Genomic DNA, 115343 nt, shown 5'->3' with positions numbered 1-115343 from the left:
AACTAACGATTCTGGCACTCTTTATCGGGCATCGAAAGAAAGTTTATAGATAACTAATCATATAAAAAGAAGCTATTAAATTGCCGGAAATCGTCCTGCATGCTTCCAGAGGCTACGCACCGGCAATGGGCATCATTGATGCCAAACCGCGGGCATGCATCGGTTATAAGAATGAAATCGTCGGTTCCCGCCGCTCAACAGACCCTCTTAAGAATCATAATAATAATCCATTGAAACAAAAGAGGCTGATGAATTGCCGGTCCTTACTATCGCGTTCTTCCATATATCGCGCGCCGGCAGTTGATCTTATATCATCAGTTATTTTTTGAAATGAAAAGGCTGAACGGTGCCGGTCCTCACTATCGCGTTCTTCCATATATCGCGCGCCGGCAAGTATGGCATCATTGATGCCGAATGGCGGGCATGCAGGGGTTATAAGAACGAAATAGTAAGCTCCCGCCTCTCAACAAACTCTCTTAAGAACCAGAAGAATAATCCATTGAAACAAAAGAGGCTGTTGAGTTGCCGGAGATCACCATCGCGTTCTTACATTAATAGCGTGCCGGCAGTTGATCTTATATCATCAGTTATTTTTTGAAATAAAAAAGGCTGAACGATGCCGGTCCTCACTATCACGTTTTTCCATATATCGTGCGCCGGCAAGTATGGCATCATTGATGCCGAATGGCGGGCATGCACCGGTTATAAGAACGAAATGGTCGGTTCCCGCCTCTCAACAGATCCTCTTAAGAATCAGAAGAATAATCCATTGAAGCAAAAGAAGCCGATGAGTTGCCGGAGATTACCATCGCGTTCTTACATTAATAGCGTGCCGGCAGTTGATGATCTTCTATCATCAGTTATTTTTTGGAATAAAAAAGGCTGAACGGTGCCGGTCCTTACTATCGCGTTTTTCCATATATCGCGCGCCGGCAATGGGCATCATTGATGCCAAACCGCGGGCATGCATCGGTTATAAGAATAAAATGGTCGGTTCCCGCCGCTCCATACCCTCTCTTAAGAATGATTCATTCAAAACAAAAAAGGTTTTAAACACTTTCGTTTAAAACCTTTTTCTATGATACGAAATCAAAATTGAAGATTGATATTGAAGATTGAGATCGATATTGCGATATCGACCTACTTTAACTCTACATTCTCACTAAAGCTGAACCCCAGGTGAAGCCGCCACCGAACGCTTCCATGAGAACAAGATCCCCCTTCTTCACGCGACCATCTTTACGCGCAACATCGAGCGCTAAAGGAATACTTGCCGCAGAGGTGTTCGCATGTTGATCAACGGTGATAATCATCTTCTCTAGAGGCATGCCGGCACGTTTTGCTGTTGCCGTCATAATTCTTAAATTCGCCTGATGCGGAATTAACCAGTCGATATCAGACCCGGTTAAGTTTGCCGCCGTTAAGGTCTCATCAACAATCTCATGCAACTTTGTCACAGCATGACGAAATACTTCATTCCCCTTCATCTGTACATAAGGATAGACATCTTCACGCGAGATTACGCTCTTCTTCACTGAGAGAAGATCTTTATACGCACCATCTGCATGAATATGGGTGGAGATAATTCCCTCTTCCTCTGTTGCCTCAAGGATCACAGCTGCAGCACCATCTCCAAAGAGAACACAGGTGGTCCGATCACTCCAATCGAGCACGCGAGAATAGATCTCAGAACCGATCACCATCGCTTTTTTCGCAGAGCCTGCTTTAATAAAGTTATCGGCAATTGCTAAAGCGTAGATAAATCCTGAACAAGCTGCACTAATATCGAAGGAAGCTGCATGGTGATTTCCCAACATATCCTGCACTAATGTTGCTGTTGATGGATATGTCTGATCAGGCGTTGTTGTTGCAAGAACAATCAAATCTAGTTCATCTGCATCAATATTGGCATCTTGCAAAGCTTGTTTCGCAGCTTCATATGCTAAACCCGCTGTTGTATCGCTCTCATCGGCAATATGGCGCTGGCAGATTCCAGTCCGCTCTACAATCCACTCATGCGTTGTATCAACAGTTTTGGACAATTGCTCATTTGTCACAATATTTTTTGGCAAATATTGCCCAGTTCCGATTATTCTTGAATTCATCCTTATCCAACCTATTCGTTTGACTGCTGATTCTCCGCAGTTTCAAATTGTTTTCTCATCTTATCAATTATTTGTTGCTCTACAAGCTTAACAGATATCTCTATCGCATTTTGAAAAGAGATACGATCTGCATTCCCATGTGATTTTACAACAATTCCGCGTAAACCTAAGAGACTTGCACCATTATGTTTACGAGGATCCATTCTATTTTTAAGATCTTTTAAAACCGGCATTGAGACAACTGCCGCACATTTTGTAAGAAGATTCTTCTTAAAGGAGTTTCCTAGCTGCTGGACAATCATCTTCACTGTCCCTTCCAATGTTTTTAGTGCAATATTGCCGGTAAAACCATCGGAGACTATCACATCAACATCATCAAAGAAGATCCCATCGGGCTCTGTAAAGCCGATATAGTTAAGATCTGATCCCTCCATTAGCGGAACCGTTCCTCGCACTAACTCATTCCCCTTCATCGCTTCTGTCCCAATATTCATTAAAGAGACTTTAGGCGCCGGATCGCCACTGACCACTGAAGAGAGGAGTGAACCCATCACCGCAAATTGGTAGAGATGCTCAGGGGTTACATCCACATTCGCACCGAGATCTAAAAGATGTACATAACCACGCTCACGAAGTGAAGGGATCGAAGTACAAATTGCCGGACGCATAATGCCAGGAAGTGTCTTTAAGACAAATTTTGCCGTTGCTAAGAGCGCCCCAGTATTTCCGGCAGACATTGCAGCATCGGCCTCGCCTGCTTTAACGCAATTGATGGCAACACGCATCGATGAATCCTTCTTATTACGAAGCGCACTTTGGGGTGCATCATCCATCTCCACCACTTCTGTTGCCGGCACAATAGTGATTCGACCTGATTTAAAGTGGGGCTGATCTGCTAAAAGGGGCTGTAAAACATCCTCTTTTCCGACAGCAAGGACAGAAAGATTATCATGTGCATTTAACGCACTCACAACTGCGGGGATATACTCTGGTGCGCCATTGTCACCACTCATCATGTCTACTGCGAGCTTTACAGGCACTTGATTGCTCTTAATCACGTTGCTGATTCCTAATTTTTAACATCAACTGATAACAGATTCTCATCCCGCTCTGCCATCACTACTCAATTGCGGGGAAATAGGAGAGAAACTCATAATAAAAAACCTACGCTATCTTCGAACAAGACAAGGCGTAGGTTTTCCGATATATGTCTATCAACCTCTAACAGTCGTTAAAGATTATTCTTGATCGACAACTTGTTCGTTTTTAGTGATAACTTTACGGCCACGATAGAAACCATCAGCAGTTACGTGGTGACGTAAATGCATCTCTCCTGAAGTCTTATCGATGCTTACTGGGCGTGAAGTTAAGAAATCATGCGCACGACGCATTCCTCTTTTTGAACGAGTTACCTTCGATTTTTGTACAGCCATTTTAACTACTCCTAATTAAACTATATTCTTTCAAGTGATAGAAAGATCTACCTAATCCAATAGATCTGACAGAACAGCAAAAGGATTCTTCTTCTCCTCTTCTTCTGGCAGCTCTTGATTCTTTAAAAACTCACGTCCTTCGCAAGGCTCATCATCCGCATGGTAAGGTATGATCGGCAATGCCATCAATAACTCATCTTCAAGATGATATAAGAAGCTAATGATATCGACATCTTCAATAATAATGACATCAGCATCATCCCCTACTAGCTCTGCTTCATATTCACTTTTGACAGGAAGCCATCGAAAATCGACATCCAGATCAAACGGGAACGGCTCAAGGCAACGTTGACATTCAACATCGACATTGACGAACGCATGTCCAACAATGCATTTATGTTGACTCTCATCGAGGCCTGCCTCAAAAGACACAACAATATCACCATTGACCTTTTCAACCGCTTCCTCTAATCGGGGAAAGAGTTTTTTCGGTAATCGTACATTTTCAACAACGAGACGTTGATCAATGGCCTGCCATATGGTTAATGTAGAGTAATTCAAAGAACACCATCAATTCTAATAAAAGAGGGATATAGTAATCTATTGCGCAAATTTTTGCAATAAATCAGTTCGCACTAACGAATAAAGTCCCCGCTCTTGCCACCTGTTTTTCGATCAAGGGCGATATCGGAGATCACCATTCGTTTATCAATGGCCTTTAACATATCATAAATGGTCAGTAACGCAACAGATGTTGCCGTTAAAGCCTCCATCTCCACGCCGGTAACACCATTGGTAACCACCTCTACCGTAGCGATGACGCTCTTTCTCTCCGGTTTAAGGGTAAATTCCACATTCACCTTTGTCAGTGGAAGGGGATGGCAGAGCGGGATAAGATCCGCCGTTCGTTTTGCCGCTTGAATCGCCGCGATTCGGGCAACACCCAAGACATTCCCCTTCGTAACGCGCTCCTCTACTAAGGCAGAGAATGCCTCTTCGCTCATTGTAATTTCGCCACTTGTAATCGCCCGGCGTTTTGTAATGGCTTTATCACTCACATCCACCATATGCGCCTCACCATCGGCATTAAGGTGGGTCAGCTTCTCTACTAACGAGCCTTCCACTACACGATCCTCATCTCTCTTCATCACTTAATCTCCTTGATTAATAGCATATTAAGAACTTATCTTCCGATAGACTCTACGCTTGTCGGTCTCATTACTTCAACAATAACAATATTGTAACCAAAAAGCGGATCAATTGCGGATGAGTTTGATTGATTGAGTGAAACAATGAAAAACAGTGTTTGTTGAGTTGCCGGAGATCACCACTGCGTGCTTCCATAAATTACATGCCGGCAAGTGGCAATCATTCGATTTCCGAAATATTTCTTATCTTTATAAGGGCTGTTGAGTTGTCGGAGATTACCACTGCGTGCTTCCAAAAATCGCATGCCGGCAATAGACAATCCTCAATGACCGGTGTGGTACTCTCTCATCACCGAATAACGATTCATCTCTACTTATTGGGCGTAATTTCCTCGATAATAAAATCTTCTAGACATTCGTTATCCTTTAAAGCCGATTCATGGAGTAGCGCTAATTGAGGGAAGGGATAGATCTCCCGTACTTTAGAACGATCTCCTGAGATCAAGTGATGCCATGCCGGCAGAGATTGCCCTTCCGCCCGTAGACGATAAGCACAGGTTTGAGGCAACCAACGAAATTGGGCAATATCTTGTAACTGCAGAGAGATACATTCAGGAACATATTGATGACGATCACAATAGTGCTGACATGCGCCCGATTGAAGATCTAAGAGATTACAGGCTACTCGCGTGTAGTAGATCTCCCCATCATCCTCATCTTCTAATTTGTTAAGACAACAGAGCCCACAACCATCACAGAGCGCTTCCCACTCCTGCGAACTCAATGCTTCTAATCGCTTTTCCCAAAAAGGGGGTTGATGACTCACTTCTGCTCCCTATTACCTGACTCATCTGCTGATTCATCTGCTGATTCATTCTCAGATCTATTCACTGATCCCTCTTTTGCCGATTGATCACCACTTCCGCCCTTACCATTTGATCCCGAAGAGGTTGTTGAGATCTCAAGATGATCAGTTACCTGAACCCCGACATCTTTCTCCATTGGGGAGAGCGTAATCACCGACTCAACCTGCCGACCATTCTCACCACAACTCACCTTACCCACCGCCGGTGGCGAAATATCCACCGACTCACTTGAAAGATGCTTAACAAACCACTCATTACGATCGGTATCTTTCGCCTCAAGACAGAGACGAATCTCCACCTGACTCGGTTTTACCTTCACCTCATCATCATGCGCTATCAGTGATTTAAATTGTAGATAGAAAGCGATCTGACTCCCCACCAGAACGATGAGCCAAGAGAGATACATCCACATAATAAAGAGGACAACACTGGCAAAACCGGAATAGATCTGCGACTGCTTCCCCGACATCACCACAAATTGGGTAAAGAGCTTACCGATAAAGTACCAAGCATTTGCCGCAATCAGCGCACCAATCAATGCCGGGATAAGATCCACCTTACGGAAGGTGATAAAGAGATATGCAAGCCAAATCACCACGGTTACCACGGCAATGGTGAAAAATTGCCCTAATAAAAAGGTGATCACAGGATCGGTCACAAAACCTGTAACACGCAGAACGATGGAGCTTGAGAGAAAAGAGAAAGCGATAAAAGCAAAGATCGGACCGATCAGAATTACCACCACATAGGAGAGCAATCGCTCCTTAAATGAGCGCCCTTTCGCCACGCGCCAGATTCGATTAAAGGCGGATTCAATCGTCGTCATCAAGTTAATCGCCGTATAGAGAAGAACTAATAATCCCACACCACCAAGAATAATCCCGCGGGTATTTTCTACAAAGCCGATCAAAATATTGACAAAATCTGTAGCATTCTCCTCCCCTAAAAAGGAGAGCGCACTCTTTAAGAGTGGTTCTAGCTCATTATGAACACCAAAGCCCGCTAAAATAGAGAAGGTTATTGCCATCAATGGCACTAGAGAGAGCATTGTTGTATAGGTTAATGCTTGCGCCCGCTCTTTAAAATTGGCCTCGCTATATTGCACTGCAATGCGATAGAGAAGCTGTAATCCCCGGCGTAACAATAAAAAAGAACCTGTCTCAGACCAGAGCCAGGCTTCTATCTTTTGAATGAATGCTTTCATAAATGCCTTTTATGAGAAAAAAACAGATATAACTATGCCAAAATTATGCAAGTTTATCAAAGGCATCCTTCAATAATTTAATTCGACGCTCTAATGCATCTGCCGCATATTGTGTGCTCAGTTCAAAATATCCCCACACAGGATTAGGCCATGCAAGATCGGTCTCGTAGCGTGCAATCACATGAATATGGAGCTGACGGACGATATTACCGAGCGCCCCAATGTTGAGCTTATCAGCATCAAATTGTGTCTGCATCACTTGAGAGGCCATGCGTAACTCTTTGAGTAGTTGCTCCTGATCTTCAATGGAAAGATCGATAATCTCCTCAATATTATCGCGCTTAGGCACTAAAATAATCCATGGAAAACGCGCTTCATTCTGAATACGCACCTCACAGAGAGGGAGATTCGTTACAAGGCGGCTATTTTTGGCTAATTCTTCATCTAAAGTCATACGCGCTCCTCATGCATATCATATGTTACTCATTATTATCATTTGAGAGTGATCATCGATCCTATCATTGATCCTACTCTTTAGAGAAACTGATCCACCTTTTTCGATAAGGCGACAAGCTCTTCTCTTAACTTAAATTCTGTCAACTCCACCCCTTTCTCGGCACGGACAAGCTCACTTGCGAGAATGATCCCCGCCATGATCGCCGCCTTCTCAAGAGAGAGACGCCCTTTTGAGCGCAATTTTGCAATCTCTGCATCTAAACGCAGTGCAGATTCACGCAATACCTCCTCTTCCGATTTCGGGGTGCTGATAGGATACTCTTCATTGGCAATTTTTACCGATACAACTACAGTTTCTGACATCTTGATTCTCCTACATTCCTACATATTTTGGCTCATCGATTCCACACGGGAAACGAGCTTATTTAACTTCTCGGAAAGAAGGGCATTATCCGCCACTAATCGAGCATTCTCCTGCTCCATATTTTGACGATAGGTACCAAACTCGAGTTGCAAGTTCTCATATTTCTCTTCAGCCTCTTGCAATTGGGTCACGAGCTGTTGCTTCTGCTCGCCTAATGTAACCATCTTCTTCTCTAACGTCTCAAAAGCTGCTTTCAATGTATCTGACACAGTTTTTACCTCTATTTCGGTTTAACAAAAGCGGGAATATCGCCATAATACCCCATCGCAATTTTAGCAAGTTTTCGCTTCACAAAGGGAAGTTTATCTGCTGCGGATAGCCCAATATTGCGAATTCCCTTTATAATACCAGATTGGCTCGTAGAGCTTCGCTTAAAGAGATCCATCGATCCCATGATCAACATATTATGCGCTTTTCGCCGTTTTTCATAGCGTTTTAACATCTCTAAGTTACCCAGCGGAATTCCTGCCTTACGTGCATTGATTAACTCTTCCACCAATGTTGCTGAATCGAGATAGCCAATATTGACCCCTAAACCGGCAAGAGGATGGATCGAATGTGCCGCATCCCCTGCTAAGGCAAAATTCTCCCGAACGTAGGTCTGTGCATGATTGAGTCTTAAGGGATAAGCGCCCAATTCACCGGCGATTTCGATCCGCCCAAACTTCCACTCAAAACCTTCTGAGAGACGATCGGAGAAGCTTTCTGGATCAAGCGCAAGGAGTTCATCCGCCTCTTCATAGGTGGTATGCCATGCCAATGAGCAGCGTCCATCATTGAGCGGAAGGAGCGCTAAAGGTCCATTATTTAAGAAGCGTTGCCAACAGGTATTGTCATGGCTCTTCTCAGGGCGAACTTGACCCACAATCGTCTTCTGCCCATAGCTCCAGCCGGTGGTCGGGATATTAGCCCAATCACGAACGAGCGAACGGCCGCCATCTGCACCAATGATCAGCTCAGCCTCATACTTCTCGCCATTACTGAGCGTCACCTCCACCCGTCCATCTTCAAGACGAAGAAAGGATTCGAGCTTACAGTTATCTAAAATGGTGATCAGTTCCAACTCTTGAGCGCGATCGAGCAATACACCTTGCGTCGCCTCATTATCCATAATCCAACCCAAAGCATCGGAGCCTGTTCCGGCCGCATCAAAGGTGAGCTCGCCGCGCCCGCCCTCATCCCAAACATGCATATGCAAAAATGGGGTGATTCGCCCGGTATGTTGCAGACCATCCCAAGCATCCACATATTCGAGCCATTTACGACTAGAAGGGGTGAATGCCGAGACACGAAGACCATAATCTTCTGTCGGATAGAGCTTCGCTAGAGGATGAAACTCAATGACTAAAACCTTTAATCCCGCCTTCGCAAGGCCGATTGCAATACTTGAACCGACTAAGCCGGCGCCATTAATAATGACATCATAACGGTGACTCATATCTCTTCCTCTCTGTGCTCTTCCCTATCGCTCGATAGAAGAAGGACGCTATTTTTTAAACTGATATTAAGAACTGATACTAAGAACAGACACTAAAGACTGACTCTAAGGACTGACACTAAAGCGATATCTGATTGACGCTAAAAGGAGCATTAAGGTCATTTAGAACGTTTAGGTCATATAGACCATATAAACCATATCGACCATATAAACCCTTTAGAGCCACTCTCAACCGATTTTAATAGCCCATCCCAAAACGGGCGATACGCTTTTTAAGGGGTTTTAAAAGGTTGATTCCTCGAAGAGCGATATTGCGCAGTTGTGGTGCGCAGGGCCAATCGATTCCAAAGCTTCGAACTAAGAAGTCAGTCGCACCTACTACTTTTACCACATCCCGGCGACGCTCTCGTTGATACCGCTCAAGATCATGGAGTGTGGGGATATTTCCCGCCTCAAAGAAGGGGAGCAGGAGTTCACAATCACGAAAGCCGAGATTGAGCCCCTGTCCGGCAATAGGATGGAGCGAGTGCGCACTATTACCAATGAGCGTTAAGCAGGGCTTACAAACCGATTTAGGAATCATTAAGGTGAGATCCCAGACATGGCGCTCTGTTACCATCTCAATATCACCTAACTCATAGCCGATACGGAAGATCACCTCATTGGCAAATTGTAGATTGCTCGCCTGCTGCCAACGCTCCTTATCGCGACTATCGGCGATTAATACCACCGCCATCTCATGACTTCCCACCGGCAGAAGCGCAAGGGGACCATCACTGGTAAAGCGCTCATACGCCATATTGTGATGAGGCTTCTCAAATTTCGCTCGGGCAATCACTGCCACCTGCCCATAATCACTATGGAATGATTCAATCCCGGAGAGCTGACGCAGATGGGAATGCATCCCTTCAGCGGCAATCACCCAATCAAAAATCGCCTCTTCCGATACTTTTTCCGCCTCTTTGGTGGTGATTAGATGACAGAGCGCTTGCTCGCGATTGCTCTGCTTCGGAGCGATCTCTTCCACCAATTGATAGTTACGCAATGTGGTCTGATCCCGATACTCAATATTAGGGCAACGATCGATCGCGGCGAGCATCTCCAAGCGGAGGCGCCCTAAGGGAACTAATGCCCCAAAGGATTGAAGATGATGCTCTGAAGCGAAGAGCTCCACCTTCGTGGCATACCCTTTTTCTGAAACATGCACAGACTCAATCGGTGTGGCATAAGCTTTAAGCGCCTGCCAAATATCGATCTTTTCCAGATATTTAACGGAACGATAGGAGAGCGCAATCATGCGCGTATCCTCATTGAGCAGCTCTATCGTCGGCCTTGGATGTTGATCGACAATCACAATTGAGAGAGGGGAATCTTTTAGCCCCAATGCAAATGAGAGCCCGATCGGCCCGGCACCGGAGATTAAGAGCCGTTTAGTGGGCTTCTGACCCCGCTTCTGACTCTGCGTCTTCTCTTGCTTCTGATCTTGTTTTTGATCATGCTTCTGAGCGTGTCTATTTTGATCTAATGTCTGTTCCATAGGAGCGATCCTCTGTTATAGATGCCATTCATTGTAGCGATCTTTTTCTCTGCCTTATTGATATATCACAAGGATTGATCATAAGTTAAGCACTCTTGAGTTGAAAAGGAGACTTAAGATTCACTCAAGCATCCTCCAACAATTCTCATATGACCCTAAGACAATCCTAATAGCATCCCACTACTCGATAGTGGGGAGACTTAAGATCTCATAACCATCATCTGTTACCAATACTGCATGCTCCCACTGTGCTGTGAGTGAGCGGTCACGCGTTACGGCCGTCCAACCATCACCTAAGACCTTCACCGCCGCCTTACCGACATTGATCATCGGCTCAATAGTGAAGATCATCCCCGGCTCCATAATCTCCGTCACTAATGGCGAATCATAGTGGAGAACTTGTGGCGCTTCGTGCAGACTTAAACCCACGCCGTGACCACAGAAATCTTGGACTACAGAGTAGTGATGCGCATGTGCATGCTTTTGAATCGCCCGGCCAATATTTCTAAAAGGCGCACCCGGCTTAACCTCTTCGATCCCTAACATCATGCACTCATAGGTGACATCTACCAAGCGTTTTGCCAAGATAGAGACTTCCCCCACACAGAACATTTGGCTTGAATCACCAAAGAAACCATCTTTTGCCAAGCAGATATCGATATTAACAATATCGCCCTCTTTCAACGCGCGATCGCCGGGAATTCCATGACAGACCACATGATTGACAGAGATACAGCTCGCGCCCGGGAAAGGGGGCTGGCCATAGTTAAGGCTACCGGAGATCAATCCCTCTTCATTCATCCAGCCGTGGATCATATCATCGAGCTCTTTAGTAGTGACGCCTGCTTTCACAAAAGGCTTCACCCGCTTTAAGAGATTGGCCACCGCCTGATTCGCTTTCCGAATACCTGCTATTTGGGTCTCATTCTTTACAATAATTTTTGACATAAACTCAATTCCTAATTCTTTATCTAATTCTTTATCTAATGCAATATCTAATGCTTTATCTGAATTCTAATCTTGATTCTTTATCTAAACCTAAACCTAATCCTGACCCCAGTCTTGATTCTGATGCTCGTTCTGATTCTGACGCTGATTCACTCTCTTCATAGTGCAATCAGCAGAGGGGGCAATCAGCGGAGGGGTAAAAAACGAGAAGCTCCTAGAGAGGAGCTTCTGCACAGATGAACGATTGTTAAGTTCTTGGAAGCGTCACACCGGTCTGCCCTTGGTACTTCCCGCCGCGATCCTTATAGGAGATATCACACTCCTGATCCGATTCGAAGAAGAGCATCTGCGCAACACCTTCACCGGCATAGATCTTTGCAGGAAGATTGGTGGTATTGGAAAACTCCAATGTCACATGTCCTTCCCACTCCGGCTCTAATGGCGTGACATTGACAATAATGCCACAACGCGCATAGGTGGATTTGCCAAGACAGATGGTCAATACCGAGCGAGGAATCCGGAAATACTCCACTGTACGTGCTAACGCAAAGGAGTTGGGGGGAATAATACAGACATCAGAGACAAGATCTACAAAACTATTCTCATCGAAGTTTTTAGGGTCGACGATACTAGAATTGATATTGGTAAAGATCTTAAACTCATTACTACAACGCACATCATAACCATAGCTTGATGTTCCATAGCTAATAATGCGACCTGTCTCATTCTCTCTGACTTGCCCTGGCTCAAAAGGCTCAATCATGCGATGCTTCTCTGCCTGCTCTCGAATCCAATGGTCTGCTTTAATTGACATACGTTTTCCTTCCTACAAATAGAATGTAAATTACTTCAACTCTTTTCCTTGTGATTGCTGTACGACCACTTTTGGAAAGCCGGCCATTCTATCACGTTCTCTTAAAGAGAGTTTTGCCGCCATCTTCAGCGCAATATCGCGATAGAGTTCTGCTAAATGATCATCTGTTGTCGCTGTGGGCTGACCACGATCTGCCTCTTCACGAATCTTAATATCAAGTGGCATACGGCCTAAAAGGGTGATTCCCTCTTTCTCTGCTAAAGCGCGACCACCGTCGGTACCAAAGATCGCCTCTTCATGACCACAATTTGAGCAGATATGGTAGCTCATATTCTCCACAACCCCTAAGATCGGAATCCCCACCTTTTCAAACATGGTGATCCCTTTACGGGCATCGAGTAGCGCAATATCTTGTGGTGTTGTTACGATAACACTGCCCGATACCGGCACTTGCTGAGCAAGCGTTAATTGGATATCACCCGTTCCTGGTGGCATATCCACAATGAGGTAATCGAGATCTTTCCAGTTAGTCTCTTTTAACATCTGTGCAAGCGCAGAAACTGCCATCGGTGCGCGCCAAATGGCGGCATCACGATCGGCAATGAGATAACCGATAGAGTTGGTCTGTAACCCTTGAGTCTCAACAGGCTCCATCGATTTACCATCGAGAGAGACCGGCTTTTCATGGCTGTTGAGCATTGTGGGGAGACTCGGTCCATAGATATCGGCATCTAAGATCCCTACCTTCGCCCCTTCATTGAGAAGCGAGAGTGCAAGGTTTACCGATGTTGTCGATTTCCCAACGCCCCCTTTCCCCGATGCAACAGCAATAATATTGCGAACATTAGGAAGGGCATGGAGCTGACCTTGAACTTTATGGGCGACCACTTTTGTGGAGACTGAAACAGCGGCATCAACGCCACACTTTGCTTTGATCTCTGCTTCAAAATGTTCTTTTAACGCTTCGCTATGCGCTTTAGCATAGAAACCTAGAACGATATCGACCTTCACTGCCGGCGATGCGCCCTCATTGATCTCTATCGACTTCACACACCCCGCAGAGAGAAGATCAACCTCTAAATAGGGGTCTTGATACTGCTGAATAATCTCTTCAATCGTCGCTTTTGTTACGTTCATAGGTTCATCCTCGCTAAAATAAAATGGGTGGATCTATTCTAACACCGCTTGACAAATAAATTAACCGAGATTCTTCTCTCGCCTCAATCTTAAGAGTTGAATGATTCTTGAGAGTCTTAAAAACCTTGAGATCCTTGAGAACCTTCAGAACTTTAAGAGCCTTGAGAACCTTAAGAACCTTAAGAGTCTTGAGAGTCTTGAGAATCTTGAAGGTCCTGAGCATCTTGATGCTGAGAATCTTGATGTTGCGAATGAAGATGCGTGATCAACGCTTCCCCTTTCTCACTCTGAGGGAGAAGGCGAAGGGTTAATGCTTCCCCCTCTCGCGCTAAGAAGAGCTCAATATCTGCCGTCGGTAAAACGCCCTCCCCTTTCTCGGGCCATTCAATCAGCCAGATCCCCTGCTCTTCCAATAACCCCAAATCATAGAGCTCTAAAGGAGAGGCTAAGCGGTAGAGATCCGCATGATAGATCATCATCAACTCTGAGAAAGGCTCTGCCCCTCCCTTTCCGACGCGCTTTCCATTATCGCGCTTCTCACGCTTTTCGGGCTTCCCATTCTTACCGCGCCCCTTCTCGATCACCTCTTCTGGAAGTGTGATCTCATAAGGCTCAATTAAGGTATAAGTGGGGCTCTTTACCGCACCCTTAATGCCGAAAGCTTGGATAAAGTAGCGCGCAAAGGTGGTCTTGCCGGCTCCTAAATTACCGTGAAGATAGAGCTTAAGATCACACCACTTGAGACTTCTCATCTCTCTTTGCAATAGCGTGGCAAATTGTTGTGCGAAAGCTTTCGTTGCCGCCTCTACAGGAAGCTGTAGCTCAAGCTCCCCTCGGCTGTTGAGAGTAGAATTGAGGATCACCGCCGCAGCGACCGCCTCTTCATCTTCTACCATTAAAAGTTCTTCATCCTTTTGATCCATTTTTTTGATCTCCTCTTCTACACACTTACTCATCATGATCATCTATCTTGCCCCACTCGGCGCAATTGTTACAGAAGGTAAGCGACGCGTTAAAATCGCTAATCGTACATTGAGGAAGAGTGCCGCTACCGTTAAGCCGGCAATCAGCCCCATCCAAACTCCCGGCGCTTCAAGATGTTTGACCACACCGAGATAGTAACTTAAGGGGAAGGCGATCAGCCAGTAGGAGGCGATCCCTAAATACATCGGCACCTTAGTATCCTTCATTCCGCGTAAAATACCATTGGCGGAGATCTGCAAGCCATCGGGCAGTTGGAAGAAGAGGGAGTAGACAATGAGCGCCGCTGACATCTGCACAATCTCCGGATTGGTATTGAAGAGTTGTGGAATGTGGAAACGGGCGAAGAAGAGCATCAAGCTCGTCACTAACATTAATCCCAAGACAACCACTCGCCCCATATCGCTAAGACGGCGGACACTCTCATAATCCATCCGTCCCATTCGCTGCCCCACCATCGAGGTGAGCGCCATCGCCACACTAAGCGGAATCATAAAGGTCATAGAGGTGATCGCAAGAGAGATCTGATGACTTGCCACCACAATGGTTCCAAACTGCCCCAGAATTAAGCCGGCAGCAGAGAAGATCGCCACTTCCGCAAAGAGCGTTGCACCACTAGGAATCCCCACACGGATCATCTCTCCAAGACGCGCATCAGGGCGCTTAAATCCACGCAATAACTGCAAGTTACGCAATCTGCGATCAATAAAGGTGATCCCCACCAAAAGAAACAGCATTACCCAAAAGGTGAGCCCTGTGCCTAAGCCGGAACCGACAACTCCAAGGCTTGGAAGGTAAATCAATTCCCAGCCATTGACTAAGATATAGTTTAAGAAGGCATTCACCAGAAAGCCGATCCCACAGACAATAGTGATGGGAAGCGGTCTTGCCACCCCTTCACAGACAGCGCGAAGACTATTGAAGACCAAGATCGCCGGCGCACCGATACTCAGCGCGCGCAGATAGGAGATCGATCCAGGAATTAGATGCTCCTCTACCGATAGAAATCGCAAAAGATGGCCGGAGAAGAAGTTCATAATCAGCACCACGGCAACGATGAGAACAGAGGAGATTAAAAGGCCGTTATGCCAGATCAAGGCGACATCCTCACTCTTGCCCTTCCCAAATTCATGAGCACTAAAGATCGCGACACTCATTAAGACGCCGGTACTACAGAGCAGAAGGGGATTCCAGATCATCACCCCTAAGCCGACTGAAGCTTGCACATTATCATCAAAGTGCCCGGTAATGGCGATATCGACAACCCCCATCCCCACTAAAAACCATTGGGTAATGAGGATCGGTAACGATAGTGTGATAAGCATGCTCAGCTCATCTCGCTGAAATCTAAATCGTCTATAGACTCTACTCTCTGCCATTCTTATCGCTCCTTCTATGCCTACGCTGCCTATACAATTGATACCTCTCTTCCCTCGATCCCGATCGATCCGATCGATCCGGCAATTAGGTGATCGGTCGACTTCAAGTCAAAAAGAGAGCATGCATTCTACCGCAACTTTTAGCGAAAAGTATCAGAATTCGTTCAATCTCTTAACAACTTCCCCAAAGGGGCGCTGCCAACAAGGATCTTCCACCCTACGCAGGATCTCGCAACGCCTGAAAGACTACCTCCGCTAACTTATCACTAATTCCCGGCACTTTAGCGATATCTTCTACCGCCGCACTCTTGAGAGATTCGATACCGCCAAAGTGTGTCAATAGCGCCGTTCTGCGACTCTCACCAATGCCGGGGATATCTTCCAATATCGAGCGGCGACGCATCTTATCTCGCCTTGCCCGATGCCCTTCGATAGCAAAGCGATGTGCTTCATCCCGAATCTGAGTTAAGAGATGGAATGCCGGCGTCGTGGGATCGATAAAGAGGGGCGATTTATCACGGAGCCAGATAATATCCTTCCCGCGCACTTTTCCCTCCCCTTCAGAGATACTGATCACCCATTGATCAGTAATATTGAGCGCATCGAGCACCTCAAGCGCAACCTGTAGCTGCCCTTTTCCGCCATCGATCAGTAAAAGATCGGGGCGATCGCGTAACTTTCCTTCCCCCTTACCACTCTTCTCTCGGCTCTGAAAACGGCGCGTTAATGCTTGACGCATCGCTTCATAATCATCGCCGGCGGTAACCCCTTCGATATTGTAGCGCCGATAATATTTCTTGGTAAATCCTTCCGGCGTATAGACCACATTTGAAGCCACCGTTCGCTCCCCAAAGCTATGGGAGATATCGAAACATTCAATCCGCTGAATCATCCGCTCTTCAAGCATCGCGGCATCCGCTTTCTGCCCTGTTAATGCCGGTAGAAGAATCTGATTGAGCGCATAGAGGCGATCTTCAATCTGCGTCCGGCTCGCAAGCTTAATCTCCACTGAGTGCCTTGCATTTTGTTCTGCCATCTCTAACCAACGTCTCTTCCGACCGCGAATATTATGCGGATATTGCAGTAAAATCGGATACTCAATCCACTCTGAAAGCCCCAGCTTAAGCCACTCTTCCTCCTCATTTGAGAGGGGGAGATTGAGGATAATATTACGCGGGGGGAGACGATGCTCACCATAATATTGCCCCACAAATGCACTCATAATCTCTTCACTTCGGGTATCTTTCGGCACTTGGGGGAAATAGGCTCTCGTTCCTAAAACACGGCCATCGCGAATCGTCATCACCTCGATATTGGCCACCTCTGCCTTTTGATAGAGCACCATAATATCGAGGGAATCGCGACTCTCCTCCATGCGATTAGAGCCTTGAATCTCCCGAATATCTTGGATCTGATCCCGAATCTTCGCCGCCGCCTCAAATTGTAGCTCTGCGCTAAAGTGTTGCATCTTCTCAATTAAGAGATCCACCAGTTGATTTGATTCACCACTCAAAAAGAGCACCGCCTCCTTCACCGCTTCAAGATACTCCTCTCGGCTAATCTTATTGACGCAAGGGGCGCTACAGCGATCGATCTGATATTGCAGACAGGGGCGCGTACGATGGGAGAAGAAGGAATCCTCACACTCACGGATACGGAAGACCTTCTTCATCAGATTTAAGGTCTCTTTGACGGCACCAGAAGAGGGATAAGGGCCAAAGAGGCGACCGCGCCGTTTACGTGTTCCGCGATAGAAGCTAAAACGGGGAAAAGGGTGATCTGAGAGATAGATATAGGGGTAGCTCTTATCATCGATCAAGCGAACGTTATAGCGTGGTCGATGTGCTTTGATCAGGTTACCCTCAAGAATCAGAGCATCGCGCTCTGTTGCCGTGAGTGTCATCTCCACCGAGGCGATATTGGCCACCAATGCGACCGTTTTCGGAGCATGTTGCTTTCCCTTAAAGTAGCTAGAGAGCCGATTTTTAAGATTTTTCGCCTTACCCACATAGATAATTTGCCCATCGATATCCTTCATCATATAGATGCCGGGCGTTGTTGGGGCGTGTCTTAAGAGCTCATCGGCATCAAACTGAGGTCCTCTCTTCTTCTCTAGTTCGATCTTTTGAGTCATCTCACTCTCCTTGCCGATCTTAGTCTCATCGATCTCAGTATCGATCTTCTTACCCATCTATAGAACCTCGCACGATCATATCATCATCAAACTTCATACTTTCACAATAAGAAACTTCTTATCCCACCCTTAAGATTGTAAAGCCTCATCGAGTATGTAAAAATAGATAAAATTTATTATACAAATGCCTATTTTTCGATCAAAATCTCACCAAGCACTATTTACAAGATTACTCCTAAGCAATTGAAATTGATCTGAAATTGAGCTGAAACTAGCAAATGATTTTGCTTAGAAAGCGGAACCCCCATCTAAGCATTCCCCTACCGATTCCATTCCAAAAATAGCGCCTGACGGCTACTATTTATAACCTTAACCCCCTAAAATTCTCGTTGATTAAAGGACGATATTATCATGCCCACAAGAGAAGTATCCTTACAAGATATCTTACAAAACTTAGATCCTGTTATGGCTCCTGAAACTTATGTTTATGTAGGAGTCTCTAATCAATCGCTTCTTAAAGTTTTAGGGTTTGATCCTGTCGCCTTCTTCAAAGAGCCTGAGGGTATCACGCTGATTCTTAAGAAAGAGGATGCAGATAATAATTTCCTCAACTATCAAACGGAGTATTGCCACATCATTCTCAATGCCCCTTTCACTATGCGTTGTGTCGGGCTGACGGCGATTGTGAGCAGTGCGCTCGCTAAGGCTGGCATCTCCATCATTCCGATTTTAAGTGCTTACAAACGCTCTCTCCTTGTGGAGAAAGAAGATGCCCACACCGCCCTTGAGATCCTCAATGCCATGCAGAAAAAAGTACAAGGATTAGGAGCACATTAATTCCCCCTAATCACGCGCCGGCAAGAGGCAATCCTCAATTACCGGCACATATGTTTAACGGCTGTTTAAAAGCTGTTTAAAAGCTGTTTAAATCACGTTTGATTATTCCCTCGGCATTGAAAGTGCCAAACCGCGGGCATGCACAGGTGAAAAGAACGAAATAGTCGGTTCCCGCCCCTCCAATAACTTTCTTAAGAATGATTCAACAAAAAATAGGCTGAACAATGCCGGATCTCACCATCGCGTTCTTCCACAAACCATGCGCCGGCAAGAGGCATTGAAAATGCCGACCTGCGGGCATGCACCGGCGAAAAGAACGAAATGGTCGGCTCCCGCCCCTCCAATAACTTTCTTAAGAATGATTCAACAAAAAATAGGCTGAAAGCTGCCGGATCTCACTATCACGCACTTCCCAAAATCACGCGCCGGCAGGAGGCATTGAAAATGCCAAAGCGCGGGCATGCACCGGCGAAAAGAATGAAATGGTAGGTTCCCGCCCCTCCAAAAACTTTCTTAAGAATGATTCAACAAAAAAAAGGCTGAACGATGCCGGATCTCACCATCGCGCACTTCCCAAAATCACGCGCCGGCAGTTGGCAGTCCTCAATTACCGGCTGTTGGCGATGAGTTAAACTTTTTCCACTCATTAAAAATTAACGCGCTCAAATGGCACTGTAAATGGCGTCGGATGTGAAGTACATATCTGAATAATTCTATGTTCAATAGCCTTATTAACCTCATCCACAATTAATCTAACGTGAATAATGCCATCAGATACTTGCCCTGGATATTTCGAGTCGGGATCCCCGTCTTTATAAAATTTATAGCCAAAATGATAGTGATATAACTTCTTCTCTCTTGCTGATGCTATAAACGCCTCCCGTAGGGGACTATCAATAAAAGCAACTTCGTAGCTTGGTTTGTATCTCCCTATCATCTCCTTAAAAGGGCACATTTTATTAGCGATAGGGTCAATAAAATTTATTTTTAAACAAGTTGCTATACTTTTATCATCCCTAACAAGCCTTTTAAGTTCTTCTTTAAAAACAGCATTATCAGAGAATGATACAGTATGCGAATATCCGGTGTAACAGGTCATTATAATGCATTAATAAAATCAATAAACTCATCTTCTGTCTGGTTTAATGGAATAGCTATTGATTTTTCAGAATCATTTAAAGCCTCTAACAACTTCCCAAAATAATCATCTTGAGTTTTAGATTGTTCTATTGCTAGATCTCTATCCTGATTAATAATCACTGATGAAATAAATTGTGACTCAATTCCTCTATAGCTAAAATTATCCCAACTATTTTTTTGAGTTGTCTGCATAGAAGTTTCTGAAAAAGCGGGATATAGTCCAAATGTTGAACTTAAAGATATCGCTATCCCTGCGATTAGCGTAGGATTGATTGAAGACCCCGAAAATGCTGTTGCCTTCAAACCATTCGCATCAAAAAATAGAGTATTAGTCATATTGAGCCCCTAATATCTTTAGTAACTCATCGGATAGTGACTTAAAAAAAAGTTTCTTATTGGTAAGATGCATCTCATCTTTATGCTCTTCTAAGTCTTTCAAAAAATCGGATATTCCCACTGTTGGATTTAAATTCCTCAAGGCATCCGTGATAATAAGCGCACCTCGACCAACATCTTGATTATCCACAACTGCTTGAATAGGTTTATTGAAATCGAAAAGACAAAATCCAAAGTTTGTAACTGACTCAAACTGTAATCTTAATTTATGATGACTATCAACTTCCTGATCCCCTAACTTTGCACTGACTAAAAATGGTAACTGACAATGTGAATATTGTTCTTCAGGAATAAAATCAACATATTTGAGCGAATATCTTTCAACGGTATTGATCATGCTTTTCAATAAGTCATCTTGATCAAGCCAATCTGTTAGTTTCTGAATATGAGTTTTAAAAACTTCCCATCCAGGATAATTAGTCCCATACCCTATCCCTAAACTATAATCTCCAATCATTAACACCACAGAATCCCATTCAATTCTTACGATTGGCTGGTATCTTAACTCAGGATTACTTTCTCTAATGTGAGCTGGTAAATTATGAACAGGGTAATTATCAATCTTTGAATTTTCACCAAAAAGTTTATGAGCTATACCTGGGACTAAATTAGAAAACCCTTTTTTTGCATCAAAACGAATTTCAAAAACAACATCAACTATAACGTTTTTTTGAAGCCTTGTTGGATATTCTGACTTATACATTTAAGAAACACCGTTCCAATTTGAAAGATTGAGGAAATTGTAACAAAGTAGAGAACTAATCTCTACACACGTCATTATAAGGTGAATGATACATAAGCTTTTTAAATCATGATTCTAGAGATTAAAATCATTCATATCAGCAAAAAGTGATTCCCAATATTCACGCGCCGGCAGTTGGCAACCCTCAATTACCAGCACCTATCGTTTAACGGCTGTTTAAACGTTGTTTAAATCACGTTTAGTTATTTTCCCAGCATTGAAAATGCCGAACCGCGGGCATGCACCGGCGAAAAGAATGAAATGGTAGGTTCCCGCCCCTCCAATAACTCTCTTAAGAATGATTCAACAAAAAATAGGCTGAACGCTGCCGGATCTCACTATCACGCACTTCCCAAACCCACGCGCCGGCAGTTGGCATCAAAGATGCCGAACCGCGGGCATGCACCGGTGAAAAGAATGAAATGGTAGGCTCCCGCTCCTCCAATAACCTTCTTATAGAATTAAAGACAAAAAAAAGAAACTAACAGAAGCTGTTGAGTTGCCGGAGATTACCTCTGCATGCTTCCATAAGTTATATGCCGGCAAGAGGCAACTCTTCATCACCGGCTATTTTTTTAAAATGAAAAAGGCTGAACGGTGCCGGATCTCACTATCGCGCGCTTCCAAAAACCACGCGCCGGCAGTTGGTAATTCTCAATTACCGGCAATAAAATAGGCAACCTTTTGAGTTGCCTATCTTTAGATACTTCATCAATTATCTGATCTGACCAGAAAACTTCTTCCCTACAACCCTACCGAATTTAACCAGAGCTCTAGGAGGGCGGCGTGCCACAATTTTGAGCCTTGGATATTGGTGAAGCTTGTGGGGGCTTCTGGGTTTTTGAGGAGCTCGTCGATATAGGCGGGATTGAAGATACCGCGCTCTTTCGCTTTTTTACTGGCTAAGGTATCGCGCATCATCTCTAAGAACTCACCACGTACATATTTGAGTGCCGGCATTGGGAAGTACGCTTTTGGGCGATCGATAATTGAATCGGGAACGCGTCCTCTGGCGATCTCTTTTAAGATCCCTTTCCCATGATGACTCAATTTATACTCCGGCGGTAGTGCCATTGCGAGTTCAACAAGGCGCTGATCCATAAAGGGCATCCGCGCTTCTAAGCCGTGCGCCATCGTCATATTATCGACCCGTTTAACAGGATCATCGACGACTAAACGCGTTACATCGAGACGCAATACCTGATCTAAGAAGGTGTCTGCCCCGGGGCGCGTTAAGTGTTCCCGAATATATTCACCGGCGATATTCTCCGTATGATATTTCGGTGTGAATGCCTCTAACCACTCCTCATGCGGACGATCAAAATAGTGTTTTGCAAAGCGTTTAAGAGGATCTTGCTCCGTCTCTGCCACCATTTTCGGATACCAGAAGTAACCGGCAAAGACCTCATCTGCCCCCTGCCCGCTCTGAACCACTGAGGTGACCGTCTTCACCCTTTCTGAGAGAAGATAGAAGCCGATCGCATCTTGCCCAAAGAGCGGTTCACTCATATTGGCAATCGCCTCCGGCAAACGCGAGAGCGCCTCACTATTGGGGACTTCAAATTTATAATGATCGGTCTGATACTTATCGACAAATTGATCGGAATAGAAGAACTCCGAGCCCTTCTCTTCTGGCTGATCTTCAAAGCCGACGGAGAAGGTCTGAATTCCTTCGATCCCCTCTTCAATCGCTAATGCCGTGATCAATGTGGAATCGAGCCCACCTGAGAGCAGAACACCCACCTTCTCATTGGCGAAATTCATCTCTTTCTTGATCGCTGATTTGAGCGTGCTTTCGATCACCTCGCGCCACTCTACCTCATCATATTGAGGATAATCGCGCTCTGCCGTTAGCTCCCAATAGCTCACTGAACGGCTAGAACCATCGGCATCGATCCGTAGATAATGCCCCGGCTCTACTTTGCGAATCCCTTTCAGAATCGTCCAAGGTGCCGGCACAACGGCATGGAGCGAATACATAAAGTGGAGTGCATGCGGATCGATCTCTGTGTCGATATCACGCGTCTGTAGAAGACTCTGCGTATTTGAAGCAAAATAGAGCGCGCGCTCCGATTGACCAAAACTATAATAGAGCGGCTTTTTACCAAAGCGATCGCGAACGAGTAGTAGCGCCTGATCCACCTCACTCCAGAGGGCAATGGCATATGCACCATCGAGCTCCTCCACAAAAGATTCACCCCAACAGTGATACGCCTTTGTTAAGACTTCCGCCTGACTCTCTGTTAGAAAACGGTAACCTGCTTCGATTAAGCGCTCACGCAACTCATCTTGGTTATAGATTGTGCCATTGGTAGCAACAATGATGCCGAAATCCTCATCAAAGAAGGGTTCCGTACCATTACTCACTGCCGCTAACTTTGTCTGCACAAAGCCCATATTTTGATATTGGATAATCGTCGTGCCATCGGGACCCCGTTTCTGGATCGGCTCTGACATCTTCTGAAGTAATCCTTCATCAACAGCTGTCTGATCTAATTTCAATACACCGGCTATTCCACTCATTCGATATCTCCTTGCTTCAATCCTATGAAACTTCTTTCCAACTTTTTACGACTCTTCCAACTCTTACGACTCTGCCGACCGCATCAAACAGTTAGAGCATAAAGCTCTCGCCACAACCACACTCAGCTTTCGCTTCGGGGTTTTGAAATTTAAACATGCGGTTAATGCCATCTTGAATATAATCGAGCGTAACCGACTCAAGATAGGGGAGAATATCGGGCTCGGCGACAATCTTCACCGGCGCTTCTTCAATCACCACCACCTTCTCATCCACTTTGTCACAAAAATCGATATAGTATTTATATCCCGAACAGCCCGACTTCTGAAGTGCGATCTTAATCGCCTCGGCACTGCTCTCACCTAAATTCTTTGCAAGCTGTTTTCTTGCGGCTTCTGTCACGATTAACATTGTGTATACTCCCTCTTATTTCAAAGATTCAATACAAAGATTCTATATAGAACTAATTTAGTCCTATATTACCTTATCTCCCGCTTGCTGACGAATATTACTTCTCTTGCATCTCATTATGGCTGCTCGTCTGCTTCTTCTCTACTTTCCCTCTTTTTTAGTAGAGAGTTGGGAAATATCCACATAGACGGCATTATCCTCTCCCTGTAGATTTTTAATATCAGAGAGCGTTCCTTCGGCGTAGATCACATCAAAACCGATATGGAAGAGTTGATCTTCGGCGCGAAATTTCTCTTCCGCATAAGCTTGCCACTTCTCTAGCCAGCGATAGGTGCGCAAGCCCTTAAAGGAGGAGAATGGTCTGCCGGCAACAACACGCGCATCTTTCAAGAGGGTATCGAGCTTCTCATAGGTGAGATTGATCTTCTCAATAAAGAGCACCGCATTTTTAAAGCCGAGCGCATGGAGAAAATCGCCAATATCTTCAATATCGGGAAATTCATTGACTAACGGACCACCGGGATAGGAGATCTCCGGGAAACTGCCGGTGCCGATCGTGGTGAAGAAGAGCTTACCCTTCGCATTGAGACGCACCTGATAATCGCGCACACGTTCTTCAAACTCCCACACATCTTGTAGGTAGAGATTACTCATCACCAGATCAAAACGGAGGGTGGGATCGAGAATCGATTCGAGATTCTCCCAAACTTCCGCCTCGGGGAAACGAGCTTTAAGAAGCTCACTGAGATAGCTATCAAATGCGCCATCGACAAGAATCTTCTCCGGCTGTAACGATTCATCGAGATACTCCACCATTCTGCGGGCGATCTCATGGTGAAGAAAAGCATGATTGCCATAAAGCTCAGGATGATACTGTAGCTGCTTACGATTTGAAGCTGTTGTTCTTCTCATATCCGTCATATCTACTCTCTATATCGACTTTCTATATCGACTCGCTCTCGCGTTGATTACTTGATCGAAAAAGTTTTCTAAAAGAACACCATTCTATCACGCTTTTGGGGATCACTTGGGAGAAGATGCTTTATCCACCTACCCAAAAGGGCTACAATCTGCGGCACATTAATAATCACTTTATAAAGCTTTAGATCAAGGGGCTTCTACGCACGATTGTTAAGATCGATCCTACAATTGATTCTCCCTTTATCTTCTCATCAACAACAATATTGAGCATCATGGCAGCTGAAAATTTACAAGATCATCCCGACAATCATCGTCACAATGAAAAAACCGCGGCCTCTATTGCCGCTAAAATCAGCCCTAAAAAGCAGATCATTGCCGCGCTGATCGCCCTTATGGTGGGCTATCTGATGGGTTACTTTATGTTGAAAGGGGCGGGTTTGCGTTATGCCTTTTTCTACACTATGCCCCTTGTTCTTCTCTATGCGCTCTGTAGTGGCTCTCGTAAGATCTTCTGGTTCTTTCTCTTCCCCTTTACCTTGATCTATGCGCTCTATGCGCCGATCGGCTTTACCTTTGGTAAGCTCTCTTACGATTTCCTTATCGCCGGCATCTCTACCGATATGATCGAAGCGAAGGAATTTATGCAGTTGATCCCCTATCGTAACTTTCTCATTCCGCCACTGATCTTAGGCTGTCTCTTTCTCTTCTGGTGGCTTGTTCGCAACTATCAGCTTCATTTCTACCGTAATAAGACCTTTCTCTTTATTGCGCTACTCATTATGCTAATTGGGCAATCGCCGATGATCTTTATTCAGCAGATTCGCGATGGTTCGACCGCTTACTACAGAGAGCAGCAAGCACTCAATAATTTAGTCGAGGCAAATGAGTGGGGTGAAAGCCTTCTCTCACACCATTCGCTCTATGATAATTACATCTTAGTGATCGGTGAGAGTGCTCGAAAGGATTATCACCACGCTTATGGTTACCCTATCAATAATACGCCCTTTATGAGCCGGGAGAATGGCATCCTGATCGATGGTTTAACCGCCGGCGGTACTTATACTGTCCCCTCACTGAAGGCGATGTTAACCCTCTCTGACAAAATGAGCTGGGAAGCAGATTACACCAAGACCTTGATCGGTTTAGCGCAATCTGCCGGGATTAAGAGTTACTGGCTCTCTAATCAAGGTTATTTTGGCACCTTCGATACCCCGATCTCAGCACTCGCAACGAGTAGCGATGAGAAGAAATTTATGAAATTTGGGGATTCTGGCACTGCTAATACCAGTGATTTTGAGCTTCTAAAATATCTCGAAGAGATTATTGCGAGCAATCCTCACGAGAAGAAGTTGATCGTTTTGCATCTCTACGGCTCCCACCACGATGCTTGTCAGCGGATTGAGGATTACTCACTACTCCAGAAAGTAGAAGATCCTGCTTATGACTATATCAATTGCTATATCAGCTCACTCCATAAGACCGATCATCTCTTAGAGCAGATCAATCAGATGATGCAAGTGGCACTGCAGGAAGAAGGTGCTACCTACTCTCTCCTCTACTTTGCCGACCATGGGCAGACACTCTTTGAGCAGGATGGGCAATATATGCTCGGTAATCGTGATGGTTACTACCAATTTGAGATCCCGCTCTTTATGACAAGTTCCGATGCTAAAGCGCGTAAAGAGTGCCAGAGCTTTAAATCTGGCGTTAACTTTCTCAACGGCCTTGCTAGTTGGATGGGAATCCAGAATCCCCACCTTGATCCCAACTACTCGCTCTTCGATTGCCAAGATGATCCAAATGATTATGGTCTCTCCCATAAGTTACAACAGCGAGAGGAGAGCCGTATCAATGATCGCCCGATCGATCTTCGCGGGCAGTAGAGCTGCTAAAATAGCGCGCAATATTTTCCCTCGAGTCAATTAATGGTGAAATAAAGGATAAAAAATCGATAAAAATAGGCAGAAAAGTGGACAAAAATAGATAGATCGTAATAATAGAGCAGCATAAATCTCATTTTGCTCTAATCTTTATCTAATCTTTATCTAATCTTGCCTTGATAATATTAGGGAAATAATGAACAGATGATGCAAAATAATGAAAACTATAATCGATATAAATAACCCTCGATAGGGCCTATCCTATAACCATAAAAGTGCGATTATCCAATCGCGACTCTTGGCAATTACCTATCCTCCAACCTTAAAGAAGTATAGCGATATGAAGACAGAGAATATCCCCACACCTCAACACGATGATGAAATCGATCTTTTAGAATTGATGATGACCCTCTGGAATCAGAAGTGGATCATCGCCGGCTTTACCGCGCTTTGCACCCTCATTGCGATTATTGTCGCCTTTATCATTACACCTGTTTATAAGACCGATAGTGTCATTAAGCCGGTCAATCCTCATGCGCTCTATACGCTCAATAACTTAGGGATCTACTCTGTCTCCTCAGAAGGGCTCTTTAGCTCTGTGGAGAAAGAGCTCCACTCCTACAATAATCGGGAACAGTTCTTCCTCGATAATGAGCAATTCTTTGAATCGATCCTTGCGGATGTGCCAGAAGAGCGTCGTGAGCAGGTGATCAACCGTTTTATCTCCCAAAACTTCAAGGTAAAATATCCTGATAAGGATGAGACGCAGAAGATGATTATTGTGGAGATGAGCTATCCCAAAGGGATCAACGGCCCGCGCGTTGTGAATCAATTTGTCAATGCCATGATCGATAAGGTAAAGGCGGAAATCCCGGAGATCGTCAATACCCGTATCGAATTTCAGCGCAAGGATCTTCAAAATCAGTTAGCGGTTCTCCTTGCTGGTTACGAAGCGAAGGTTGAAGCTAATATTGCGACCTTAACGGAGAAGGATGAATTGAAGCGCCTTCAACTCCAAGATGAGTTAACCGCCTTAAAAGCAGCACTGAAGAAACAGCGACAAAATCGAATCGAGACACTCAATGAGGCGATTAAGATTGCCGAGCAGTTAGGCTTTGTTAAACCCACATCACCAAGTTCAGAATCGAGCCGCTCAAAGAGTGGGAATGTGATCCATGCAGAGATCAATCAGCAGCAGATGCCCCTCTACTTCTTAGGGACAGAAGCTCTTACAGCAGAGCGTGATACCCTCTTAAAGCGTGAATCGGACGATTTTACCAGCGGACGCATCACAGAGATCGAAAAGGAACTTCGTCTTTTAGAGAATAACCGTAAAATTCAGCTCTTAGAAGCGAGAACACAGCCCGATCTCTTCCTCGATGAGATCACTGCCATCAAACAAAAGATTGCCGAGCTCAATATCGCCGAGAAGAAGACCATCGATCTTATCAATAGTCACCTAAATTCTATCGAGATCGTCAATATCGATGAGCGTGCAATTACGCCCCTCTCACCACTTAAACCCAATAAGAAGTTAATTGCGATTATCGGCTTCCTCTTAGGGGGCATGTTAGGTGTGATCTTCGTTCTCTTTAGAGAAGCGATGCGCAACTATCAGCGCCGAGCAGCAGATAAAGCGGTATAGAGCAGCGAAAGAGATCCAACTTAAAACGCAACAATAGAGCGCATCATCAGATGCGCTTTTTTTATAAGCTGAACTTTATTGTCACTCTCTCACCTCTATTGCTCCGATAAATATCCCTCCGATAAAGATTGTTAATAAAGCTTGATGCAGATCAATGGTAGAATGGTAAGGCAGAATTTAATCCAAGCTCCGGAAAGAGAGCCCAATAGGAATTTAGCTAAAATAGATATTATGACAAGAGAGCAGATAACACCCCCATCTTCGCAAAGTGATGAGATCGATCTCTTTGCCCTGATGATGACGCTGTGGCGTAGAAAAGGGATGATCTTCAGCATCACCCTCCTCTTCACCCTTATCGCCGCGGGCATCTCCCTACTGATCACCCCTACCTATCGGACCGAAAGTATCCTCAAGCCGGTTAATCCCAATGAGCTCTATGCGCTCAATGATTTAGGGGTCTACTCCGTCACCTCAGAAGGACTCTTCAAGCGTGTTGAAGGGGAGCTTCGCTCCTACAATAATCAGGAGCAATTTTTCCGCCAGCATCAATCCTACTTCGCCCCGATCATCAATAATGTTGATGAGGAGCGTCTTGAGCAGGTAATTAGTCGCTTTGCCAATCAGAATCTGAAGATTAAACAACCAGGAAAAGATGAGACACAAGAGATGCTCATCTTAGAGTTTACCTACCCCAAAGGGGTGATCGGTCCTGAAGCGCTCAATCAATATGTGAGTGACTCGATCAAAAATGTAAAAGCGGAGATCCCCCAAATATTAACAACGCGCATCGATCAAGAGCAGCGTAATCTACAGAATCAACTTGCGGTTCTACTTGCCGGCTATAATGCGAAGATCGATTCTGAGATTGCAAACCTTACAGAGAAAGATCAGCTCAAGCGTCTACAACTTCAAGATGAGTTAAAAGCATTAAAAGAGGCTTTAAAGAAGGAGCGGGAGAATCGTATCGCTACATTGACAGAGGCGATCGAGATTGCCGAGCGACTCGGATATAGAAAGCCCACCTCGCCAAGCTCTGAATCGAGCCGTGAGCAATCGAGCAATGTGATCTATGCAGAGATCAATCAGGAGAAGATGCCGCTCTACTTCCTCGGCACGGAAGCGCTAAAAGCAGAGCGCAATACCCTTCTCGCTCGAGAGTCCGATGATTTCACTAGCACTCGCATCACAGAGATTGAGCAGGAGCTTCGCCTCTTAGAGAATAACCGTAAAATTGAGCTACTCAAGTTACGTGAAAAGCCCGATCTCTTCCTCGATGAGATCACCACAATTAAGCAGAAGATTGCAGAGCTCAACATTGCGCAACTCAAGATCGAGAATCAGGTTCTTCCCCATCTTGCAACGCTCGATATTGTTGAAGTTGATGAGAAGGCGATCGCACCGCTAAGCCCACTCAAGCCCAACAAAAAGCTTATCACCATCATCGGCTTCCTCCTTGGGGGTATGCTCGGCATTATCATTGTTCTCTTACAAGAAGCGATAGGCAACTACCGAGCAAGAAAGACAAACAAGGCTTAAAGTAAGATCGATCAAAGAGATCAGAAAAGAGTTCAAAAAGCGCAGCAATGCGCTTTTTTCTTGCCTCAATCATTATAAATAAGGCTGAACGTTGCCGGACCTCACTATCACGTTCTTCCACAAATCATGCGCCGGCAGTTGGCGATCTTATCCCCGGCAAATAACGTCACTTTAATGATATTCTCCCCAGCATCATCGATGCCGAACCGCGGGCATGCACCGGCAAAAAGAACGAAATAGTAAATTCCCGCGCCTCCAAAAACCTTCTTATAGAATCAAACACAAAATAGATAAAAACAGAAGCTGAACACTGCCGGACCTCACTATCGCGTTCTTCCACAAACCACTCGCCGGCAGTTGGCGATCTTATCACCGGCAAATAACGTCACTTTAACGATATTCTCCCCAGCGCTGAAAGCGCCAATCCGCGGGCATGCAGTGGCAAAAAGAGCGAAATGGTCGGTTCCCGCCCCTCCACGAATACTCTTAAGAACAAATATTGTGATTAATCAAAACAAAAAGAGCTGTTGAGTTGCCGGAGATTACCTCTGCATGCTTCCATAAGTTGCATGCCGGCAAGAGGCAATTCTCAATTACCGGCACATATTGTTTAACCGCTGTTTAAAAGCTGTTTAAATCATGTTTAATTATTTTCCCGGCACAACATCTTCTAGTAGATCCTTCCTCCCCGGCATCATCGATGCCGGTCTGCGGGCATCATCGATGCCGGCCTGCGGGCATGCACCGGCAAAAAGAATGAAATAGTCGGTTCCCGCTCCTCCAAAAACCTTCTTACCACCAATAAAGCCACTAAAAACTTCCCCTCTAGCGAAGAGATTACGCAATCGGGTAATGCGAAAGCGGAAAGGATCACGTAAAATAGAGCCACTGATTATTTCTACGCCTGCTTATTTGCTGATAAGCGAGTTTAAAAATAATCGTATCCCTATCAATGGGATTCTCTAATCGGGGCTTAATTCAATCTCCCGATTGTTACGATTAAAATTGAAAAGTATAGAAGGTCACTGCTACGAGCAGCCCCACAAGAGGATTATTATGAGCGAGACAACTGCCGTCTATCCCGGCACATTTGACCCCATTACCAATGGGCATTCCGATATCATTATTCGTGCGGCACGAATCTTCCCGAAACTGATTGTCGCCGTTGCGAAGATTAGCGGCCCGAAGAAGAAACCCCTCTTCACCTATGAAGAGCGCCTCGATATGGCCAAAGAGATCTTTAAAGGGCATAAAAATATTGAGGTGATCGGCTTTAATGATCTCCTTGCCCGCTATATGGATACCATCGATAGCCATATCTTAGTGCGTGGCCTACGCGCCGTATCGGACTTTGAGTATGAATTCCAGATGGCAAGCCTTAACCGCCACCTCAACCCCAAAGTGGAGACCATCTTCCTCACCCCGAGTGAGAAATACTCCTTTGTCTCCTCCACCATGGTGAGAGAAGCCTCCATGCTCGGCGGAGATGTGAGCGCGATTGTCCACCCCTATGTGAAAGCCGCCCTTGAGCGTAAATACCAAGAGCGACTGCGCCAAGAGAGCGAAGCATAACCGATGCGCCATGAAACTGCCCACGATACCGATTACAACTCGCCCCAATTTATCGCAAAACTGAAAGCGAAAGCTATGGAACTCGGCATCAATGAGCTCTCTAGCGCCGATATCGATCCCGGCAAAAACCGGGATTACTTTATCGAATGGTTAGGAGAGGGATTTCATGGCGATTTAGATTATATGTATAAGCATGGGGAGAAGCGCTACCACCCAGATCTTCTCGTCCCCGGTACTGTATCGATGCTGACGGCGCAACTCCACTACTTTAACCCAGAGATCGATGCCAAAGCACGCTTAGAAGATCCCAACCACGCCTATGTTGCGGAATATGCCCTCGGGCGGGATTACCATAAGGTACTCCGCAATATGCTCACCAAATTGGGAAAGTGGTTACAAGAAGAGATCCCGGACCTCGAGTTCCGAGCCTTTGTGGATAGCGCACCGGTATTAGAACGTGCCTTTAGCCAGAAATCGGGCCTCGGCTTCTTCGGGAAAAACACCATGATTATCCACCCGAAGAGAGGCTCCTTCTTCTTTCTCGGCGAATTATTACTCTCAAAACGGATCGATATCCCCAGCGAACCGATCACCAACCATTGCGGCCAATGTACCCGCTGTATCAAAGCCTGCCCCACCGATGCCATCGTCGCCCCCTTTAAGATCGATGCGCGTAAATGTATCTCTTATCTCACTATCGAACATTTTGGCCCCATTCCAGAAGAATATCGCACCGCAATGGGCAACCGCATCTTCGGCTGTGATGATTGCCAAATCGTCTGCCCGTGGAACCGCTTTGCGATCGATCTTACAACTCAAGATTTCTTCCCCCGTCATAAGCTCGACTCCTCCACACTTCTAGAGTTATTTGCTTGGACAGAAGCAGAATTCCTCCGCAAAACAGAAGGCTCCCCCATCCGCCGGCTCGGCTACGCAAGATGGCTCCGCAATATCGCCATCGGCATCGGCAATAGTCCCTATTCAGAAGAGAATATCTCGGCACTGAAAGCGAAAGAGAGCTTTGAGGATGAAGCGGTGAGAGAACATGTCAAATGGGCGCTTGAAGAGCAGGAGAGAAAATTCAGAGAAGCGGAAGACAGGAGTTGAGCCGGAATAAGAGAAGAGATAAGATCAATAAAGTAGATCAGTAAAGCGCGTCCTAAAAAACAGAACACGCCCCTAAAACAAACCCCATAAATTCACAAAAAAGTGCAACAGAAAAAGCGATACTTGATTTAATTTGATCCATAATCAATCCCATTAATATTAGTTTAGATTATTGATAAAAAGTGAAGTATCATATGGCTTTTGTAAATTACAATGGTTTTAAGATTCAACACTATTTGAGGTAACCCCGTGACGCAGAGCTATCATCGCCGCCATTCTCGCTGGTATGAAGTGATTATCTTTAACTTCTGGTTTCAGATCGTTATCGGCTATCTCTTAATTGTGATTCTACCGCAGTGGCTCCGCTATGGGGGCTTAGTGGATAGCTTATCATTCAAGGTAAGCTCCAATACCAATACACTCTATGCCAATAGCATTGCCTTTTTGGCCGCCTTCTTTATTCTTAGAAAGATGCACCAATTCCCCGGCGCGCGCAATATGGCTTATATCTTCCCCATGATTGCCGGCAGTTGGCTCATTGTGATTGCGATTCTCTTCTTCCTCCGTGCTGAATATGCACGTAGTATTTTGGCGTCCTCTTACTTTTTAGCGAATCTTTGGGCGATTGGGGGCTACTACCTAGCACGCCGTTACTATACGCCTAAACTGGCTATTATCCCCTTTGGACATGCGCCCGATTTAACTAAACAAAATAATATCCTCACGACACTATTGGATAAGCCCAATTTAGAAGGTCGCCGTTATGATGCCGTCATCGCAGATTTACACTCCCCCATGCCGGCAGAGTGGCAACGCTTTTTAGCAGAATGTACATTATCACGTGTACCTGTTTATAACTCGCGCCAATTTATCGAACAGGTTACCGGCAGAGTTAGGCTCGATTATATTTCAGAAAATATCTACGGCACACTCTACCCTTCTCCGATTTATGAACTCGTCAAAAGAGTGATTGAGATTCTCTTAGTTCTAATTACTGCACCCTTTTGGCTCCCGATTATTGCGATTACCGCCATTATCATCAAGCTCGAAAGCCCGGGAGGCATCTTCTTTACTCAAAAGCGTGTGGGATTAGGGAATAGAGACTTTACCGTCTATAAACTTCGCTCGATGTGCCAAGATTCAGAAAAGTCAGGCGCACAATTTGCACAGGCAAACGATATGCGTGTCACCCGTGTCGGAAAGTTTATTCGTAAAACACGCATCGATGAACTCCCACAGTTTTTTAATATCCTCAAAGGGGATATGAGCCTGATCGGTCCACGCCCTGAACAACGCACCTTTGTTGAACAATTTGAGAAAGAGATCCCCTTCTATGCCTACCGCCACGTGGTTCGCCCCGGTATTACCGGCTGGGCACAAGTGACACAGGGATATGCAGCAGATGCGGATGAAACGCGTATCAAGCTCGAGCATGATTTTTACTACATTAAAAACTTCTCACTCTGGCTCGATATTCTCATTGTATTGAAGACAATTAGAACGATGTTGACAGGATTTGGGGCTAGATGATTAATTCTAAAAAAATTAAAAGTGCAACTATTTGGTCAATTATAGAAACTACTGTCTCTGTTGTTTTAGGGTTACTGACCATACTATTTCTTGCTAGACTTTTATCCCCAGAGGATTATGGAAAAATTGCAACCGCTCAAATTATATCCTCTTTAGTACAAATATTTTTAAGTCTTGGTCTAAATGAAACCTTAATTCAAAGAAAAGAGTTAACTGAAAAAGATATCCGAACTTTTTGGTCACTTAGTATTATTCTTGCCTCAATAGCATTCATTACTTGCTTAATAATTAGTTACATTTTTTATGCTCTCGACAAAGAAATCATCTCTTATATATTAATTTTTGAAGGAATAACCACCTTTTTTATCATCTTAGTAATCGTTCCTTCCGCCCTACTCTATAAAACATTACAAATTAAAAAGATTACTATTAGAAACCTAGTTTCTCGTGTTATTTTTTTCATTGTAGCTATTCCTTTAGCAATAACTGATTATGGGTTATGGAGCATTGTTTTTGCTACAGTTATGCAAAGCAGTCTATTTTTCTATCTTATATTTAAAACAGCACATATAAAGCAACCTCTAAGGTTATTTATTAATAAAAAAATCCTAAAAGAATCTTTTAACTTTAGTTTTTTCGTGATGCTAGAGAATTTACTGTGGAGCGTATTGTCTCGCGTATTAGGAGTTTTAATAGCCATTTTTCATGGCAACTATGCATTAGGCCTTTATAACATGGCTTCTAGACTTACCGATACGATACTCTCTATTCTAAATATGTCTATAACAAGACTAACACTACCTATTTTTTCTTCAGTTCAAGATAATCCTAAAAAGCTATTAAAGGCTTTTCAAAAGGCTACTTTTTATTTTAACCTATTATCAATGCCAGCCTTTTTCACAATGGCTTTTACAGCAAAGTACTGGGTTACTTTATTATTAGGTAATAGTTGGATCGAAATTATTCCAATTATACAAATTATTTCTGTTATGTATGGAGTTATGTATAGTCGCATATTTGTAGGTAATGTGATTAAAGCATTAGGTAAATCTAAAGAGTTTTTATACTTATCTTTAACCGCTGCAATTATTACAGTTAGTGCCATTCTATTAACACGGAACCATACTTTAATAGTATCTCTATTAGCTCTTTCTATTCCTAGAATTCTTATAACTATCCCTCTCGGAATAACGCTGATGAAAAAGCTATCTGGATTTTCAACAATTGAACAACTCAGCCCCCTTATTTATCCTATAGGCATTACCCTTATAATAAGCACCAGCTTAATACTTTTGCAGTTTTTCAGCATGGATATCTCATGGGGTATATTTCTATTACAAATAACCATAGCACTACTGTTATTCTTTTCTTTTACTTATATTTATTACAAAAAAAGTAACAACTATTTTAAAGTATAATATTTCATGCAAAATTTAATGATTGAATTAAAACAGAAACTATCATTTATAAATGACTTTATAAGCGATAAAAATGATGTGATATTTTTAGATTATCCTCTTTATTTAAATGTTGGGGATTTATTGATATTTCTAGGATCGATAGATTTTTTCAAAGAAAATAATATTTTCATAAAAAAGTTTTATACAGCTGGAAATATCGACTATAAACGATTGCAAGAAGAAATATCACCAAATACCACTTTAATATGTCAAGGGGGAGGAAACTTTGGGGATCTATACTCTACACATCAAGATTTAAGAGAGTCTCTTATCAAACGATTCCCTAATAATAGAATTATAATTCTACCGCAAACTGCATATTTTAGTAATGAGAAGAATAAACTAAAATCTCAAAAAATATTCAATAATCATAAAGATGTAATCATGTTTGCTAGAGATCAGGACACATTAAATATTTTTAATGACTTTTCTGATCATGCTTTTCTTATGCCCGACATGGCTCACGCACTGTATCAAAAGATACCTATTACAAAAAACAAGCAAAAAAAGGCTCTATATTTTTTAAGAAAAGATATAGAAAAAGATGAGTCTCAAATTTCTTTTGAAAAAAGTTTGAGAGAAATTCAAAGTTATGATTGGAATGATTTATTAACCTCAAAAGACAAACTATATGCAAACCTTATATACAAACTAGCAAGATTAAATAAGAAAATATTTAAAAGTAGTTATATAGACAAAATAATATTTATCCTCTGGAAAAAACACTCTAAATTTCTAGTAAAAAAGTTTTCCCTCTATTTTTCAGACTTTGAACTAGTTATAACCTCTCGTTTACATGGACATATATTGTCTTGTTTAGTTGACACTCCATCAGAATTAATCGATAACTCATATGGGAAAAACTCAGGATATTATGATCTTTGGACGAAACAGCTATCGATAACTTCTCTAATAAAGGAAAAATAATTATGAAATTTGATATTAATATAATTTCAATGCCAGATTCCCATAGAAGAGATCGTTTTAATAGCTTTGTCTACCCCTTTAACTTTTTTGATGCTTATAGCTCTCCTGTAAACTTTAATGTGAAAAAAGCTACAGAATACTATGATAGACAAATACGAGATGGGGAAATCGGGTGTACCACAAGTCATTACGAGTTATATAAAAAACTCAAAAAAAATTCCTCACATAATTGGCATTTAATATTAGAGGATGATGCAAAAATAGAAAAAGGCTTTCAATCCTTCTATAAAAACTTTGCCCCCTCATTATTCCGAAGCATACCTACGATATTAGTTCTAGGGCATAGTAAAACTATTAAAAAATTTCAGTGGGTACAAAAACTCAAACAACCAATGAAAATTGAATTTACATGCGGAGATCATCAGTTTGGGAAGAAGTATGTCAACTTGGTTGGCACTGTAGGATATATGATAAATAATGCTGCGATAGATATTATTTTACAACATTCTCCTTACTGGCTTGCCGATGACTGGGCAATTATCGAGAAGATGGGAATAAATGTATTACATATCAAAGATAATTTGATATATGAAGAGTTCGATGGGATTAGCCTGACAGACAATCAGCTTTTTATACAACATAATATAAAAAATCAACCTATCAAAACAATTTTAAAAATAATTCTAAATCAGCTTTATTTCTTTACTGGCATTAAAAAAAGATATTACTAATATGCGTATTTCTGAAGTGATCCCATAAAGTTAGATGGTTTTAAAATTATAATGATAAGAACTAAGTTCGATATTCAATTAGGCTTAGTCCTTTTAGTTTAAGTTTAATGCATTTGTGACGTAAACCGTAAACTTACCCTAAAAAGACACAAGCCAAAACTAGAGATTTCTGTCATCATTGTTTTAGATGGAGGAAATCATGAAATGATCAAAATTCACAGAAACACAAATTGTAAACATTTTAAAATTAGCAGAAAAAGGCGTTAAAGTTACCGATATCTGCCGAGAGCACGGCATTAGTAGTGCTACGTATTATCAAAGGTAAAGTAAATATGGAGGCTTAGAAGCCTCTGATTTGAAGCGATTACGGGAAATTGAAGCCGAAAATACCAAGCTCAAAAAAATGTATGCTGAGTTAGCTTTAGAAAATGCGGCAATTAAGGATTTATTGGAAAAGCTGTAACGCCGGAACGATGCAGAGAAGCGACTCAACACTTGATATATCAAGGATTACTTTCGATAGCTAAGGCTTGTCGATTGACAGGACTTTCTCATCGCAGTTGGTACCGGCCTGATCCGAAACAAAACCGTCTAAAGCGTGATCAGCTTATAGTGGATGCGCTTAATGCAATTATTCAGGATCCCACACGGTCTCGTTGGGGAGTTTGAAAGTGTTTTCACCGATTAAAACTCGATGGCAATTTATGGAATTTTAAATGCGTGTGGCGTATTTACCGCGCAATGAATTTAAATCAAAAAAACGTACTAAAAAACAGTTACTAGAGCGTAATCCTGAACCTTTAGCTGTACCTACCTGCAAAGGCTAATTATAGTTAGTCATTCGATTTTATGAGTGATGCACTCTATAGCGGTACCCGCTTTAGAGTTTTGAATATTATTAATGAAGGTACACGAGAAGCTTTAGATATTGTAGTTGATACCTCACTACCGGCCACTGAAATTGTGAAAGTTTTAGAACAACTTAAAGAAGAAAGACCTCACGAATCATTGGGTAACATCTTCTCTAATGAATTTAAAAACAATCACTCCATGAAGTCTCTAGTTATGAACTGTATACTTTTCACATGATGATAAGCTTGTGAAAAATTAAAATAAAAAAGTAAACTTGCCACATATTGCAATCCCTAAGACAATTAATAAATTGCTAGCCTTAAGATAAAATTTGAAATGGCATCATATCTTTGCCAATACGGATCATACATATTCATAAATAAGCCCGATCGTTCAATACAAAACAATATTAGATAAGCTATAGCTACACCTTTAAGCAACCATAGGTTTCGCTCAGATCCTCTAAATGCAATATAAAGAAAAAATCCATACAAGTAAAATACAATAAAATTTAATCTTTCTGATAATAAAGGCAAACCTATTAAACTAAGATAACAAACCGAAGTAAAAACTATAACATTTTTCCAAATACAATCTATGTACTTCCAACGAAGTATAACTATACACAAAATAAATGCTTCCAAAACAGCAAATCTCTTAGATGCTATTGCTAATTCGCCTATTGTACTTAAATAATAATTCAATTTATGTACTCCTGGAAAAGAGATTCCCAAGGAAGCGATATATAAGACTATATCTATAAACAAAAAACGAAAAATTAAAAAAAATAAAAATGAAACAATAATAAGATTTCTTCTTAAATTAGCCTTAAATAAATACTTATAAATAAAAATAAAAGGGATAATAGTAATATGGAAAATACCAGAAATAGCAACTAACAAAATAAAATTAATCATTCTCTTACTTGTTAGTGCATAAAGCCCAATAACAACTGATAAAGCCTGTCTCTGTAAATAACCAAAAACAGTTACCAATGAGAACAATATGATTAATCCCAGTACCAAAGCTCGATCTTCTTTTTCAATAAAAAGAAAGAGCTTACTTTCTATCCAGATTATTAATAATATTAAACATAAAGCAACATTAAATAGACTTAAATATATAGGATTTGAAAACTCCCCCAAAATCCTGCCTTGAAGCAAATAAACAACAGGCCAACCTACTTCTACTCCATCCCCAAAACTGGTTAATTCATAATAATTACCTGAAAGTAATGATTGATATACTAAATAATAATGAGACAAATCATGATTAAGCTCATCAATATAACTCCTAGAACCTATAATTATTAATAAAGATATCAACGCAAGAGTTGCTAAAACTCTTCTCAAAAAAGGTTGAATAATCTTTGATAAAGTAATTAAAGCAAATATTGTTAAGAAAAAAGCGCCCAAGGGGAATATTAATATCAAAATAGATGCTACACAAGCATAAACACACAAAGTCAAAGTATTATTCTTGTTATCTAGTCTCACAATCCACCACTCACTTTCTATAAATTCTTTTTAATGTTACAGTTTCGCTTTTACGTTGTCCCCAGAGTATTGATGCTTTATTACTCATTAACTTTAATTCATCAAAATCAATATTAAACAAACTCTGTTTTAAGCCCTCCAAATCATCCTTAACGACTAATCCTGTTTTATATAACTCTACCTTATTTCCTGGACTAGTACCTTTAGTAGTCAACATAGGTCGCCCTAAAAATAAATGCTCCCAATATTTATTTGGAGCTGCATACTTATGGTTTCTATTAGACAAATAATATAAGCCGACAATAATATGACTATTACTCATAATGTCTAACGCGGAATAATAATCAACAGGACCATGATATTTAATATTATTAAATTTACTCTGATATGTTTCTACTAACTCTCTCAACACCCCATCACCCGCTATATCTAACTGTAGATATTCCGATTGCGATACCATTTCTAGTAAATGCTCTAGTCCTCTATGTTCTTTTTCTAAAATTCCAACATAACTAAGTTTCAATATTCCGTTATATTCAGGAAAACTAGAAGATGGATAATCCACTCTGGGAATATTTTCAACAACCAAAGTATTTTTCGTAGCTTCTTTTTTTATCCCTAACTGTTCATAACGACACTCGTCAGCAACAATAAGAGTATCTACACTTTTTGAAAAAAAGCGTTCTAAAGCATCAAATACCCTCTTTGCTATTCCATTTATATTTCGAGAGTCACTATATTTATCATAGATATCATAAACTATTTTTTTTCTAAATATTTTCCCTATTAGCCATGCAGGGATGATGGTATCAAAATCTACAGCATGAATAAGTGTATATTCATTTCTATACTTAAAAAGGATAACTAATAAAAATAGATTCCATTGAATTAAATTGAAAATATTTTTAAAACCACCGCCTAACTTTGCTGGCTTTTTATATAATTTATAATTTTTTTTGAGATCTTTTTGATAGTTTTCTCTATCCCAACCAATAACACTGTACTTTGCTTTCACTTTATCCAGTGCATCTAAATACTTGTTTAATCTACTATCTGTATAAGGATGCTGGCTACGTAAGAATATAACTTTATGCATCTTGAAATTCCGATATTAATATTTCTTTTATTCTTTTACTCGCCATACCATCGCCATAAGGATTATGAGCAAATGCCATATTATTATAGGCCTCTTTATCTTTAAGTAATATCCTCATTTCTTGTACAATTTTATCCTTATCTGTTCCGACTAGCTTAACAGTACCGGCATCTACAGCTTCAGGTCTTTCAGTAGCATCTCTCATGACTAAGACTGGTTTGCCCAAAGATGGTGCTTCTTCCTGTATTCCTCCAGAATCTGTAAGAATAATATAAGCTCGATTCATTAAATAAACAAAAGGGAGATAATCTAACGGCTCAATAAGGTGAATATTCTTTTGTCCTTTTAAAATACGATTGGCAGGCTCACGCACATTGGGGTTCAAATGAAGTGGATAAACTATTTCAACATCTGAGTACTCTGTAGCTACATCCACTAAGGCCCGACAAATATTTTCAAAACCTTTCCCAAAACTCTCTCGACGATGTCCTGTAACTAAAATTAGATGCTTACGGCTATCTAGGTAAGAAAACTGATGGTTAAGTTGCTCTTGTAACGTCACATTACTCTCTAATTTTTCTACCACATCTAAAAGTGCATCAATCACAGTATTTCCCGTAATAAAAATACACTCTTCCTTAATCGACTCATTAAGAAGATTCTGGGCAGAACTTTTAGTCGGGGCGAAATGCAACTGAGTAATAGCTCCTGTTAGTTTACGATTCCCTTCCTCGGGCCAGGGGGAATAAATATTGCCTGTTCTTAACCCGGCCTCCACATGGGCAACTGGAATTTGTTGGTAATAAGCAGCCAAACTCGCCGCAAAAGTAGTTGCTGTATCACCATGCACTAAAATAATATCAGGCTGATATTCTAACAAAACAACTTTTAAAGCCTCTAAAATCCGAACCGTTATATCTGTTAAATCCTGCTTCTCTTTCATGATATCCAAATCATAGTCAGGAATCAGGTCAAATAATTTCAAAACCTGATCTAACATTTCTCTATGTTGCCCTGTAACACAAACTCTAGATTCAAACCTATCATCTTTAGCTAACTCTAAAGCTAGCGGGGCCATTTTAATTGCTTCGGGGCGAGTCCCAAATATACAAAGAGTTTTCAATTTTAACCTCCGAACGATACTTCATAATAAAAATATGGTATTTTAAACTTATTCTACCCGAAGCAACATAATAAATGCCTTTTATTTCAAAAATATGAATAACTATAAACAAAAGATTATCCTAGTCGGAACCACTTCATCCATGATGCTCCAATTCAGGCAAGATCTCATCAAGTTGCTGATTCAGGAAAATTGGAATGTCTACACTTTTATTTGTGAATACAATTCAGAAGAGTTAGAAAGTCTAAAAGAAATTGGTGCTACTCCCGTTACATATCATATGAGTCGTGGCGGACTGAATCCTTTTGCAGATCTAAAAGCGATTAAAGAACTGACAAAAAAAATTAAAGAGATTCAGCCTAATATCGTTTTCTCCTTTTTTGCTAAACCGATTGTTTATGGAACATTAGCCGCCAGATTGGCAAAAGTGCCAAAAGTTATTGGGATGCTAGAAGGATTAGGTTACACCTTTACAGACCAACCCAATGGTATCTCCCTTAAAGCAAAGATTGTGCGTTCCATCCAAGTATTCTTATATAAAATAGCTCTACCTAAATTAGATGATCTGATTTTTCTTAATCATGATGACCCTAAAGATCTATTAGAAAAATACTCTATTAAGGCAAAAAAAGTACATATTCTTGGTGGGATAGGTTTAAACCTTGAGCAATACCCTTACTCTACAGCCCCTACAAACCCTATTCACTTCCTCTTTATCGGCAGATTACTAAAAGAGAAAGGGATATTTGAGCTAGCTGAAGCTGCTAAGATAGTAAAGGAGCAATATCCTCAATGCGTAATTACGGTTTTAGGCGCTATTGATCCTGAAAATATGGGGGCGTTAAAGCAGGAACAACTTGATAAGTTAATTGAAGAAAAGATTTTTAACTATCCTGGATATGTTAATAACGTTCAAGAATGGATCAAAAATTGCAGTGTATTCATACTCCCCTCCTACCGAGAAGGTATTCCTCGCAGTACACAAGAAGCAATGGCGATTGGTCGACCTGTTATTACAACAGATGTGCCCGGATGCAGAGAGACAGTTATTGATGGTGTTAATGGTTTTTTAATTCCAAAATGGAATACAAAAGCGTTAGCTGAGAGAATGATTTATTTCATCGAAAATCCAGATCAAGTGAACGTCATGGGTGAAGAAAGTTATAAAATAGCTGTGGAGAAATTTGATGTTATTAAAGTCAATCAAAAGCTAGCTAAAATTCTTGATATTTAAGAGCAGAATAATTCTTTACTTTTAAATACCCTATACTAAACCCTTTAATTAAAACAGAATATTGCCGGCAATAATGGAACCCGGCATTGTATTGGCTACTCGTTTTGATATTCCCTAAGATCTATTGCAGGATCAGGAGCTAACTCTATCCTCTCAATTCGTTTAGAGAATCCAAAATCATCAGGATCATTTTGACAATCAAATAAATCATAACTTGAGGATAGATGTTTATTGGCTATACCCATCCACGTTCCAAGTCCATTTGTAAAATTTAATCCCGATTTAAATGATTGACACTCTTTTCTCTCATCAGCATCACTAGATGTCATAAAGAGTGGGATATCATAATGAAGCTTACTCGCCCGATTATTATTAAAATAGAGTACGCCATTAATTTCCCGATGTGCTTGCCCATGATCAGCAAAATAAAGCATCGAGTAGGTTGCCCCTTTTTCTTGATACTCCTTATTCATAAATATGTTAATTTGTTGTAACAGGTTATCTGTTTTATAAATAGAGGAGATATAACAACTTAAATATGAGTAATAAATATCATTGACATCCATAATCTTATGGTAATCCTCTATACGATCACACGCATTAGGGTGTGAGCCGTAGAGATGTAATACGATTAACTTTTTCTGGAAAGGATTTCTTTTAACGATACGCTCCAATTCATCTAGCAACTCAAAATCACTACTATTTTTTGTATAATAATCTCCATATTTTAAAAAATAGGTGTGATCATTTGATTTAGCTAAGGCTGATACAGGAGTATCATGGGTTCCAAAGTACCCTTGATTAGAGAGCCAATAGGTCTTTATCCCTGCACTTTTTACTAAATCGACCAAAGTATAGCTATAATCTGCATCCCAATTCTTCTTCTCATTAAAGGTGAGCATCGCTTTTAATGAGGGGACTGTAGACGTTCCTCCGGCGGTTAAACCATCCACTAATATTCCATTAGCACTACTCATAAATGGAGTGTTTTCGATAGGATAACCATAAGCATGATGGTAATCTTTACGAGCACTCTCCCCTATTACTAAAATGTAGTTATCATAATGAGAATTAACTAATTGGCTCTCCCCCCATTTGCTCTCCTTTCTGAAGGCCTCCATCTTTTGATATTCTTCATACAATCGCTCAAAAGACTTTTTGATCTGTTTAGGGAATATCGCCGGCGCTTGAGATGCCATCATCAATAATAATGCTACAAAAAGGAATGTTTGATTTCGGTAGAATCGCAAATCCAATCGTTTAATGAGATAGCGGAAAGCTATTAATACAACAATCACTAAAAGCGAATAGAGATAGTTAACATAGGGAATCTGATGAATAAATTCACCGGCCTCCAGAGGGTCAGTTGAAATACCGGCAATCAGAAAGTCATAGTTAAAGGCCCCATACGTCATCCCTACTGGTAGATAAAGCGCATAAACCAATGTCATTGGAAATATGACTAACCAAAACAGCTTTCTCGAAGAACTACAAAAAACAATAAAGAAAACTAATAAGATCACATGCCGAAATCCTCTCGGAGCGGCTACTCCTTTCAACATCAAATAACTAATTAAATATGCCAAACAGAGGACGAATAATGCCGACAATCCTAAAACAGTTTTCTTTTTCATACCGTTACACACTTATACCCATTTTTAATAACGCATTATTATATAGCTAAAATAAATATTATGCTTAACTTTATGATTGATAAAACAAAAGAGTACCTGAGAATATTGGTCATTTAATAATAGGTATCTCACCAAATCATTATGAATGAGAAAGATTTTAAAATATTAGTGGAGATCGAGAAGAGCCGGAGTATTACTGCTGTAGCGGAAGCACTCTATATGACGCAACCGGCGCTGACTTATCGTATCCAGCAGATTGAGCAGAAGCTCAATGCGAAGCTCTTTAATCGTGGGCGTACCGGCATTCACCCGACGGTGGAAGGGCTAATTGCGATACAAGAGGCACATCATATGCTTCATCAGTTAGAACAGTTGCGCTTAAAGTTGACGCAGATCCACTCTAAGATCCATGGCACCATTCGGCTTGGTGTGGCTTCTACCTTTGGGGAATATAATATATTTAGAATAGGGGCTGTTGAACATTCATAACTTCAGCCAAATATAGGTATAAGCTAAAGCAATGTTGTTCTCATAATGTTGTTTTAGCTTGTCATATCTTGTTGCTACACCTCTAAAATGTTTTAGCCTTGCAAATGCATTCTCCACTAAATGCCGAGCTTTATAAATATGCCAGTCCCTATGATTATTGTTCGTAAGAGCATTCCTCTTTTTAGGAATAATAGCTTTAGCTCCTTGATTTATAATCTCTTCTCTAAAACTTGCAGAATCATAGCTTTTATTTGCATTAACGTAATCTGTCGTATTTAAATGAACCCTACTCAGTAACTCTGGAGCGACCTTGATATCGTGGGTCGTTCCATCTGTTACGATAAATTCATAGGGATTACCACAAGCATCTACGATCATATGAATTTTTAAACTATTTCCACCAACATTTTTTGATATTGCTTGAGGATTATCTGTGGCTGTTCCCGTGCTATGCTGATGAGCTCTAATATGAGTTCCATCTATAAACAGCCATTCATAATCAACATATTGTGATATTTTTTTAAATAATTTCAAGAGATTGTTGTTTTTAGACCAACGACTAAAAATCTTAAAAATCGTATTAGGTCGTCCAAATTTTTCAGGAATATCCCTCCAAGGAATACCTGTTCTCATTCTAAATAGAATACCTTTAACGATATTTCTTAAATTTGGTTTGTCATAAATATTTAAATCTAGGAGAATAGGTTTTAGTTTCAGCCATAGTTTATCTGTAAGCATGGTTCGAGACATAGCGAGTGGTAGGTTTTGTTTGACGATAATATTCTACCGCTCGCTTTTTTTATTTTGAACTACAATGTTCAACAGCCTCTACTTAATACCCATTATCAATATCGAATAAACTAATTTTATAGCCTCCAATACCTATAAAAACTACATCTATGATATTATTCGTAACAGTTTATTCATGATTTAATACAATAAGGCGAAAGTAGAAAATTCTGTTATGACAGTCCCAATACAAAGCAATCAAACAACACAATCCTTTTGGTCTGGATATGGTTTTATCTGGTTTATCCTTCCTTTTATAGCACTCCCTTTAGTCACGAGAGGAATAAGTATTCTCTCTAGCCTATCACTCTTAATTGCGCTAATTCTACTCGTCAAAAATTATCATTTTGTTACCGGAGAGATTGTAAAAAACAGATATCTATATCTCTTTTTAGCGCTCTTTATACCAGTATTAATCTCCCTCATCGATGCCTTAACACCGGCATTAACAGTGCAGACACTGTGGCGGATGATTCGCTTTGCAGGGTACGCTGTTATTGCCCTCTTTGTCTTTCGAAGTGAAACAGTAAAAAACAGATTTACGACAATACTCTTTTGGATATTAATGCTCTACTGCCTAGATGCGATTTGCCAATGGGCTTTTGACTATAATATTTATGGTTATAATCCAGTAAATAATGCTTGGCATAGTCGTGTACGTGGTGTTTTCGGCGATCGTTATGATTTAAGCTTCTTTTTAGCAACCTTATCTCCACTAGTCTTCTTCTACCTGTTTGATAAAGTAAAAGCGGGGCGTATTATATATTGGTACCTTACCCCTCTATTTCTCTTTATCTTTATTTTCACCATCGTTATTGGCGGAGCAAGAACAGCGCTAATATCTCTTATAGTCTCCTTATTATTATCTACTTGCTATGTCTTCCACCAAAGGAAAATAAGGCACTATAAGCTATTTGCAATCAGTTTAATTATTTTTATTGGAATAATGCTACTCATAACATCTCAACTAGATGTTGTTACAATACGTTATACTAATACGGTACAAGCGGGTAGTTTAAATCAATTAACATCCAATAGGATTAATCTTTGGAATGTTGCTTGGTCTGAACTCCCTAACTATTGGGTTAATGGCGTAGGTGCTAGAGGATTTGATGCGTTATATCAGACATATCCTGAATCTTATAAGATTTTTGAATATATGAACCACCCGCATCTACAAGGGTTAGAAGTATTAATCGAGACTGGAATCATCGGCTTTATTCCCTATCTGAGTGTTTGCCTCTATCTCTTAATTAGCTTCTTTAGATCGAAAAAGACAAATCCTTGGTTACTCATTGCCCTATTAACAATGATGCCAATTAACTCTTATGCAGGAACCTATGAAGGTAATTGGTTACCGATGATCTTTATTTCTCTCGCTATTGCTACAGCTTTTTCTACTTCACATATAAATAACGACAAAGGCAAAAATAGTATCTAATATGGAACATCTCATTACAGTTATCATCCCCATGTTTAATGAATCTCATAATATTGAAAAATGTATGGATATTCTTAGATCCCAAACAAAGCAAAATTTCACGGCGATCTTTATCGATGATGGCTCTACAGATAATACGGTAGAACTTCTAAAAAACAGTCTAGAACAAAACCCTGCTAAATTTCAGTATGAGATACTACAACAGAGTAATCAGGGCGCGGCACAGGCAAGAGAAACAGGTATTCATGCATGCCAAACAGAATACATTCTTATTTTAGATTGCGATGATCGAATTTCTCCTGATGCAATAGAATTGCACCAGCAATCTATTGCCCAATATCATCCCGACATCGTAATGCCTAAAGTTAAAGTGCAAAACAAAGATCTCTCTTACCGTGACTTTCAATTTTTTGATGATCAAGTAAGTCATGATGGTATGACCTGTTTAGAGCATTCTCTTAATCGTTGGGAAGCACACGGTTGGGTCTGTGCAAAAAAAAGCATTTTCATTAAAAGCTATGAAATTTATCGGCAATATAATCCTAACGATGAAAACTATATGAATAACGATGAAGTATTAGCTAGACTGCACTTCTATAATGCACAACAAGTTATTAAGAATAATGCTATTTACTATTATGAAAACAATGAAAACTCTACAACCAAACGCATTAATCCTAACCGCTATTTAATGGCAAAAAATGTAATGATTCTCTATGAACTGTTTGGAAAAAATTTCGGCAGAATTTCCATAAAAACTCAAGAGGAATATATCAATGTTCTCTGGAGCTTGATTAATTATCTTAAAAAAAATAGAAGCAAACTTCCTAATGCACCATTATGGATTGCGCAGATTAAGGATATGTATTCATTCATAAAACCAGATTTAAAAGAGTTTAAACTTTCATCCTTTAAAATTTGGTCAAGATTTTGGTTATCGAGAATATTTATGCTTTTTCTATAAAGAAAAGTGAATAAATAGAGCTTGCACTACTCTAATAGCATACTTACTTAGTAAGAATTATTCTTATCTTATCTTTAAAATTATTAGAGTAGTCTTCTGTTTTAAATTGATTGACACTCTTTTGAATATCTTCTTGTGCTGGAAGAGGTAACTCCCCATTTAAAATTCGCTGTAAATATTCTACTATTTTATCTTCCTCATCCATGGGATAGAGCCAGCCATTAATATCATGCTGAATTAACTCTGAAGGTCCTACGGGACAATCAGTAGAAAGTACAGGAATACCTCGCATCATTGCTTCAACAATGACAAGCCCAAACCCTTCCCTGGTTGAGTTCAAAAGCAAAATTCCAGCTTCCGTTATTTTATTCCAAGCATTCTCCTGCCAACCATGAAAAGTAACCTGCTTATCTAACTGCAGATTAATTATATACTCTTGGAATTCTTGATCGCCTGTAGCATTACCAGTAGATCCATAAATATCTAAGTGCCAATCACCATTTAAAGACTTTAGTTGCTGTAATAACGAATCTACACGCTTAATTTTAGTGATCCTACCAACATAGATAAACCTTTTTGGATTTCGCTTTACAAGATCTGCTGTATCAATCGGGTTATATACTAATGCCGTATTTGTAACGCCGTACTCTTGTTCAAGCTCTTTTTGCATACCTTTACTAATCAACAGATGTCCATTAAAAAGGGTGATCCTAGATTTAACCTGCTTTGCGATATGTTTAGGACTACCTGTCAGCGAAATATGCACCCATGAAATAAGAGGTATATTTGTCATCTTCTTAAACTTTCTTAAGAAACGATAGTTTCTAAGAAACTGCCTAGACAGATCCATTGTAATTAAGGCATCAATTCTATCTCTTTCCATTATCTTAAAAAGCTGGTAGCCACAACATTTGACATATCCCTTACGTATTAACCTCCCAAATACCTTTGGTAACTTATTCTCAAAAAAAGCAATCGGTTCAGGTAAGGGTAAAATAGTTAAATGTGTAAATTCTTTAGCAAAATGATAATAACCGAGAGGATATAATCCGTAAAAGTAGAGTTCAACATCCTGTTTAGGCATCTCTCTTGCTACAATTTCCAAGACTTTCTCTAGCCCTCCCGGACCATCATGGCGGTTTCTTAAAAGAATACCAATTTTCAATTTCCGCTGACTCTGATCCATACAAATACGCGCCTGAAAAGCCCAAAATAATTAATAACAATTTAGTTGTAAGTTTATCATAGATGGGGGAGTTTGAGGCTATAGATCGTGTAATCTAAAACGTATTTATAATGTACTCCTAAATAAAAAATCACTTTTCCTTGAAAAATTTTTCATAATCAACTATTTGATCTTTAACTATCACTTTTCTTGAATATGGTTGAATCACACTATTTGCTAAGTCGCACCCTTTTTTCTTGGATGTTTCTAAGTCATGAAGTGTAAGAAATGTATCTAAAAAACAGGTACTGTCAATACTAGTATCACTATTTCTCTTGAGGTTACTTATTTTATCAGAGCTAAAATACCCATCCTTTAACCAGAAAAAAAGAGGTATATTATAATTGGACTTTGTTGGTCCGCCGTATGGGGAGCTCTCAATATCAAAAATTGAAATTCCATGATCAGAAATAAATGATAAAGATGATCTTCCTTCTACTTTACTCAATCCTTCGATAATAAGATCTACAGCATAATCTGTAACCAATATTGAATTATCATATGAGTTTTCTAATAACTGCTTTTCCTCTAACTTAGGCCCCGAATAACGAGTATCTAAATATGAAGGTGTAAATTTATTAAAGCGATCATCATATCGCTCATGAAAATTATAATGACTACCTATCAACTTGAAAACTATTAATTTTTTCTCTTCAGGCTCTTTTAAAATCTTTAATACATCATATGCACCCGCTATATCCTCTAGACTATCTAAAGATAGATCACCTTTAAGATAGATATCAGCTTCAGCAACCAACTGATTAATAGCATTATCACCGATATGAATTTTATTCAGATAAGTTACATAATAAGTTTTATAACCAGCTTCTTTAAAGGCAGATATTAGTGATTTTTCTGGAAAGACTTTGCTATTTGTTTCTCCAAAACTTCGGGTAAGTATTACAGGGGTAGATAATAATGTATATGCAGCATTAGAGATTACGTCACTATAGGTGATGATTTCTCTCTGATCTAAATGCGGTGTTGTATTCCTGTGATAACCATTAATCCCAAGCCTATCGCCTCTTGTCGTTTCTCCTAAGACTAATACAACCGTATCTTTCTGGTTGTACTTTGAAGTCGCATCCCATTTAAAGTTTTCTTTTTCTAAAATTCGATCTCTATTTTCATCAATTAAATTTACTGTACTTTCAAGACCTGAGTATATTTTATAAAAAATAAAATTATGGGAAACACCTAAAAGAACAAAAGAACACAAAGAAACAACAATGAATAATTTAGAGTATTGACTATGGATCTTACGATTAAAATAAAAAGAGAGGCAGACTAAAAATAATAAAGTAACTGATAAAACTTCATTTTTACTATTAATATTCTGTGCTGTAGCCCAGACCTCCCCTGGATTACTATCTAAACTAATAGCATATAAATCTGGAAGAATATCAAAAAAATGAAATCCCATTATTTTCAGCACGTGAAAATCTATTAAGAAAAATATTGAAATAAAAATCCAGATTCCGAATATGAAGTATCGATAACCTCGTACAAATATTCCTAAAGAAAAAGGCACTAATAGTAATTTATTTATAAGAGATATATCCCCTACTTTATTAAATAAAACAAAAGATATTACATAAACTACTATAAATAAAGATACTCTAAACAAATTCATAATTAGTGACATTTAAACCTAAATAGAAATTAAAGTGTTTATTATGCCTTATTCTGTTAACTCTACGAAGAAAAATTATGTCTAAAATCAAAAAGTATCTTCAGCACCATTCTATTTTATTAGGATCATATTTTTTTAGTTTCCGCTGACTTTGATCCATACAAATACGCGCCCGAAAAGCCCAAAATAATTAATAACAATTAAGTTGTAAGTTTATCATAGATGAAGTGGGGCGAGAGGGGGTTTAAAAGAAAGTAATCAAATCAATACTAATAGACTAAAATAATAAATTTAAAAGCAATGCTCCCTACATAAAATGGCATAATAATAAAATTATTATTGCTAAAACAAGACATCTTTTTCAAAAAAACTATGAAAAATATCTTAATCACCGGCGGTGCCGGATTTATCGGCTCGGCATTAGTCCGTTTTCTAATTAATGAAACAGATCATAATGTCTGTAATGTTGATAAGTTGACCTATGCCGGCAATTTAGAATCTTTAACCCCCATTGAGAAAGATCCCCGCTATCAATTTCATAAAGTGGATATCTGCGATGCAGAAAAACTTGAAGAGGTATTTACCACTTTTCAACCTGATTTGGTGATGCACCTAGCAGCAGAATCCCATGTGGATCGCTCGATTGATGGTCCGGCAGATTTTATTCAAACCAATATTGTGGGTACTTATACACTTTTAGAAGTGGCTCGTAAATATTGGCAGTCTTTACCGCTTAAGAAGCAGGAAACATTCCGCCTTCATCATATCTCTACTGATGAAGTTTATGGTGATTTAGCCGGCACAGATGATTTATTTACAGAAACAACATCTTATGCCCCAAGCTCACCATACTCAGCAAGTAAGGCAAGTTCTGATCATTTAGTGCGCGCTTGGAATCGTACTTTTGGATTACCGACGATTATTACCAATTGTTCTAATAATTACGGCCCTTACCATTTTCCTGAGAAACTCATTCCGCTTGTGATCCTTAATGCATTAGAGGAAAAGCCCCTTCCGATTTATGGTGATGGGCAACAGATTCGTGACTGGCTCTATGTTAAAGATCATGCTCGTGCGCTCTACAAAGTGGTAACAGAAGGTAAGATTGGGGAAACCTATAATATTGGCGGGCATAATGAAAAGACCAATCTAGAAGTGGTGCAAACCATCTGTAATATTTTGGATACCTTACAACCGAGAGAAGATGGGCAAAAATATGCAGAGCTTATTACTTTCGTCAAAGATCGCCCGGGACATGATCTCCGTTACGCCATTGATGCTAGCAAGATCGAGTCAGAACTAGGCTGGAAGCCAAAAGAGACTTTTGAAACGGGAATCCAAAAAACGGTAGAGTGGTATCTTAATAATTTAGAGTGGTGCCATAATGTACAAGATGGTAGCTATCAACGTGAACGATTAGGAGCAACAGAGTAATGGTACAAACAAAAGGAATTATCCTTGCCGGCGGTTCTGGCACGCGTCTTTACCCTATTACTAAAGGAGTATCTAAACAACTTTTACCGATCTACGATAAACCGATGATCTACTATCCGCTTTCAGTTTTGATGTTGGCTGGCATTCGTGAAGTCCTCATTATCAGCACGCCAGAAGATATTAGCGGTTATCAACGTCTATTAGATGATGGCTCCCAATTTGGGATCTCTATTGAATATGCTATTCAACCAAGCCCTGATGGTTTAGCCCAAGCCTTTATTATTGGAAAAGAGTTTATTGGCGATAGTAATGTCTGCTTAGTTTTAGGCGATAATATCTTCTATGGTCAAGGGTTTACACCTATGCTCAAGCAAGCAGTCAGTCGCACTAAAGGGGCAACTGTTTTTGGTTACCAAGTCAAAGACCCAGAGCGCTTTGGTGTTGTAGAATTTAATGAGCAATATCAGGCGATTTCCTTAGAAGAGAAGCCAGAAAACCCTAAGTCAAACTTTGCGGTAACAGGCCTCTACTTCTACGATAATGATGTAATTGAAATCGCTAAAAATGTAAAACCATCTCACCGTGGGGAGTTGGAAATTACATCCGTAAACCAAGCTTACCTTGATCGTGGCGATCTTAATGTTGAACTAATGGGGAGAGGTTTTGCTTGGCTCGATACCGGCACTCATGAAAGTCTCTTAGAAGCCGGCATGTTTGTGGAAACTATCGAGAAACGCCAAGGTTACAAAATCGCATGCTTGGAAGAGATCGCCTTTAACAATGGGTGGCTAACAGCGGAAGATCTATTAGCAATTGGGGAAAGCATGAATAAGAATGCTTATGGTCAATATCTAATTTCATTGGTGAAGAATAATGTCTCTCATTAATTTAATAGAATTTCCTATTCTAGGCGATGAGCGTGGTTCATTAATCTCATTGGAAGCAACAAAGAACATTCCATTTGAGATTAAACGTGTTTATTACATATTTGGAGCGAATGACCAACCAAGAGGATTCCATGCCCACAAAAAATTACAACAGTGTGCCATTGCACTATCTGGGAAATGTCTAGTCGTTATGGATAATGGTTATAAAAAAGAAAATGTATGGCTCGATACCCCTAATAAGGGATTATTAATAAAAAATGAATGGCATGAAATGCATGACTTTTCATCGGATTGTGTTCTGTTAGTTTTAGCGAGCGAGCATTATGATGAATCAGATTATATCCGAAAGTATGATGATTTTATTAAAAATACTTACCTCAAGCTTGTACCTTATACTAGAGAGTTTTTGGATAAATCTAGAATATGGTTTGAAAGTGACGAGCTACGAGAACTAACAATGACGCCTTCCTTTACAAAAGAACAACAAGAAACTTTTTACCAAAAACTCCCTTATAGAACAGATTACTTAATTTATGGTATCGCTTATAATAAATTCCCAATCGGAGCATGTGGTTTAAAGAATATAACCGAAACTGAAGCTGAACTATGGCTTTATATAGGTGAAAATAAGTTTCAGTCACAAAAACTAGGACCTCTTATTTTGAACAGATTAGAGTTAATCGCTAAAGAAAAAAATATTCATAGGCTTTATTTAAACGTTTGGGAACACAATCTACGAGCTGTTAATTTGTATGAAAAACATGGTTTCAAAAATGTTGATCATATAGATAATTACTGGGTTATGGAAAAAAACATATGTCAATAAAAATTGAAAGATACTCTCATGAAAATAAACACCTATGGAATGAATTTCTTTCTAATTGTAAAAATAATCATTTCATATTCAACCGTGACTTCATGGAGTATCACTCTGACTTATTTAAAGATTACTCTCTCATTATTCGAGATCATAAAGATAAAGTTATAGCTTTACTTCCAGCAAATATAGAAAACAATATTCTTTATAGTCATCAAGGGCTTACTTTTGGCGGATTTTTGGTAAATTCTAAAATGTCAGCGAAAACAATGCTACAGATTTTTGAAGCAGTAATCTTATTTTTAAAAGAAAATAATATAGTAAAGATAATATATAAGTGTATTCCCTATATTTACTCTACCTTACCGAGTCAAGAAGATTTATATGCTTTATTTAGAGTAAATGCAAAGTTATATCGTCGAGATATTAGCTCAACTATTGATTTAAATAATATTATTTCCTATAGCAAAGGTAGAAAATGGGGGATTAATAGAGCAAAGAAAAAAAATAATATCAATATTTTACCATGTACTAAAGCAAGTGATGTATGGCAATTGATTGAAGGTGTTCTACAAGAACAACATCAAGCAAAGCCAACACACTCAAAAAATGAAATTGATTTACTACAAGAACGTTTTCCTAATAATATCAAAGCCTATAAAGCATGTATTGATAAAGATATTGTTGCTGCCGCTGTATTATTCGAAACAGCTGTTGTATCACATACACAATATTTGGCGGTTAATAATATAGGTAGAGAGTTTTCTGCATTAGATTACTTAATTTCAGAAATAATCACAGATAGAAAAGGCAAGACAAAATATTTTGATTTTGGAATTTCAAATGAAAATTCGGGTCAATACCTTAATGAAGGGCTTATCAACCAGAAAGAGGGGTTTGGAGCCCGAGCAATCACCCACGATTTTTATGAAATAGAGATATAAAAATGACAATCCCATTTTTAGATTTAAAAAATATTAATGCTCAATATCGTGATCAGCTTATTGAAGCATGTACTCGTGTTATTGATTCAGGCTGGTATATCACCGGTAGTGAGTTAACCGAGTTTGAAAAGAGCTTTGCACAATATTGTGGTACTCAATATGCCATCGGTGTCGCAAATGGACTTGATGCCTTAACACTAACATTAAGGGCTTGGAAAGAATTAGGTCTATTAAAAGATGAGGATGAAGTAATTGTTCCGGCGAACACCTATATTGCCAGTATTCTTGCAATTACAGAAAACAACTTAATACCTGTTTTAGTCGAGCCTGAGCTGACTACCTGCAATTTGGACCCTACCAAAATAGAGGAAGCAGTTACTGATAAAACCCGTGCTATTCTCCCCGTCCATCTTTATGGCTTATTAGCAGATATGCCCAAAATTATGGCTATTGCAGAAAAATATAACCTTTTAGTACTTGAAGATGCCGCTCAAGCACACGGCGCTTCTATCAATGGTAAGAAAGCTGGAAATTGGGGAGATGCAACAGGATTCAGTTTTTATCCTGGGAAAAACCTGGGCGCATTAGGTGATGCCGGTGCTGTGACAACGAATGACCCAAAACTTGCGGAAATGCTCAGGGCTTTACGTAACTATGGTTCCCATGAAAAATATAAAAATCTCACACCTGGTGTTAATAGCCGATTAGATGAAATCCAAGCGACAATGCTAAGTGTGAAGCTCCCCTACTTAGATCAAGAGATTAAACATCGCCGAGAAATTGCAAAACTCTATCTCGCAGGCATTGATAATCCCCATATCAAATTACCATTACCGAAAGAGATTGATGCGACTACTTATGAACAGCACGTCTGGCATCTTTTTGTTATTCGTACAGATAAACGTGCAGAATTACAGAAACATCTTGCCGACAATGGTATACAGACATTAATTCACTATCCAATCCCGCCTCATAAACAGCAAGCCTATAAAGAATGGAATGATCTCAACTTTCCTATTACGGAAGAGATCCATAAAACCATTTTGAGTTTACCAATGGGGCCTACTCAGTCCTTGGAAGAGACGCAAAAAGTTATTAAAATTTGCAACTCCTTTTAACCTTTGAAAAGTATGGAAAATGATTGAAAAACACCCCTTAGTCTCTGTCATCATCCCTTGTTATAACCATGAAAAGTTTGTACAAGATTGCATACAAAGCATTATTGATCAAGATTATCAAAATATAGAATTAATCATCATTGATGATGGCTCTAAAGACAGCTCTGTGCAAAAAATTGAAGAAATGGTGCCCTTATGTAAAGAGCGCTTTACCCGATTCGAATTCCGCCATAGACCTAACCAAGGTTTATGCAATACCCTCAATGAAGGACTTAAATGGGTAGAAGGGGAATACCTTTGCTCTGTCGCTTCTGACGATATTTGGCTCAAAGAAAAAACCTCACTGCAAGTTAAATACTTAAATGAGCATCCTGAAACAGTAGCTGTTTTTGGAAATATGTATTTGATTGATGAAAGTAATCGTATTATTAAAAAATATCCCGAGTCCTTCAAACGCCATAGCTTTAAAGATATATTTCTACACAGATATTATACCCCCACAGCTAGCAATATGGTGAGAACAACAGCAATTAAAAAAATAGGTGGGTATCCATCTAATTTAATTATAGAAGACTGGTACATGTGGTTAAAATTAGCAGAGCTTGGAGGTTATTTAGACACATTACCAAATACACTTGTCCATTATAGAAAACATAGCTCTAACTACTCTGCTAATGAATTATTAATGCATGAAGGGAAACTACAAATTGTTAACTTATACAGAAGACATAAGTTATACCCTAAAGCATTACAAAGGGTTTATAAAGGCACTTTAAACGACCTCCAAGAATTTAACTTATCAATATTTAAAGAAGCTATCTTTTCTTGCCCAAGCCTGATCTACTCTTCTGTGTTTTGGCGGAAGCTAATCCAATTAATGCAAAAGAAATATTAAAAATAAACTACTAGCTCTTATTAGCTATAACAACAGAGTAAAGTACCTAGATAAGCTAATAAATTATAACCTTTCAATATAATTTTCGATATAAGAATAGAACCATGAGCCAAGATATAACAATTGTTACAGCTTTTTTCGATATAGGAAGAGGTGACTGGAACAATGGGAATTTTAAAAGAACATCTGATGACTATTTAAATTATTTCAAGTGGTTAGCCACATTAGAAAATGAAATGGTAATATTTACTTCTGCAGAATATGTGGACAAAATAAAACAGATTAGAAAATCTCTTCCTACTAAAATAATTACATTAGATTTTAGTAAAAAATTTAAATATACCATCAAACGAATAGACCGTATTCTTAAAACACCTGAATACCAAGCTTTAATCCCCGAAGAAATACGGAAAAATCCTGAATATCAATCAGCAGAATATGTACTTGTTAATAATTTAAAATACTATTTTGTGATCTCTGCAATCAGAGATTCTGAACCCAGTGATCAAAATTTATTTGCTTGGGTTGACTTTGGTTTTTGTCGGAAAAAAAGTACTACTAATGGTATTAAGTTATGGAGACACTCTTTTGATCAAGAGCATATTCATCTATTTACATTAAGAGAAAAAATAGTATTTGAAGACAAATCTTCAATGCTGAAAAGAGCTCTTAGCAATGAGATGTTTGTTATTGGTGGTATGATCGTCGGTTCTAAAAAGGCATGGCAACAACTTTATATCTTAATTTCAGAAGTACAGACAAAATACCTTAATCAAGGTATTTCAGATGATGACCAAGGAACGATGATTATGACAGTTTGTGAAAAACCTGATCTGTTCAAAATACATAGTCTCTATAAACGAGGTTGGTTTAGCTCCTTTAAATTATTTAATAAAGGATCAACCTATATCAATTTCCGGGCTAAACTAAAAGCCTCATTAGATAAGCTTTACACAAAAATTAAAAGAAGATAGTAGCTATCCATCTCTCCCACTATCCTCTCTTGTCACAATTATTTATATAAATCCTTTATTTCGAGTTACTAACAATAACTGTAATAAAGTTATCCAAGTAGTTATTGGTCTCATAGCCCTGAACACTCTCTTGAATCGATTCAGGGCTTGGGAGTTCTAGCTCTCCATCGAGGATTTTTTGCAAATACTCTCGACTACGGAACTCTTCATCCATCGGATAGAGCCAACCATTTTTACCAACGGTGATAAGATCTGCCGGCCCTGTTGGGCAATCAGTTGCAAGAACGGGTATTCCGCGCATCATCGATTCGATAATGATTAAGGGCAACCCTTCTCTTGTGGAGTTAAGAAGCGTAACGCCGGCGCTTTTTACCTGATCCCATGCATCTTTCTGCCAACCGTGGAATGTCACCTTCTCATCTAAGTTGAGCGCACTAATATGGGCTTTAAACTTCTCATCACCCTCTTCATTTCCTGTGGAACCAAAGATATCGAGATGCCAATCTCCTTGTAGAGGGACAAGGTTCTCTAAGAGTGAATCGACACGCTTAATCTCACTGATGCGACCAATATAGACAAAGCGATTATTCACTCGCTCTACAAGCCTTGCTGCATCTACCGGATTATAGACAACAGAGACATTTTTCACCTTGTAATCATTACGAAGTTCATCGGCAATGCCGTGGCTTATTGCTAAATGGGCATCGAAAAGATCGATCTTTTTCGCCACTTCTATGGCGGTAGCATTACTACTTCCCGTTAAAGAGAGATGAATCCATGAAAAGAGCGGGATACCGGTCTTCTCTTTAAAGCGCTTTAAAAATGGATAGTTAGTGAGAAATTGTTTTGAAAGATCCATCGTAATCAAAGCATCGAGTTGATCTTTCGCCATCTCATCAAAAAGTTTATCGCCATTAAAACGAACATAAGCTTTCTGCAAAGCTCGATAAAGGCTTCGCGGAAGAACACTCTTTAAACAGGTGATACTTTTGGGATATTGCAGGAACTTAAGGTTTTGGAATCCTTTTGTAAAAGCATCATAACGGGGCTCATATAAGCCATAAAAAAAGAGCTCAACATTCTTTTCCGGCATTGCACGCGCAACAATCTCTAATACCTTCTCCAATCCGCCCGGCCCATCATGCCGATTACGAAGCAGAATACCGATGCGAAGTGGTCTATTTACTCTATCCATTGCAACTTATGTTCCATACAAAATCATTATTATTTGAGATATTATTTTAAATATTGATCAATTCTACCACCGATTACTCGGGAATAGGGGAGATATTAATGATCCAGATAGCAATAGAGATCTTTAAATTTAACTTCTATAACAATGCCCCTTCAAAAAATGATCCGCCTCCTTAATCAACTGGGCAATCTTCTCTATCGAAAGGGTATTCTGCTCGTTATTTGAGAAGAGATCTTCCTTTGGATTGACGAGCATAATGGCTGAAGTTTTACTCTTTTTTCTACCGCTCAATCTGGGGACTTTTTGGATGCTCTTAATATTGGGGTATTCTGCTTGGTGCTGCTGAAACTGCGCTCTTAGATGGCGAATCATCTTACGTTTCATCGGCGTTGTGATCGGCTCTTGATGTTCTAAGGTACGAATCACTAATTCCATCTCTCTTTCAGCGTGGCTTTGCAATTGCAGATATTGTTGTTCGCCTAACCCCCCTGCTGGGAATAGCCATAAAACATGTTGTCCGCCCCCTTGGTTCGCTGTATGTTTCCAGTGAGCAGAGATTTCTAGCTGTGATAATTGCTGTTGTAGCGCTTTAAAAAATCCGGTCCATTGCCGCCCATTCCACTCTCCGATCTTCTTTATACGATAAGCTTCCACACTCCTCTCTATTGAGACGATATGGCCATAGTAGTCTTGAAAAATATTATTTTCGATATCGGAAAATTGTGACAATAACGATAATAGATCGTCTCTTAAAAAAAGCGTAAATCCCTCCCCCTTAACTTTTGCATAAGAGCTCTGATCAAAGGTTTTAAAAAAGATCGGCACAATCACGAACTCCTTCCCTTGGTAGCGCTTCTCTTGATTACATTTCTCTTGGCAGTACCCCTCAAAGTCACTTTTATACTTTTGAAGCTGATTCCCATGAATCCCGGCAACGGTTTTATCCTCAATAATAAAGAGATATTGATTCACGCGCGCGACCACATCAACCTTACGGTACTGCCGCTTGATCTTAAAATGATCTTTAGAGATCGGCTCAGAGAGTGGCGGATAGCCTGATTTCTCTAGAAACTGATTGATCAAGGTTAAAGCGAGCTTCTGTAGTCGAGGATCAGCATCTTTAAATTCGGGATTTGCATGGGCTAAGAGCCAGCAGATCATCGCATCTTGGGAGAGCTCGGAGGTTGCATAGTGGAAGAGATTGGGGATTTTTTTCATGGTAGACATCAATTCCTTGAATGATAGCTTTAACGTTTGTCTTAAGAGAATATCAATTGTAGTAACCTTTTAATAATCTCTATTCCAGAAGTGTCATCTGAAAAATTCAGCTGAAAGATATTGAATGAAATAGAGTTTTCAGATCAGATAAATAGGCCACTAATAACACAAATTCGCTTCATTCGACACAATATGAGTGAGAAAGGCGTTTGAATACGCTAAAATAACCGGTTATAAAGGAACAATCGATTATTTCATACACTTTTTAGATGGAATCACAATGATTAAAGAGACGCTACTGATTGAAATTGGGACGGAAGAGCTTCCTCCACGAGCATTGAACAATTTATCCAACGCTTTCAAAGCGGGTATTGAAGCAGAATTGAAGGCGAAGAAGTTAGAGTTTTCAGAAATTGAGGCGTATGCTACCCCGCGTCGTTTAGCTGTTGTGATTTCTGATCTACAGTCGGAACAGGAAGATTATAGTAATGAGCGCCGTGGTCCTGCAGTTCAAGCAGCGATGAAAGATGGGCAGCCGACGCCGGCACTTTTAGGCTTTGCACGCTCTTGTGGCGTTTCGGTGGATCAGCTCTCACTTTTAGAGACAGAGAAAGGCGCTTGGTACACCTTTAAAGAGGAGGTGAAAGGGGAATCGCTCGCGTCACTTCTTCCGGCGATGATTGAGAAAGCGCTTAAAGGTCTACCGATTCCTAAACGGATGCGCTGGGCAGATCATGACTTTGAATTTGTTCGCCCCGTGCGTTGGCTTGCCGTGGTCTATGGCGATGCGGTCTTAGATATTGAGATCTTCGGCATTAAGGCGAGCAATGTGAGCCGTGGACATCGTTTCCATACAAAAGCACCCGTCACAATCACTCATGCGAAAGATTATGAAACCATTATGGAGCGCGAAGGGCATATTATCCCGAGCTTCTATAAGCGTAAGGCGATGATTGAAGAGCAGATCAATGAAGCGACAAAAGGGATCGGTGCGCCGATTATCAATGCCGGCCTCCTTGATGAAGTGACGGCACTTGTTGAATATCCTAAGGCGATGATTGGTCAGTTTGAATCTCACTTCTTAGATGTGCCACAAGAGGCGCTGATTATCGCGATGGAAGATCATCAGCGTTACTTCCCCATTGTTGATGAGCATGGCAAATTGGTGGATAAATTCTGCTTTGTGAGCAATATCGTCAGCGAAGAGCCGGAAGCGGTGATCTCAGGTAATGAGCGAGTGATTCGCCCTCGCTTTGCCGATGCGGAATTCTTCTGGAATGAAGATAAGAAGAAGCCCTTAAGTGACTATTTAGCAGATCTTGAAAATGTGGTCTTCCAGACAAAATTGGGCTCTCAAGCGGATAAGATTCGCCGAGTTGCCACCTTGAGTGAAGCGATTGCCGCCGAAATTGGTGCCGATACAACACTCGTCTCCCGCGCTGCACGCCTTAATAAAGCGGATCTCATTAGTGATATGGTGCAAGAGTTCCCAGAATTACAAGGAACGATGGCGCGCTACTATGCCCTCAATCAGAATGAAGATCCTATTGTGGCAGATAGCCTTGAGCAGGTTTATTGGCCTCGTTTTGCCGGCGATCGTCTCCCTGAGAGCAAAGAGGCATTAGCCTTAGGTCTTGCAGAGCGTTTAGATACCATTGTGGGGATCTTCTCGATTGGTGAGATTCCAACAGGTTCGCGCGATCCGTATGGTCTGCGCCGAAATGCCCTTGCGGTATTGCGGATGTTGATCGAAGCGGAGCTCAATCTCGATCTCTTAAAATTGATCAAAATTAGTGCCGATACAATGCCGGCGGAGATTGAGGCGGAAAAATCGGTCGATACTATCTTCACCTATATCTTCGATCGTCTTCGTGCCTACTCATCAGATCTCGGCGTTTCAAGCGATGTCTTTGCATCGATCTCTGAATTGAAGTTGACCAATCCGCTCGATATCTACCATCGTCTCCTTGCGGTTGCGAAATTTAAAGCATTGCCGGAAGCAGGGACTCTGATCGAGACCAATAAACGTATCCACAATATTTTAGAGAATAACAGGTCAGAAGCGGCATTGCCGGCAGTCTCCGCATCGCTCTTAGAAAATGATTCGGAAAAAGCCCTCTACAATGCGAGCCAAGCACTTCAAGAGGAGATCGGCAAGCTCTCGGCAGCGCGCGATTATCAGGCGATCTTACAAGCATTGAGTAATTTAGCGACGCCACTTGCGAACTTCTTTGCCGATACCATGGTGATGACGGATGATCTTCAGGTACGCCAAAATCGTATTGCGCTCCTGACAGAGATTCGTGATTACTTTGAAACCGTGGCAGATATCTCTAAATTACAGCTCTAATAAGTGTTAAAAGATGCCATTCTAACGTGTATCAAAATCGAGGGGAGCATTCTGATGAGTGTCTCCCCTTTCCCTTTCTAAGAGGATATTTCTAAGAGAAGATATCTAAGAGAATATCGCCTGACAATATCAATTCATCCAATCGATCCTGTTGATTCATTCTATTGATCACTCCTACTCAAGAGGAGCGCCGGCAGAGGTTTATTATGAGAGAAAAGAGTATCGCGCACCCACACGCGCAAGAGCACAATCCCCTTCCCCGACCTGATCTTGTTATCTTAGATCGTGATGGCGTCATCAACCAAGATTCAAGCGCCTATATTAAATCGCGCGATGAGTGGATTCCTATTCCGGGGAGTTTAGAAGCGATGGCGCAACTGCATCACGCCGGCATTAAAGTGGGGATTGCCACCAATCAACGAGGAATCTCGCTTGGGCTCTATGATCATCAAGCGCTCGAAGAGATGCATGAGAAGATGCGCACCCTTCTCGCCGAGCATCAAGGAGAGATCGATATGATCGCTTTTTGCACCGCCGATGATCCCCATCACCCCGATCGAAAACCGAATCCCGGCATGTTACTATCCATTATTGAAGCCTTAGCGCTCCCGAAAGAGAGTGTGATCTACTTTGTGGGCGATAAAAGCTCCGATGTGGAAGCGGCACAACGGGCAACGAAAGAGAGCGATTATCAGGTAACGCCGATCTTAGTGCGGACCGGCAATGGCTTAAAGAGTGAAAAAAAGATGAATGATTCTTCGCTCCTTACCTATAATGATCTAGCATCTTTTGTGGATGCGCTCTTATTGAACCGAACCACCCCATCTACAGAGGAGTAGAATAGCGTATGATCACTTGGATTCGCTCACTGATTACCTTTATCGGCTTTCTCTTTATCTATCTCGTGATTACGCCGGTGATGCTGATAAGTACCGTTCTTTTGACCGGCTCTTGGTATCGAAATGTGACGATTGCTTGGTCCAAAATTTTAGTGGGCTGGATGCGCATCGGTGCCGGCATCGACTATCGAATCATCGGTCTGGAGAATCTTAAGTATCTTGAGAAAACGCCGCACTTTATTGTCTCTAATCATCAATCTGCACTAGAGACCTTAATCTACACCATTATTCTGCCACCCCACTCCTTTGTGCTGAAAAAAGAGTTGCTCTACATCCCCTTCTTCGGCTGGGGTTTGGCAAAATCAAAACCGATTGCGATCAATCGTAAAGATGGTAAAAATGCATTGAAACAGATCTCCAAGCAGGCGAAAGAGCGCTTTGCCGAAGGGCGATCTGTCATTATCTTCCCAGAAGGAACGCGCGTTCCCTTTGGTCAGGTGGTATCCTTTAAGAAAGGGGGCTTTATTGTGGCGAAACAGCTTGAAGCACCGATTCTCCCGATGGCGATCAACTCTGGGATTGCTGCACCCAAAGGTCGCTTTCTCAAAGAGCCGGGGATTATCACCATTGTGATTGGTGCGCCGATCGAAGCGGCATCACGGACAACTTCGGAACTTGCCAAAGAGACAGAGAGCTGGATTCGTGGCCATATTGTCCCTTCGCTCAATGTCTCAAAGATCCCATCAGAAGCGGAGATCAAAGCTTTAACGGCGCCGATCAAACCCAAAGAGAAGAAGAGAGAAAGGGAAATTACCGAAGGGGCTCAGGCCGAAGGGGTTGAGGTCGAGGCCGTTGAGGCTGAGGTGAGAAAATAATGAGACATGCAGTACAGATTATTGGGGGCGAATATCGCTCCCGTAAAATTGAAGTGATAGATGCCGATGGTTTACGCCCGACAGCTTCACGCGTTCGTGAAACGCTCTTTAACTGGCTACAGATCTCCATTCCCGGATCGATCATTATCGATGCCTTTGCCGGCACTGGCGCTTTAGGGATTGAGGCGCTCTCTCGTGGTGCTAAGCGAGCGATATTTATCGAAAAAGATGCCAATGTCTTTCGCACATTAGCGCAGAATCTCCGCACACTTAAAGTGCCGGAAGAGCGTTATCAGCTGATCAAAGGAAGTGCCTTAGAAGCCTTAACGCCGGGAAGTCCCCTTCATCAAGCGCTTCTCGAACAGTTATCCCAATATCCCCGGCAACATCTCTTCCTCGACCCCCCTTTTTTCCACGAGCTCTATACGCCGCTCCTAACGATTTTAGAGGGGAATCCCATTCTCTCAAACTTAAGCTCCCTCTCCCTAGAGATGCCGGTCAAAGCCACCTTCGATCTCGAAAAAGCACTCACCCCCCTCACGCCAAGCCGAGAGATGAAGACCAAAGAGAGTAAGGTGTTTCTTTATAGGGAAGTTTAAGATCGGGATCGATCACCAACAATGTGAATATAGTCGTAAAATGATTCAAATGGTTAATCGAAACAAAAAGGGCTGTTGAGTTGCCGGATCTTACTACTGCGTTCTTCCAGAAACTATGCGCCGGTAAGGGGGCATCAAAGATGCCAAACTGCAGTAGTCATAAGAATGAAATCATCCCGGCATCATGGATGCCGATTGGCGGGCATGCACCGGCGAAAAGAACGATATAGTCGGCTCCCGCCACTCAACAAACTCTCTTAAGAATCATCAAAATGATTCAAGTGAGTAATCGAAACAAAAGAGCTGATGAGTTGCCGGTCCTTACTATCGCGTTTTTCCAGAAATTACGCGCCGGCAAATAGGCATCAAAGATGCCAAACCGCGGGCATGCACCAGCAAAAAGAGCGATATAGTCGGCTCCCGCCGATCCAAAAATATTCTTAGAGCAACTCGACATTTATCATGATGAAATATATTGATAGGATCGACATATCAATAAAACATGTTTAAAAAATTGAAAAAAATCGACACGTTTTAACGATATGTTGATGGGATCGACATGTTATCGATTCGTCTTGCAGAATAATAAGAAATAAAAGCTGAACGGTTGCCGGATCTTACTATTGCGTTCTTCCAAAAGTTACGCGCCGGCAATGGGCATTACAAATGCCAAGAATGATATAGCCGGCTCCCGCCGATCCAAAAATCTTCTTAGAGCAACTCGACATTTATCATGATGAAATATGTTGATAGGATCGACATATCTCTCGGATATGTTTAAAAAATCGAAAAAAATCGACACGTTTTAACGATATGTTGATGGGATCGATATATTGGGAAATCAGAAAGCTTCTATCCAAGCATTAAAAAAACCTCCACTTGGGAGGTTTCTAATAAAAACTAATCAACGCAAAGTAGACGGGTATCAAATTCTTCTGCGTAATAAGCTAACCAATTCTCTATATATTCTCGATCATACTTTTTAGAAGCTACCCCAACAACCATATCAAGGATAATCGTCTCATCTAATGGCGGAATTCTATACCCATTCATAAGCAAGAAATCAAAAGTTGCCTGAGTAGCCGTTCTCTTATTACCATTAGCAAAACAGTGGTTATTGATAAGACTAAACATTAGAACAGATGCTAATTCAAACATATCATCCGTTTGTTTATAATATCTATATTGAGCAGGACTTGATTGGGAAGATTCAAGTCTTTCCATACTAAGAACAGCTATTGGTTCACTATCTTTAAATGGGCCTTGTAATATCTGTTCTCTATTAATACGGATTAGATCTTCTACCGTTAACCATTTAATACTGCCGTCTGATAAAACTTCTCCACACAGCTCAAGAGCCATACATTAATTAAACCTCGGCTAAAAGATAAAATGCCTTTTTATGATCTTTAAAACTGATTTCAGATGCTTTTCTAACTTGATGTTCATGGTTGCAAGTAAAGCCTTTTGCTGGACGCGGTTTTGCTGTTTTGCTTTTATCACGAGCAGGTATATAAATATACTGATCTTTTAAAACTGCATTTGACATAACTTACTCCCCGATCCAATCGAATCATTAAACAAAATCGTATAACGATTGCTATACGTCTGTACAGTATATTACTAAACTTACCCCTCAATCAATTAAATAGCCAAGATATCTATATCGGTTATAAGATATCCTTTGGTTCAAAAAGATAGCATGCCGGCAAGTATCGTTATCTTAACGATTAGTTATACTGAAACAAAAAGGGCTAATGCGGTGCCGGTCCTCACTATCGCATTCTTCCAGAAGTTACGCGCCGGCAATGGGCATTATCTAATAACTTAAAGTCGCTATTTATAGATCTCTTTTCGATGTCCGACATTAATCACTTCGATGATGATCTCTCTATCTAAGATGTTACAGAGCAGACGATAATCCCCAACTCTATAACGCCAATCAGCAAGATTACCTCTAATCGCTCTCCCTTTTGCTCTTGGATCAGAGCAACCGACTAAGTTCTTTTCAATCCAATTTAAAATAAATAACGCCTGTGTTTTATCGATCTTCTTTAAAGATTTTACCGCTTTCGCCGTATAGATCACTTGATACATCTATAATCCTAATGCTTTTTTAACTTCATCATGCGTATAGGTTTCAGGGTGCTCTTCATTATAAGCAATAGCCTCTTTCAAGAGTTTTAAATCGAGTTCATCTTCCATTTTCTCAATCACACTATTTTTAAATAAGGTCGATAAGCTTTGCCCATGAAAAGCGGCATATTCTTTAAAGATTTTCTCTTCTTCTCTATTTAATCTAATACTAACGATTGTCATAACTTCACCTCTACAGCAATGATGTCATACATTGTAATACGATTGAAGATTCATAACAATTGAGCAAAACAGAAGCTGATGAGTTGCCGGTCCTCACTATCGCATTCTTCCAGAGATTACGCGCCGGCAAATAGGCATCAAAGATGCCAGACTGCGGGCATGCACCGGTTAAAAGAATAAAATGGTAGGCTCCCACCCTCCCATAAACCTTTTTATTTGTTGAAACAAAAGAAGTTAATGAGTTGCCGGAAATCACCTCTGCACGCTTTCACAGATCTCATGCCGGCAAGTATCGTTACCTTAACGATTAGTTATACTGAAATAAAAAGGGCTGATGCAGTGCCGGTCCTTACTATCGCATTCTTCCAGAAGTTACGCGCCGGCAAATAGGTATCAAAGATGCCAGACTCCGGGCATGCACCGGTTAAAAGAATGAAATGGTAGGCTCCCGCCGCTCAACAAACTCTCTTAAGAATCATCAAAATGATTCATTGAGACAAAAGAAGCTAAATGGTTGCCGGCCCTCACTATCGCATTCTTCCAGAAGTTACGCGCCGGCAAATAGGCATCAAAGATGCCAGACTGCGGGCATGCACCGGTTAAAAGAACAAAATGGTTAGCTCCCGCCGCTCAACAAACTCTCTTAAGAATCATCAAAATGATTCATTGAGACAAAAGAAGCTGAACGGTTGCAGGATCTTACTATCGCATTCTTCCAGAAGTTACGCGCCGGCAATGGACAGCAAAGATGCCGAACCTCGAAAAGGTGCCCGCATGGGCTTTTACTTAATATCTTGTTCTGTTTACAGTTCTTACCAAAGCTTCTACAATAGCTCTATCTCAACGGGGTGCTGTTACTTTAGGTCGATCGAATCAAATCGACAAGTAATAGCTGAGATTTTACCCGTCGAACCTGATCCGGACAATACCGGCGGAGGGATTTGAGAATCGAGATGCCTGCGGGCTCTTCCTCAAATCCTGTGACACACTTACACAGGAGCCGTTATGATAAATCGAACCCTTTCTTCCCCCCTTCAACGTCTTTCCCACGCTTTTCGTAAACCGCTTCGCCGAACTTTGTTGGTGGCATCGCTATTATTGTCGAGCTTAACGACGCTGGCTTTTGCGGAAAAACCGACATTAACCGTCTATACCTACGATTCCTTCGTCGCCGAATGGGGCCCTGGGCCGCTAATTAAAGAGCGCTTTGAAAAAACGTGCGATTGTGAGTTGAAACTAGTCTCACTAGGCGATGGGGTTTCACTTCTCAATCGTCTGCGTATGGAGGGGAAAAAGAGTAAAGCGGATCTGATCCTCGGACTCGATAATAACTTGATTGCCGCCGCAGAAGAGACCGATCTCTTTACGCCGGCGAATATCGATCAATCGATGTTGAAATTACCGATCGAATGGGAGTATAAAACCTTTATTCCCTACGATTATGGCTACTTTGCCTTTATCTACGATAAACGCAAGATCGACAATCCCCCAACAAGTATGGATGAGCTCCTAGATCCTGAAAACAAGTGGAGCATCATCTACCAAGATCCCCGTACTAGCACGCCGGGATTAGGCCTTCTTCTCTGGATGGAGAAGATCTACGGTCAAGCAACAGAATCGGCATGGGAAAAGATGGCGAAAAAGACCGTCACTGTCACTAAAGGTTGGAGCGAATCATATGGGCTCTTCCTGAAAGGTGAGAGCGACTTTGTCTTAAGCTATACCGCATCGCCGGGCTATCAGATGCTCTATGATAATGATGATAACTACGCAGCGGCACTCTTTGATGAAGGACACTATCTACAGATAGAGGTGGCAGCAAAATTGAAAGCAAGCCCCCATCCGGAACTTGCCGATCAATTTCTCCAATTTATGTTAACGCCGGAATTTCAGGAGACATTACCGACCACCAACTGGATGTATCCTGTGATCGATATCCCCTTACCGCCGGTCTATAAAGCATTACCATTGCCGGCAAAAGCGCTACTCTTTAGTGCAGAAGAGGTGGCGAAAGAACGCCAAAATTGGATAAAAGTCTGGCAATTTGCCGTAAGTCGATAGAAGTTGTAATGACTATCCGTGATGACTATTCGTAATGACTTTTATGATCCCTCTCTATGATCCCTCTCTATGATTAATCGGCAATTGATCCCCGGCTTGATCGCCTCAACGATCCTCGTGACTGTGGCGCTTCTTGCCTTTGGGGCGCTCTGGTGCTTCTCCCCTTCAATCTCTCTTGCGGAGATTTTTGGGGATCGCTACCTGTGGCATGTTATCGGCTTTACCTTCTATCAGGCGCTACTGTCGGCACTGCTATCGGTCGGCCCGGCGATTTTGCTAGCTCGAGCGCTCTATCGTCGCCGATTTGTCGGGCGCACACTGCTCCTTCGCCTCTCAGCAATGACCTTAGTCCTTCCGGTTTTAGTGGCGGTTTTTGGTATTCTCTCGATCTATGGCAAAAGTGGCTGGCTCGCAACGCTTCTCCAACTCTTTGGGCTGGAGTATCACTTCTCCCCTTATGGTCTACAGGGGATTCTACTTGCACATGTCTTCTTCAATCTCCCCTTAGCAACGCGCATGTTGCTACAAGCTTTAGAAGGCATCTCGGTAGAACAGCGGCAGATCGCCGCACAATTGGGGCTCAATGAGTGGCAACAATTTCGCATTATGGAGTGGTCCTATCTTCGCCGGCAACTTCTTCCGACCGCAGCGCTCATCTTTATGCTCTGCTTTTCAAGCTTTGCCACCGTCCTTGCATTAGGGGGCGGACCGCGCGCAACGACGATAGAACTTGCGATCTACCAAGCTTTAAGTTACGACTTTGATCCCGGAAGAGCCGCTATTTTAGCGCTGATTCAGCTCTTTTTCTGTATCGGCTTGATGTTAGTGAGTCAACGCCTCAATAGTGCCTTTGCCGTAGGGACGACAACGCGCCGATCCTGGTTTGATCCGGCAGATAATCGCTTTCGCCAAGTACGAGATTTTGTGGTGATTATGATCGCCCTGCTCCTGCTCCTGCCACCATTGATTGCGATCATTATTGATGGACTCAATCGCCGTGTGTGGGAGGTATTACAACAATCGGCCCTCTGGCAAGCCACCTTCACCTCACTCTTTATCGCCATATGTGCGGGCCTATTAGCGGTGACACTCACCATGATGCTGCTCTGGAGTAGCCGAGAATTGCGTCTCCGCCGAGCCGTTAAATGGGGGCAAACGATGGAGTTGAGTGGCCTCTTAATTTTAGCGATGCCGGGAATTGTATTGGCGACAGGATTTTTTATCCTTTTTAATGAGACGATCGGTATTCCCCAATCGCCCTATGCATTAGTGATTTTGACCAATGCCCTCTTAGCGATTCCCTATGCCCTTAAGGTGCTTGAAAACCCGATGCGCGATCTAGCAGAGCGTTACAATCCACTCTGCCACTCATTAGCCATTAGCGGCTGGCGCCGATTAAGAATTATCGAACTTCGCGCACTCAAAAAGCCGATCGCCCAAGCGCTGGCATTTGCCTCTGTCATCTCCATTGGTGATTTTGGTGTCGTGGCGCTCTTTGGAAATGAGGATTTCCGCACCCTTCCCTACTATCTCTATCAGCAATTAGGCGCCTATCGCACCAATGATGGCGCTGTGACGGCGATGCTACTACTCCTTCTCTGCTTGATGCTCTTCACATTTTTAGAGAAGATTTCAGGACGCGCTATCGGAGAAGAAAAATGACAAACAGAATGATCGAACTGAAGAATATTCGCTACCATTTAGAGCGCTCGAAAGCGGAGGAGAAAGCGGATAGAAAAGCTGATAAAAAAGCCGACAAAAAAGTGGGGAAAAGGGTTCATCAAGAGAACCTAAAGAGCAAAACCGACAGAGAGGCAGCTCCCCGATTAATGCAATTAATGCAATTTGATTGCACCATCGAGCGCGGGGAGAGAGTCGCCATTATGGGCCCAAGTGGTGCCGGGAAGAGTACCCTTCTCAACCTTATTAGTGGCTTTCAATATCCAGAAACAGGCGAGATTCTCCTCAATGGCAGCGACTTTACAACGCTGCCGCCAGCAAAACGCCCTGTATCGATGCTCTTTCAGGAGAATAATCTCTTTAGCCATCTGAGCGTTCGGCAAAATATCGGCTTAGGGATCGCACCGACACTGCGCCTAAAAGCAGAGGAGCAGAAAACTGTTGCAGCCATTGCAGAGCAGGTGGGGCTTACAGAGTTTCTCGATCGCTTGCCAGGACAACTCTCCGGCGGACAACGACAGAGAGTCGCCCTTGCACGTTGCTTTATACGCGAGCAACCGATTCTGCTACTCGATGAACCCTTCTCTGCCCTCGATCCGGCCCTGCGTCATGAGATGCTTCTCTTACTCGAAGAGCGTTGCCGTGCGCGTGATATCACCCTGCTGATGGTCTCCCACAATATTGAAGATGCGCATCAAATTGCGCCTCGAACGTTAGTGATCGATCAAGGGAGAATCGCTTATGATGGCGCCACTGAAAAGCTCCTGAGCGGGGAAGATCCTGCTGCGCTACTATTGGGAATCTCAAGCGAGGAGAGATAACTCCCTCATTAAAAAATGTTAAAAAAGTGCCCAAAAAAATGCCATCAAAATTGATGGCACTTATTGATGATACTTATTGATGGCACTCTGCCGACTTATATGAGATATCTTAAATCTCTGCCGGTATCATTTCACCATCAATCAAGGGGACCTGATACTCTTCCCACAACTTTTTGATGCGTTCAAAGAGGATTAAAGGATCTGCCTTTTTACTAATAATGCCCAAAAGTGCCGGCGGGCGAGGAAGAGAGTGCAGCACTAAACGATCATTTTGCGTCACAATAATGCCGGGAACCTCTTTCGGCGCTAACTGCTTTTGTAAGAGATCTAAAGTCTCAACACCGGTGATAACAGGAAGGATCAGATCGACAATAATCAGATCGGGCGTATAGCCGGCATTTAAGAGCCTTGCCGCCTCCGCATAATGAAAGCAATATTGACACTGCTCCGCGTTAAAGAGCCCCCGAAACTTCTCCTGAAGTGAAGCATCTTCCGTGACTAATAGAATTCTCTCTAACATTAACATTGACGCTCCTTTTGACCACGATTTAACATTTGTTACCCAACCTTGAGTGATCTCTCTCATCACTCCCGTATCGCTTGATCTTTCTCTCTTTCCACCGACTTGATCCATCAACTTGATCGATCAACTTGATTTGTTTGCTTGACTTATTTACTTAACGCGTTTACTTGATCTTTTCATTACAGCGCTAAAATAATCTCTAGAACGAAAGAGTGCCGAGCAAGTATGCTTCGGCACTATTCATTCATCGCATTGAGATAATCTCATTGGACTCATATCATTGAGGTCATCTCATTGATGCGCATATCTCGCTAACGGTTTCCGGATACTCGACGATCATAAGCTAGAAAGGTATCTGACCAAAGAATCACTTCTTGAACTCTTGGCGTCACTCGCCGTAGCGCTTCAGCTCGGGTGACCCAAGCCCATTCGCTATGCTCAGGTCTTCCTAGTTCTGGATTGATCGGTAGACGAATGCCGCGACGCTTTGTCTCGGCAACATAGTATCGTGCCACCTTCTTACCGCGAAAGTAGGGATCTGTCTCAAAATAGTCATATCCCCATGGAAAGGTGAGATCCCGAATGGTTGTCTCCTCTCGCACTTCCCGTAATGCTGTCTCTAAAGGGGTCTCTCCTGCTTCGACCTGCCCTTTGGGAAAGTCCCAAAAGTTATAAGCTCGGAGCAGAAGATAACGAAACTCCCGTCTATCCCATCGTACAATGACCGCTCCACAAGATAAAATCTCAGGAGGACTCTGTTTCATCTATTAGCCTTTAGTGATACTCGGGGCTAAACTCACGAACAGCGTCAACCATGGCTTTAACATTCTCAGGATCGATTCCCGGATGAATCCCATGCCCTAAGTTAAAGATATGGCCTTCATCTGCAGCCACTTTACCAAAGCCGGCAAGTACCTTCTTCACATTTTCACGCACGATTTCAGGCGTTGAGTAGAGAACACCCGGATCCATATTCCCTTGAAGCACAACCTGCTTACCTACTAAAGCTTTCGCTTCAGCAATATCGGTCATCCAATCTAAACCTAAGCCATTAGCACCAATAGCCGCTTGCTCTTTAAGCCACATGCCCCCATTTTTCGTAAAGACGATTGAAGGGATCTTCTGACCATCATACTCCGTGATAAGGCCGGCAAGGATCTTCTCCATATAACGGAGTGAGAACTCTTGGTAATGCTCTTTCGATAAGATGCCGCCCCAAGTATCAAAGATCTGAACTGCCGCTGCACCATTTTTAATCTGGGCGTTGAGATAGTCGATCACGATATCGGAGAGCTTATCGAGCAGTTGATGCATCTCTCTTGGATGCTCATACATAAAACCGCGCACCTTACCAAAATCTTTACTACCGCCCCCTTCAATCATATAGGTGGCAAGTGTCCAAGGGCTTCCGGTAAAACCGATTAGTGGCACTTCATTCTTCAATGCTTTACGAATGGTTGATACCGCATTCATCACATAGCCTAGTGAATCTTCCACATCAACCACTGGGAGTTTTGCAACTTGTGCAGGATCGGTAATCGGCGTTTCAAATACAGGACCTTTCCCAGGAACAAAGCTTAAACCTAAGCCCATTGCATCTGGGATTGTTAAGATGTCAGAGAAGAGAATCGCAGCATCAAAACCGAAACGATCGATTGGCTGTAATGTTACTTCACAGGCGAGATCGGCATTACGGCAGAGCGCCATAAAATCACCCGCTTCTGCACGCACTCGGCGATACTCTGGTAGATAACGCCCTGCTTGACGCATCATCCAGACAGGAGTTCTATCTACTTTCTCTTTTAAAAGGGCACGAATAAAACGATCATTTTTATAAGTCATTGTTCTGTCCTAACACTCAATTTATATCGGCACGATTATACCATATTCCCCCTTTCCCCTCTCTCTTTATTATTTTAAATCGCTAGCTTATAAGGCTTTTTTGGACTATAATACGGGGCTTGCTATTTTGATTACTTTCTACTCATTGAGCCACTCATTGAGAGGGGTAACAAGGGCAAAGAAGGCTGGATTAACCCTTTTTATGACCCATAAACGGAAGGGCTATTCCGGTAAAATTTAACTTAAACTACTCACAGATGAAAACTCCTAGACGGGGGTGCTCTGTAGCTCTTAACTTCTCAATATCACTTCTTCTTCAAAAAAGCGTGTAGAGAGGTGCCCAAGAACTATCTAGAGTTACGTCTTAGGAAAATCTGGAGGCTTAACCCTAAATTTACAAAGGAAATTATATATGTCACAAGTTTCAATGCGCGATATGCTCGAAGCGGGCGTTCACTTTGGTCACCAAACTCGTTTCTGGAACCCAAAAATGAAGCCTTACATCTTTGGATCACGTTCTAAAATTCATATCATTAACTTAGAAGAGACGCTTCCAATGTTTAATGATGCGATGAACTTTATCTCTAAAGTAGCTTCACAAAATGGTCGTATCCTTTTTGTGGGTACAAAACGCGCAGCATCTGACATTATCACAGAGCAAGCGAAACGTGCAGGTATGCCTTACGTTAACCATCGCTGGTTAGGTGGTATGCTGACTAACTTCAAAACTGTTCGTAACTCAATTCGCCGTCTTCGTGAAATCGAAGAGATGCAAGAAGATGGTTCTATCGAGCGCTTGACGAAAAAAGAAGGTATTTTATTAGAGCGTGAAGTTGCGAAGCTCGAAAAAAGCCTTGGCGGTATTAAAGATATGCCTAATATTCCGGATGCGATCTTCATTATTGATGTTGGCTATGAGAGCAACGCGGTAGCTGAAGCGAAAAAAATGGGTATTCCGGTAATCGGTGTTGTAGATACAAACAGCTCACCAGAGAATATCGATTACGTTATTCCTGGTAACGATGATGCTATTCGTGCAATTCAACTCTATGCAACAGCAGCAGCGGACGCGGTAATTGAAGGCCGTGGTTCAAATGCACAACTGATCTCTGAAGATCTTCAAAAGAAAGATCAATTCGTAGAAGTTGAAGAAGTTGTAGTGGTAGAAGAAGCCGCAGAATAATCAGTAAGGTTAAGCGCTCATCTCGGTGGGCGCTTCACTTTATCACCAATTTCCGATTCACTTTTCATTTATTAAGGTATTTATAATGGCGACAATTACAGCAGCTATGGTAAAAGAACTCCGTGAACGTACAGGTTCAGGGATGATGGAATGTAAAAAAGCGCTCACCGAAACTAACGGCGATATCGAAGCAGCAATCGAATTAATGCGTAAAAGCGGTCAAGCAAAAGCTGATAAGAAAGCAGATCGCGCAGCAGCAGAAGGCGTTCTTTTAATTCGTAACGATGACAAATTTGGTGTAATCGTTGAAATTAACTGTGAAACTGACTTCGTTACTAAAAACGAAGACTTCATCGCATTCTCAAACAAAGTAGCGGATATCGCATTTGAAAAGCGTGCAAACACAATTGATGATTTAGCAGATATCACTGTTGATGGTGTATCTCTTGATGAAGCGCGTAAAAACCTCATCGCTAAGATCGGTGAAAACATCACTGTTCGTCGCGTAGCAGGTCTTCATGCTGAAGGTCGTATCGGTGCTTATGCTCACGGTATTCGTATCGCGGCACTCGTTGACGTTGAAGGTGGAAACGAAGAGCTTCCACGTGATCTCGCAATGCATATCGCTGCATCAAACCCTGTATGTGTTGATGCATCAGGTGTTCCTGCTGAACTCTTACAAAAAGAGCGTGATATCTTCACTGCACAAGCAGCAGAATCAGGCCGTCCTGCAGACATCCAAGAGAAGATGATTGAAGGCCGTATCCGTAAGTATCTTGAAGAAGTAACACTTGTTGGTCAAAGCTTCGTAAAAGATCCTGATATGACAGTTGAAAAGCTTCTCAAATCTGAATCAGCAAAAGTGAACGCATTCGTTCGCTTAGAGCTTGGTGAAGGTGTTGAGATTGTTGAATCAGACTTCGCTGCAGAAGTTATGGAACAATTAAAATAAGTCTACTCTAAACACAAGACTTATGATTAAAGCCATTTTCTCTTATCAAGAGATGGGCTTCTTCAAGAGAGAGTGGTGATAAATATAGTCATCACTCTTTTTTTTAGTCAAAAGGAAAATCTTAATGAAGCATTCCCCTTCTAACCTCTTAATCGATCGCCCATCCTCTAAAGATGTAGCTCGTTTAGCGCAAGTATCTCAAGCAACAGTCTCCCGGGTTCTAAATCATCCTGAAAAAGTTGGAGCGAAGACTCGAGAAAAAGTTTATAAGGCTATTAAGACACTAAACTATTTACCTAATCAAAGTGCCAGAGATCTTGTTTCTGGGGGTTCAAAAATCATTAGCCTCATTTCTGGTACCTTAGAAAATCCATTTTTTGTAGAAAGTACAATGAAGATTGTACAACACGCGATGCAACGTGGGTATAAAATCAACATCTATATTATAGAAGATGAAGGCATAGAAGAGAGTTATCGTGCTGCCCTTGCCACGCAACCTAAAGGAATCATTATGTCGTGCATTCTTTATGAAGATCCCATCATTAAACAACTCAATGCCCTCAATATCCCTTTTGTTTCATATAATAGACGCCATCATGAAAAGCTCAACTACGTTGAACTAGATAATTATAAAGCAGCTGCAATGGGGTGTGAGCTACTTTATAAAAAAAAATATGACTCTATATTTTGGATTGGGGGAAGGCTAGATGTCAGTACTTTTCGGCATCGATACGAAGGATTTTGCAACCAGTATCTCCATTGTTATCAAAAACCGCTCAGAAAAGAGTATTGTTATAATCCTGATAGCATAGACTTTTCAAGTCTAATTCCAAAAATTAAAGAATGGTATCAAACAACATCTGGTAAAAAAGCTATCTTTGCAGCCACAGATGCTATTGCACTTGAAGTAATGAATTACACAAAAAAACTTCTTAATCTTCATTGCCCTAATGATATTGGTATTCTAGGAATTGATAATGTCAATCAAAGTAATCATAGCTACATCAATCTCACTACAATTGGTCCAACAGAAAATCTAGGTCTAACTGCTATCAAACTCTTAATTGACAATATTGAGTCACCAAAACAGCGTAATATCAATGTTACTTTTCCGCCTCAAATTTTTGAGCGGGCGTCTATATAATCAAGTACTCCCCCAATAATAAAAAAATTTACCGATTGACCTCATAAAAGCAATCATGCTATAGATAAATGAATACGTATTCATTCTTGCATATTTTATACACATAATAAAAGGGGTTAAATAATTAAGAATTATAAATAAACGCCATAAACTTAATCCCATGCGTAAAACTTCGAATAACCTCATAAGGAGAATAGGTCATGATTAAACAAACAACTCTCATTCCTAAAACCTTTCATGGATGGGGAGTAGCGAGATCCCTTAACATGATTATTGAACCTATGAATGTCCGTAATATATTGATTATAGCTGATCCTTTTTTAGTATCTTCCGGCTTAATAACTCAAGTTACTGACTCTCTTAAGTCTTACCAACTCTCATTCTTTACCGAGATAGATCCCGAACCCTCACTTGCTTTAGGTGAACATATTGTTAACTATACGCGTAACCAAAACGCTGACCTTGTAATCGGCATAGGAGGTGGTAGCGCACTAGACCTGGCTAAAATAGCAGCAACACTAGCAACCCATGAAGGAGAAGTTTCTCGTTACCTGAACTTAACAGGTGACCTTAAACCCACACACAAGGGATTACCTAAAATTATGATCCCAACAACATCAGGCACTGGTTCTGAAGTGACAAATCTTGCTGTACTCTCCCTTGCCCATAGCAAGGATGTTATTGTAAGTGATCATCTGCTCGCTGACGTTGCTTTATTAGACCCTTCTCTGACAGTAACCGTACCTCCTCGAGTAACAGCAGCAACAGGGATTGATGCACTAACACATGCAATAGAAGCTTATCTCTCAATTAATGCCGATCCAATTACTGATCAACTAGCGTTAAATGCTATTGAACTTATTAATCAGTCTTTATTTAACGCCTACAAAAATGGTGAAGATCAACAGGCTCGCACTCAAATGAGTTATGGAAGTTATTTAGCTGGCATTGCATTTTTTAATGCTGGAGCAGGAGCTGTTCATGCTCTTGCCTATCCTCTAGGTGGTCAGTTTCATATTAGCCATGGAGAATCTAACGCATTACTTCTACCTTATGTTCTTACTGAGATCGAAGTCTCCGCTGAAAGTAGGCTGGCAAAAATAGGGGAAAAAATGAATTTAACACTAACAGGAAAGTCTGTTAACGAAGCAGCTAGGATGACAGTTTTAGCTATTCAGTCCCTTCTACAGTCAATTAATATTCCAAGCTCTCTGCAATTTTATGAAATCGAACAACAACATCTCACTAATTTAGCTACAGATGCTATTAAGCAACAACGCCTTCTAGTACGTACACCTAAAAACTTAACTGAAAATGATATTTTTCGAATTTATAGCGCTGCATGGCATGGAAAAATAGAGCTTTTACAAAACTAGAACTTAAAAGTAGATCTCCAAAAATTTAACAATAAAAAAGATGTTAGCAAAATTACAATCTACTACTTGATGATCCAAAGGAGGTTATCTCATGAATGATAATAAAATTAAATTATATATGCTTCAAACAGGCACCATTAAGTGTAAAGAAAATAATATCAAAATGAATGCAGATCCTAACCCTTATGAAATTCCAATTCCCTGGTTCTTAATTACTCATCCTAAAGGCAATGTAATTATTGATGGAGGAACTTCAGTAGAATGTGCTACTGATCCCAAAGCACACTGGGGAGGAATAACAGATGTCTATTGGCCAGTCATGACCGAAGAAGAAGGGTGTTATAATGCTGTACAAGCATTAGGTATTGATCCTGAATCTATTAAATTCGTTTTACAAAGTCATCTCCATCTTGATCATACAGGCGCTATCGGTCGCTTTCCAAATGCGACCCATGTAGTACAACGAAAGGAGTATGAATATGCCTATAGTGCTGATTGGTTTGCTTCTGGTGGGTACATAAAAAAAGATTTTGATCAACCAAACCTGAAATGGCATTTCCTCTCTTTAGAAAATGATGACCAATTTGATCTTTATGGTGATGGCTCTATTATTATGATCCCAACCCCTGGTCATTCGCCAGGTCATTGTAGCTTTCTTATAACTTTACCCAATCAAGGATCTATACTACTTGCGATCGATGCAGCTTATACCACAGAGCATTGGGATGATAAAGTATTACCTGGCTTCTTAACATCAGCAATAGAATCTGCTCGTTCTGTAGCTAAACTACGCTTTATTGCTCAACAAACGGAAGCACTAGTAGTCACAGGCCATGATCCTGACACATGGGATAGCTTCCGCAAAGCACCTAAATATTATGATTAAAAATCACTTTGTTTGAAGTATAAACTCTCATACGAAAAACCCCAATAGTCCATTGGGGTTTTTCTTATTTTGAAGAGTTAATTATTTCCATAGAAAACTCTTGTTAATAATTACTGATAAAACCGATACCACCCTTACGCTCTACTTCTTCTTCGGTCTAAAGGCGGTAGTCACCGCTTCATTAACCTCGATATATCCGGCACCAATAAGATCTAGACAATATGGAATTGCGGAGAAGATTCCATTAACCACTGTTTTACCATCGCTATCTTTAACGCCGGCAAGTGTCTCTTCAATAGCTCTTGGGCGTCCTGGAAGATTAACAATAAGGCTCTCTTTACGGATCACCCCTACTTGTCGTGAGAGAATCGCCGTTGGGACAAAGTAGAGACTCACTTGACGCATCTGCTCGCCAAACCCCGGCATCTCCTTATCGGCAACCGCTAAGGTGGCATCGGGCGTAACATCTCGCTTAGTAGGGCCTGTTCCTCCGGTGGTCAAAACAAGATCACAATGGAGATTATCCACCAGATCTTTGAGCGCCTCTTCAATCACCGGTTGCTCATCTGCAATCAGGCGTTCATGAAATTCAATCTCATTTTTAATAGCTGAAGAGAGCCACGCTTTGAGATGGGGAATTCCCTCATCTTTATAGACTCCTTGGCTCGCTCTATCGGATACGGAGACAACACCTATCTTAATCACTTGCATCTTTAACTCCCTTCTTATGATTAATCTTTTCTAATCTGATCACTCATTTTATCAAATCACCTCCTGAAATGCCGGACATAAAAAAAGATCTTGTAATCGATGACTACAAGATCTTCTCTCTACTCTACCGATCGATTTAATGATCGATCGACTGCACTATCGATTCTAGAAGAAGCTATAGAGCAGTGATGGGAAGACTCCTAAAAGAATTAAGAGCATCACATTGATATTGAAGAATACTTGGCTTGTACCTGTTGCTTCTAATGTCAACTCACGTCCTGATACCTCTTCATCAAAGAACATCACTTTGATAACACGGAGATAGTAGTAAAGACCGATCACAGACATCAAGAGAGCAAAGATCACAGTGTAGAGGTGACCTGCTTCGAACGCTGCACGCAATACTACAAATTTTGCATAGAAGCCGACGAAGAATGGAATGCCACCCATCGATAACATGACACATGCTAAAAGAATCGCATACCATGCATGACTCTTCGCAAAGCCTTTAAGATCATCAATCGCTTGAATCTCTTTACCATTGATCTTCACAGAGAGGATAAAGCCAAATGCAGCTGTCGTCGTCAATGCATAAGTGATTGCATAGAAGATACCAGCGCTAAGCGCATTATCTGATTCTGCAGTAATCAGTAGACCTAAGAGGATAAATCCAGCATGTGATACCGCTGAATAACCAAGCATACGGCGCAGATTATCCTGTTTAAGTGCCACTAAGTTACCGATGATAAAGGAGATAATTGAGATTGCAATAATAAAGGGCTGCCAATTAGGTGCAAATGCTTCTAAAGCACCAATTAAGAGGAACGCCGCCATGATAAAGCTGGCAATCTTAGGTGCCGCACCGATAAACATCGCAACAGCGACCGGAGCGCCTTCATAGACATCAGGTACCCAGTTATGGAACGGAGCGCCCCCTAACTTAAAGACCACACCCACAATCAAGAAGACTGCAGAGAAGAGCATTAAGCGCGCTTGGCTATCGGTCATCCCATCAGCAATCACACTGTTGATATCGATAAATTGTAACGAGCTTGTCGCACCATAGAGAAGCGCCATACCGAAGAGTAAGATCCCCGATGACATCGCCCCAACAACAAAGTACTTCATTGCCGCTTCCGAACCTTTTTGGCTACGACGATTGAGCGCCACTAAACCATACATCGGGAGTGACATTAGCTCAAGACCTACATAGACCGTTAAGAGACTTGCCGCAGAAACCAGTACTAACATCCCCAAGGTACTCAAGAGAATGAGAACATAATATTCTGCATTTGCAATATCACTATCGGCTAAACGTCCGTAGCTATAGATTAAGCCAAATGCCACAACAATCGTCATCGCCACTTTCAGGAGTAGTGAGATCGGATTATAGGTGATCTCCCCAAACCAGAAAGCATCCGCCCCTATAATGCCACCTGTTAGGTCCACATTATATTGGTAGAGCGAGAGAATTGCTGTTCCAAAGAGCGCAATAAGGGATAGCGTATAAAGCATCGACTGCTTCGCATTCTTATTTAAGCTCTCATATAACAAGATGATGACGATCATACTCATCAAGAAGATCTCAGGAAGAGCAACGAGTATATCTGTCAGTTTAAATTCCATCATTTTTAACGTCCTTTAGAATTGAGCTGTCAAATGAACAAGAAGTCCATCAATCGTTGTCTGCATGAGATTCGCAATTGGTTCAGGCCAAACCCCAAGAAGAATGACAAGAATTGCTAATGAACCTAACATGAACCACTCGCGACCGTTGATATCTTTCATCTGTCTGACATGATCATGAACGATATCCCCTAAGATCACTCGTTTTGTTAACCAGAGGTTATATGCCGCACTGAGAATCAATGATAAGGCAACTAAAAGAGCGATATAGATTGAATAGTGGAAGCTTGCAAGGATTGTCCAGAACTCACCAATAAACCCTGAGGTTCCTGGAAGTCCTGAGTTCGCCATTGCAAAGAAGATAAAGAATGCCCCAAATACTGGCATCGCATTGATCACACCACCGTAATCTGCAATCTCTCTTGAATGGATACGATCATAGAGAACACCGATACAGAGGAACATTCCCGCAGATACAAGACCATGAGAGATCATCTGCATCATTCCCCCTTGAAGGGCCATCTGCATCGCTTCAGGATCGAGATCCCCGCCACCTAACATCGCAACAGGTAGGATAAATGCTAATGTTACAAAGCCCATATGGGAGATTGAGGAGTAAGCGATCATCTTCTTCATATCGCGCTGTACAAGTGCTACTAACGCAATATAGAGAATCGCAATCACACTGAGCGCCACCACAAACCACGCAAAATAGGCCGCTCCTAATGGTGCAATGGGTAACATAAAGCGAACAAATCCATAACCCCCAATTTTAAGGGTAATCGCAGCGAGGATCACAGAACCACCGGTCGGTGCTTCAACGTGCGCTGAAGGTAACCAAGTATGGACTGGGAACATCGGCACTTTTACCGCAAATCCAGCAAGGAATGCGAAGAAGAGCCATTTTTGTGTACTCTCTGCGATCTCAAGATTTTGAAAGCCTAAGATATTGAAGTTACCGCTTTGGAGATAGAGGTAGATCAATGCCACAAGTAGGAAGATCGAACCTAAGAAGGTATAGAGGAAGAACTTCAATGCCGCAGTGATACGACCCGGTCCACCCCAGATCCCGATAATTAAGAACATCGGAATGAGCATCGCTTCGAAGAAGATATAGAAGAGAATCCCATCAACAGAAGCAAAGATACCATTCATCAATCCTTCAAGGATGAGGAATGCAGCAAAATATTGATGTGGACGATCTTTAATAATCTCCCAACCGGCGATCACAACCAAAATAGTGACAAAAGTTGTGAGGACGATAAAGGGCATAGAGAAACCATCTACCCCTAAGTGATACCCAATTCCAAGATCTCGACTCCAGACGTAGTTCTCTACAAACTGCATCGCAGTTGTGTCTGAATTGAACTGGAATATAAGTGGTAACGATATAATAAATGTAAGAATAGCAAAGGCTAATGAGGTCCAACGGACTCGGGTCGGCTCATTGCCAACCGCGAGTACCACTAACCCCCCGATAATCGGAAGCCAAATGACTAAACTTAACCAAGAGATTTGCATTGTTTCCATTGTTTATTCCTAGTTAAAAAATACGACCCATGTCATAAGCGCTAATAGACCAACTACCATTAAGAATGCTGCATGGTAGATGTACCCAGTTTGAATACGACGGATAACGCCACCTACAAAGGAGGCTACATGTGCCGCACCAAATACAATCCCTCGGTCGATCAGTTTGTCATCGATCTTCTGCCAGAAGAAGCGACCTAAGCCCACAGAGCCATTCGCAATCACTTTCTGGTTAAAGTCATCGAGGTAGTATTTATTCTCAAATACTCTATAAAGACCGATCTTCTCAAGGATCTCTTTACCCTTCGCTGCCACTTTCGGCTGAATAAGGAAGCTATACCAAGCAACCGCAATACCGAGAAGCGTGAGATAGAATGCTGGCGCTGTCAATGCTTCTTTCGTCATCGCCCAAGAGCCTTCAAAGCCCTGCTTCATAATCTCTGTTGCCGGATTGACTGCATTATTGATATAGACAGAATCAGCTAAGAAGGTATTTTCAAACATCATCGGCGCCATATACCAACCGAGAATAACCGATGGGATCGCAAGAAGAATCAAGGGAAGTGTAACCACCCATGGTGACTCTTTTGGCGTCTCTGGTAAAACACTCTCATCTTCACTGTGATGATCATGCCCTAAGGACTCATCAACGGTGTAACGCGCTTTACCATGGAAGACTAAGAAGTACATTCTAAAGGTATAGAGCGCAGTCATAAAGACCCCGATCTCAAGTGCTAAGTGGGCAAAACCAGAACCAAATGTTGAGCTATGCTCAAGCGACCAGATAATCCCCTCTTTTGAGTAGTATCCAGAGAAGAATGGCATTCCCACAAGCGCTAAAGAACCGATCAGTGTGGTGATCCAAGTAATCGGCATCTTCTTGCGAAGACCTCCCATAAAGCGCATATCTTGAACATGGCTCATTCCGATAATCACCGAACCTGCGCCTAAGAAGAGGAGTGCTTTAAAGAAGGCATGCGTTGTTAAGTGGAATGCTGCAAGTGAGTATGCAGATGCCCCTAATGCTACCGTCATATAACCTAATTGTGAGATTGTCGAGTAAGCAATAACGCGTTTAATATCATTTTGGAAGAGACCTAAAACTCCCATAAAGAGTGCGGTAATTGCACCAAGGATCATCACCATTGAGAGCGCTGTTGTTGAGAGCTCATAGATCGGTGACATTCTTGCAACCATAAAGATCCCTGCAGTAACCATCGTCGCCGCGTGAATCAATGCGGAGATTGGGGTTGGACCTTCCATCGAATCAGGTAACCAGACATGAAGTGGAACCTGTGCTGATTTACCCATCGCCCCGATGAAGAGGAAGACCGCTGCAAAGGTCATGATATTCCAATCAGTTCCTAAGAAGTGGAGTGTTCCTGCCGCTTCAGGAAGACGATCAAACGCCTCCGTATAGGTCAGTGAGCTCGTCATGTAAGCAACACAAGCGATACCGATTAAGAAACCGAAGTCCCCTACACGGTTCACTAAGAATGCTTTCATATTGGCATAGGTCGCTGTTGGCTTTTTAAACCAGAAACCGATCAAGAGATAAGAGACAAGACCTACCGCTTCCCATCCGAAGAAGAGTTGCATGAAGTTGTTAGACATCACAAGCATCAACATGGAGAAGGTAAAGAGTGAGATATAGCTAAAGAAGCGGTTATATCCCGGATCACCTTTCATATACCCTACTGAGTAGAGATGAACCATTGTTGATACAGAGGTGATAACCACCATCATCATCGCCGTTAAGTTGTCGACTAAGAAGCCAACACCGACGCTTAATGATCCTGTATCCATCCAGGTGTAGATATTTTCATCAAAGATTGGTGCACGTCCTGACATATGCTCAATAAGAACATAGCCAGAGAGAAGTGCCGCAATCGCAACAAAAACGATCGTGACAGTATGTGCCACCTTTTCATTAATTACTCGGCAGAAAAGACCCGAGATAATTGAACCAAAGAGGGGCAATAAAACGATTAAAAGATAGATATACTTTAAGTCCATTGCACTAGCCTCTTAATTCCGTAATTTCATCGACATTAATGCTACCGCGATTTCTGAATACTAACACTAAGATTGCAAGACCAATCGCCGCTTCCGCAGCTGCAACCGCTAATGTAAAGAAGACAAAAATCTGCCCATTTAAATCGCCCGAGAACTGTGAGAATGCAACAAAAAGCGTACTACTTGCTAGTAACATTAACTCGATACACATCAAGAGAACAATCAAGTTCTTACGATTGATGAAGATCCCCGCAGTACTAATTCCAAATAGAATCGTCGAGAGAATAATATAATCATCTATGACTAAATTCATACCTATTTTTCCTCCTCTTCTGTAACTGCGTCTTCGCTCTCTTCCTTCACAGGTGCCGGCGCTAAAACCGCAGAATCCATCTTCACCATACGTACACGTTTTGTTGGATCTGCCTTAATTGCCCAGCTGACAGAGACATCTTTACGACGAAGTGGTCCGATACGGCGTGTTAAAGCGATCGCCGCAATCATCGCTACTAAAAGAATCAATGCGGTCGCTTCAAATGCATAGATATAGTTAGTGTAGAGAAGCACCCCTAACTCTTGCGCATTGGTTAACTCAGCACCTGCACGGATCGATTCAACACCACCTTCGAGCGCGAATTGATTCGCAATAAAGCTATCGCCCCCTAAGATTACAATAAGAATCTCTGCAATAAAGATGATCGCGACTAATACCGCAATCGGCAAGTAACGAACAAAACCCTCTTTTAAGAGATCATGCGGAATATCGAGCATCATCACGGCAAAGAGGAAGAAGACCATTACGGCACCACAGTAGATAATAATCAAGGAGAGTGCTAAGAACTCCGCTTGAAGAAGTAACCAACAGCAGCTCACCATCACAAAGATCAGAACTAGGTGCAGTACTGATGTCATGGTATTTTTTGCACTCACCACTCTAATCGCTGAATAGATCGTGATTAGTGCGAAGATATAAAATAGTATCTTAAATAACATCTTCCCCTCCTAGTATAAGTGAGAATCTGCAGCACGATCTTTAGCGATTTGTACTTCATACTTATCGCCAAGTGCTAAGAGAGATTCTTTTGTGATGATATTTTCGCCCTTCTCTTCCATATGGTATTCAAAGACGCGTGTTAAGACGATTGAATCCACAGGACATGCTTGTTCACACAATCCACAGAAGATGCATTTGAAAAGATCGATATCGTAACGTGTCGTACGACGAGTGCCATCGCCACGCTCTTCGGTATCAATCGTAATTGCTAATGCAGGACAGACTGCTTCACACAATTTACAACCGATGCAACGCTCTTCCCCATTCGGATAGCGACGCAATGCGTGAAGCCCACGAAAACGCCCAGATTGTGGGGTTTTCTCAAACGGATACTCAATCGTGAATTTCGGTCTAAAGAAATAACGTAAGGTAATTCCTAAACCTTTACGTAATTCTTTTAACGTAAATGTCTCGTAGAGTGATTTTAAATATCTAAACATATGTTAGTTCCTACCTATTCCTTTAAAACCATGGTTTTAGACCGACGCCGTACATTACGAGTACTACCGCAATCCACACAAGAGCTATCGGAATAAAGAATTTCCAACCTAGACGCATAATCTGGTCATATCGGTAACCGGGGAAGGTTGCACGAACCCAGATCATCGCAAAGAGGAAAAAGGCCATTTTGATAATCATCCAGAAGATGCTATCTGTCGCAAGTAATGAAAGAACAGGAATATTCTCTATCGCTTCTACGCCAGAGAGCGGTGCAAGCCATCCACCAAAGAAGAGCAAGCTCATCAATGCAGAGACCAAAATCATATTGGTATATTCTGCAAGGTAGAAGGTCACAAAGCCCGTTCCTGAATACTCGGTAAAATATCCCGCAACAATCTCTGATTCCCCTTCCGTCACCTCAAAAGGCGCACGATTTAACTCTGCAAGACCGGCAATAAAGTAGATGACAGCCATTGGCAGAAGCGGAATAAAGTACCAATTGATCAGACCGAGTGATCCCCCTTGCCCTTTAACGATTTCGGTAAAGTTAAGGCTACCTGAGATCATCACCACCGTGATTAAAGCAAATCCTAACGCTAACTCATAAGAGACCACTTGCGCCGCACTACGAATAGCGCCAAAGATCGCAAACTTTGAGTTAGAACTCCAACCTGCCATTAATGACGCATAGACGCCAAGAGAGGTCATCGCCAAAATATAGAGGATTGCAGAATCCATCGAGGAGCTAACCCAGCCATCATTGAAAGGAACAACTGCCCACACACCAAATGCTGTTGTCACCGCAATAAATGGTGCGATAAGGAACATTGTCTTATTCGCAGCTGATGGAATGATAAACTCTTTAAAGAGCATCTTTAAAAGATCCGCAAATGGTTGGAGAAGCCCTTTAGGACCTACTCTATTAGGGCCTAAACGGATATGCATATAACCCAAAACTTTACGCTCTGCAAAGGTTAGATATGCCACCGATAGAACAATTGGCAAAAAGATGACCAATGTTTTTATCAGAGCCCACACAAGCGGATAGTGAATAATCGCCATTACGGTATCCATCTAATTTGCCCCCTTAATTGATTGATAAAACTTCGTGGTTCCTGCATATTCTGTAGGAATACGAACACAGCCCTCTGCTACCTTCTCCGATACTCTCGAAAGGAAGGTATTTTCACTATTGAGTAGAGGCATAACTGCACTCTCATCATTTGCGTTATTAAAGGCAATACGGGCACGCTTCGCTAGAGGTGTCTTCTGAAGTGCAACACCTCGTCTAACATAAGCATCTGTTGAGTAGAGAGAAGTGGTCGGTACTGCTAACAGACCCTCTTTCTTCAATGCTTGATAGTCAAAGGAGACTCCTGAAACCTCATTTTGGTTCTCTGCTAATTTTGCGCCATTCTCCGCTTTCCACTTCGTTAGAAGTTCATCAGAAGAGATGTAATCGAAGCCATCGATCTCAAAATGGTTACCTAAGACACGTAAAATCTTCCAGATAGGGCGCGCTTCACCATGTGGGAGCGATGCGGCTTGTAATGTCTGTAACGTTCCCTCAAGGTTAACGTAACTTCCTGAGGTCTCTGTCCAAGCAGCACCCGGAAGAATGACATTCGCAACTGACTTTAATGTCTCGCTAGCAAATGGGGTAATTGCAACGACAGCTTCAGCAGCTTGCAGTGCATCGAGCGCTAATTTTGACTCAACAAAATCAGATTCTGGATCGATAGCGCCGACTAAGAGGTAAGCTTTTAAAGGAGAAGCTAACATCGTGGCACTATTGCTGCCTTCTGTTGTTAACGCCGTTAATGCCGCTCCTGAACTATTTGATCCTGGCGTAAAGTAACCGAGTTTTGCACCAGTTAAACGCGCAAGCTCAGCACTTAATGCACGGATTGTTGCAAATTGTGGATGGCTAATTGCATCATGCCCTAAAACGATCCACTCACGCTCCCCTTTGAGGAACTGCTCGGCAATTGAGATCACCGCATCTTCATTAATTGAATCGCTATTGATCACAGAGATAAGCTCTGTACGAACTGACTCACCCTTCATATTGGCAACTTTCGCCACAACTGCCGCAAGCTCACTCACCCAATCGAAAGGATGTGCAATAATCTCGGCATGGAAAGGATGGAGTTGATCTGCGCTATAAGATCCTAAGAAGGAGACTTTTGCACCCTTCTTCACCGCATCACGCAGACGAATCGCTAAAACAGGCACCTCCATACGTGGATCAGCACCTACTAAAAGCACTGAGTCGAGCTCATTCACTTCTGGAATAGAGAGTCCTAATGCACGGAAAGTCGGTTCTGCACGCTCACCACTAAAATCTCTCTGTGTAAAGCGATAATCGACATTCTTAATACCTAAGCCCGCCTGCAACTCTTTAACTAATTGCATCTCTTCAAGGGTCGCCATCGGTGAGACAAAGATTCCGACCTGATCTGCGCCATATTTTTCAATTGCGCCTTCGATCAGAAGTTTTGTCGCTTTTAAGGCATCATCCCAGGTGCTTTTAACCAATTCACCTTGACCATTATCTAAAAGTGGATGCGCTGCACGATCATCACTTGAGAGCGCTTCATAACTGAAACGATCACGATCTGAGATCCATGGCTCATTGATCTCATCATTACGGCGAGAAACAACACGTGCCACCTTACCGCGAAGGGTATGAATCTCCGTATTGGTGCCTAATCCATCATGCATGCTGATAGAGTCATGATTGATATATTCCCATGGACGCGCTCCATATTTTGAAGGCTTCGCCGTTAACGCACCAACAGGGCAGATATCGATAATATTGCCCGAAACTTCAGAGACTAAGGCATGTTTAATATAGGTTGTGATCTCTAAGCGATCACCACGATCAACGCCCCCCAATTCACGCATGCCGGCAATCTCATCACCAAAGCGAACGCAACGGGTACATTGGATACAGCGATTCATAAAGGTCTCAACTAAAGGACCGATATTGATCTTTTCAACATGGCGCTTCTCTTCAATATAGAGCGATCGATTTTGCCCATACTCTGCTGAGAAATCTTGTAATTCACACTCGCCCCCTTGGTCACAGATAGGACAATCAAGCGGGTGATTAATTAACAAGAACTCCATAATTGCTTTTTGTGCTGCACGCGCTTTCTCATTACGCGTGCGAACAATCATGCCATCCATAATGGGGGTTGCACATGCAGGTGCCGGTTTTGGCATCCGCTCAACATCCACAAGGCACATACGGCAACTCGCCGCAATGGATAATTTATCGTGATAACAGAAGCGAGGAATAGTGATTCCTTCACGATCTGCCACTTCAATCAACATTGTTCCGGCGGGTGCTTGAAACTCTTTACCATCGATATTAACGGTAAACATCTTCACTTCATTACTCATTATTTCGCCCCCTCAACCATACTTCTGCCATGTTCAATATAGTATTTGAACTCTTCAGGGAAGTGCTTAACAAAGCTGAGTACCGGCATAGCAGCTGCATCACCAAGCGCACAGATTGTTCGACCTCCAATATTGTTGGCAACATGAACAAGACGGTCGAGATCTTCTGGACGCCCTTCCCCTTTGAGAATGCGATCCATAATTCTAAATAACCAGCCTGTTCCCTCACGACAAGGCGTACATTGTCCGCACGATTCGCTAAAGTAGAAGCTCGAAAGTGTGCGTAATGCTTTAACCATATCGGTTGTCTCATCCATGACGATCACCGCACCTGAACCCATCATCGATCCCGCTTTTTTCGCGATCGAATCGTAATCCATATTGGTCTCCATCATAATATGACCCGGTACAACAGGAACTGATGATCCTCCTGGAATAACCGCCTTGATTTTACGACCTTTCCAGATACCGCCTGCAAGCTCTAAGAGATCTTTAAAAGGGGTTCCCATCGGGATCTCATAATTTCCTGGCTTTTCCACATGACCTGAGATAGAGAAGATCTTCTGTCCTCCCGCCCCGGGAATTCCATGCTCCTTAAACCAATCTGCGCCATTACGAATAATGCGGCCGACAGATGAGAGCGACTCACAGTTATTGATCGTGGTCGGCTTACCATAGAGACCGACTGCCGCTGGAAAAGGTGGCTTAAAGCGCGGTTGCCCTTTCTTCCCTTCGAGAGATTCAAGAAGCGCCGTCTCCTCACCACAGATATAAGCTCCCGCACCCAATGCGCCATAGAGTTCAATGGAGATACCCGTTCCTTGGATATTCTGCCCAATTAAACCGGCATCACGTGCTTCTTGCACTGCCGCTTCAAAGCGTTTGAAAGGCTCTTCGCTAAACTCTCCACGCATATAGTTGTAACCCACTTTCGCACCGATAGCGTAGGCGGCAATCGCCATCCCTTCCACCAATGCATGAGGGTTAAAACGGAGGATATCTCTATCTTTACAGGTACCCGGCTCTGACTCATCCGAGTTACAGACAAGGTAGCTACTACCATCATCATTCTTCGGCATAAAGCTCCACTTCACACCCGTTGGGAAGCCTGCTCCCCCACGACCACGAAGCTCAGAAGCCTTCACCATCTCAATGACTTCCTCTTTAGAGAGTTCCCCTCTTAATATCTTTTTCCACCCATCGTAGCCCCCTAAGCTCAAGTAGGTCTCGAGAGACCAAGGCTTATCGTGCCCGAGAGTGAAGTAACAAACTTCGTTTTGTACCATTAGTTTGCCTCTTTATTATCTGCTCTTGATTCGATACGGTCGAGAATCTCATCAATCTTCTCAATCGTTAAGTTCTCATGATACTCGTGGTTGATCAGTGCCGCGGGCGCTGCTGTACATGCCGCAATACATTCATCCTCATTCTTAAGCGAAAAAAGACCGTCAGGAGTCGACTCCCCGGCCTTAATACCTAAACGTTGCTCTACATGCGCTAAAATCTCTTCTCCGCCACGAAGCATACAGGAGATATTAGTACAGATCATAATGGCATTTTTACCACATGGTTTCGTTTCGAAATTGGAGTAAAAGGAAGCGACCTCATAGACCGCAATAGGGGGCAACTCCAGATAATCTGCAATTGCATCCATAATCTCAACCGTTAAATAACCACCATTTTCATGTTGAGCTTCACGCAGTGCAGCAAGGAGCGCTGATTGCTTCCGATCTTCAGGGAAGCGTGCGAGCCAGCGATCAATCTCTGCTCTCGTATGGCTACTTAATATACTTTCTCTATTTTTCATCTTAGCTACTCTATACTCTGTAATTGATTAAACTAGCGGTCAATATCCCCAAACACCATGTCTTGTGTTCCCAGTATTGCAACTAAGTCGGATAACATATGGCGTTTTGCCATCTCTTCTGTTGCGGAGATATGGGCAAATCCTGGCGCTCTCAATTTCACGCGATAGGGCTTATTGGCACCATCAGAGACGAGATAGACACCGAACTCCCCTTTAGGATGTTCTACAGCGGCATAAGCTTCCCCTTCAGGAACGCAGAAGCCCTCTGTAAAGACCTTAAATTGTTGAATAAGTGATTCCATGCCCTCTTTAACATCCCGTCTTTGCGGAATAGTGACACGGCTATCGGTACTCATTACAGGACCTTTGTTTTCACGGAGCCACTTAATACATTGCATCATCAAGTGTGCTGACTGCTCCATCTCTTCAAGTCTTACCAAGAAGCGATCATAACAATCACCATTAACGCCCACAGGAACTTCAAAGTCGAGTTGGTCATAGACAGAGTAAGGTCGTGTTTTACGAAGATCCCATGCAACTCCTGAACCACGAAGCATTGGACCTGTAAATCCTAATTCAATAGCTCTCTCAGCAGAGACTGCACCGATACCAACAACACGCCCCTTCCAGATACGGTTACCCACAAGTAAGTTGCGATACTCCACCATATTCTGTTTTAAGAAGCGCTCACAGAAATCTTCTAAATAATCGAGAACATCTCCCTGACGCGCCGCGTTGATTCGCTCAAGCTTTTTCTTCGATCTAAACTTGCTCGGCTCATACTTTGGCATTGTATCGGGAAGATCTTTCGCAACGCCTCCAACACGGTAGTAGAAAGGATGGATTCGCGCACCGGTAATCGCCTCTTGAGCATCATAGAGCTCCTCACGATCACGGAAACAGTAGAGAAGCATCGCCATCGCACCTAAGTCATGACCATGTGCTCCTAACCACATTAAGTGGTTCATAATTCGGGTCGCTTCATCCATCAATACCCGAATATATTGCGCACGAATCGGCACTTCAATTCCCAGTAGCTTCTCAACAGCTAAAACAAATGCATGTTCGTTATTTAAGCATGAACAGTAATCTAAACGGTCGAGATAACCGATCGATTGTGTATAAGGTTTCGCCTCCATCAACTTCTCAGTCCCACGATGGAGTAGACCGATATGAACGTCAGCACGCTCAACCGTTTCCCCTCGAAGCTCAAGGATCATCCGCATTACACCATGGGCCGCCGGATGTTGAGGTCCAAAGTTAATTGTATAGTTTTCAATATTTGTCATTGTTGTCATCTCTTACCCCTTACGAATCATACGTGGAATATTGACGCGTGACTCAATCGAAACCGGTTGATAGACCACACGGCGTAACTCTTCATCATAGATCACTTCCACATTTCCCGTCAGTGGGAAATCTTTACGAAGCGGGTGACCAATAAATCCATAATCCGTTAAGATTCGACGAAGGTCTGGGTGATTCTTAAAGGCGATACCAAACATATCGAACACTTCGCGTTCATACCAGTTAGCGCCACTCCAGATATCGGTTACAGAATCGAGCATGGGGATCACATTATTCTGTTCACCATCGAGATAACATTTCACACGAAGGCGAGCGTTATGAGTCAATGAGAGAAGGTGATAGACAACAGCAAAACGTTCACTCATCGATGCTTTATAAGCTGTCGCTTCAAGGTGATTGCCGGCACGACCGACCGCTTGTGGTGTTGTTCCACGGCTAAAACCATGATTGGAGGCTTCCACATCCCACTCAGTTAAGCCATAGGCAGCATAATCAACAGCAGTGATATCGGTGACCTGCTCAAACTTCAAGGCATCATTGTGCGCCAATTGCGCCATCACTTCATGCACATTTTTCGGGTCGATCGTAATCGTTAACTCACCATATGCCAGAACCGATTTTAGGATCTTATCTCCTAACGTACTCTCTAATGTCTCGAGGAGTTCTTCTGGATTTCTAATAAATTTAGCCATCTTACACCTACCCTAATCTTGCAATCGTGCTAGTTCTCTTAATCTTATCGTGGAGACGTAAGATACCAAACATCAATGCTTCTGCTGTCGGTGGACAACCTGGCACATAGACATCTACCGGGACGACACGATCTGATCCTCTTACCACAGAGTAGGAGTAGTGATAATACCCCCCACCATTTGCGCAAGAACCCATAGAGATAACCCATTTTGGCTCCGGCATCTGATCGTAGACTTTACGAAGTGGAATCGCCATCTTGTTTGTCAATGTTCCAGCAATAATCATTAGATCTGATTGTCTCGGTGACGCTCTAAAGACGGCGCCGCCAAATCTATCTAAGTCATATCTTGCAGCACCCACATGCATCATCTCTAATGCACAACATGCAAGACCAAAGGTCACAGGCCATAAGGAACCTGTCCTCGCCCAGTTAATTGCTGAATCGAGAGTTGTTGTGACAAACCCCTCTTCTAATCTAGCTTCTAATCCCATTCAAGCGCTCCCTTCTTCCACTCATACGCAAAACCGACTGTCAATAAAACCAGAAAAACTACCACAGCCATAATGCCGGGTAGTCCAATCAGTTTCATGGCGGTCGCCCAAGGTATCAGGAAGATTAACTCTAAGTCGAAAATAATAAAAAGAATTGCGATAAGAAAGAAGCGGACATCGAACTTCATACGGGCATCTTCAAATGCCTCAAATCCGCTCTCATATGGAGATAGCTTTTCAGCGTTAGGGGCGTTCGGCCCTAAAAAGTATCCAAGGGCTACCAGAATGCCGGCGAAGACAATACTGAAGCCTACAAAGACCGCTACAGGAAGATATTCCATCATAGCCAATTTTCCTCCAAGACTTTGATTTTACTCATCAATTGATATAAACAAGTGCAAAGCCTACCCGACTCGCCACCGAATATGCTTCAAAACACTGACATGAAATTGTATCCTAACCCCACTATACTAATGGATTAATGGACAAAATTAAAGTTTATCGTCAATTATACTTTCCTGATACTTATCCCGATTGGAGACCGCTATGAACAACAATGACCGCATCTCAAGACTCCTTAAAACCCCCGATTCTCCGCTCATACAATTTCTCAAGGAGAATGATGCGAAGTTCAGAGCGTTACGTCAGCAATTACATAGTTACCCTGAGCTCTCCCGCGAGGAATTTAATACTGCAAAATTGATCGAGGACAAACTTCACGCTTGGAGTATCCCCACAGAACGCCTTACCGAGACAGGTGTGATTGGGATTTTACAGAAAGGGGATTATGAAAATGCGCCACGTGTAGCGCTTCGAGCCGATACCGATGCGCTCCCAATCACCGAAAAAGGGGATCATCCTCACTGCTCTAAGACGCCTGGCGTTATGCATGCTTGTGGCCATGATGGACATACCACTATGCTCCTTGCGGCCGCTAAGTATCTCGCTTTAGAGGCAGAATTTGATGGCACCATTATCTTTATCTTCCAGCCTGATGAAGAGGATCAAGCTGGTGCTCGCCGAATGGTAGAGGCGGGTCTTTTTGAGAAATTTCCTGTCGATGCTATCTATGCGATGCATAATTTCCCAGGTGCAAAACAGGGAGAGATTCTGATCCGCAAAGGACCACAGATGGCTGGCACCTGTGAGGTTCATATCGATATCTTCTCCAAAGGAGGGCATGCTGCCCATCCCTATCAGACAACTGACTCCGTTCTTGTCGCCTCTGAAGTGGTAGTCGGCCTGCAATCGATTATCTCACGCAATATCTCCGGCATCGATTCTGCCGTCATTACCATCGGTTCGATCCATGGGGGAGATGCCAATAATGTCATCCCCAATAAAGTCTCGCTCTTAGGGACCCTTCGCTACTTTGATCTTGAGGTTCGAGATCGCATTAAAGCACGCATCAAGCAGTTAACGGAAGGGATCTGTAGCGCCTATGGCGCCACCTGTGAAGTGCGTCTGATCGATGGCTATATTCCGACGATCAATCACGATAGAGAGACAGAGATCGCCATAGAGGCGATCGATAAGTTAATTGCAGAAGATTCTATTATCCGAAACAAAGCCCCATCGATGGGCGCTGAAGATTTCGGCTTTATGCTTCATGCTTGCCCCGGCGCCTATTTCTATATTGGTAATGATCGAGATCATCAATTTGTTGGACTTCATACCGACCAATATGACTTTAATGATGACAATATCCTGATCGGTGGCGCACTCTGGAGTGAGCTTGCCCTGCACTTCTTAAAGCATCGATAATCGCACACCCCATCACAGTTAAATAACTAAAAATAGACAACATTGAAAATGATATACTATTCACCTTTGCAAGGAGGAAGCATATGAATATCACAAAACCCCTATATCGCCCCCGCAGAATGCGCCGTAATCCTGCGATTCGTCAACTCGTCCAAGAGAGCTTTTTCGATCTTAACGATCTGATCTGCCCTATCTTTGTGGAAGAGAATATTGAAGAGAAGGTAGAAATTAAGACCCTTCCTGGCGTCTATCGCTATCCTGAAAAAGATTTAGCGAAAGAGGTGGCAGAGTTACAAGCATTAGGAATCCGCTACATTATGCCCTTTGGTATCTCCCATCATAAAGATGAGAGCGGTAGCGACACTTGGGAAGAGAATGGTTTCCTTGCACGTATGATTCGCACCATTCGTCAAACAGCACCTGAGATGATCATTATCCCCGATATCTGTTTCTGCGAATATACCTCACATGGACATTGTGGCGTAATCTGCGATGGTGAGGTTGATAATGACGCTACGATTGAAAATTTAGCCAAACAGGCTGTCACAGCTGCTCGTGCGGGCGCCGATATTTTAGCCCCCTCTGCCATGATGGATGGTCAAATTCGCGCTATTCGTGAAGCGCTCGATGCGGCAGGCTTTGAACATGTCGGAATCTTAGCTCACGCCATTAAATTCTCCTCTGCATTTTATGGCCCTTTCCGTGAAGCGGTCAATTCAGAGTTGAGCGGTAACCGTAATGGCTATCAGGCTGACTTTGCCAATGGACGCCAAGCGATGATTGAAGCAGCACTTGATGAAGAGGAAGGTGCCGATATCCTTATGGTGAAACCGGGAACCCCTTATCTCGATCTTTTAGCGCGCTTACGCGAGAGAACTGATCTCCCACTTGCATCCTATCAAGTTGGGGGTGAGTATGCCGCTATCAAATTTGCAGCACTTGCCGGCGCATTAGATGAGAAAGCAGTGGTTGCAGAGACACTCATTGGATTTAAACGTGCAGGGGCAGATATGATTGTCAGCTACTACACAAAAGAGGTAGCAACTTGGTTGAAAAATGGAGAGATCTCCAGCCTCAGCCGATAAGATCAATTGATCGGAGGATCTTTTATTACTATATGAAAACAAGTCAATTTTTAATTAGCACACTCCGCGATACACCTAATGATGCGGAGATTAAATCACACCAATTGATGCTTCGTGCCGGCCTTATTCGCCGTGTTACTTCAGGAATCTATAGCTGGAGTCCTCTTGGGCTTCGCGTTCTGAAGAAGACAGAAGCTATTGTCCGTGAAGAGATGAATAATGCCGGGGCTCTAGAGATGTTGATGCCATCAGCACAGCCGGCAGAACTCTGGATTGAGTCGGGTCGTTGGGAACAATTTGGCCCTGAATTACTTCGCTTTAAGGATCGCCATACGCGTGAATATTGCTTAGGCCCTACTCACGAAGAGGTAATTACCGATTTTGCCCGTCAAGAGTTAAAGAGTTATCGTCAACTTCCGATCAACTTCTATCAGATCCAATGGAAGTTCCGTGATGAGATTCGCCCGCGCTTTGGGGTGATGCGTTCACGTGAATTCTTAATGAAGGATGCCTACTCTTTCCATATCGATGCAGAATCACTCGATGAGACCTACAACAAGATGTATCGCGCCTACTCCAATATTCTCGATCGCCTCGATCTTGAGTATCGCGCTGTCTTTGCAGACTCAGGTGCAATTGGGGGCAGTAAATCTCAAGAATTCCATGTCATCACACAAGCAGGTGAAGATGCGATTGTCTACTCCACGGAGTCTGACTACGCAGCAAACGTTGAAGCAGCAGAAGCGATCGCAGTTGGGACACGCGGCGAGGCCACAAGCCCAATGAAAAAGATTGAGACACCTAATGTTCACTCGATCGAAGATCTAGCTAAATTCCTCAATTCGCCACCAGAGATGCATCTTAAGACCTTAATTCTCCATGGAAAAGAGGATGATGAACTCATCGCGGTCTGTCTCCGTGGAGATCATGAACTCAATGAGGTCAAAGCGGAAAATAGTGGTCTCTTTAAGACACCGCTTGAGTTTGCAACAGATGAAGAGATTGCAGAGAAACTCAATACTACGCCGGGTTCCATTGGCCCGGTTAATCTCCCAATTCGTACTCTCTTTGATCGTCAAGCGGCATTGATGAGTAACTTCAGCTGTGGTGCAAATGAGACAGGCTTCCACTATATCGGTGTCAATATTGGCCGGGATCTTCCTGAACCTGAAGTTCTCGACTTAAGAGAGATCAAGGTAGGCGACCCTTCTCCATGTGGTAAAGGGACCATTGCGATGGCGCGCGGCATTGAGGTAGGCCATATCTTCCAATTGGGAGACCGCTACTCAAAAGCGATGAATGCAACGGTTCTCGATCAAAATGGAAAAGCAACGGTGATGCAGATGGGTTGTTACGGCATTGGTGTGACCCGTATTGTTGCAGCCGCTATTGAACAACGAAATGATGAGGCGGGCATTATCTGGCCTAAAGCGATTGCCCCTTTCACTCTCTCACTAATTCCGATGAACTATGGTAAGTCTGCCTTAGTGAAAGAGACTACCGATAAGCTCTATGATCAACTCATGGCGCTTGGCATCGATGTTCTCTTAGAAGATCGTAACATTCGTCCGGGCGAAGCATTTAGTGATCATGAGTTGATCGGCATTCCTTTCCGCATTGTTATCGGGGATCGTACCTTGAAAAATAGTGAGGTGGAGTTTAAAGCTCGAGGCGATGAAGAAGCAACGATGGTCCCCCTCGATCAAGTTATCGAGTTTGTAAAAGCACAGCTTCTCGCTTAATAGTGATCTCATAGCTCTAGTTCTGCGCCTGATCCCGGCTGACCGCGCTTAAAAGCCTCTTAGAAACAGGTAGAGATAATTAGAGACAACTACAACTAGAGATAACTAAAGATAACTAGGGACAATCAGAGATAAAAAAAGATCTACTCAATAATATTGGTAGATCTTTTTATTTGCGTAATACTTGAGTAACATCTCTTCTACTTGAACTCTACTTTTATAGAGTTCTCTTTTATAGAGCTCTATTTAAGCGTGTTAACGCTCCGCTTTCTCTCTCGCCTTCTCTTCTCGAAAAGCTTTCTGCTCTTCAATCGTCATTGCAATATTGTGACGAAGGTAGATCGGTGAGACTTGATCGGCATAGAGTCCTAATCCTCGATCGAGATCACGCTTAGCCAAAAGAGCGATATCTCCTGCTCGTGGATAGTGACGATCCTCTACTAACGTCACATCTAAGAGTGATGTCGCTCCCTCATCTAAGAGCCAGCCATCTCCTACGCCGTAGAGCGTTACATTCTCATACTGCCCGGTCTTCGCTTCAATACTCTCTCGAATATCTTCCACGCGTGCGGAGATCTCCGCTAAGGTGTTGACCTGATCCTTCTCGATAATCTTAAGATCACCCTCTTCATCAAGTCCGTAGATTGCCCAGTAGACCTCATTCATCTTCGCATCGATCATCGGCATCACCAATGCATCAGGATGCTCTTCCAAAATAGGATAAGCTAATGCCGCAAGCGTCGAGATCGGTACTATGGGCAGTTCAAGTCCGGCGCCGAGCCCCTGAATAAAACCACAAGCAATTCTTAAACCGGCAAAGCTTCCCGGACCGACCGCAAAGGCCAATCCATGAAGCTCATTAAGTTCTATCTCGGCCGCCTCTATCACCTCTTCTGTCATCGGCTTGAGAAGCTCGATATGTTTACGAGGTGCGACAGAGAGCCGTTCGACAATCTCGCCATTTACATAGACCGCTGCCGAACACGCTTCCATCGATGCATCAACTGCTAAAATTTTCATCTTTATTCAACGATATACTCTGTACTACAGTAAGGACAACGCACTTTCCCATCATGATTAGGCGCCAGATAGACGCGCGGGTGGTAACCCCATGCATCCACATCAATAGGGGGACAACAGATGGGAAGTTCCGCTTCTGTTAATTCTACTTCTTTCTGCTCTAATGCCATAATCTCAACTCCTTAGCGTGAAATCGGTTTGTACTTAATACGTTGTGGATTGTCTGCATCATCCCCTAAGCGACGGCGACGATCCGCTTCATACTCTTCGTAGTTTCCTTCAAACCATTCTACATGAGAATTTCCTTCAAAGGCTAAAATATGTGTTGCAATTCGATCGAGGAACCAACGGTCATGGGAGATAACGACGACACAGCCGGCAAAAGCTAAGATAGCATCTTCCAAGGCACGCAAGGTCTCAATGTCGAGATCGTTCGTCGGTTCGTCAAGTAAAATGACATTACCGCCAGAGCGAAGCACTTTTGCCAAGTGAACACGGTTACGCTCACCTCCAGAAAGATCCTTAATAAATTTCTGCTGATCCGATCCTTTAAAGTTAAAACGACCACAATAAGCACGTGATGGAGTCTCATAGTTACCCACGCGAATAATATCAGAGCCTCCTGAGATCTCCTCCCAGACAGTTTTAGAGCCATCTAATGTATCGCGACTCTGATCAACATAGGCTAACTCGACACTCTCTCCGACACGGAAAGTTCCCGCATCTGCTTCTAATTGACCTGTCATCAGCTTGAAGAGTGTTGATTTACCGGCACCATTTGGTCCGATCACCCCTACAATTCCTCCGCGAGGAAGATTAAAGCTTAAATCTTCATAGAGAAGTTTATCCCCAAATGCTTTTGCAACACCTTTCGCTTCAATCACAAGATCACCTAAGCGAGGACCCGGTGGAATATAGATCTCCATCGTCTCATTACGCTCTTGGAACTCTTGACTCTCTAACTCTTCAAAACGAGCAAGACGCGCTTTAGATTTTGTCTGGCGACCTTTCACACCTTGACGAACCCACTCAAGCTCTTTCTTAATCGCTTTTGCACGAGACTCTTCCTGTTTTGCTTCCTGCTCTAAGCGTCTATTCTTCTGCTCAAGCCAGCTTGAGTAGTTACCCTCATAAGGAATTCCGTGACCTCGGTCTAACTCTAAAATCCAGCCCGCAACATTATCTAAGAAGTAACGGTCATGCGTTACCGCAACAACAGTACCAGGATAATCGTGGAGGAATCGCTCAAGCCACGCCACAGATTCTGCATCTAAGTGGTTTGTCGGCTCATCGAGCAGCAACATATCGGGTTTTGAGAGAAGCAATTTACAGAGTGCAACTCGGCGACGCTCTCCCCCTGAAAGGGTGGCAACATCACGATCCATTGGTGGCAAGCGCAGTGCATCTGCCGCAATCTCAAGTTGACGCTCTAAGTTATGGCCATCCGTTGTCGCTAAAATCGCTTCAAGTTCAGCTTGCTTAGTAGCTAATGCATCAAAGTCTGCATCAGGTTCAGCATAAGCGGCATAGACTTTATCGAGCTCTTCTTGTGCATTCTTAATATCGCCGAGAGCTTCCTCAAGGTTTCCACGAACATCGAGCGCTTCATTGAGCTTTGGCTCCTGCTCGAGATAGCCGATCTTTGTTCCAGGTTGAACACGCGCTTCCCCCTGAATATTGGTATCCACTCCTGCCATAATGCGAAGAAGTGTTGATTTACCGGCACCATTTAATCCTAAAACCCCAATTTTCGCACCGGGAAAGAAGGAGATCGAAATATCTTTTAAGATCTCTCGATTAGGCGGTACGATTTTACTGACACGATTCATCGTGTAGATAAATTGTCCTGACATATAATTTTAACCCTTATATAAAGACGACAAGATGAACGAGCGAGGGGATTCTATAAAAATCAACATAAGAATCAATATAAGAATCGATATAGGAATCAATATGGCAATCAGAGCAGTATCACGAAAGAGAACCCTCTCTTTCCCTGCGCATCGATCCCACAATCACCCTATAAAAAGGCTCGATCACCGATCTGTTTACAAATAATTTCCCCGATATTCTACCCCATATTCCGCTAAATTGATCCTCATCGGGCGAGAATTATTTCACGTGCCCTGGAAAAAGAGCGCAAGCCACTTTCAGAGAATCTTCCGATAAGCGCTTTATGGAGATCATAATATGTGATCCCGATTGATCTTAGTAACACCTGACATCCCCATTAACACCGTGATATGGTAAAGCGTATCCAATATTCATTCATACAGATCATTCACACATATTAATTCAAAATGTCATTCACTAATATCAGTAACAGAATCAGCAACAAAACTTAATATACATAGATCGGCCAAAAATATTTGTCCACCATCATCAACAGAGGAGAAAAGAATGAGTTACCAAATTATCTTAAAAGAACAGGGAGATATCTCTAATTTTGAGAAGGTTGAAATCACCCTTCCAGCGCCAAAAGAGGGAGAGGTGCGTATTGAGCAGAAAGCAATTGGGCTCAACTTTATCGATACCTACCATCGCGATGGACTCTATGCCTTAGAGACGCCCACCGTCATTGGGCAGGAGGGTGCCGGCATTATTACTGCAGTCGGGAAAAATGTCACCCAATTTAATATTGGAGATCGTGTCTGCTATGCGAGTGTTTTAGGTGCTTATGCCTCAGAACGCAATATCGCTACCGATCGACTCATTAAAATTCCTAGTAGTATCTCTTATGAAGAGGCCGCCTCCTCCCTTATTCGCGGCGGTACAGCAAGCTATCTGCTCTTCGATCTCTTTCAACTCAAGGCGGAACATACCACTTTAATCCATGCCGGCGCCGGCGGTGTTGGCCAGATTCTGATTCAATGGGCAAAAGCGATCGGCGCTACCGTGATCACAACAGTGAGTACTGAGGAGAAAGCAGCCGTGGTTCGCGCTTTAGGAGCGGATCTTGTCATCAATTATCGTACGGAGAATTTTGTAGAAAAGGTGCGTCAATTTATCCCTGAAGGGGTTGACGTTGTCTATGATGGCGTTGGGAAAGAGACCTTTATTCCTTCATTAGATACCTTAAAACCATTAGGCATGATGGTCTCTTTCGGCAATGCCTCAGGGGCGCCACCGGCAATCTCTCCGCTACTACTTTTAGAGAAAGGGAGCCTCTTTCTAACGCGCCCTAACCTCAATGCCTATACCTCAACAAAGGAGCGCTATCGAACGGTGATGGATCGCTGGTTCCTTGCACTCAGTAGTGGAAAAATTAAGCTCTCTTTACAACAAAAGTTTCCTCTTTCAGAAGTTGGACGTGCCCATCAAGCATTAGAGAATCGAGAGATTATTGGCTCAGCAGTTCTGATCCCTTAACAGCATTTTAGAAAGCAAAGAGCGTGATTTAAAACAAAATTAAGAGAGAAAGCGAGGAATCCTCGCTTCTTTTATTTCTATAAAAGATTACAATGGGAAGCTATTTCATTCTACCGATTTACATAATCTATTTAGACTATCTAATTTAAGCTATCTATCTAGGAACGCTCTTGAGAGATGCTATATAGAACCCCGAAGATCATCTAAAGGTTCGGATAACTCTTTTAACTAACTATCCACCCCATCCTTAACTATGAGGTAATCTCTTAATTATGACTGAATTTATTGCGATGCTCTCCGGCGCCTTCTTTATCGGTTTTGCGGCACAGACCCACTGTGTGGGGATGTGTGGACCGGTAATTGGTATCTTGGGAATGAACAACTCCTATAAACGTATTCCGGCAGCCATTCTCTATAACCTTGGCCGTATCTCTACCTACACACTCTTAGGTGTATTAGGGGGATTGATTGCCGCCTCGGTCTCCGATATCACCTCCATTCAATATGTGATTCGTTATATCGCCGGAATTATTATGATCCTTATTGCGCTCCAACTCTTTGGACTTCCCCAATTTTTAGGATTTATTGAGCGCCCCTTCCAACATATCTGGAAACCGATTCAACGCTTCTCACAACGCTTCTTCCCGATTCGAACAGCGAAAGGAACCTATCTAGTAGGGATGATCTGGGGACTTCTCCCCTGTGGTGCGGTCTATGGTCCTCTCGCGGTGGCAATGGGTGCCGGCTCAGTCGCAAAATCTGCTGGCATTATGTTTGCTTTTGGGCTCGGAACACTTCCTATTATGTTGGGTCTTGCGATCTTTGGTAATTATATCGGCCACTTTTTTGCCAAAAAAGGAATTCGTATCCTTGCCGGCTTACTCGTTTTAGCAATGGCGATCTACTATCTCGGCTGGATTGCACCTCAAGAGAAGGTGACTAAACGTGCCGCAATGGCCAGTGAACAGACCCATAAAGTACGGGAAGGAGAGATGAGTGCCGCTGAAGTATTAGAGCAGATGCAAAAAGGGGGCATGAGTCATGGCAAAAAGATGGATAAAGAGGATGGCTCGATGCAAAAGTCGATGAAAGATTCCATGCCGAGCAATACAGATCAAAAATCTTCGAGCCATTAATGGAAAATCTCTCATAGAGAATCTTCTCAATAAATATTAAGAAATTAAGAATCGAAACATTAATAATCGAAATATCAATAATATTAAGACCTTAAGCGATCGAGCCACCTTATCGGGTGTTCTGATGAACTTAAGGTCTTTTTTTATACCAATTCTATTGTTGTTAAACGATTGTCATAAAGAGTTTTTATACTTCAAAAGTATTCTTAACCACATCATCGATACTTTTGAGGAGACATTATGCAACTGAAGGTTAAAAAAATCACCGCACTCTCACTACTAAGTGCAACGCTCTTTGCACAAAGCGCAATAGCACAGACAGAGATTGAGTGGTGGCACTCAATGGATGGCGCACTTACCGATTGGGTTAATGATTTAGCTGAAGGCTTTAACGAATCCCAAACTGAATTTAGAGTCATTCCAACCTATAAAGGGGGATATGAACAATCGATGACTGCGGGAGTTGCTGCTGTTAGAGCTGGAGAGGCTCCCGATATACTCCAAGTTTACGAGGTAGGGACTGCCTCGATGATCTATGCCGATGGCGTGACAAAATCGGTCACAGAGATTATGCAAGAAAATGGGATTCCCTTCGATCTCAATAGCTATATTCCCGCGGTAGCAAGTTACTATACCGCACCCAATGGAGAGCTGTTATCACTTCCCTTCAATAGCTCAACAACAGTGATGTACTACAATAAGGATGCGTTTAAAAAAGCGGGATTAGATGCAGATAATCCCCCTAAGACCTGGGCTGAAGTGCGTAAAGCCACTGAGGCATTAAAAGCTGCTGGGGTCTCCTGCCCTATGACAACTGAATGGATGGGATGGACACAGCTTGAAAGTTTCTCGGCATGGCATAATGCCCCTTACGCCTCTGAAAATAATGGTTTTGATGGCTTAGATACAGAGCTACTGATCAATAAGCCACTTCAATTACGTCACTTCAACAATCTCAATGAGATGGCAAAAGAGGGATTATTTCACTATAAAGGACGCGCAAGTGAAGCGGGCCCTGCCTTTAGATCAGGAGAGTGTGCAATCACCTTTGGCTCTTCCGCAAGTTATGCCGGTTTGAAACGAGATGCGAAATTTGAATTTGGTGAATCGACCCTCCCCTACTATGCCGATGTTGAAGGCGCTCCCCAAAATACCGTCATTGGTGGAGCAAGTCTCTGGGTGATGAATGGCAAACCAGCAGATCATTATCGAGGCGTTGCTCAATTTTTTGATTATATCTCTCAACCTGAAATTCAAGCCGCAAGCCATATGCGTACCGGCTATCTCCCCGTCACAAAAGCTGCTTTTGAAATTACAGAGGCAAGTGGCTTCTATGAAGAAAATCCGGGTGCCAATGTGCCTGTAGAACAGATGATACGGAAAGCTACTGACAATACACGCGGTATCCGTTTAGGCAATATGCTTCAGATCCGTGCGATTGTCGATGAAGAGACAGAGCAGATCTGGACAGGGAAAAAGAGCCCAGAGGAGGCTCTCAACAATATTGTTAAACGAGGCAATGAGTTACTCCGTCGCTTTGAACGCGTCAATAATCGATAATCTTAATCATTCTAAACGGGGCGATTGATCATAAGATCGCTTCGTTTTTTATCGCCCAAAATAATGATTCTAACCTCTCTCCGCTTCTCTCTCTTATCAAGTGTGACTTATCAAGAATGAAGTTAAAAAATTATGAAATTATATTTTAAAGAGCATCGTTGGCTTCCCTGGATTCTCATTATTCCGCAGCTATTTGTCATTGCCCTCTTCTTCTACTGGCCGGCTGTACAGGCAATGATTCAGAGCTTCCAGCTTGAAGATATCTTTGGTTTAAATCGAGAATGGGTAGGGTTTGAGAACTTTATCACCCTCTTTGAGAATCCGATCTACCGAGAAGCAATCTATACCACCCTCTACTTCTCTTTTTGGGTCACCTTTTTAGGTTTAACGATTGCTCTTCTCCTCGCTTTCTTTATGCAGAAAGTCACAAAAGGCGTCCACCTCTACCGGACGATGCTGATTCTTCCCTATGCGGTTTCCCCCATAGTGGTAGGGGTTCTCTGGACCTTCATGTTTGCCCCAGGCTTTGGGCTCATCACCTATCTACTGAGCAAAATAGGGATCACATGGAACCATCAGCTCAATGCCAATCAAGCGATGTGGCTTGTGATTATGGCCTCTATCTGGAAGCAGATCTCCTATAACTTCCTCTTCTTCTATGCCGGACTTCAAGCGATCCCTAAATCTCTCTCTGAAGCTGCTGCTATCGATGGTGCCGGCCCTTGGCGTCGATTTTTCACTATTGAATTCCCCCTCTTATGGCCGACAACCTTCTTTCTCTGCGTTATCAATATTGTCTATGTCTTTTTTGATACCTTTGCCATTATCGATGCCTTAACAGAAGGTGGCCCTGGCAATGCTACATCCACTCTGGTCTATCGGATCTACTTTGATGGGTTTAAAAGCATGAACTATGGAAGCTCTGCGGCACAATCGATCGTCTTAATGGGATTTGTCCTTCTTCTTACCATCATTCAATTTCGTTATATCGATAAGAAAGGAGCATAATAATGATCGAAAATCGTAAAGGACTCAAAATAGTTGCACACCTAACTATTATAACGACCCTACTTATCGTCTGCTTTCCGATCTATATTGCGATTATTGCCTCCACTCAGAGTGCTGAGGCGGTAGTCAATGTCCCCTTCTCACTCCTTCCTGGCGACCACTTTTGGAATAACTATAAGATCGCACTCTTCGGAGATGAGAAGAGCAACTCCTTCTCTGCAATTAGAATGCTCTGGATCTCTCTTGTGATGACCTTACTCATCGCTTTTGGCAAGATTGCGATATCGATCACTTCAGCTTTCGCGATTGTCTATTTCCGCTTTCCCGGCAGAATCATTCTCTTCTGGATCATCTTTATCACATTGATGTTACCCGTAGAGGTCCGTATTATCCCTACCTTTGATGTTGTTGCTAATTTACATATGCTCAATAGTTATGCAGGATTAACCATCCCTCTTATTGCTTCTGCAACAGCAACCTTCCTCTTTCGCCAATTTTATAGCACCGTTCCCGATGAGTTATTAGAAGCGGCAAGAATCGATGGTGCTACTGCTATGCGCTTCTTTAAAGATATTCTCCTACCACTCTCTCTGCCAACGATTGCCGCCCTCTTTGTCATTCAATTTATCTATGGTTGGAATCAATATCTCTGGCCACTTCTCATGACAACTCGTGAAGAAATGTTTCCGATTTCGGTAGGATTACGGCAGATGATGGGATCAGGAGATGCCCTAGTCGATTGGAATATTGTGATGGCAACGACCGTCTTAATGTTAATTCCTCCGATCATTGTCATTCTGCTTATGCAGAAGTGGCTAGTAAAAGGGCTAATCGATAGTGAGAAATAGATCAGTAGAGCAGTAGAGCAGTAATGCAATAGCCTAATCACCAGATCATCCGATTACCTGATTACCTGATTACCTGATTACCTGATTACATAATCATGTAAATCAAATAAGTAAGAAAACAACAAAATAGCGAGGATCAACAAAAGTGGCAAAAATTCAGTTACAAGGGATTACAAAACATTATGGATCAAAGCGAAAACCGGGGACACTTATCTTAAAAGGGATCGACATCGATATCGAAGATGGTGAGTTTATCGTTGTTGTCGGTCCTTCTGGTTGTGGTAAATCAACACTACTACGCGTTATTGCCGGCTTAGAAGAAGCCTCAAGCGGTATGATCACAATTGGCGAACGCGATGTTACCCATTTAGAGCCATCCCAAAGAGATATTGCGATGGTCTTCCAGAACTATGCCCTCTACCCCCATATGAGTGTTCGAGAAAATATGGCCTATGGTGTAAAATTAGCCAAAATGCCGAAAGAAGAGATTGAACGGCGCATTCAAGAGACTGCAAAAATGCTCGATATTGAAATGCATCTCGACAAAAAACCAAGTGCTCTATCAGGAGGACAGCGACAAAGAGTTGCCATGGGGCGTGCCATTGTACGCCAGCCTAAGCTCTTCCTCTTTGATGAGCCACTCTCTAATCTCGACGCAAAACTCCGAACCTCTACTCGTTTAGAGATCCGTCGTCGCCATAATGAGATTGGCATTACCTCCCTCTATGTCACTCATGATCAGACAGAAGCAATGACACTTGCTGACCGAATGATTATCTTAAATAATGGCAATATTGAGCAATTTGGCACACCTGAAGAGATCTTTCATCAGCCTGCCTCCACCTTTGTTGCTAACTTTATGGGTTCGCCAGCGATGAATCTTCTTCCTGTTACCCTCAGAGAGGGTGCCGTCTACTTTAAAAGAGAGAAGCTCAATGGTGTCACGCCACCTAAAGCATTACTAAAAAGAGAGCAGAATGAGTGGATCTTAGGTATCCGCCCTGAAAAGATCTATTTACAGCAAGACTCACAACAAGATGGACAACCTCTATCTATTAATGTAACCCTCACTCTCGCAGAAAATTTGGGCGCTGAAATGTTGCTCTATTGTGATTTCGCCGGCGAAACAATCACGGTTAAGATGCCTCATAAAGTTCAAAATAGTGCGCCACCTCGTGCAGAAACTGAGCTCTCACTACAATTCTCCTCTCAAGATCTCTTCTGGTTTGATCCTACAACCACGAAACGGGTCGAAACAGATTAAGTCTCTCAACTTCAAGGATCTCAATCATGATATACAAAAAAGAAGTTATCTCCCCCTCTCCTTACCCAAACCTGATCGCCCATCGAGGTGCCGGGAGGGCCGCCCCTGAAAATACGCTCGCCGCATTCCGCTATGGGAGTCAGAAAGGTTTTACCATGTTTGAGTGTGACGTAAAACTTTCACAGGATCAGGAGCTCTTTCTGTTACATGATTCCACGCTAATGCGCACGACAAATGGGGTAGGAAATGCTAGTGAGAAATCATGGGAGGAGCTCTCTCGTCTAGATGCTGGAAGTTGGCATTCTGCACACTACAGTGGGGAACCTCTCGCTCGCTTTGAGGGAATAATCGACTTTATCATCAACAATCACTATCTTCTTGATGTGGAGATTAAACCTAATCCCGGTGAAGCGTATAAAACAGGTGTTGCAATCGCCTCCTTTCTTCAAAAAAAGCATCTTAAGCTCTCAGCACAAAATACCGACCTCTACGGCTCCCCCTTTCTTCTCTCCTCCTTTTTGCCAGAGGCATTACGTGGCGCTAAAGAGATTGCACCCGAAATTCCTAGAGCCCTCCTAGTAGATAGCGGATCACAAGGTGAAGTACAAATATTTGAGCAGATCTCAGAATTAGAGTGTGCGGGCATCATCCTCAATTATCAGATTGTTACCCCAAAAATCGTAGAAAAAGCACATCAAATGTCGCTCTTTGTTATGGTCTACACTGCCAATGAACCGCTACTGATCGAGCAATTACTTCAGATGGGTGTGGACTCTATCATCACCGATAATATGGAGATCAATCTTAAGCGCTAGATATCACAGAGTCATTTGTTAGAAAAGCTTCAAAGAGTAGAATCGTTTGATTAAATAGCGTTAAAAGCACCTTAATAAAGTTTACCAAATAGAGATGCATTTATCCCCCAAAGGGACAATAATGGAGGGATAATCACAGAAGTTACAGCTATAAAACAACGATAAAATTTAGGAGTAGCAGATGAGCAAGCGTTACAAAATTCATTCAAAAGTTTATGAACGTTATGAAAACTTTATGCATATTATTGAAGACCTTGATACGCATGAAGCGATCGTTATCGATCCCGCTTGGGATGAGGAGTACTTTACCGATGAGATCGAGCGCCTTGGCGTAAAGCCTGTTGCTATCTGGCTAACTCATGGTCATCACGATCATGTGAGCGCAGTGCAGATGCTACGAGATTTCTATCCTATGCCGGTCTATGCTTCTGAAGTTGAGATCGATTTTATCAACTCCTATCCTAAAGGAGATCTCCCCCCTGCTTTTCGTGAGTTACCCGATGATGTGATTCCCTTAGCAGATAATGATACTCTCTCCTTTGCCGGCGAAGAGGTCCGAATTATTCATACCCCCGGTCATAGCCCTGGATCGATCTGCTATCTCTTCTCTGATGATATTATTACCGGCGATACCCTCTTTGTTGATGGTGCCGGTCGAGCTGATCTGACCGGATCCGATCCGGAAGCACTCTTCCACTCTCTCAATCGCCTAGTTGATGAGGTTCCACATCATGTTGAGATCCATACCGGCCACGCTTACGGCCCTTCAGCTACCGCAACTTTAAAAGATCAGATCGAAAGCAACCCCTTTTTACAAAGGATCGATGATCAAGAAGAATTTATTCGCTATCGTATGAGCCGTTAATGGCGCTCAATAGGAATCAGATCGTAGCTATTAAGATTCATTTTTTAATAGACACAGGCAATAGCTACGATTTTCCATCTTCATGATGAATGCTAGATACTCATACTTAGCCCGATCAATTAAAAATATCTGATCATTCCCCCCGATTTTCAATAAAAATAGCTACATTTATCCCATCACTATTAATACTATTAATAAAATAGAGAGTGAGATCGATCACAAAGTAAATTTATTGTAAACGTTATCCCTTACTGAAAAAAGATGCGATACTAAAGAGATAAAACCTGCGTAAATTATAATCAGCTTTTAATCCTGTTTAGTCGTGCTTGAATCGCGCATGAGTCGCGCTCAAGCTCTCTTGTAAGCAATTTAAGTCACTCTCATTAAAAATGATGAACTATGAACTATCAATTATGATCTATAAGATTTATCACCTATAAAATAGGGTATAAAAAAGTAGAGCAATTGAGGGATCACAACGATTTATTAAAGAATATTTGAAATAGAGTCAGTCATTAGGGAATAGTAAGATATTAGTATGAAGTCGATTATCCATAATTATCAAAGAGCTGTAAGAAGACTCTTCAGCACACTCCTACTGCTATTTTTGACGCTCCCATCGCTAATAGCTGCGGACTCCCCTATTAATGAGGGTAAGTTGCAGGATATTTTAGATCCCAAATATTATGATATTGATGGCGATCTTCTTGCAGATCCCCCGTTACTGCCCCATCTACAAGTCGATCCAGCAACATTAGTGATCTCTATTGTTCCTAATGGCGATGAACATGCATACGCGCACCAGCTCAATCCCTTCTTTAACTATCTTCAAAGCTGTCTACAGCGACCTGTTATCTTCTACCCTATGCAGAGTAGCTATGCAGAGGTAGAAGCGATGCGTAATGGTTCCATTCATATTGCAAGCTTCTCAGCAGGAGCACTCATTCATGCTGTTAATCGTGCCGGCGCAATTCCTTTTGCCGGCAAGGGTAATGAAGATGGATTATTAACAACCGATATGATTGTGATCGTCCGGCAAGATAGCCCCCTTTATAACCTCAAAGATCTGAAAGGTACTCGCGTTGCCCATGTCAATTTTGCTTCAAGTGCGGGGCATCTAGCTGCGCTCTCCCTCTTCCCAGCAGAGGGCATTACTCCTGGGAAAGATTATGAGATCTTATTTTCAGGCAAACATCGACAATCTATTTTTGGGGTTAAATCGGGCGATTATGATGCTGCCCTCATCGCTCAAGAGGTTCTCGATCGTTTAGTACTCCTCGACCTTGCCAGTTATGATGATTTTAGAATTATCTATCGTAAAGGTTCAGCACCTTTTGCCGCCTATACTTACGCACACAATCTCGCGCCGGCACTGAAAGAGCAGATCCAAAACTGTTTCTATCAATATCGTTTTCCCGAAGAGATGCAGAGAATCTATCTTGGCGCAGATCGATATCTCCCTCTCAATTATCAAGAAGAGCTAGAGACTCTATTTCAGATCTATACGCCTCAAAAGCTCAATCAAGAGATTGATTAAAACGTAATGCATGGTAGTAGAAACGATTAGGATGAAGCGCCTCTCGTAGCGCTTGAGACAATTGCACATAAGAACAGCTTTCTGACTTAGGTAATAATTCCATACGAGACTCCATACTAGGCTCTATACAAAACTCTCCAATAATATAATCCCGTAAGAGCACAGCACTAATGGGCGCAGAGATCATCCCACGTGACCCGTGTGCCGTTGTTAAATAGAGCCCTCTTTCCCAGGGAATCGGAATATCAGGAATTGCTTTAGCATCTGCACGTATGGCGGCAAAATCGGCCATAAAACGTTCTCGATTTGCGATGGGCCCCACGATCGGCATCGACCCCATAGCACTTGCTCGAGTAGCCGCCCGGCCTTCAAGCGCCAGTTGCTGAAGTGCCGTATCATCCATCTTTGAGCTAAGCCCTAAATCTGTTGCAAGTTCTGGAGAGCTCTTCTCTAACATCGCGATATTTTCTCGATGCTCTTCATCTGTTAAATATCCACCAGCCTCATGCCGGCGAAAAGTTGCGCCAAAGGTACTCCTTTTCAAACCAACTCCCTTTGCCGGCGCAATATAGCCTTCACCACTGATCACCATCTTCAGTGGATTATCTCGATTGATCGTTGTCGTCTGCCCGCGTACAACAGTAAAGGGAAGATGACGACAGGGCTCCAACGTCGCAACCCCTTCTGCCATCGCTAAAATCACCCCTTTACTGCGAAAAGTAGAACCATCTTCACAGCGCACCTCCCAAAGAGGGCAGGCTTCATCCAAAGCACCCAATGTCGCAGGATGCCCACTATCATCAGCTCCGGCAACACTTGAATTTCTCGCAGAGATCTCCTCTCTTTGAAGACAATTAATACTCGTTACAACCTTGCCACATAATCGCTCCGTATCAACACTTTTTAAGAGTGCCTCTACAAATGCCGGCGGAGAGACCCAGCCTGATGTAGGGAAATAGAGCCCTCCGGCAGTCAGTGGCACACCGGCTAATTGAATCGCCTCTGCTTGATCGACCCACTTGAGTAGTGATGGAGGATAAAGCTCCGCTAATTGTTGCTGTTTTTCTCCCTCTTTCTCAGAGCGAGTTAACTGAAGAAGACCACAATCATCCCAATCTTCTCCTTTCTTTAGTAGAGAATCTGCTGTTAACTTCTGCAATAACTGACGAACATAGTGTAAGCCTGAGATTAGAAGCTCATTTTGCACCTCGGTATGGGGAGAGAGCTTTAAGTAGAGCATCCCTTGTAGATTTCCCGATCCGCGAGAAGCTACCTCTGCCTCAGCCTCTAACAATAATGTTCGAAATCCGGCATTTGCTAACTCATAAGCGCTCGATGCCCCGGCAATACCGCCGCCGACTATAATAAAATCATATAGGGCGTCATATCGGTGACGTTCAATGCCTTCTGCCTGATATTGCTCAGTACTCCATATGATCTTGGGTGCCTGATACCAAGGAATGACCCGCTCTTTTGTCACACACTACTCCTTCTCTCAATACATTTTTTCTTAATGCATTTTTTCTTAATACATGTTCTCTTTATGCACTTTCTCTTTATCTGTTTTCTCCACTTATGACCTTAATAGCGCCATCTAGAGCTGTTATAAAGTTATAATTTAAATCGATACACTCTGCTATTTTAACGGAAAGGGGGAGAGAAATGGGATTGTTTCCCCTCAAGCGCTACTTTTTCTACCCAAACATGGCACCGCTCACTTTTGTTCTATAGAATGGAAAAGAATCAACCCTAAAGGGAATCAGTTAAAACTAGGACAATCAAACTAGGACAATAAATATTATGAGAAGATTACTAAAAATTGGAGCGGCCCTGCTCCTTGTGGCAACTATTGCTGCCTGTACTGAAAAAGAGGCAACACCTATCGAACAAGAGGTTTCGGTTTATGAATTAAATCAGCCAGGGATCTCTATCAAAATGACCTTAGTCGGAGAAAATGATCAGCTTGTCGGACAGAG

The 115343-nt window shown here is 42.2% G+C and carries 116 protein-coding genes, 1 pseudogene and 1 riboswitch (2 of these 118 running past the window's edge); of the genes and pseudogenes, 56 read left to right on the top strand and 61 right to left on the bottom strand.

Features of this window, described 5'->3' with window-relative positions; translation table 11 throughout:
• The 3 genes from AC0SAP_RS06455 to AC0SAP_RS06445 form a co-directional block, all read left to right on the top strand.
• A protein-coding gene (locus AC0SAP_RS06455; protein ID WP_094567475.1) for a type II toxin-antitoxin system RelE family toxin crosses the window boundary here: on the top strand, window positions 1-53 show its final stretch. The gene continues 214 nt to the left of window position 1, outside the view; 53 of the gene's 267 nt are visible here — the last part of the coding sequence; the start codon falls outside the window, past its left edge; it ends in the stop codon at window positions 51-53.
• Window positions 54-80: 27 nt separating this feature from the next.
• Window positions 81-329 carry a hypothetical protein gene (locus AC0SAP_RS06450; RefSeq protein ID WP_473383489.1) on the top strand — a complete coding sequence of 83 codons (249 nt, stop codon included), beginning with the start codon at window positions 81-83 and terminating at the stop codon, window positions 327-329.
• Between the two features lie 287 nt (window positions 330-616).
• Window positions 617-886 (top strand): hypothetical protein, encoded by a 270-nt coding sequence (locus tag AC0SAP_RS06445; protein ID WP_473383487.1) that lies wholly within the window; start codon window positions 617-619, stop codon window positions 884-886.
• A gap of 265 nt (window positions 887-1151) precedes the next feature.
• Here AC0SAP_RS06445 and AC0SAP_RS06440 read toward each other — a convergent pair whose 3' ends face one another.
• The 18 genes from AC0SAP_RS06440 to uvrC all read right to left on the bottom strand — a co-directional run bounded on the left by AC0SAP_RS06440 (window position 1152) and on the right by uvrC (window position 18004).
• Complete coding sequence (locus tag AC0SAP_RS06440; protein ID WP_094567476.1) at window positions 1152-2105, bottom strand: beta-ketoacyl-ACP synthase III; 954 nt, start codon at window positions 2103-2105, stop codon at window positions 1152-1154.
• Window positions 2106-2116: 11 nt separating this feature from the next.
• Entirely contained in the window at window positions 2117-3160 is a 1044-nt protein-coding gene (gene plsX / locus AC0SAP_RS06435) for a phosphate acyltransferase PlsX (RefSeq protein WP_435659251.1), read from the bottom strand.
• A 183-nt stretch (window positions 3161-3343) separates the two neighbouring features.
• On the bottom strand, window positions 3344-3538 hold the full coding sequence (rpmF, locus tag AC0SAP_RS06430; RefSeq protein WP_094567477.1) for a 50S ribosomal protein L32: 195 nt from the start codon (window positions 3536-3538) through the stop codon (window positions 3344-3346).
• Between the two features lie 51 nt (window positions 3539-3589).
• Entirely contained in the window at window positions 3590-4099 is a 510-nt protein-coding gene (locus AC0SAP_RS06425; RefSeq protein ID WP_473383485.1) for a YceD family protein, read from the bottom strand.
• 74 nt (window positions 4100-4173) lie between these two features.
• On the bottom strand, window positions 4174-4686 hold the full coding sequence (moaC, locus tag AC0SAP_RS06420) for a cyclic pyranopterin monophosphate synthase MoaC (RefSeq protein ID WP_473383484.1): 513 nt from the start codon (window positions 4684-4686) through the stop codon (window positions 4174-4176).
• 370 nt (window positions 4687-5056) lie between these two features.
• Window positions 5057-5512, bottom strand: coding sequence for a YcgN family cysteine cluster protein (locus AC0SAP_RS06415; RefSeq protein WP_473383483.1), 456 nt, complete (start codon window positions 5510-5512; stop codon window positions 5057-5059).
• Window positions 5509-6756, bottom strand: a complete 1248-nt coding sequence (locus AC0SAP_RS06410) for a YihY/virulence factor BrkB family protein (protein ID WP_473383481.1) — start codon at window positions 6754-6756, stop codon at window positions 5509-5511. Before AC0SAP_RS06410 ends, AC0SAP_RS06415 begins: the two co-directional genes overlap by 4 nt.
• 43 nt (window positions 6757-6799) lie before the next feature.
• Complete coding sequence (locus tag AC0SAP_RS06405; RefSeq protein ID WP_109236599.1) at window positions 6800-7210, bottom strand: HIT domain-containing protein; 411 nt, start codon at window positions 7208-7210, stop codon at window positions 6800-6802.
• 80 nt (window positions 7211-7290) lie between these two features.
• Complete coding sequence (locus tag AC0SAP_RS06400; protein WP_109202206.1) at window positions 7291-7575, bottom strand: cell division protein ZapA; 285 nt, start codon at window positions 7573-7575, stop codon at window positions 7291-7293.
• Window positions 7576-7593: 18 nt separating this feature from the next.
• A complete protein-coding gene (locus tag AC0SAP_RS06395) occupies window positions 7594-7845 on the bottom strand; it encodes a hypothetical protein (RefSeq protein ID WP_094567483.1) in 252 nt (83 codons plus the stop codon).
• A gap of 11 nt (window positions 7846-7856) precedes the next feature.
• Entirely contained in the window at window positions 7857-9074 is a 1218-nt protein-coding gene (locus AC0SAP_RS06390) for a UbiH/UbiF/VisC/COQ6 family ubiquinone biosynthesis hydroxylase (protein WP_473383480.1), read from the bottom strand.
• Window positions 9075-9312: 238 nt separating this feature from the next.
• A complete protein-coding gene (locus AC0SAP_RS06385; protein WP_473383478.1) occupies window positions 9313-10611 on the bottom strand; it encodes an FAD-dependent monooxygenase in 1299 nt (432 codons plus the stop codon).
• A gap of 180 nt (window positions 10612-10791) precedes the next feature.
• On the bottom strand, window positions 10792-11559 hold the full coding sequence (gene map / locus AC0SAP_RS06380) for a type I methionyl aminopeptidase (protein ID WP_473383477.1): 768 nt from the start codon (window positions 11557-11559) through the stop codon (window positions 10792-10794).
• Between the two features lie 247 nt (window positions 11560-11806).
• Window positions 11807-12373: a dCTP deaminase gene (dcd, locus tag AC0SAP_RS06375; RefSeq protein ID WP_094567487.1), complete on the bottom strand. Its 567-nt coding sequence runs from the start codon at window positions 12371-12373 to the stop codon at window positions 11807-11809.
• 30 nt (window positions 12374-12403) lie between these two features.
• Window positions 12404-13510, bottom strand: a complete 1107-nt coding sequence (apbC, locus tag AC0SAP_RS06370; RefSeq protein WP_473383476.1) for an iron-sulfur cluster carrier protein ApbC — start codon at window positions 13508-13510, stop codon at window positions 12404-12406.
• A gap of 179 nt (window positions 13511-13689) precedes the next feature.
• Window positions 13690-14406 (bottom strand): tRNA (adenosine(37)-N6)-threonylcarbamoyltransferase complex ATPase subunit type 1 TsaE, encoded by a 717-nt coding sequence (tsaE, locus tag AC0SAP_RS06365; protein WP_473383516.1) that lies wholly within the window; start codon window positions 14404-14406, stop codon window positions 13690-13692.
• Between the two features lie 69 nt (window positions 14407-14475).
• On the bottom strand, window positions 14476-15870 hold the full coding sequence (locus AC0SAP_RS06360; RefSeq protein WP_473383474.1) for an MATE family efflux transporter: 1395 nt from the start codon (window positions 15868-15870) through the stop codon (window positions 14476-14478).
• A 217-nt stretch (window positions 15871-16087) separates the two neighbouring features.
• A complete protein-coding gene (uvrC, locus tag AC0SAP_RS06355) occupies window positions 16088-18004 on the bottom strand; it encodes an excinuclease ABC subunit UvrC (protein ID WP_473383514.1) in 1917 nt (638 codons plus the stop codon).
• 411 nt (window positions 18005-18415) lie between these two features.
• Here uvrC and AC0SAP_RS06350 point away from each other — a divergent pair, with 411 nt between their 5' ends.
• The 3 genes from AC0SAP_RS06350 (at window position 18416) to AC0SAP_RS06340 (ending at window position 19473) form a co-directional block, all read left to right on the top strand.
• On the top strand, window positions 18416-18841 hold the full coding sequence (locus tag AC0SAP_RS06350) for an ACT domain-containing protein (RefSeq protein WP_473383473.1): 426 nt from the start codon (window positions 18416-18418) through the stop codon (window positions 18839-18841).
• Between the two features lie 321 nt (window positions 18842-19162).
• On the top strand, window positions 19163-19330 hold the full coding sequence (locus AC0SAP_RS06345; RefSeq protein ID WP_473383472.1) for a hypothetical protein: 168 nt from the start codon (window positions 19163-19165) through the stop codon (window positions 19328-19330).
• The gene (locus tag AC0SAP_RS06340) at window positions 19324-19473 is read left to right on the top strand and encodes a hypothetical protein (RefSeq protein WP_473383471.1); all 150 of its coding nucleotides are present in this window, start codon (window positions 19324-19326) and stop codon (window positions 19471-19473) included. Before AC0SAP_RS06345 ends, AC0SAP_RS06340 begins: the two co-directional genes overlap by 7 nt.
• 14 nt (window positions 19474-19487) lie before the next feature.
• Here the strand turns inward: AC0SAP_RS06340 and AC0SAP_RS06335 are convergent, their stop codons facing one another.
• Genes AC0SAP_RS06335 through AC0SAP_RS06325 form a run of 3 tightly spaced genes read right to left on the bottom strand, consistent with a single transcriptional unit; the run spans window position 19488 to window position 21080 of the window.
• Entirely contained in the window at window positions 19488-19940 is a 453-nt protein-coding gene (locus tag AC0SAP_RS06335; RefSeq protein WP_473383469.1) for a hypothetical protein, read from the bottom strand.
• Entirely contained in the window at window positions 19940-20317 is a 378-nt protein-coding gene (locus AC0SAP_RS06330) for a hypothetical protein (RefSeq protein ID WP_286481442.1), read from the bottom strand. The genes AC0SAP_RS06335 and AC0SAP_RS06330 overlap by 1 nt, the downstream gene beginning before the upstream one ends.
• Window positions 20310-21080 carry a TIGR04255 family protein gene (locus tag AC0SAP_RS06325; protein ID WP_473383467.1) on the bottom strand — a complete coding sequence of 257 codons (771 nt, stop codon included), beginning with the start codon at window positions 21078-21080 and terminating at the stop codon, window positions 20310-20312. Before AC0SAP_RS06325 ends, AC0SAP_RS06330 begins: the two co-directional genes overlap by 8 nt.
• 300 nt (window positions 21081-21380) lie before the next feature.
• Between AC0SAP_RS06325 and AC0SAP_RS06320 the strand changes: the two genes are divergently transcribed.
• Window positions 21381-21548 (top strand): hypothetical protein, encoded by a 168-nt coding sequence (locus tag AC0SAP_RS06320; protein WP_473383465.1) that lies wholly within the window; start codon window positions 21381-21383, stop codon window positions 21546-21548.
• Between the two features lie 70 nt (window positions 21549-21618).
• Window positions 21619-21795 (top strand): hypothetical protein, encoded by a 177-nt coding sequence (locus AC0SAP_RS06315; protein ID WP_473383463.1) that lies wholly within the window; start codon window positions 21619-21621, stop codon window positions 21793-21795.
• Window positions 21796-21863: 68 nt separating this feature from the next.
• Here the strand turns inward: AC0SAP_RS06315 and AC0SAP_RS06310 are convergent, their stop codons facing one another.
• The 3 genes from AC0SAP_RS06310 to AC0SAP_RS06300 all read right to left on the bottom strand — a co-directional run bounded on the left by AC0SAP_RS06310 (window position 21864) and on the right by AC0SAP_RS06300 (window position 24972).
• A complete protein-coding gene (locus AC0SAP_RS06310) occupies window positions 21864-23642 on the bottom strand; it encodes an N-acetylglutaminylglutamine amidotransferase (RefSeq protein WP_473383462.1) in 1779 nt (592 codons plus the stop codon).
• A gap of 91 nt (window positions 23643-23733) precedes the next feature.
• Entirely contained in the window at window positions 23734-24051 is a 318-nt protein-coding gene (locus AC0SAP_RS06305) for a HesB/IscA family protein (protein WP_473383461.1), read from the bottom strand.
• A gap of 141 nt (window positions 24052-24192) precedes the next feature.
• Window positions 24193-24972 (bottom strand): methyltransferase domain-containing protein, encoded by a 780-nt coding sequence (locus AC0SAP_RS06300; RefSeq protein ID WP_473383459.1) that lies wholly within the window; start codon window positions 24970-24972, stop codon window positions 24193-24195.
• Window positions 24973-25244: 272 nt separating this feature from the next.
• Here AC0SAP_RS06300 and AC0SAP_RS06295 point away from each other — a divergent pair, with 272 nt between their 5' ends.
• The 3 genes from AC0SAP_RS06295 to AC0SAP_RS06285 all read left to right on the top strand — a co-directional run bounded on the left by AC0SAP_RS06295 (window position 25245) and on the right by AC0SAP_RS06285 (window position 30033).
• Entirely contained in the window at window positions 25245-26855 is a 1611-nt protein-coding gene (locus tag AC0SAP_RS06295; RefSeq protein ID WP_473383458.1) for a sulfatase-like hydrolase/transferase, read from the top strand.
• 337 nt (window positions 26856-27192) lie between these two features.
• Entirely contained in the window at window positions 27193-28497 is a 1305-nt protein-coding gene (locus AC0SAP_RS06290) for a Wzz/FepE/Etk N-terminal domain-containing protein (RefSeq protein WP_473383456.1), read from the top strand.
• Window positions 28498-28728: 231 nt separating this feature from the next.
• Window positions 28729-30033, top strand: coding sequence for a Wzz/FepE/Etk N-terminal domain-containing protein (locus tag AC0SAP_RS06285; RefSeq protein ID WP_473383455.1), 1305 nt, complete (start codon window positions 28729-28731; stop codon window positions 30031-30033).
• A gap of 647 nt (window positions 30034-30680) precedes the next feature.
• Here the strand turns inward: AC0SAP_RS06285 and AC0SAP_RS06280 are convergent.
• On the bottom strand, window positions 30681-30878 hold the full coding sequence (locus tag AC0SAP_RS06280) for a hypothetical protein (protein WP_473383454.1): 198 nt from the start codon (window positions 30876-30878) through the stop codon (window positions 30681-30683).
• Between the two features lie 211 nt (window positions 30879-31089).
• Between AC0SAP_RS06280 and coaD the strand changes: the two genes are divergently transcribed.
• The 7 genes and pseudogenes from coaD to AC0SAP_RS06245 all read left to right on the top strand — a co-directional run.
• A complete protein-coding gene (gene coaD / locus AC0SAP_RS06275; RefSeq protein WP_473383453.1) occupies window positions 31090-31605 on the top strand; it encodes a pantetheine-phosphate adenylyltransferase in 516 nt (171 codons plus the stop codon).
• Window positions 31606-31608: 3 nt separating this feature from the next.
• The gene (gene queG, locus AC0SAP_RS06270) at window positions 31609-32712 is read left to right on the top strand and encodes a tRNA epoxyqueuosine(34) reductase QueG (protein WP_473383451.1); all 1104 of its coding nucleotides are present in this window, start codon (window positions 31609-31611) and stop codon (window positions 32710-32712) included.
• Between the two features lie 249 nt (window positions 32713-32961).
• On the top strand, window positions 32962-34242 hold the full coding sequence (locus tag AC0SAP_RS06265; RefSeq protein ID WP_473383450.1) for an exopolysaccharide biosynthesis polyprenyl glycosylphosphotransferase: 1281 nt from the start codon (window positions 32962-32964) through the stop codon (window positions 34240-34242).
• Complete coding sequence (locus tag AC0SAP_RS06260) at window positions 34239-35660, top strand: oligosaccharide flippase family protein (RefSeq protein ID WP_473383449.1); 1422 nt, start codon at window positions 34239-34241, stop codon at window positions 35658-35660. The genes AC0SAP_RS06265 and AC0SAP_RS06260 overlap by 4 nt, the downstream gene beginning before the upstream one ends.
• Window positions 35661-35666: 6 nt before the next feature.
• The gene (locus tag AC0SAP_RS06255) at window positions 35667-36629 is read left to right on the top strand and encodes a polysaccharide pyruvyl transferase family protein (RefSeq protein ID WP_473383447.1); all 963 of its coding nucleotides are present in this window, start codon (window positions 35667-35669) and stop codon (window positions 36627-36629) included.
• A gap of 2 nt (window positions 36630-36631) precedes the next feature.
• Window positions 36632-37360, top strand: coding sequence for a glycosyltransferase family 25 protein (locus AC0SAP_RS06250; RefSeq protein ID WP_473383446.1), 729 nt, complete (start codon window positions 36632-36634; stop codon window positions 37358-37360).
• A 220-nt stretch (window positions 37361-37580) separates the two neighbouring features.
• Window positions 37581-37685, top strand: a pseudogene (locus tag AC0SAP_RS06245) (transposase); the annotation flags it as partial.
• Window positions 37686-38514: 829 nt separating this feature from the next.
• Here the strand turns inward: AC0SAP_RS06245 and AC0SAP_RS06240 are convergent.
• The 3 genes from AC0SAP_RS06240 to wecB are packed head-to-tail and all read right to left on the bottom strand — an operon-like array spanning window position 38515 to window position 41927.
• Window positions 38515-39708, bottom strand: coding sequence for an EpsG family protein (locus AC0SAP_RS06240; protein WP_473383444.1), 1194 nt, complete (start codon window positions 39706-39708; stop codon window positions 38515-38517).
• Between the two features lie 10 nt (window positions 39709-39718).
• Window positions 39719-40804, bottom strand: coding sequence for a glycosyltransferase family protein (locus tag AC0SAP_RS06235; RefSeq protein WP_473383443.1), 1086 nt, complete (start codon window positions 40802-40804; stop codon window positions 39719-39721).
• Entirely contained in the window at window positions 40797-41927 is a 1131-nt protein-coding gene (gene wecB / locus AC0SAP_RS06230; RefSeq protein ID WP_473383442.1) for a non-hydrolyzing UDP-N-acetylglucosamine 2-epimerase, read from the bottom strand. Before wecB ends, AC0SAP_RS06235 begins: the two co-directional genes overlap by 8 nt.
• Before the next feature lie 94 nt (window positions 41928-42021).
• Here wecB and AC0SAP_RS06225 point away from each other — a divergent pair, with 94 nt between their 5' ends.
• Window positions 42022-43161, top strand: coding sequence for a glycosyltransferase family 4 protein (locus tag AC0SAP_RS06225; protein WP_473383441.1), 1140 nt, complete (start codon window positions 42022-42024; stop codon window positions 43159-43161).
• Between the two features lie 95 nt (window positions 43162-43256).
• Here AC0SAP_RS06225 and AC0SAP_RS06220 read toward each other — a convergent pair whose 3' ends face one another.
• Entirely contained in the window at window positions 43257-44684 is a 1428-nt protein-coding gene (locus AC0SAP_RS06220) for a phosphoethanolamine transferase (protein WP_473383439.1), read from the bottom strand.
• 252 nt (window positions 44685-44936) lie between these two features.
• On the opposite strand from AC0SAP_RS06220, the gene AC0SAP_RS06215 reads away from it, so the two are divergent.
• Window positions 44937-45284: a LysR family transcriptional regulator gene (locus AC0SAP_RS06215; protein ID WP_473383438.1), complete on the top strand. Its 348-nt coding sequence runs from the start codon at window positions 44937-44939 to the stop codon at window positions 45282-45284.
• On the opposite strand, the gene AC0SAP_RS06210 is transcribed toward AC0SAP_RS06215, so the two are convergent.
• A complete protein-coding gene (locus tag AC0SAP_RS06210; protein WP_473383437.1) occupies window positions 45279-46034 on the bottom strand; it encodes an IS5 family transposase in 756 nt (251 codons plus the stop codon). The two genes, AC0SAP_RS06215 and AC0SAP_RS06210, sit on opposite strands and share 6 nt — an antisense overlap.
• Before the next feature lie 214 nt (window positions 46035-46248).
• Here AC0SAP_RS06210 and AC0SAP_RS06205 point away from each other — a divergent pair, with 214 nt between their 5' ends.
• Both AC0SAP_RS06205 and AC0SAP_RS06200 read left to right on the top strand, forming a co-directional pair.
• The gene (locus AC0SAP_RS06205; RefSeq protein WP_473383436.1) at window positions 46249-47514 is read left to right on the top strand and encodes an O-antigen ligase family protein; all 1266 of its coding nucleotides are present in this window, start codon (window positions 46249-46251) and stop codon (window positions 47512-47514) included.
• A 1-nt stretch (window position 47515) separates the two neighbouring features.
• Entirely contained in the window at window positions 47516-48478 is a 963-nt protein-coding gene (locus tag AC0SAP_RS06200) for a glycosyltransferase family 2 protein (protein ID WP_473383434.1), read from the top strand.
• Window positions 48479-48521: 43 nt separating this feature from the next.
• Here the strand turns inward: AC0SAP_RS06200 and AC0SAP_RS06195 are convergent, their stop codons facing one another.
• Window positions 48522-49664: a glycosyltransferase gene (locus AC0SAP_RS06195; RefSeq protein ID WP_473383433.1), complete on the bottom strand. Its 1143-nt coding sequence runs from the start codon at window positions 49662-49664 to the stop codon at window positions 48522-48524.
• Between the two features lie 130 nt (window positions 49665-49794).
• The gene (locus tag AC0SAP_RS06190; protein WP_473383431.1) at window positions 49795-51348 is read right to left on the bottom strand and encodes a phosphoethanolamine transferase; all 1554 of its coding nucleotides are present in this window, start codon (window positions 51346-51348) and stop codon (window positions 49795-49797) included.
• Window positions 51349-51708: 360 nt separating this feature from the next.
• Between AC0SAP_RS06190 and rfbB the strand changes: the two genes are divergently transcribed.
• The 7 genes from rfbB (at window position 51709) to AC0SAP_RS06155 (ending at window position 58405) form a co-directional block, all read left to right on the top strand.
• The gene (rfbB, locus tag AC0SAP_RS06185) at window positions 51709-52770 is read left to right on the top strand and encodes a dTDP-glucose 4,6-dehydratase (RefSeq protein ID WP_473383430.1); all 1062 of its coding nucleotides are present in this window, start codon (window positions 51709-51711) and stop codon (window positions 52768-52770) included.
• Window positions 52770-53657 carry a glucose-1-phosphate thymidylyltransferase RfbA gene (gene rfbA / locus AC0SAP_RS06180; RefSeq protein ID WP_473383428.1) on the top strand — a complete coding sequence of 296 codons (888 nt, stop codon included), beginning with the start codon at window positions 52770-52772 and terminating at the stop codon, window positions 53655-53657. Before rfbB ends, rfbA begins: the two co-directional genes overlap by 1 nt.
• Window positions 53644-54483, top strand: a complete 840-nt coding sequence (locus tag AC0SAP_RS06175; protein WP_473383427.1) for a GNAT family N-acetyltransferase — start codon at window positions 53644-53646, stop codon at window positions 54481-54483. Before rfbA ends, AC0SAP_RS06175 begins: the two co-directional genes overlap by 14 nt.
• Window positions 54474-55418 carry a GNAT family N-acetyltransferase gene (locus AC0SAP_RS06170; RefSeq protein WP_473383426.1) on the top strand — a complete coding sequence of 315 codons (945 nt, stop codon included), beginning with the start codon at window positions 54474-54476 and terminating at the stop codon, window positions 55416-55418. Before AC0SAP_RS06175 ends, AC0SAP_RS06170 begins: the two co-directional genes overlap by 10 nt.
• A gap of 2 nt (window positions 55419-55420) precedes the next feature.
• Window positions 55421-56536 carry a DegT/DnrJ/EryC1/StrS family aminotransferase gene (locus tag AC0SAP_RS06165; protein WP_473383425.1) on the top strand — a complete coding sequence of 372 codons (1116 nt, stop codon included), beginning with the start codon at window positions 55421-55423 and terminating at the stop codon, window positions 56534-56536.
• 19 nt (window positions 56537-56555) lie between these two features.
• Entirely contained in the window at window positions 56556-57431 is an 876-nt protein-coding gene (locus AC0SAP_RS06160; RefSeq protein WP_473383423.1) for a glycosyltransferase family 2 protein, read from the top strand.
• Between the two features lie 104 nt (window positions 57432-57535).
• Complete coding sequence (locus tag AC0SAP_RS06155; RefSeq protein WP_473383422.1) at window positions 57536-58405, top strand: WlaTC/HtrL family glycosyltransferase; 870 nt, start codon at window positions 57536-57538, stop codon at window positions 58403-58405.
• A 55-nt stretch (window positions 58406-58460) separates the two neighbouring features.
• Here AC0SAP_RS06155 and AC0SAP_RS06150 read toward each other — a convergent pair whose 3' ends face one another.
• Window positions 58461-59600, bottom strand: a complete 1140-nt coding sequence (locus AC0SAP_RS06150; RefSeq protein WP_473383421.1) for a glycosyltransferase — start codon at window positions 59598-59600, stop codon at window positions 58461-58463.
• 129 nt (window positions 59601-59729) lie between these two features.
• The gene (locus AC0SAP_RS06145) at window positions 59730-60827 is read right to left on the bottom strand and encodes a PD-(D/E)XK nuclease family protein (protein WP_473383419.1); all 1098 of its coding nucleotides are present in this window, start codon (window positions 60825-60827) and stop codon (window positions 59730-59732) included.
• 271 nt (window positions 60828-61098) lie between these two features.
• Between AC0SAP_RS06145 and glyS the strand changes: the two genes are divergently transcribed.
• The 4 genes from glyS to rsmD all read left to right on the top strand — a co-directional run bounded on the left by glyS (window position 61099) and on the right by rsmD (window position 65481).
• Entirely contained in the window at window positions 61099-63168 is a 2070-nt protein-coding gene (gene glyS / locus AC0SAP_RS06140; protein ID WP_473383418.1) for a glycine--tRNA ligase subunit beta, read from the top strand.
• A 206-nt stretch (window positions 63169-63374) separates the two neighbouring features.
• Window positions 63375-64007 carry an HAD-IIIA family hydrolase gene (locus AC0SAP_RS06135; RefSeq protein ID WP_473383417.1) on the top strand — a complete coding sequence of 211 codons (633 nt, stop codon included), beginning with the start codon at window positions 63375-63377 and terminating at the stop codon, window positions 64005-64007.
• 8 nt (window positions 64008-64015) lie between these two features.
• Window positions 64016-64882 carry a lysophospholipid acyltransferase family protein gene (locus AC0SAP_RS06130; RefSeq protein ID WP_473383415.1) on the top strand — a complete coding sequence of 289 codons (867 nt, stop codon included), beginning with the start codon at window positions 64016-64018 and terminating at the stop codon, window positions 64880-64882.
• Window positions 64882-65481, top strand: coding sequence for a 16S rRNA (guanine(966)-N(2))-methyltransferase RsmD (rsmD, locus tag AC0SAP_RS06125; protein WP_473383414.1), 600 nt, complete (start codon window positions 64882-64884; stop codon window positions 65479-65481). Before AC0SAP_RS06130 ends, rsmD begins: the two co-directional genes overlap by 1 nt.
• A gap of 900 nt (window positions 65482-66381) precedes the next feature.
• Here rsmD and AC0SAP_RS06120 read toward each other — a convergent pair.
• Together AC0SAP_RS06120 and AC0SAP_RS06115 are read right to left on the bottom strand one after the other, a co-directional pair.
• Complete coding sequence (locus tag AC0SAP_RS06120) at window positions 66382-66843, bottom strand: type II toxin-antitoxin system death-on-curing family toxin (RefSeq protein WP_473383412.1); 462 nt, start codon at window positions 66841-66843, stop codon at window positions 66382-66384.
• Window positions 66844-66850: 7 nt separating this feature from the next.
• Window positions 66851-67030: a hypothetical protein gene (locus tag AC0SAP_RS06115; RefSeq protein ID WP_473383411.1), complete on the bottom strand. Its 180-nt coding sequence runs from the start codon at window positions 67028-67030 to the stop codon at window positions 66851-66853.
• Window positions 67031-67165: 135 nt separating this feature from the next.
• On the opposite strand from AC0SAP_RS06115, the gene AC0SAP_RS06110 reads away from it, so the two are divergent.
• On the top strand, window positions 67166-67312 hold the full coding sequence (locus AC0SAP_RS06110) for a hypothetical protein (RefSeq protein ID WP_473383410.1): 147 nt from the start codon (window positions 67166-67168) through the stop codon (window positions 67310-67312).
• A 5-nt stretch (window positions 67313-67317) separates the two neighbouring features.
• On the opposite strand, the gene AC0SAP_RS06105 is transcribed toward AC0SAP_RS06110, so the two are convergent.
• The 3 genes from AC0SAP_RS06105 to AC0SAP_RS06095 are packed head-to-tail and all read right to left on the bottom strand — an operon-like array spanning window position 67318 to window position 67996.
• Window positions 67318-67578 carry a type II toxin-antitoxin system RelE family toxin gene (locus AC0SAP_RS06105; RefSeq protein WP_109236563.1) on the bottom strand — a complete coding sequence of 87 codons (261 nt, stop codon included), beginning with the start codon at window positions 67576-67578 and terminating at the stop codon, window positions 67318-67320.
• Window positions 67579-67800: a type II toxin-antitoxin system RelB family antitoxin gene (gene relB, locus AC0SAP_RS06100; RefSeq protein ID WP_286481476.1), complete on the bottom strand. Its 222-nt coding sequence runs from the start codon at window positions 67798-67800 to the stop codon at window positions 67579-67581. It lies immediately after the preceding gene.
• Window positions 67801-67810: 10 nt separating this feature from the next.
• Window positions 67811-67996, bottom strand: coding sequence for a hypothetical protein (locus AC0SAP_RS06095; protein ID WP_473383408.1), 186 nt, complete (start codon window positions 67994-67996; stop codon window positions 67811-67813).
• Window positions 67997-68037: 41 nt separating this feature from the next.
• On the opposite strand from AC0SAP_RS06095, the gene AC0SAP_RS06090 reads away from it, so the two are divergent.
• The 4 genes from AC0SAP_RS06090 to thiQ all read left to right on the top strand — a co-directional run bounded on the left by AC0SAP_RS06090 (window position 68038) and on the right by thiQ (window position 72362).
• Window positions 68038-68190 carry a hypothetical protein gene (locus tag AC0SAP_RS06090; protein ID WP_473383407.1) on the top strand — a complete coding sequence of 51 codons (153 nt, stop codon included), beginning with the start codon at window positions 68038-68040 and terminating at the stop codon, window positions 68188-68190.
• A 444-nt stretch (window positions 68191-68634) separates the two neighbouring features.
• Window positions 68635-68758: riboswitch (TPP riboswitch) on the top strand.
• Window positions 68759-68805: 47 nt separating this feature from the next.
• Entirely contained in the window at window positions 68806-69861 is a 1056-nt protein-coding gene (thiB, locus tag AC0SAP_RS06085; RefSeq protein ID WP_473383405.1) for a thiamine ABC transporter substrate binding subunit, read from the top strand.
• Between the two features lie 69 nt (window positions 69862-69930).
• Window positions 69931-71523 carry a thiamine/thiamine pyrophosphate ABC transporter permease ThiP gene (gene thiP / locus AC0SAP_RS06080; RefSeq protein ID WP_473383404.1) on the top strand — a complete coding sequence of 531 codons (1593 nt, stop codon included), beginning with the start codon at window positions 69931-69933 and terminating at the stop codon, window positions 71521-71523.
• 167 nt (window positions 71524-71690) lie between these two features.
• A complete protein-coding gene (gene thiQ / locus AC0SAP_RS06075; RefSeq protein ID WP_473383513.1) occupies window positions 71691-72362 on the top strand; it encodes a thiamine ABC transporter ATP-binding protein ThiQ in 672 nt (223 codons plus the stop codon).
• 109 nt (window positions 72363-72471) lie between these two features.
• Here thiQ and AC0SAP_RS06070 read toward each other — a convergent pair whose 3' ends face one another.
• The 3 genes from AC0SAP_RS06070 to hemE all read right to left on the bottom strand — a co-directional run bounded on the left by AC0SAP_RS06070 (window position 72472) and on the right by hemE (window position 74727).
• Window positions 72472-72882, bottom strand: a complete 411-nt coding sequence (locus tag AC0SAP_RS06070; RefSeq protein WP_473383402.1) for a response regulator — start codon at window positions 72880-72882, stop codon at window positions 72472-72474.
• A gap of 314 nt (window positions 72883-73196) precedes the next feature.
• Window positions 73197-73649, bottom strand: a complete 453-nt coding sequence (locus AC0SAP_RS06065) for an NUDIX domain-containing protein (protein WP_473383401.1) — start codon at window positions 73647-73649, stop codon at window positions 73197-73199.
• Window positions 73650-73659: 10 nt separating this feature from the next.
• On the bottom strand, window positions 73660-74727 hold the full coding sequence (hemE, locus tag AC0SAP_RS06060) for a uroporphyrinogen decarboxylase (protein WP_473383400.1): 1068 nt from the start codon (window positions 74725-74727) through the stop codon (window positions 73660-73662).
• Window positions 74728-75139: 412 nt separating this feature from the next.
• Here hemE and rpsB point away from each other — a divergent pair, with 412 nt between their 5' ends.
• The 5 genes from rpsB (at window position 75140) to attM (ending at window position 80268) form a co-directional block, all read left to right on the top strand.
• Window positions 75140-75910 carry a 30S ribosomal protein S2 gene (gene rpsB / locus AC0SAP_RS06055; protein WP_473383398.1) on the top strand — a complete coding sequence of 257 codons (771 nt, stop codon included), beginning with the start codon at window positions 75140-75142 and terminating at the stop codon, window positions 75908-75910.
• A gap of 85 nt (window positions 75911-75995) precedes the next feature.
• Entirely contained in the window at window positions 75996-76862 is an 867-nt protein-coding gene (gene tsf / locus AC0SAP_RS06050; protein ID WP_286481485.1) for a translation elongation factor Ts, read from the top strand.
• Between the two features lie 124 nt (window positions 76863-76986).
• Entirely contained in the window at window positions 76987-78006 is a 1020-nt protein-coding gene (locus AC0SAP_RS06045) for a LacI family DNA-binding transcriptional regulator (protein WP_473383396.1), read from the top strand.
• Window positions 78007-78206: 200 nt separating this feature from the next.
• A complete protein-coding gene (locus AC0SAP_RS06040) occupies window positions 78207-79382 on the top strand; it encodes an iron-containing alcohol dehydrogenase (protein ID WP_473383394.1) in 1176 nt (391 codons plus the stop codon).
• A gap of 91 nt (window positions 79383-79473) precedes the next feature.
• The gene (gene attM, locus AC0SAP_RS06035; protein ID WP_286481488.1) at window positions 79474-80268 is read left to right on the top strand and encodes an AttM family quorum-quenching N-acyl homoserine lactonase; all 795 of its coding nucleotides are present in this window, start codon (window positions 79474-79476) and stop codon (window positions 80266-80268) included.
• Window positions 80269-80409: 141 nt separating this feature from the next.
• On the opposite strand, the gene mog is transcribed toward attM, so the two are convergent.
• The 15 genes from mog to ndhC all read right to left on the bottom strand — a co-directional run bounded on the left by mog (window position 80410) and on the right by ndhC (window position 95698).
• A complete protein-coding gene (gene mog / locus AC0SAP_RS06030) occupies window positions 80410-80979 on the bottom strand; it encodes a molybdopterin adenylyltransferase (protein WP_473383393.1) in 570 nt (189 codons plus the stop codon).
• A 165-nt stretch (window positions 80980-81144) separates the two neighbouring features.
• Window positions 81145-82608 carry an NADH-quinone oxidoreductase subunit N gene (locus AC0SAP_RS06025; protein WP_473383392.1) on the bottom strand — a complete coding sequence of 488 codons (1464 nt, stop codon included), beginning with the start codon at window positions 82606-82608 and terminating at the stop codon, window positions 81145-81147.
• Window positions 82609-82620: 12 nt separating this feature from the next.
• A complete protein-coding gene (locus AC0SAP_RS06020) occupies window positions 82621-84135 on the bottom strand; it encodes an NADH-quinone oxidoreductase subunit M (protein ID WP_229821681.1) in 1515 nt (504 codons plus the stop codon).
• A 9-nt stretch (window positions 84136-84144) separates the two neighbouring features.
• Entirely contained in the window at window positions 84145-86151 is a 2007-nt protein-coding gene (gene nuoL / locus AC0SAP_RS06015) for an NADH-quinone oxidoreductase subunit L (RefSeq protein WP_473383390.1), read from the bottom strand.
• 4 nt (window positions 86152-86155) lie between these two features.
• The gene (nuoK, locus tag AC0SAP_RS06010) at window positions 86156-86464 is read right to left on the bottom strand and encodes an NADH-quinone oxidoreductase subunit NuoK (RefSeq protein ID WP_094567539.1); all 309 of its coding nucleotides are present in this window, start codon (window positions 86462-86464) and stop codon (window positions 86156-86158) included.
• Window positions 86465-86466: 2 nt separating this feature from the next.
• A complete protein-coding gene (locus AC0SAP_RS06005) occupies window positions 86467-87144 on the bottom strand; it encodes an NADH-quinone oxidoreductase subunit J (protein ID WP_094567540.1) in 678 nt (225 codons plus the stop codon).
• Between the two features lie 9 nt (window positions 87145-87153).
• Window positions 87154-87645: an NADH-quinone oxidoreductase subunit NuoI gene (gene nuoI, locus AC0SAP_RS06000; protein WP_094567541.1), complete on the bottom strand. Its 492-nt coding sequence runs from the start codon at window positions 87643-87645 to the stop codon at window positions 87154-87156.
• Between the two features lie 22 nt (window positions 87646-87667).
• A complete protein-coding gene (gene nuoH, locus AC0SAP_RS05995; RefSeq protein ID WP_094567542.1) occupies window positions 87668-88720 on the bottom strand; it encodes an NADH-quinone oxidoreductase subunit NuoH in 1053 nt (350 codons plus the stop codon).
• The gene (nuoG, locus tag AC0SAP_RS05990) at window positions 88721-91054 is read right to left on the bottom strand and encodes an NADH-quinone oxidoreductase subunit NuoG (protein WP_473383389.1); all 2334 of its coding nucleotides are present in this window, start codon (window positions 91052-91054) and stop codon (window positions 88721-88723) included. It lies immediately after the preceding gene.
• The gene (gene nuoF, locus AC0SAP_RS05985) at window positions 91054-92340 is read right to left on the bottom strand and encodes an NADH-quinone oxidoreductase subunit NuoF (RefSeq protein WP_094567544.1); all 1287 of its coding nucleotides are present in this window, start codon (window positions 92338-92340) and stop codon (window positions 91054-91056) included. Before nuoF ends, nuoG begins: the two co-directional genes overlap by 1 nt.
• Window positions 92340-92861, bottom strand: a complete 522-nt coding sequence (locus AC0SAP_RS05980; RefSeq protein ID WP_094567545.1) for an NADH-quinone oxidoreductase subunit NuoE family protein — start codon at window positions 92859-92861, stop codon at window positions 92340-92342. Before AC0SAP_RS05980 ends, nuoF begins: the two co-directional genes overlap by 1 nt.
• A gap of 32 nt (window positions 92862-92893) precedes the next feature.
• Window positions 92894-94150 (bottom strand): NADH-quinone oxidoreductase subunit D, encoded by a 1257-nt coding sequence (locus AC0SAP_RS05975; RefSeq protein ID WP_473383511.1) that lies wholly within the window; start codon window positions 94148-94150, stop codon window positions 92894-92896.
• 12 nt (window positions 94151-94162) lie between these two features.
• Window positions 94163-94861, bottom strand: a complete 699-nt coding sequence (locus AC0SAP_RS05970; RefSeq protein WP_094567546.1) for an NADH-quinone oxidoreductase subunit C — start codon at window positions 94859-94861, stop codon at window positions 94163-94165.
• Window positions 94862-94868: 7 nt separating this feature from the next.
• Window positions 94869-95354, bottom strand: a complete 486-nt coding sequence (locus AC0SAP_RS05965) for a NuoB/complex I 20 kDa subunit family protein (RefSeq protein ID WP_286481495.1) — start codon at window positions 95352-95354, stop codon at window positions 94869-94871.
• Entirely contained in the window at window positions 95345-95698 is a 354-nt protein-coding gene (gene ndhC, locus AC0SAP_RS05960; protein ID WP_094567548.1) for an NADH-quinone oxidoreductase subunit A, read from the bottom strand. The genes AC0SAP_RS05965 and ndhC overlap by 10 nt, the downstream gene beginning before the upstream one ends.
• A 202-nt stretch (window positions 95699-95900) precedes the next feature.
• On the opposite strand from ndhC, the gene AC0SAP_RS05955 reads away from it, so the two are divergent.
• The 3 genes from AC0SAP_RS05955 to AC0SAP_RS05945 all read left to right on the top strand — a co-directional run bounded on the left by AC0SAP_RS05955 (window position 95901) and on the right by AC0SAP_RS05945 (window position 99945).
• Window positions 95901-97118 carry a M20 metallopeptidase family protein gene (locus AC0SAP_RS05955; RefSeq protein WP_473383387.1) on the top strand — a complete coding sequence of 406 codons (1218 nt, stop codon included), beginning with the start codon at window positions 95901-95903 and terminating at the stop codon, window positions 97116-97118.
• An 83-nt stretch (window positions 97119-97201) separates the two neighbouring features.
• Complete coding sequence (gene hemB, locus AC0SAP_RS05950; RefSeq protein WP_094567550.1) at window positions 97202-98203, top strand: porphobilinogen synthase; 1002 nt, start codon at window positions 97202-97204, stop codon at window positions 98201-98203.
• Window positions 98204-98235: 32 nt separating this feature from the next.
• A complete protein-coding gene (locus AC0SAP_RS05945; protein WP_473383385.1) occupies window positions 98236-99945 on the top strand; it encodes a proline--tRNA ligase in 1710 nt (569 codons plus the stop codon).
• Between the two features lie 255 nt (window positions 99946-100200).
• Here the strand turns inward: AC0SAP_RS05945 and tsaB are convergent, their stop codons facing one another.
• From tsaB to ettA, 3 genes are read right to left on the bottom strand one after another with little or no spacing between them, the layout of a single operon-like run.
• On the bottom strand, window positions 100201-100965 hold the full coding sequence (tsaB, locus tag AC0SAP_RS05940; RefSeq protein WP_473383384.1) for a tRNA (adenosine(37)-N6)-threonylcarbamoyltransferase complex dimerization subunit type 1 TsaB: 765 nt from the start codon (window positions 100963-100965) through the stop codon (window positions 100201-100203).
• Window positions 100966-100967: 2 nt separating this feature from the next.
• A complete protein-coding gene (locus AC0SAP_RS05935) occupies window positions 100968-101135 on the bottom strand; it encodes a zinc-finger domain-containing protein (RefSeq protein ID WP_094567553.1) in 168 nt (55 codons plus the stop codon).
• 12 nt (window positions 101136-101147) lie between these two features.
• Window positions 101148-102818: an energy-dependent translational throttle protein EttA gene (gene ettA / locus AC0SAP_RS05930; RefSeq protein WP_473383383.1), complete on the bottom strand. Its 1671-nt coding sequence runs from the start codon at window positions 102816-102818 to the stop codon at window positions 101148-101150.
• 547 nt (window positions 102819-103365) lie between these two features.
• Between ettA and AC0SAP_RS05925 the strand changes: the two genes are divergently transcribed.
• The 9 genes from AC0SAP_RS05925 (at window position 103366) to phnD (ending at window position 113367) form a co-directional block, all read left to right on the top strand.
• Entirely contained in the window at window positions 103366-104334 is a 969-nt protein-coding gene (locus AC0SAP_RS05925; RefSeq protein WP_473383381.1) for a quinone oxidoreductase family protein, read from the top strand.
• 272 nt (window positions 104335-104606) lie between these two features.
• On the top strand, window positions 104607-105470 hold the full coding sequence (locus AC0SAP_RS05920) for a sulfite exporter TauE/SafE family protein (RefSeq protein ID WP_473383380.1): 864 nt from the start codon (window positions 104607-104609) through the stop codon (window positions 105468-105470).
• A 246-nt stretch (window positions 105471-105716) separates the two neighbouring features.
• The gene (gene ugpB, locus AC0SAP_RS05915; protein WP_473383509.1) at window positions 105717-107030 is read left to right on the top strand and encodes a sn-glycerol-3-phosphate ABC transporter substrate-binding protein UgpB; all 1314 of its coding nucleotides are present in this window, start codon (window positions 105717-105719) and stop codon (window positions 107028-107030) included.
• 132 nt (window positions 107031-107162) lie between these two features.
• Window positions 107163-108038 carry a sn-glycerol-3-phosphate ABC transporter permease UgpA gene (ugpA, locus tag AC0SAP_RS05910; protein WP_473383379.1) on the top strand — a complete coding sequence of 292 codons (876 nt, stop codon included), beginning with the start codon at window positions 107163-107165 and terminating at the stop codon, window positions 108036-108038.
• A gap of 2 nt (window positions 108039-108040) precedes the next feature.
• Window positions 108041-108886 carry a sn-glycerol-3-phosphate ABC transporter permease UgpE gene (gene ugpE, locus AC0SAP_RS05905; protein WP_286481504.1) on the top strand — a complete coding sequence of 282 codons (846 nt, stop codon included), beginning with the start codon at window positions 108041-108043 and terminating at the stop codon, window positions 108884-108886.
• Window positions 108887-109031: 145 nt separating this feature from the next.
• Window positions 109032-110150, top strand: coding sequence for an ABC transporter ATP-binding protein (locus AC0SAP_RS05900; protein WP_473383377.1), 1119 nt, complete (start codon window positions 109032-109034; stop codon window positions 110148-110150).
• 26 nt (window positions 110151-110176) lie between these two features.
• Complete coding sequence (locus AC0SAP_RS05895) at window positions 110177-110965, top strand: glycerophosphodiester phosphodiesterase family protein (protein WP_473383376.1); 789 nt, start codon at window positions 110177-110179, stop codon at window positions 110963-110965.
• A 181-nt stretch (window positions 110966-111146) separates the two neighbouring features.
• The gene (locus tag AC0SAP_RS05890; RefSeq protein ID WP_473383375.1) at window positions 111147-111830 is read left to right on the top strand and encodes an MBL fold metallo-hydrolase; all 684 of its coding nucleotides are present in this window, start codon (window positions 111147-111149) and stop codon (window positions 111828-111830) included.
• A 538-nt stretch (window positions 111831-112368) separates the two neighbouring features.
• Window positions 112369-113367, top strand: coding sequence for a phosphate/phosphite/phosphonate ABC transporter substrate-binding protein (phnD, locus tag AC0SAP_RS05885; RefSeq protein ID WP_473383373.1), 999 nt, complete (start codon window positions 112369-112371; stop codon window positions 113365-113367).
• On the opposite strand, the gene mnmC1 is transcribed toward phnD, so the two are convergent.
• Complete coding sequence (mnmC1, locus tag AC0SAP_RS05880; protein ID WP_473383372.1) at window positions 113348-114847, bottom strand: FAD-dependent 5-carboxymethylaminomethyl-2-thiouridine(34) oxidoreductase MnmC1; 1500 nt, start codon at window positions 114845-114847, stop codon at window positions 113348-113350. The genes phnD and mnmC1 overlap by 20 nt on opposite strands.
• 320 nt (window positions 114848-115167) lie before the next feature.
• On the opposite strand from mnmC1, the gene AC0SAP_RS05875 reads away from it, so the two are divergent.
• On the top strand, window positions 115168-115343 hold the 5' end (the start) of the coding sequence (locus tag AC0SAP_RS05875) for a DUF1307 domain-containing protein (RefSeq protein ID WP_473383371.1). Its footprint extends 337 nt past the window's final position; 176 of the gene's 513 nt are visible here — the first part of the coding sequence; its start codon is at window positions 115168-115170; the stop codon falls past the right edge of the window.

The organism is Ignatzschineria sp. PL_is040, assembly GCF_055813795.1.
Note: the sequence above shows the minus strand (reverse complement) of the source record. Positions and strands in the feature narration are given on the sequence as shown.

Bases quoted from the DNA above. Each gene is read 5' to 3' on its own strand.
- rsmD (WP_473383414.1), top strand. From the start codon at position 64,882: ATGAGACATGCAGTACAGATTATTGGGGGCGAATATCGCTCCCGTAAA.
- AC0SAP_RS06130 (WP_473383415.1), top strand. From the start codon at position 64,016: ATGATCACTTGGATTCGCTCACTGATTACCTTTATCGGCTTTCTCTTT.
- AC0SAP_RS06005 (WP_094567540.1), bottom strand. From the start codon at position 87,144: ATGTTATTTAAGATACTATTTTATATCTTCGCACTAATCACGATCTAT.
- mog (WP_473383393.1), bottom strand. From the start codon at position 80,979: ATGCAAGTGATTAAGATAGGTGTTGTCTCCGTATCCGATAGAGCGAGC.
- phnD (WP_473383373.1), top strand. From the start codon at position 112,369: ATGAAGTCGATTATCCATAATTATCAAAGAGCTGTAAGAAGACTCTTC.
- AC0SAP_RS05925 (WP_473383381.1), top strand. From the start codon at position 103,366: ATGAGTTACCAAATTATCTTAAAAGAACAGGGAGATATCTCTAATTTT.
- AC0SAP_RS06295 (WP_473383458.1), top strand. From the start codon at position 25,245: ATGGCAGCTGAAAATTTACAAGATCATCCCGACAATCATCGTCACAAT.
- ugpA (WP_473383379.1), top strand. From the start codon at position 107,163: ATGAAATTATATTTTAAAGAGCATCGTTGGCTTCCCTGGATTCTCATT.
- AC0SAP_RS06025 (WP_473383392.1), bottom strand. From the start codon at position 82,608: ATGATGGAATTTAAACTGACAGATATACTCGTTGCTCTTCCTGAGATC.
- AC0SAP_RS06120 (WP_473383412.1), bottom strand. From the start codon at position 66,843: ATGGCTCTTGAGCTGTGTGGAGAAGTTTTATCAGACGGCAGTATTAAA.
- AC0SAP_RS06340 (WP_473383471.1), top strand. From the start codon at position 19,324: ATGGTAGGTTCCCGCCCCTCCAAAAACTTTCTTAAGAATGATTCAACA.
- AC0SAP_RS06190 (WP_473383431.1), bottom strand. From the start codon at position 51,348: ATGTCACTAATTATGAATTTGTTTAGAGTATCTTTATTTATAGTAGTT.
- nuoF (WP_094567544.1), bottom strand. From the start codon at position 92,340: ATGGTACAAAACGAAGTTTGTTACTTCACTCTCGGGCACGATAAGCCT.
- rfbA (WP_473383428.1), top strand. From the start codon at position 52,770: ATGGTACAAACAAAAGGAATTATCCTTGCCGGCGGTTCTGGCACGCGT.
- AC0SAP_RS06385 (WP_473383478.1), bottom strand. From the start codon at position 10,611: ATGGAACAGACATTAGATCAAAATAGACACGCTCAGAAGCATGATCAA.
- AC0SAP_RS05890 (WP_473383375.1), top strand. From the start codon at position 111,147: ATGAGCAAGCGTTACAAAATTCATTCAAAAGTTTATGAACGTTATGAA.
- AC0SAP_RS06345 (WP_473383472.1), top strand. From the start codon at position 19,163: ATGGTCGGCTCCCGCCCCTCCAATAACTTTCTTAAGAATGATTCAACA.
- ettA (WP_473383383.1), bottom strand. From the start codon at position 102,818: ATGTCAGGACAATTTATCTACACGATGAATCGTGTCAGTAAAATCGTA.
- AC0SAP_RS06210 (WP_473383437.1), bottom strand. From the start codon at position 46,034: ATGTCTCGAACCATGCTTACAGATAAACTATGGCTGAAACTAAAACCT.
- AC0SAP_RS06260 (WP_473383449.1), top strand. From the start codon at position 34,239: ATGATTAATTCTAAAAAAATTAAAAGTGCAACTATTTGGTCAATTATA.
- AC0SAP_RS06235 (WP_473383443.1), bottom strand. From the start codon at position 40,804: ATGCATAAAGTTATATTCTTACGTAGCCAGCATCCTTATACAGATAGT.
- AC0SAP_RS06165 (WP_473383425.1), top strand. From the start codon at position 55,421: ATGACAATCCCATTTTTAGATTTAAAAAATATTAATGCTCAATATCGT.
- nuoH (WP_094567542.1), bottom strand. From the start codon at position 88,720: ATGGATACCGTAATGGCGATTATTCACTATCCGCTTGTGTGGGCTCTG.
- AC0SAP_RS05945 (WP_473383385.1), top strand. From the start codon at position 98,236: ATGAAAACAAGTCAATTTTTAATTAGCACACTCCGCGATACACCTAAT.
- tsaE (WP_473383516.1), bottom strand. From the start codon at position 14,406: ATGGTAGAAGATGAAGAGGCGGTCGCTGCGGCGGTGATCCTCAATTCT.
- hemB (WP_094567550.1), top strand. From the start codon at position 97,202: ATGAATATCACAAAACCCCTATATCGCCCCCGCAGAATGCGCCGTAAT.
- AC0SAP_RS06195 (WP_473383433.1), bottom strand. From the start codon at position 49,664: ATGGATCAGAGTCAGCGGAAATTGAAAATTGGTATTCTTTTAAGAAAC.
- queG (WP_473383451.1), top strand. From the start codon at position 31,609: ATGCGCCATGAAACTGCCCACGATACCGATTACAACTCGCCCCAATTT.
- nuoK (WP_094567539.1), bottom strand. From the start codon at position 86,464: ATGAATTTAGTCATAGATGATTATATTATTCTCTCGACGATTCTATTT.
- AC0SAP_RS06325 (WP_473383467.1), bottom strand. From the start codon at position 21,080: ATGTATAAGTCAGAATATCCAACAAGGCTTCAAAAAAACGTTATAGTT.
- map (WP_473383477.1), bottom strand. From the start codon at position 11,559: ATGTCAAAAATTATTGTAAAGAATGAGACCCAAATAGCAGGTATTCGG.
- AC0SAP_RS06135 (WP_473383417.1), top strand. From the start codon at position 63,375: ATGAGAGAAAAGAGTATCGCGCACCCACACGCGCAAGAGCACAATCCC.
- tsf (WP_286481485.1), top strand. From the start codon at position 75,996: ATGGCGACAATTACAGCAGCTATGGTAAAAGAACTCCGTGAACGTACA.
- AC0SAP_RS06400 (WP_109202206.1), bottom strand. From the start codon at position 7,575: ATGTCAGAAACTGTAGTTGTATCGGTAAAAATTGCCAATGAAGAGTAT.
- AC0SAP_RS06390 (WP_473383480.1), bottom strand. From the start codon at position 9,074: ATGAGTCACCGTTATGATGTCATTATTAATGGCGCCGGCTTAGTCGGT.
- AC0SAP_RS05895 (WP_473383376.1), top strand. From the start codon at position 110,177: ATGATATACAAAAAAGAAGTTATCTCCCCCTCTCCTTACCCAAACCTG.
- moaC (WP_473383484.1), bottom strand. From the start codon at position 4,686: ATGAAGAGAGATGAGGATCGTGTAGTGGAAGGCTCGTTAGTAGAGAAG.
- AC0SAP_RS06215 (WP_473383438.1), top strand. From the start codon at position 44,937: ATGAATGAGAAAGATTTTAAAATATTAGTGGAGATCGAGAAGAGCCGG.
- thiB (WP_473383405.1), top strand. From the start codon at position 68,806: ATGATAAATCGAACCCTTTCTTCCCCCCTTCAACGTCTTTCCCACGCT.
- nuoL (WP_473383390.1), bottom strand. From the start codon at position 86,151: ATGGACTTAAAGTATATCTATCTTTTAATCGTTTTATTGCCCCTCTTT.
- AC0SAP_RS06410 (WP_473383481.1), bottom strand. From the start codon at position 6,756: ATGAAAGCATTCATTCAAAAGATAGAAGCCTGGCTCTGGTCTGAGACA.
- nuoI (WP_094567541.1), bottom strand. From the start codon at position 87,645: ATGTTTAGATATTTAAAATCACTCTACGAGACATTTACGTTAAAAGAA.
- rfbB (WP_473383430.1), top strand. From the start codon at position 51,709: ATGAAAAATATCTTAATCACCGGCGGTGCCGGATTTATCGGCTCGGCA.
- AC0SAP_RS06150 (WP_473383421.1), bottom strand. From the start codon at position 59,600: ATGGATAGAGTAAATAGACCACTTCGCATCGGTATTCTGCTTCGTAAT.
- AC0SAP_RS05955 (WP_473383387.1), top strand. From the start codon at position 95,901: ATGAACAACAATGACCGCATCTCAAGACTCCTTAAAACCCCCGATTCT.
- AC0SAP_RS05965 (WP_286481495.1), bottom strand. From the start codon at position 95,354: ATGGGATTAGAAGCTAGATTAGAAGAGGGGTTTGTCACAACAACTCTC.
- AC0SAP_RS06205 (WP_473383436.1), top strand. From the start codon at position 46,249: ATGACAGTCCCAATACAAAGCAATCAAACAACACAATCCTTTTGGTCT.
- AC0SAP_RS06285 (WP_473383455.1), top strand. From the start codon at position 28,729: ATGACAAGAGAGCAGATAACACCCCCATCTTCGCAAAGTGATGAGATC.
- AC0SAP_RS06020 (WP_229821681.1), bottom strand. From the start codon at position 84,135: ATGGAAACAATGCAAATCTCTTGGTTAAGTTTAGTCATTTGGCTTCCG.
- AC0SAP_RS05975 (WP_473383511.1), bottom strand. From the start codon at position 94,150: ATGACAAATATTGAAAACTATACAATTAACTTTGGACCTCAACATCCG.
- AC0SAP_RS06090 (WP_473383407.1), top strand. From the start codon at position 68,038: ATGAGTTGCCGGAAATCACCTCTGCACGCTTTCACAGATCTCATGCCG.
- ugpE (WP_286481504.1), top strand. From the start codon at position 108,041: ATGATCGAAAATCGTAAAGGACTCAAAATAGTTGCACACCTAACTATT.
- rpmF (WP_094567477.1), bottom strand. From the start codon at position 3,538: ATGGCTGTACAAAAATCGAAGGTAACTCGTTCAAAAAGAGGAATGCGT.
- AC0SAP_RS06405 (WP_109236599.1), bottom strand. From the start codon at position 7,210: ATGACTTTAGATGAAGAATTAGCCAAAAATAGCCGCCTTGTAACGAAT.
- AC0SAP_RS05935 (WP_094567553.1), bottom strand. From the start codon at position 101,135: ATGGCATTAGAGCAGAAAGAAGTAGAATTAACAGAAGCGGAACTTCCC.
- AC0SAP_RS06310 (WP_473383462.1), bottom strand. From the start codon at position 23,642: ATGAGTGGAATAGCCGGTGTATTGAAATTAGATCAGACAGCTGTTGAT.
- dcd (WP_094567487.1), bottom strand. From the start codon at position 12,373: ATGTCAATTAAAGCAGACCATTGGATTCGAGAGCAGGCAGAGAAGCAT.
- AC0SAP_RS06225 (WP_473383441.1), top strand. From the start codon at position 42,022: ATGAATAACTATAAACAAAAGATTATCCTAGTCGGAACCACTTCATCC.
- uvrC (WP_473383514.1), bottom strand. From the start codon at position 18,004: ATGACTCAAAAGATCGAACTAGAGAAGAAGAGAGGACCTCAGTTTGAT.
- AC0SAP_RS06320 (WP_473383465.1), top strand. From the start codon at position 21,381: ATGGTAGGTTCCCGCCCCTCCAATAACTCTCTTAAGAATGATTCAACA.
- AC0SAP_RS06115 (WP_473383411.1), bottom strand. From the start codon at position 67,030: ATGTCAAATGCAGTTTTAAAAGATCAGTATATTTATATACCTGCTCGT.
- AC0SAP_RS06070 (WP_473383402.1), bottom strand. From the start codon at position 72,882: ATGTTAGAGAGAATTCTATTAGTCACGGAAGATGCTTCACTTCAGGAG.
- AC0SAP_RS06045 (WP_473383396.1), top strand. From the start codon at position 76,987: ATGAAGCATTCCCCTTCTAACCTCTTAATCGATCGCCCATCCTCTAAA.
- tsaB (WP_473383384.1), bottom strand. From the start codon at position 100,965: ATGAAAATTTTAGCAGTTGATGCATCGATGGAAGCGTGTTCGGCAGCG.
- AC0SAP_RS06155 (WP_473383422.1), top strand. From the start codon at position 57,536: ATGAGCCAAGATATAACAATTGTTACAGCTTTTTTCGATATAGGAAGA.
- AC0SAP_RS06330 (WP_286481442.1), bottom strand. From the start codon at position 20,317: ATGACTAATACTCTATTTTTTGATGCGAATGGTTTGAAGGCAACAGCA.
- AC0SAP_RS05970 (WP_094567546.1), bottom strand. From the start codon at position 94,861: ATGGCTAAATTTATTAGAAATCCAGAAGAACTCCTCGAGACATTAGAG.
- AC0SAP_RS06290 (WP_473383456.1), top strand. From the start codon at position 27,193: ATGAAGACAGAGAATATCCCCACACCTCAACACGATGATGAAATCGAT.
- AC0SAP_RS06350 (WP_473383473.1), top strand. From the start codon at position 18,416: ATGCCCACAAGAGAAGTATCCTTACAAGATATCTTACAAAACTTAGAT.
- rpsB (WP_473383398.1), top strand. From the start codon at position 75,140: ATGTCACAAGTTTCAATGCGCGATATGCTCGAAGCGGGCGTTCACTTT.
- AC0SAP_RS06145 (WP_473383419.1), bottom strand. From the start codon at position 60,827: ATGTCTACCATGAAAAAAATCCCCAATCTCTTCCACTATGCAACCTCC.
- AC0SAP_RS06300 (WP_473383459.1), bottom strand. From the start codon at position 24,972: ATGACGGATATGAGAAGAACAACAGCTTCAAATCGTAAGCAGCTACAG.
- AC0SAP_RS06160 (WP_473383423.1), top strand. From the start codon at position 56,556: ATGATTGAAAAACACCCCTTAGTCTCTGTCATCATCCCTTGTTATAAC.
- AC0SAP_RS06445 (WP_473383487.1), top strand. From the start codon at position 617: ATGCCGGTCCTCACTATCACGTTTTTCCATATATCGTGCGCCGGCAAG.
- AC0SAP_RS06250 (WP_473383446.1), top strand. From the start codon at position 36,632: ATGAAATTTGATATTAATATAATTTCAATGCCAGATTCCCATAGAAGA.
- nuoG (WP_473383389.1), bottom strand. From the start codon at position 91,054: ATGAGTAATGAAGTGAAGATGTTTACCGTTAATATCGATGGTAAAGAG.
- ndhC (WP_094567548.1), bottom strand. From the start codon at position 95,698: ATGATGGAATATCTTCCTGTAGCGGTCTTTGTAGGCTTCAGTATTGTC.
- AC0SAP_RS06335 (WP_473383469.1), bottom strand. From the start codon at position 19,940: ATGACCTGTTACACCGGATATTCGCATACTGTATCATTCTCTGATAAT.
- apbC (WP_473383476.1), bottom strand. From the start codon at position 13,510: ATGAACGTAACAAAAGCGACGATTGAAGAGATTATTCAGCAGTATCAA.
- relB (WP_286481476.1), bottom strand. From the start codon at position 67,800: ATGACAATCGTTAGTATTAGATTAAATAGAGAAGAAGAGAAAATCTTT.
- AC0SAP_RS06175 (WP_473383427.1), top strand. From the start codon at position 53,644: ATGTCTCTCATTAATTTAATAGAATTTCCTATTCTAGGCGATGAGCGT.
- AC0SAP_RS06200 (WP_473383434.1), top strand. From the start codon at position 47,516: ATGGAACATCTCATTACAGTTATCATCCCCATGTTTAATGAATCTCAT.
- AC0SAP_RS06040 (WP_473383394.1), top strand. From the start codon at position 78,207: ATGATTAAACAAACAACTCTCATTCCTAAAACCTTTCATGGATGGGGA.
- AC0SAP_RS06305 (WP_473383461.1), bottom strand. From the start codon at position 24,051: ATGTTAATCGTGACAGAAGCCGCAAGAAAACAGCTTGCAAAGAATTTA.
- AC0SAP_RS06255 (WP_473383447.1), top strand. From the start codon at position 35,667: ATGCAAAATTTAATGATTGAATTAAAACAGAAACTATCATTTATAAAT.
- AC0SAP_RS06065 (WP_473383401.1), bottom strand. From the start codon at position 73,649: ATGAAACAGAGTCCTCCTGAGATTTTATCTTGTGGAGCGGTCATTGTA.
- AC0SAP_RS06105 (WP_109236563.1), bottom strand. From the start codon at position 67,578: ATGTATCAAGTGATCTATACGGCGAAAGCGGTAAAATCTTTAAAGAAG.
- attM (WP_286481488.1), top strand. From the start codon at position 79,474: ATGAATGATAATAAAATTAAATTATATATGCTTCAAACAGGCACCATT.
- AC0SAP_RS05920 (WP_473383380.1), top strand. From the start codon at position 104,607: ATGACTGAATTTATTGCGATGCTCTCCGGCGCCTTCTTTATCGGTTTT.
- thiQ (WP_473383513.1), top strand. From the start codon at position 71,691: ATGCAATTAATGCAATTTGATTGCACCATCGAGCGCGGGGAGAGAGTC.
- hemE (WP_473383400.1), bottom strand. From the start codon at position 74,727: ATGACTTATAAAAATGATCGTTTTATTCGTGCCCTTTTAAAAGAGAAA.
- AC0SAP_RS06440 (WP_094567476.1), bottom strand. From the start codon at position 2,105: ATGAATTCAAGAATAATCGGAACTGGGCAATATTTGCCAAAAAATATT.
- glyS (WP_473383418.1), top strand. From the start codon at position 61,099: ATGATTAAAGAGACGCTACTGATTGAAATTGGGACGGAAGAGCTTCCT.
- AC0SAP_RS06360 (WP_473383474.1), bottom strand. From the start codon at position 15,870: ATGGCAGAGAGTAGAGTCTATAGACGATTTAGATTTCAGCGAGATGAG.
- thiP (WP_473383404.1), top strand. From the start codon at position 69,931: ATGATTAATCGGCAATTGATCCCCGGCTTGATCGCCTCAACGATCCTC.
- AC0SAP_RS05980 (WP_094567545.1), bottom strand. From the start codon at position 92,861: ATGAAAAATAGAGAAAGTATATTAAGTAGCCATACGAGAGCAGAGATT.
- AC0SAP_RS06170 (WP_473383426.1), top strand. From the start codon at position 54,474: ATGTCAATAAAAATTGAAAGATACTCTCATGAAAATAAACACCTATGG.
- coaD (WP_473383453.1), top strand. From the start codon at position 31,090: ATGAGCGAGACAACTGCCGTCTATCCCGGCACATTTGACCCCATTACC.